This is a genomic window from Nocardia otitidiscaviarum (genome assembly GCF_007362295.1).
Taxonomy (GTDB): Bacteria; Actinomycetota; Actinomycetes; order Mycobacteriales; family Mycobacteriaceae; genus Nocardia; species Nocardia otitidiscaviarum.
The window spans coordinates 1723224-1838566 of the sequence record NZ_CP041695.1 but is presented as its reverse complement, the minus strand read 5'-3'; the positions used below and the strand labels follow the sequence as shown (position 1 = coordinate 1838566).

Here is a 115343-nt window from a genome sequence, read left to right as displayed (position 1 = left end):
GGTGGACGCGGCCAGTGGCGAGGAGGCCGGCGGCAAGGTCGTCGAGGACGCTGCCGCCTACGCGGTGTCGATCGCCGAACAGCGCGGCCGCGATACCGAATTCGCCGAGGACACCGTCCGGGAGGGCCGCGCGGTCACCGACCGCGAGGCGGTGGAGATCGGCGCGGTGGACCTGGTGGCCGCCGACCGCACCACCCTGCTGACCGAGATCGACGGCCGCACCGTGCGACTCGCCGACGGCACCGAAACCACCCTGCGCACCGCCGACGCCGCCGTGGACGACTACCGCATGGGCACCTTCGCCCAGTTGCGGCAGACCCTGGCCAACCCGACGCTGGCATTCCTGCTGCTCTCCCTCGGCAGCCTCGCCATCCTGTACGAATTGGCAAGTCCCGGAGCGGGTCTGGGCGGCGTGCTGGGTGCGGTGATGTTGGCGCTCGCCTTCGTCTCGCTCGCCGTGCTGCCGGTGAATATCGCGGGCCTGCTGCTGCTGGGCCTGGCCGTGGCGCTGTTCGTGGCCGAGCTGTTCACCCCCGGCATCGGGGTCTTCGCCGCCGGTGGTGCCATCGCCCTCGCGGTGTCCGGGTTGATGCTGTTCGACGAGCCGTTCGACGTCGACCCGCGCGTGCTGTGGCCGACGGCCGTGGTCGTCGGGCTGGGCGCGGTCCTGGCCGGACGGCTGGCCCTGCGCGCCCGGCGAGCCCCCACCGTCTCCGGCAGCCAGACGCTGATCGGACAGGAGACCACCATCGAGGAGGCCGAGGGCGAGCGGGGACGCGCCCGACTGGAGGGCTCGTGGTGGAACGTGCGCAGCGACGGGCCGCCGCTGCGTGCCGGGCAGCGGGTGCGGGTGGTCGACCTGCACGAGCTGACCCTCGTCGTCGAACCCCTCACACCGGAGAAGAAGTGAGTCAAGTGATACTCGGACTGATAGCCGCCGTGGTGGTCGTGCTGATGATGCTGGCCGCCGCCATCCGCATCGTGAACGAATACGAACGCGGCGTGATCTTCCGGCTCGGCCGGGTGATCGGCGCCAAGGGACCGGGCCTGTTCTTCATCATCCCGATCGTGGACCGCATGGTGAAGGTGTCGCTGCGCACGGTCACCATGGACATTCCGCCGCAGGACGTCATCACCAAGGACAATGTGACCGTCACCGTCAATGCGGTCACCTACTTCCGGGTGGTGGATCCGGTGCGATCGGTGGTGGCCGTGGAGGACCACGTCCTGGCCACCTCGCAATTCGCCCAGACCACCCTGCGCAGCATTCTCGGCCAGACCGATCTGGACGATCTGCTGATCAATCGCGAGCAGGTGAACTCGCAACTGCAGAAGATCATCGACGAGGTCACCAACCCGTGGGGCGTCAAGGTGGACCACGTGGAGGTCAAGGATGTGGAGCTGCCCGAGAGCATGCGCCGCGCCATGGCCCGGCAGGCCGAATCCGAACGTGAGCGCCGCGCGAAGGTGATCCACGCCAAGGGTGAACAGGAGGCCGCGGAAACCCTGGGCAAGGCCGCCGAGGTCATGGAGCGCCGCCCGGCCGCGCTGCAACTGCGGGTGCTGTCCACCATGGCCGATATCTCGGCGGACCGCAGTTCGACGCTGATCTTCCCGCTGCCCATGGAGTTCGTGAAGCTGGCCGATGCGGTGCGCCCGCTCGCCGAGGCCGCCGCCGCGCGGACGGAGGAGCCCCCGCAGCGGTGACCGCCCGCTGCGTTATCGTCGTCCCAGCATGTCGATACGTCGTTTTCTTCCCCGGGCAACATCGGAGTTGCCGACCGCCGATGGTTCGGCGCGCGCCCGCGCGCGGATCCCGGCGGCGTCCCGCCCGCTGCGCTGTGCGGCGGCACTGGCGGCACTACTGGGACTGACGGCGTGCTCGACCCGCGACGAGGCCCCGGTGCACCAGGGCGCCGCGCTCGCCCATCCCACGGCCGTGACGCCCGCGGATTACGAATTCCCGCTGGCCTGGGCCGGCGACTACACCTTCCGCTGGAGCGCCGCGGGCGATATCGACCTCGGCGCGCCGGAGGCGGCCGTGGTGCGCGCCTTCGCGGAGAGCACACAGGTGGCGCTGTCGGTGGGGGCGCGACTCGCGTATCCCGGCTACGCGGAGGTCATTCCGAACGGCAAATGGCTGCGCATTCCGGATGGCGGCGCGTACCCGCCGGGTGCGGCCGAGGGGGACTGGAAGCTGCGCTGGGCGGGCACGTTTCTCGGACGGATCCTGCGCATCCAGCCCGATGCCAGCGGTTTCACCGCCATGTACTGCCTGGACGACGTGGACGTGGCCGAGTCCTACGATGCCGGAGCCACCTACACCTGGCGGCAGGATCAGCCCGGGAAGCCGCCCCGCGGACTCCCGGTGTGGCTGACCGTACGCTCGACCGCCGCCCCCGCCGATCCCGAGGCCCCCGCGGCCGACACCGCCGGGGCAACCGGGGTGGACGCCCGCACCACCGAATTCGGGCATCGGCGGGCGCCGAACTACGACGTCTTCGAGGGCTGGACGATCACCGACGTCACGGCCACCGCGCCCCGCGACGCCGAGGCCGCCGCCCTCGCCGCGGCGTGCACGGCCTGGGCGCTCGACAATCCGCACATCAATCCGGCCTATCTGGCCGAGACGCCCAGCCGGGTACCGGCCGACCAGCTGCCCGAGGCGGCTCCGCCGCTGCCGGGCTGGGGTATCCGGATCGCCGAGTAGCCGAATGGTTGCGCTCGACTTCTAACATCGACGTGATGGCCAATTAACAGCCGGTTGATGCCCGTTGTGCGAGGATTGCGCTTCATATCGACACCTCGCCTGGGAGAACGCGCTTTGGCTGACTTTCTGAATACCATCAACGGATATATCTGGAGCAATGGGCTGGTCTACCTGTGTCTGGCGGCAGGTGTGTACTTCTCCATCCGATCCAGATTCGTTCAGGTGCGCCAGGTGCCGGAGATGGTCCGGCTGATGCTCAGGGGCGAGAAGTCGCCGTCGGGCGTCTCCTCGTTCCAGGCGCTGGCGATGTCGCTGTCCGGTCGCGTGGGCACCGGCAATATCGCGGGCGTCGCCACCGCCATCGCCTTCGGCGGCCCCGGTGCACTGTTCTGGATGTGGACGGTGGCCTTCCTCGGCGCGTCCACGTCCTTCGTGGAGTGCACCCTGGGCCAGATCTACAAGACCCGCGACCAACTCACCGGTGAGTACCGCGGCGGCCCGGCCTACTACATCAGCAAGGCGATGGCGCACACCCGCGCCGCCCCGGCCTTCAAGATCTACGGCTTCGCCTTCGCCGCGGTGACCGTGCTCGCGTGCGGTCTGCTGCTCCCGAGCGTGCAGTCCAACTCCATGGCCTCGGCCATGAACCAGGCGTGGGACGTGCCGACCTGGGTGGTGGCCGTGGGCGCGGTCATCCTGCTGGCCTTCGTGATCATCGGCGGCGTCAAGCGCATCGCCGCCTTCGCCGCGGTCGTGGTGCCGTTCATGGCCATCGCCTACATCCTGGTCGCACTGATCATCGTGGCGTTCAACGCCGCGGAGATCCCGAACGTCATCAGCACCATCTTCGCCAGCGCGTTCGGCGCGGACGCGGCCTTCGGAGCGATTCTCGGCGCGGCGGTCATGTGGGGCGTCAAGCGCGGCGTCTACTCCAATGAGGCCGGACAGGGCACCGGACCGCACGCCGCCGCGGCGGCGGAGGTCTCGCACCCGGCCAAGCAGGGCCTCGTCCAGGCGTTCGCGGTCTACATCGACACCCTGTTCATCTGCACCGCGACCGGCTTCCTGCTGATGTCGACCGGCGCGTACCGGGTGTTCGAGGGTGAGAGCTCCGACGGCACGGTACTGGCCGACGGCGGCGCGCTGCCGTCGGACACGGTGGTCGGCCCGGCCTTCGCCCAGACCGCGGTGGACACCCTGTGGAGCGGTGTCGGTGCCAGCTTCGTCGCCATCTCGCTGGCCTTCTTCTGCCTGACCACGATCATCGCCTACTACTACATGGCGGAGACCAATCTCCGCTTCCTGATGGGCAAGTACGCGCGGGTCCCGGTTCCGCTGATCCGCGGCACCGTCGGCTCCAACGTGACCCTGCTGCTGCAGGCGCTGATCCTGGTCTCGGTCACCATCGGCGCGGTCGCCACCGCCACCGACGCGTGGACCCTCGGTGATATCGGCGTCGGCCTGATGGCCTGGCTCAACATCATCGGCATCCTGATCCTGCAGCAACCGGCCTACAAGGCGCTGCGTGATTTCGAACGCCAGAAGAAGGCCGGACTGGACCCGACCTTCGATCCGCTGGCCCTGGGCATCCCCGGTGCCACGTTCTGGGAGACCTACGATCCGAAGTCCCGGGACAAGCTGACCAAGACCTCGGCGTAGCCGGTTCCGCACGCGGTCGACCACGGCCCGCTCGAGCTGCCACGAGAACGACTCGGGCACTCGGGCGGGCCGTGCTCGTACCGCGCCGACCCGGGGATCGGGGTCACTCCTGTGGGTTGCGCTGGTAGACATCGGGTATGCCGTCGGCGTTCTCGTCGATGTTCTCGGCCTCGTACAGACGGCGGTAGATGCCGTTGCGGCGCTTGACCAGAACGGCGGCCAGCACAGCGGCGATCAGGGAGCCGACCAGGACGGCGGCCTTGATGTGGTCGGAGTCGGTGGGGAAGGACAGCTCGCCGATGAGCAGGCTGACGGTGAACCCGATCCCGGCCAGAGTGGAGAGTGCGAAGACATCGGCCCATTGCAGTTCGGGGTTCAGTTGCGCGCGAGTGAATTTCACCGCCAGCCAGGTGCCGCCGAAAATGCCGACGATCTTGCCGATGACCAGGCCGAGGACCACCCCGAGCGACTCCGGCCGGGTGAACACCTCGCCCAGTGCGGAGGTCGACAGCGTCACGCCGGCGGCGAAGAGCGCGAACAGGGGGGCCGCGATACCGGCCGAGATGGGACGCAGCAGGTGGGCGGCGTGGGCGGCGGGCGTCTCCACCTCGCCGCGGTCGGCGTCCGGGGTGGCGCGCAGCAGCAGGCCCATGCACACCCCGGCCACCGTGGCGTGCACCCCGCCCACATAGGTCAGCGCCCAGATGGTGATGCCCAGCGGCACGTACCACCACCAGCCCCGCACCCGAAAGCGTTGCAGCGCAGCGAATACGATGAGACCGATAACGGCGCCGCCGAGTCCGAGCAGCTTCAGGTCGTCGGCGAAGGCCACCGCGATGACGGCGATGGCGCCGAGGTCGTCGACGACCGCCAAGGTGAGCAGAAAGGCGCGCAGCGCGGCGGGCAGGTGCGTGTTCAGTACGGCGAGGACGGCCAGCGCGAAGGCGATATCGGTGGCCATGGGCACCGCCCAGCCGGCGCTGTCACCACCGCTGGCCCCGGTGACGCTCAGGTACACGGCGGCGGGCAGCACCATGCCGCACAGGGCCGCGATCACCGGTAGCGCGGCGGTTGCCGGTGTCCGCAGCTCGCCGATGACGAGTTCGCGTTTCAATTCGATACCGGCGACCAGGAAGAAGATCGTCAGCAACCCGTCCGCGGTCCAGTGCGCGACCGACAGATCCAGCCCGAGCGCGCCGATCCCGAAGTGGTACTCGCTGATCCGCGTATACCACCCACCCCACGGGGAGTTCGCCCAGACCAGTGCGAGCACCGCGGCCGCCAGCAGCACCAGGCCGCCGACGGTTTCCGTGCGCAACGCCGTTGCCAGCGCTGATCGCTCGGACCAGGACAGCAGTCCGAGGAACACCCGGCGCTCGCGCGGGGCGGCAGCCATGAAAAACCTCCGGGGGCGTCGACGTGAGGGCACCTCGCCCCTTACCGCCGACCAGACTTCCCGGCACACCCCGCGTTCGTTGACGCGTTATTAACACCCTAACGGCCACTGTCTGGAATGTCTTCTTCGTGGTGGGAAATCCGGCCCGCCACCGGCCCGATACCGCCCTCGACATGCACTCGAAGCGCGTTTGCCATATGGTTGCCGAACACCGGTCGACCGCCCCGGGGCTATTCGACTTGCCCCGGGGGGATCTTTACGGCATTCTTACACCCACAAGGGGAGCCGGGAAGCCTGGTCGGCACGTGATGCACGTACGTGAATCACGGTGGAACGATCAAGGAGCTTCTCATGCAACATCTTTCGTCGATGCGCGCCCCATTCCGCCCGGCATCCGCCGGGCATGCGTGAATTCCTCACGGCGACACTGACTTTTCCCACCGTTGTCTTCAGCTTCGCGCTGATCGTCGTCGTCGCGTACTGGCTCGCCGTGCTGGCCGGTGGGGCCGATCCGGATCTGTTCGACACCGATTCCGACACCGGCGGTTCCGCCATCGGTGACCGGTGGGGTCTGAGCGGTGTGCCGGTATCGATCATCGTATCCATCATCGTCGCGCTGGCCTGGTTCCTGTGCCTGGCCGGGGCGACCCTGACCCGGGAGTTGAATCTCACCGGCTTCCTCGCCTTCTGCGCCGGTGTCGCCGTACTCGTGGTGGCCGTTCCGGTGTCCGTGCTGGGCACCAGGGCCATCGTCGTACCGCTGCGCCGCCTGTTCGCACCCGCGGCGGAGCCCAGCAGGAATGACCTCGTCGGCCGGGTGTGCGTCATCCGCACCGGCCGCGTCGGACCGGATTTCGGTCAGGCGGAACTGATTTCGCCCGACGGCTCGTCGGCGATCATCCAGGTTCGCCAAAGCGCCCAACATGCCGCCGAAACACCACTCGCACACGGTGTTTCCGCAATCGTCTACGACTACGACTCGGCCACCGAGACCTTCTGGGTGGCCCCACTGGAGGGGATCTGATGTCTACCATCGCCATTGGTCTGGGAGTTCTGCTGGCTCTCGCGCTCGTGATCGGCATAGCCGCGCTGTTCATCGTGAGCAGCCTGTTCAAGAAGGTGGAACAGGGCCGCGCCCTGATCATCTCGAAGATGCGCCGGGTGGATGTCACCTTCACCGGCGCGGTGGTGCTGCCGGTGCTGCACAAGGCCGAGTACATGGACATCTCGGTGAAGACCATCGAGATCGACCGGGTCGGCCGCGACGGGCTGATCTGCCGCGACAATATCCGCGCCGATATCCGCATCACCTTCTTCGTGCGGGTCAACAAGACCGTCGAGGATGTGGTCAAGGTCGCGCAGGCCATCGGCACCGCCCGCGCCAGCGACCAGTCCACGCTGCAGGAGCTGTTCGCCGCCAAGTTCTCCGAGGCGCTCAAGACGGTGGGCAAGCACCTCGACTTCGTCGACCTCTACACCAAGCGCGACGAGTTCCGCGACCGCATCATCGCGGTGATCGGCACCGACCTCAACGGCTACAGCCTCGAGGACGCCGCCATCGACTACCTGGAGCAGACCCCGCTCGCCCAGCTCGACGCCCAGAACATCCTGGACGCGCAGGGCATTCGCAAGATCACCGAACTCACCGCGGTGGAGCACGTGCGCACCAACGAATTCCGGCGCAACGAGGAGAAGGAGATCACCCGCCAGAACGTGCAGGCGCGCGAGGCGGTGCTGGAGCTGGAGCGTCAGCAGGCCGATGCCGAGATCCGCCAGCAGCGCGAGGTGGAGACCATGCGCGCCCGTGAGGAGGCCGAGATCGCCCGCGTCCAGGCCGAGGAGCGATTGCGCTCGCAGACCGCGCATCTGCGCACCGAGGAGGCCCTGGGCATCCAGCAGGAGAACATGGGCCGCGAGATCGCCGTCGCGGAGAAGAACCGCGAACGCGTGATCGCCGTGGAGGCCGAGCGCATCGAGAAGGACCGGCTGCTCGAGGTCACCGCCCGCGACCGCGAGGTGTCCCTTGCACGGATCGCCGCCGACCGCGAGGTGGAGACCGAGAAGCGCACCGTCGCCGAGGTGGTGCGCGAGCGCATCGCGGTGGACAAGACCGTGGCCGAACAGCAGGAGCAGATCAACCGACTGCGCGCGGTGGAGGCCGCCGAACGCGACCGCCAGGCCATCGTCATCCGCGCCGAGGCCGAGGCGCAGGAGCACCTGGTCAAGGACATCAAGGCGGCCGAGGCCGCGGAGGCCGCGGCCAAGTTCAAGGCCAAGGAGTCGCTGACGCTGGCCGAGGCCGAGCAGCAGGCGTCGGAACTGCAGGCGCGCGCCAAGATCCGCCTCGCCGAGGCGCAGCAGGCCGAGTCGGCCGCCTACGGGTTGGGCCAGGCGCAGGTCAAGGAGCGCGAGGCCGACGCCATCGAGAAGGTGGGCCGCGCCGAGGCGGTCGCACTGCGGGAGAAGGCCCTGGTGGAGGCCGAGGCGCTGCGCGAGAAGCTCAAGGGCGAGGCCGAGGGTCTGCAGGAGAAGGCCGCGGCCATGGCGGCGCTCGACGATGTCACCCGCGAGCACGAGGAGTACCGGCTGCGGCTGGAGATGGAGAAGGACATCGAGCTGGCCAAGGTCACCGCGCACCGCGAGGTCGCGCAGGCACAGGCCACGGTGCTCGCCACCGGTCTGGAGCAGGCCAATATCGACATCGTCGGCGGCGATTCGATCTTCCTGGACCGCCTGGTGGGCTCCATCGGCCTCGGGAAGGGCCTCGATCAGCTGATCGGCAACTCCGAGGTCGGCAAGTCCGCCGCGACCGCGCTCATCGGCCGACTGGCCGGGGTCAACGGGCACGGCTCCGACGACGTCCCGCAGGCCAAGTGAGCGGGGCGGCACCACTGGACACCGGTCGCCGGATCGGAGGGGAATCCGGCGACCGGGGTTCGGTCGACATCGAGACGGGCACCTACGAGATCCTGCACGCGCGGCTGCGCGAGCACGCCGCCGAGGTGGCGCGGCGGGCGGAGCTGCTCAATGAGCGCCGGATCGCGGCCTTCGGCGGCTCCGAGCTGACGCTGCTGGGCACCGAGCGCATCCGCACCGGCAACAACTGCGTGCCGCGCGATGTGGTGGCGCTGCCGGACGGGCGCATGGTGTTCGGCTACAACGTGTTCGTCGGCATGCGGCCGGAGACGACGGTCGCCGACGTCTTCGCGGTGCACCGCTTCCGGGCCGAGGGCGCGACGCCGAACGGCGCAGGGCCGAACGGCGCAGGGCCGAACAACGCGACGCCGAACGACACGGGGCCGAACAACGCAGCGCCGGGGGCCGCGCCGTTCGGATTCGAATCCGCCGACGCCACCGGGCTTTTCGACGATCCGCGGTTCCTCCGTGATTTCGCCGAGCTGTACCGCTACTACAGCCAGACCCGGCTGCTGCAACTGCGCCGGGTGGAGGGCCGCCTGCTGGCGGTGTTCCAGACCGGCCAGCGCACCGACGACATCCGGGTGCTGCGCTGGCAGCTGGATACCGACGGATCGCTGCGCTACCTGGACAATCGCGGGGAGCGCGACCATGTGTTCCCGCCGTCGCACGATTTCGAATGGATCGAGACCACCCGCGACGACCAGGTGCACGGGCGGCATCCGCACCTGTCGATTCTCGGCGAGGTGTTCGTGGAGACGCTCGGCGGCACCCTCACCATCAAGGTCGAGGACAATACCGAGACCGGGGCGGGCATCTACAGCGAGCCCGTCGACGAGCCGCTGCAGAGCCTGGCCGATGCCGACGTGCACTACGCGCGGCTGGGGCCGCTGATCCTGCTGCGCATTCGGCCGTACAACGAAACCGACTGGCGGCACCTGGTTTTCAATACCCGCACCAAGGACGTGGTGCGGCTGGACGGGATCGGGCAGTCGTGCCGTCGGCTGCCCGAGGATCAGGGCATCATCTTCCCCGGCGGCTACTATCTCGCCACCGGCGTGCACAAGCGGTTCGACACCGATACCGCCGAGCTGGAGTACGAGCGCACCGTCCGGGCGGGCAACGGCGAGGACGTGCTGTACGTCTTCCACGCCCGCGCGGCGGGCCGCACCCTGCTGCTGCCCTACAACCTGGTGCGCACCGAGGTCGCCAACCCCACCGTCTGCCACGGTTATTCGATGTTCGAGGACGGCACCATGGTGGTGCTGCGGGCCATGTCGGAGGAGCCGACGCGGGTGCATCCGCTCCAGGTGTGGCGCACCCCGTTCGTCTCCGACGTATACGCGGCCGCGCAGCCGGTGGGTACCGGCCCCTTGCACCGGGTCGGCAATGCCGAACTGGTGCGCGGTATCTCGGAATGTCTCGCGGTGCGCCGCATGGTGGACGAGATGCGGCCCGCCGCGGCGGTTTTCGAGGCCGTGATCGCGGCGTGCACCCGCACCGTCGACCTGTATCACTGGCTGGGCGATCCGGAGCTGGACGAGCCGGCCGCGGCGTTGGCCGAGGTGCGCGCCACCGCCGAACAGGTGCTGGACGAATTCGACAAGGTCACCGCGCTCACCGCGCAGGCGACCGCCGCCGTGGACGGCGCGGCCGACGAGGCCGCCGCGCTCATGCGCCGGGCCCGCGCCGCCGCGCACCGCACCGCCGACGACTGGGTGCGGATGCTGGCGGAGCTGCGGCGCGCGCAGGGGCATCTGGTGACGGTGCGCGAGCTGCGCTACGTCGACACCGAGCGCATCGACGCACTGGACGGTGAGCTCGCCGCCGCGCTCACCGACACCGGGCACCGGGCCGTCGAATTCCTTTCCGGCGCGGACGCTTTCGCGGGCTACCGCACCGAGCTCGACGATCTGCTGGCACAGGCCGAGGCCATCGCCTCCGCCGCCGCGGCCGAACCGCTGCGGGAGCGGTTGAGCGAGCAGACCGACGCCCTGCGCATCGTGACCGATGTGGTCGGCTCGCTCGACATCACCGACGCCACCGTGCGCACCACCATTCTCACGCGCATCGGCGAGGTGCTGGCCGGGGTCAACCGGGTGCGGGCCACCCTGGACACCCGGCGCGCGGAACTGGCCGCCGTGGAGGGCCGGGCCGCCTTCGCCGCCGAATACGCGCTGCTCGGGCAGTCGGTGAGCGGGGGGCTCGCGGTCTGCGACTCCCCCGAGGCATGCGACGACCAGCTGGCGAAACTACTGCTGGCCATCGAGAATCTGGAGTCCCGCTTCGGCGAATTCGACGATTTCGCCGAGCAACTCGGCGCCAAGCGCGAGGACGTGTACGAGGCGTTCGCGGCGCGCAAGCAGGCGCTGCTGGACGAGCGGGCCCGGCGCGGCGAACGTCTCGCGGACTCGGCGCAGCGCATTCTGTCCGGGGTGGGCCGCCGCGCCGCCGCCCTGGGCTCCCTGGACGAGGTGAACACCTACTTCGCCTCCGATCCCATGGTGGCGCGGCTGCGCACGGCCGTGGCCGACCTGCGCGCCCTCGGCGATCAGGTGCGGGCCGAGGAGTTCGAGGGCAGGCTGCGCGCGGCGCGGCAGGAGGCCGGGCGCGCGCTGCGCGACCGCACCGATCTCTACGCCGACGGCGGGGAGACGCTGCGCCTGGGCCGCCACCGCTTCGCCGTCGACACCCGGCCGGTGGAGCTGACCATGGTGCCGCACGAGGATGCGCTCTGGTACGCCATCACCGGCACCGACTATCGGGCTCCGGTGCGCGACAGCGGCTTCGAGGCGACGCGGCCGTACTGGTCGCAACTGCTGGTGTCGGAGACCGCCGAGGTGTACCGGGGCGAGTACCTGGCCGTGTCGATCCTCGCCGCCGCCGAACGCGACGGCGGCCTCGACGCCCTGCACGCGGCGGCCGCCGCCGGTGAACTCGCCGAACTGGTCGGCAAGATCGCCGCCGACCGCTACGACGAGGGCTACGAGCGCGGCGTGCACGACCACGACGCCGCAGCGATTCTCGATGCGGCCCTGCGCCTGTCGGCCGGAGCCGGGCTGCTGCGGTACCCGCCCGCCGAACGCGCGGCGGCCCAGCTGTGGTGGCGCTTCGCCCTGTCCCCGGAGCAGGCCGCGTACTGGCGTACCCGGGCCGGATCGCTGGCCCGTGCCCGCGCCGTCTTCGGCCGCACCACCGACGTGGACGAGGTGTGCGCCGAATTGGCCTCCGGGATAGTTGAATTCGGCAGCCACATCGGGCTCGACCCGGTGGACGCACAACTCGCCGGGGAGTACCTGTTCGAGGAATTGGCAACGCCCACTCCGGGTTTCGTCACCTCCGCCGGAGCCCTGCGATTGCTGGACCGCTTCCACCGGGCCCTCGACGCGGCCTCCGCCACCGGACGTGCCGACTTCGAGTCCGATCTGCGCGAACTCGCGGACACCACGCGCTATCGGCTGGTACGGGCCTGGCTCACCGCCTACCTGGACCAGGCCGACGATCCCGAGCCAGCGGCCGACCTCCCCGAGGCGGTGGCGATCGAGCTGTGCGGTAGCGCGCTGCCCCGCTACGATTCCGCCGCCGCGCTCACCGCCACCGTCGGCGGCCTGCTCGGCACCCACCCGCGGATCACGGGTCGGGAGTTGAGTTTCCGGCTCGACGAGCTGCTGGCCCGCTGCGGCCGGTTCCATCGCGAGCGGGTGCCGGGCTTCCGGGCCTATCTGCGGCGCCGCACCGAACTGGTCGCCGCCGAGCGCGAGCGGCTGCGGCTGGCGGAGTACCGTCCGCGCGCACTGAGCGGGTTCGTGCGCAACCGCCTGATCGACGAGGTGTATCTGCCGCTGATCGGCGACAACCTGGCCAAGCAGCTCGGCGTGGCCGGGGATACCGATCGCGTCGACCGCTCGGGTCTGCTGCTGCTGATCTCACCGCCGGGCTACGGCAAGACCACCCTCATGGAGTACGTGGCCGCCCGGCTGGGCCTGGTGCTGGTGAAGGTGAACGGCCCCGCGCTCGGCCACGAGGTGACCTCGATCGACCCCGAGCAGGCGCCGCACGCCACCGCCCGCCAGGAGCTCGAGAAGATCAACTTCGCCCTGGAACTCGGCAACAATGTGCTGCTGTACCTCGACGACATCCAGCACACCTCGCCGGAACTGCTGCAGAAGTTCATCTCGCTGTGCGACGGCCAGCGCCGCATGGAGGGCGTGTGGGAGGGCCGCACCCGCACCTACGATCTGCGCGGCAAGCGGTTCGCGGTGTGCATGGCCGGTAACCCGTACACCGAGCAGGGCAAGCGTTTCCGGATTCCGGACATGCTCGCCAACCGCGCCGACGTGTGGAATCTCGGCGATGTGCTCTCGGGCCGCGACGAGCAGTTCGCGCTCAGCTACCTGGAGAACGCGCTCACCTCGAATTCCGTTCTCGCCCCGCTGTCCTCGCGTGATCGCGGCGATCTGGAGATCCTGGTCCGGCTGGCGCGCGGCGACCGCACCGCCACCGCCGACGGCCTCGCTCACCCGTACCCGGCGGCGGAACTGGCCGAGATCACCGCGGTGCTGGGCAAACTGCTGCGCGTGCAGGAGGTGGTGCTGGCCGTCAATCGCGCCTACATCGCCTCGGCCGCCACCGCGGACGCCGCCCGCACTGAACCGCCATTCCAGCTCCAGGGCTCCTACCGCAATATGAACGCCCTCGCCGAACGCGTGGTCCCGGTCATGAACGACAGCGAACTCGAGGCCCTCATCGACGACCACTACCTCGGTGAGGCCCAAACCCTCGCCGCCGCCACCGAAGCCAACCTGCTCAAACTGGCCGAACTCCGCGGCACCCTGGCCCCGGATCAGGCCCGCCGCTGGACCGAGGTCAAGTCCGCTTATCTGCGCGAACAGGCCCTCGGTGGCGCCGAGGACGATCCGCTGGTCCGCGCCATCGGCGCGCTGGGACTGCTCGGCGACCGCATCGGCGGTATCGAATCCGCCCTGCGCGCACTCGAATCGACCGACTCCGGTCGGCATCACCGGGCGGCGGCACGGACCACGCACCAGGGGGCGGAGGAAGGATACCGATGATGTACGAGGCACGACTCGGGTTCGATCCGCGGTCGACGGGCATCCTCGGCATCTGTGCGCTGTTCGTGGTCGTCGCGCTGTTCGTCCCGGATATGCCTCTAGCGCTGCAGGTGGTCACGATCGTGTTCTTCGGTGGCGGCGGCGTACTGCTGGCGATGGGGATGGCATCGCGCGAACTCGCGCTGCGCGTCGACGAGGACGGCGTCACCCTCGGCGGCAATCCGCTGCGCCGACGCGGCACCACGGTGTTCGTATCGTGGTCGGAGATCGCTGCCATCGTCCTGTTCCGCCAGCGGCTGTCACACGGGGCGAGCATGCGCTACATCGGCGTCCAGCGCCACGCGGGACTGCCGCCGCTGCCGAGTGCCGCGGGTCGGACCGCACAGGCCGCATCCCGCCTGATTCCGCACGTCCCACCGGATGTGGTCGCCGCCAGCCGGGCGATCTCGGGCTGGCGGCTCGATGAGGACCGGCTCATCGCGGCGCTCCGGCACCACGCACCGCACGTCCGGCTCATCGACGCGGGTTGACCTGTGCCCCTTGCTCCTCCAGCGGCCGGCCGGAGTGGACGGCCGCGAGCGGCATCATCTCCGGCGCCGCGCGGCCGTACGACACGCCAAGCGGTAAACATGCACCACGAAAACCGGTTGCGCAAGTCGAGAACCGATGAACCGGGTGGCGGCACCGCGCGTTTGCCAGCGGTGCGATGAGTCGGGCATCTTAAGGGGCGGTGCGCCGGGATCAGGTCGGCAACCCCCGGCTTGTCGCTCTGGTCGGGGCCGCTTCGTAGTGGGGAGTTCTCGTGTACACGCGCACCCGGGGACCGGTCGCGCCCGTCGCACCGGCGGCCCGGAATCCGCTGCCCGGCATCGCCTCCCGTCCGAGCTACCGCGACGATCTCGACGGGCTGCGCGGTATCGCGATCGCGCTGGTGGTGGCCTTCCATGTCTGGATGGGGCGGGTATCCGGCGGTGTGGACATCTTCCTGGTGCTGTCCGGCTTCTTCTTCACCGGAATGCTGTTGCGCCGCACCGACACCACGGGCGGCCCCGGCATCGGCGCGACCCTGCGGCGCACCGCCCGCCGCCTGCTGCCCGCCCTGCTGGTGGTGCTGACCGCCGTCGCCGTCGCCACGGTCGTCGCGATGCCGTACACCCGCTGGAACGACATCTCGGCACAACTGCTGGCCTCGGGCTTCTACTTCCAGAACTGGTATCTGGCCGTCGCGGAGCTGGACTACGCCGCCGCGGATCCCTCGATCAGCCCGCTACAGCACCTGTGGTCCATGGCCGTACAGGGGCAGTTCTACCTGGCGATCCTGGCCGTCGTCGCGCTGTGGGCGGCGGTGCGGCCCCGCCCGGACCGGCGCCGCCCCACCCTGCTGCTGATGCTGCTGCTCGGCGCGGCGGCCTCGTTCTGCTACGCCGCCGACGCACCGCAGCAGCAGGCGTGGATCTACTACGACAGCGCCGCCCGCGCCTGGGAACTGCTGGCGGGCGCGATGCTGGCCGTGGTCGCGCCGTGGCTGACGATTCCGCACCGGATCCGCTGGCTGGCGGGCGCGGTGGGCCTGGGCATGGTGCTGTCGTGCGGCCTGCTGTTCGACGGTGCCACCGAATTCCCCGGTCCGGCAGCGTTGTTCCCGGTCGCCGCCGCCGTCCTGCTGATCCTGTCCGGACTGCACGTCCCGGCGGCCGAACGCCCGTGGGCCAACCGGATGCTGGCGAGCCGGTTGTGCACCGAACTCGGCGCCATCGCGTATCCGCTCTACCTGTGGCACTGGCCCATTCTGATCTTCTACCTGACCGAATCCGGCCGCGAACACGCGGGATTCGCCGACGGGCTGGCGGTGATCGCGGCATCGCTGGTACTGGCGTGGGTGACGACGCGGGTGATCGAGACACCGCTGCGCCGCCCCGCCCCGACGGCTCCGGATTCTTCCGGGGCCCGGTGGATTCGCCGCGGCACCGGCACCGTGGTCGCGGCCTTGGGCATCAGCGTGCTGGCCGGCGCGCTGGGCTGGCAGGTGGTGTCGGCCGCGAATCCTCCGCAGCCGCCGAAGCCGTTCGAATTCCCCACCAGGTACCCGGGCGCGGACGCCCTGGTTCGGGGCATCGACCCGCCGCCGCATCCCATGCGGCCCTCGGTCCTGCGGGGCAATGCCGATTCGCCGCCGCCCACCCGCGACGGCTGCATCACTCCCGACCGGGAGGTGCGCTCGTGCGTCTACGGTGACACCACCGCCGGTCGGGTCATCGCGGTGGTCGGCGGTTCGCATTCCGAGCATTGGATTCCCGCACTCCAAATCCTTTCCCGCGATTACGGATTCCGGATCGTCACCTATCTGAAGGAGCGCTGCCCGCTCACGCTCTCCGATCATCCCTCCTACGCGGAGGCCCCGTTCCCGGAGTGCCGGGAGTGGTCGGAGGAGGTGCTCGACCGGCTCGCCGAGGAGCGTCCGGACTGGGTGTTCACCATTTCCACGCGCAGCCGCGTGGAAGGTGCCGGGGACGAGGTGCCGCCGGAGTTCCTGGACGTGTGGTCGGCGCTGTCCGAGCGCGGCCTGCGGGTGCTCGCGCTGCGCGACACCCCGCGCCTGCGCCACGGCGACGTCTACTACCGGGCCGTCGACTGCCTGGCCCGGCGCGGCACCACACCCGACAGCTGCGGCATGGATCGTGCCGCGGCGCTGTCCGCGCGGGACCCCGCCGAGGAACCGGCGGCGAGCTATCCGAACATCTTCCCGATGGACCTCAGCGACGCCGTATGCCGTACGGACCGTTGCCGGGTCGCCGAGGGCAATGTGCTCATCTACCGCGACGAGCACCACCTCACCGCCAGCTACGTCCGCACCCTCGCCCCGGAGCTGGGGCGGCAGATCGCGGCGATCACGGAGTGGTGGTAGGCGGCCCACGCCGGAAGAGCGGTCCGGGCCGGAGTATTGCGGTGGCTTGACGGCGGATTTGCGATCCGGGCACAGCTAGCCGACTTTCGCCGTCGGCCACCGGGTTCGGCGCCACCGGTGCGGTAGCGTCGCAGCGGCGGCGGCGCTCCGCTGTCGGGACAGCTCCCTCGCGAAACCTACAGGGCCACCGGGTCGCCGCCGCCCCCATGACACCGTCAGCGTATCGACGTCGGTTCCCGCTCGGATTCCAGCACCTCGGCCTCCACCCGCGGCAGCCGCACCACGAACCGCGCCCCGCCGCCCGGCCGGTCCTCGCAGTACACCCGGCCCCCGTGCGCCGCAACGGTTTCCGACACCAGGGCGAGGCCGATACCGGTCCCCACCGCCGCACCGCGTTCGACCCGGATGGTGGCGAAGCGCTCGAAGATCCGGTTGCGGTCGGCGACCGGCACGCCGGGACCGGCGTCGTCGACCGTGATCACCGCGTCGGCGCCGTCCCGGCGCACGGTGACCGCGACCGGTCCCCCGCCGTGGCGGGTGGCGTTCTCCAGCAGGTTGGCGACGGTGCGCTCGAGTTCGAGCCGTCGGCCCTCGATGGTGGAATCGGTGACGACCGTGAGCAATTCGGGCGGATAGTGCCGTTCGGCGAGAGCGTGGGTGAGCAGTTCGCCGAGGGAGAGCAGTTCGACGTCGCCGCGGTGCACCCCGGCGTCCACGCGCGCCAATTCCAGCATGTCGTCCAGCATCCGGCGCATATGGCTGAGTTCGTCGCTGGTCAACCGCAGCGCTCGCCGCATCCGCTCGGGCAGCTGCTCCTCGTACTTGTTCATGACGCCGACGCTGGTGACCAAGGTGGTGAGCGGGGTGCGCAATTCGTGGCTGACGTCGCCGACCAGGCGGCGCTCCCGTTCGATGCGCTGCTGCAGCGAGTCGACCATGGTGTTGAAGGCGTCGACGGTATCGGACAGATCACGGTCGGCGGTGCGCGGCAGCCGGGTGTCGAGTTCGCCCGAGGCGATCCGCGAGGCCGTGACGGCCAGCTGGTGCAGCGGTTTGAGCACCCGCCGGCTCGCCCACACGCCGAGCACCGCACCGACCGAGGATGCGACGATGGCGCAGGCGATCAGTAGATTCCGCAGCATGCGCAGGGTGGAGTCCAACTCCGCGATGGGCGTGAACTCGTAGAACATATCCCCGCGCGCGTTCAGCGGAAGCCCAACGCGCAGATAGGGTTTGCCCGCCACCGTCACCCGCTGCGTGCTCTCCTCCGCACCGCCGGCGATATCCGGGGACAGCAGCGCCGAGGTCGCCAGGGCGGAGTCGCTGTCGATCCAGGTGTCACCCCAGCGCACCAGCAGCACCGTGCCGTCGGGCGGTTCGATGGCCACCAGATCGGCTTCGGTGGGCTGCTCGGCGGCGACATTCTGGCGCAGGATCCCGATATGGGCGTCGGTGAGACGGACGGCTGAGCGCTCGCGCTGCCCCTCCATATAGCCGCGGCCGACGGTGAACACCGAGACCGCCAGCACCAGCGACACCAGACTGGCGCTCAGGGCGAAGGCGAGCACCGCACGGCTGTACACACTGCGCGCGGGCCGCCATCGGGTGGTGCCGGCGTCCGCGGTCACCGCTGCACGTCTAGTCGGTATCCGAGCCCGCGCACCGTCACCACGATCCGCGGTGCGGACGGGTCCCTCTCGATCTTGGTACGCAACCTGCGCATATGCACGTCCACAATCCTTTGGTCACCGAAAAACCCGCGGTCCCACACTCTTTCGAGCAGGACATCGCGGCTGAGCACCCGCCCCGGAGCTTCCGCCAGTTCGCAGAGCAACCGGTACTCGGTGAGGGTCAGATGCACCTCCTCGTCGCCCCGCAGCAGGCGGCCGCTGTCCTGCGACAGCACCAGCGGCGGGTTCGATTCGGCGTCCAGCACCACCTCGGGGCGGCCGTCGGGGTCCGGGGCCGCGTCGCGGCCCTGCGCCAGTCGCGCCCGACGGCGCAGCGCCCGCATGCGCGCGGTGATCTCCTTGATCTCGAACGGCTTGGTCACGAAATCGTCCGCCCCGGCCTCCAACGCGGCCACCACGTCGTGGGTGTCGTCGCGAGCACTCACCACGATGATGGGCACGTCGTGGTCGCGGCGCACCTCACGGATGCAGGTGAATCCGTCCATCGCCCCCAGCATCAGATCCACGATCATGACATCGGGCACGCCGCGGCTGCGCACCTGCGCGAGCGCCACCTCGGCCCCACCGGCCTCGGAGACCTCGTACCCCTCGTCCTCCATGGCCAGCCGCAGCGCCTCCCGGACCCGGTCGTCGTCCTCTACGATCAGCAGGTTCGCGCCCATCAGTCCATCCCTCGCACCGCCGTCGGAACCAGTCACGCCCTGTCGCCTCCGAATCGCGGAGCGGACGACCCAGCAGCTTTGAGTACCCGACCACTCTGTCGGGAAAACCTTCCGTCGTTGCCGCACATGCCGCCGACGGTTCCCTACCGGGGCGACGCGTCGCAAGGCGGAGCGGTTTCGGCCCGCGAATCTTCAAACAACCGCAAACTAGTTTCCGGTGTCGCCGCAAAGTGGGCAACCCACCATCGACTAGGTGACGCAGAGTCGACTGTCCCGGCGTTCCTACCGCCGCATCGGCGATCCGGCGCTGTGGGAGCGCGGCATCCGCGCACACCATCGGTCACCGGGACCGCCGGAAGGTCGGCGGCAACCGTGCACCCGTGCCACACGGCGCTGCACTGACGACAACGGCGTCGCTCACCATGCCGTCACCACGCGTACGGATTCCATCGACCACCGGCTGTTCCGGTGACCGAGCCCAACTCGCACGACGTCCACGTGCGCCTGCGCTTTCCCGAGGGTGGCGCCGTGGTCGAATACCGGGCCACCGAGCCCGTGGCCCGCAGGCTCGCCCACGACCTGGGTCGGCACGGCGTCATCGTCACCATCGACAACGATGTGCATCCCCAGCTCAGCGACCTGCCCACCACCGATCTCTGGGGTTAGCCCGGCTCACTCCGGCCGCACCAGACGGGTCTCGTAGGCGTAGATCGCGGCCTGGGTGCGGTCGCGCAGATGCAGTTTGTCCAGGATGCGGGCCACATGCGTCTTCACCGTCTGTTCCGAGATCACCAGTGCGCGCGCGATCTCGGCATTGGACGACCCGCGCGCGATGCACACCAGCACCTCGGTCTCGCGGGCGGTGAGTTCGGCGGGTGCGGGGCCCGGTCGGTGGTCGGCGGTGCGGGCGAACCGTTCCACCAGGCGGCGGGTCACGGTGGGGGCGAGCATGGCCTCACCGCGGGCGACGGCGCGCACCGCCTCGCCCAGAATGTGGGCCGAGGCGTCCTTGAGCAGGAATCCGCTCGCCCCGGCCCGCAGCGCGGTGTAGACGTACTCGTCGAGGTCGAAGGTCGTCAGCACGATGACGCGGGTGTCGTGCTCGGCCGCGACGATGCGGCGGGTGGCTTCCAGCCCGTCGACGCCGGGCATGCGGACGTCCATCAGGACGATGTCGGGGTGCAGCAGCCGCGTCTGCGCCACCGCCGCGATGCCGTCGGCGGCGTGGCCGACGACGGCGATATCCGGCTGGGCGTCGAGCAGCACCGTCAGCCCCTCGCGCACCAGTTCCTGATCGTCGGCGACGAGCACGCGGATGGCCGTCACGGCTCCTCCCGGATCGGCAGTTCCGCGCGCACCCGGAAGCGGCCGTCGGCGGGTGCGGCCGTGAGCGTGCCGCCGTAGGCCGCGACCCGCTCCCGCATACCGGTCAGCCCGTGTCCGGCCCGGCCGCCGCCGGCTCCGGCCGGTAGCGGATTGTCGACGTCGATCCGCATCCGATCGGTGTCGCAGTGCACGCGCACCCGCACCGACGCGCCGGGGGCGTGCCGGACGGCATTGCTCAGCGCCTCCTGGACGATGCGGTACGCCGAGAGCCCGATGCCCGCCGGTACCGCGGTGAGGTCGCCGTCGGTATCGAGTTCGACGCGGGTGCCGGTGCCGCGCACCGAGTCGACCAGGCGCGGCAGGTCGGTCACGGTGGGCTGCGGCGCCGCACCGGTGTCTCCGGAGCGCAGCAGCTCCAGAATGCGCCGCATCTCACCCAGCGCGGTGACGGCGCTGTCCCGAATGGCGGCGAAAGTCTGTGGTGCGGCGGCGGATTCACGGAACTGCGCGGCCTCGGCCTGAATGGCGATGACCGACATGTGGTGCGCCACCACATCGTGCAGTTCGCGCGCGATCCGGGTCCGCTCCTCCAGCAGTGCGGTGCGTTCGGCCTGCCGCCGAGTCGCCTCCTGTTCGTCGCGCAGTCCGCGCCGGGCCGCCGCCAGCGCGCGCAGCGCCGCACCGGCCACCAGGATCAGGGCCGCCAGCACCGCCACCTCGAGCAGCTCCGCCGGCCCGCGCGGCGGCCGCAGCAGCACCGCGAGCAGCGCACCGGCCGCCACGGTGCCCGCCCAGTAGGCCGCGGCCTGCCGGGCGGGCACGCTCAGCGCGAGGACACCCAGCACCAGCAGGTGACTGTTGATCATGGCGTCCACCCACAGCCCGGCGTCCACCCACAGCGACGCCACCACGACCGCGATGACCGACGCCGCCCAGGCGGGCAGCGGCAGGCGGGGTGCGAGCGCCACCGCGAGGCCCTGGATCAGGGCGAGTCCGACGGCGCGGCGGTCCGACAGCCCGGTATCGGATTGCAGGGTGTGCAGCACGACCGCGAACACCAGCGCCGCGAGCACCAGCAGGGCGGCCGACAGCGCCTGGACCCACCGGAAGCGGCCGAGATCTGCCGAGATCAGCTCGAGCATGAGTCCACGATCTCAGATATCGGCGCGGTTCAGGGTGCGCCTGGCCAATCCGAGCGCCCCCACCGCCCCCGCCGCCACCAGCGCCAGGCGCGGCCAACCACCCAGCGAGCCCATGAGTTCCGGTGCCCCGTCGGCACTCTGCGACAGCTTCGCCACCACCGCACTGGGCGCGACGACGGTCACCCACCGGTGCAGCTCCCCCAGCGCCTGGGCGGCGGTGACCTGGGGCAGCACCACATGTGCGGTGATCACGGCCACCGCACCGGCCGAACTCCGCAGCGCCACCCCGACCGCCAGACCGAGCGCGGCCACGGCCGGGAAGCAGCAGTAGATGCCGAGCATCCCCGGAAATGCCTGTCCGTCAGCGTATCTCGTGCCGTCGATGATCGCGCCGCCGATCAGCCAGGCGGCCGTCACGGCGGGTATGCCGACCGCGGTGGACACCGTGACCACCAGCAGGGTTTTCGCCGCCAGCAGCAGATCCCGCCACGGGGTGGCGGTCAGTACCGGCCGGATGGTGCCCGATCCGAATTCGGTGGTCACGACCAGCGCGGCCCAGGCTCCGATCACGGCCAGCGCCAACGAGGTTCCGGTCAGCGCACCGCCGAGGACGGTGTCGTCCGGTTCCAGGCTGCCGGTCAGCCCGACCACGGCGGCCATGACCGGCGGCACGGCCAGCGCCAGCAGCGGCAGCAGCCACAGGCTGCGCGCCGAGCGCATCTTGATCACCTCGGAGCGCAGCTGATCGCGCAGCAGGGGCGCGAAGGGTGCCGTGACGGTCATCGGTGCGGTCGGGGCGACAGCGCGTGTCATACCCTCTCCCGGATGTCGCGCTGCCGGTATTGCCGGTGTGCGGCAACCAGATCCGTGTACACGTCCTCCACCGAGGCGCGCACCGGGGTCAGCTCGTCGAGCACGATGCCGCGATCGGCCGCCACCCGTCCGATCTCGCGCGGCGACAGCCCGCGCACGGTCGCGACCTCGCCCCGCAGTTCGGCCGCCCCGCCCAGGGCGGCGGTGAGCGCCACCAGGTCGGCGCTGCGCACCCGGACCACGGATTCGCTTCCCCGGGCGACGAATTCGCCGATCGGCTGGTCGGCGAGCAGCCGCCCCGCCCCGATCACCAGCAGGTGGTCGGCCACCAGTTCCAATTCGCTCATCAGGTGGCTGGACAGCAGCACGGTCCGCCCCTCGCCGGCCATATCGCGCAGCAGCCCTCGAATCCACCGGATCCCCGCGGTATCGAGTCCGTTCATCGGCTCGTCCAGGATCAGCACCCCGGGATCGCCCAGCAGCGCCGCCGCGATGCCCAACCGCTGCCGCATCCCCAGTGAGAAACCGCCGACCCGGCGACCGGCCACATCGGCCAGCCCCACCAGTCCGAGCACCTCGTCCACCCGCTCCGCCCGAATCCCGGTGCAGGCGGCCAGCATCGCCAGATGCGCGGCGGCGGTGCGCCCCGCCAGCACATCGCCCGCGTCCAACAGCGCGCCCACGGTGCACAGCGGCCGCCGCAAGTCGCGGTACCGCCGCCCGCACACCGTCACCTCCCCCCGGGTGGGCGCGTCGAGGCCGAGCACCAGCCGTAACGTGGTCGACTTCCCCGAGCCGTTGGGTCCCAGAAAGCCGGTCACCCGCCCCGGCCGCACCACGAACGTCGCGTCCGCGACGGCCCGCGTCCGCCCGTAGTACTTCGTCAGTCCCCGCGCCTCGATCATGGGTCGACGCTATGCGCGCACCGGGTGCGTCCACATCCCTCCCGCGGGCGGTTTCGCCCGTCCCCCGTGCGAGGGATGCGGATTCGCGCTATCGGTGCACGAGTGCGGGCGTCTCGGCGACCGGTTCGCGTCGACGCAGCCGGGTGCGGCGCTCCCAGAGTCCGGCCAGCAGGGCGGTGACGGCGACGTAGGCGAAGCCGAGCAGGACGTCGACGACATAGTGTTCGCCGCCGTAGACGAGGGTGAACGACATGGCCGCCGGGAAGAGGGCGAGGGGGACGCGCAGCCACCACGAGGTGAGCAGCGGCCACAGCGTCACGGTCACCAGCACGGCGAAGGCGGTGTGCAGCGAGGGCAGCGCGGCGACATAGTTGCCGTGCTGTTCGAGCCAGCCCGCACTGGTGTCGGACGGCACCAGTCCCAGCCCGAATCCGGAGATGCGGCGGACCTCCTCGGTGATCGCGCCCTCGCGGCTGGCGTACCAGGGCGGGGCGGCGGGCACCAGGATGTAGGTCAGCAGCGCCAGGTAGGACAGGATGAGGATGCGCCGCATGTACCGCGCCCACAGCGGCCGCGAGTACACGTAGAAGATCGCGGCCACCGCCCACGGCACGATGAAATGCGTGGTGTAGACGACGCCGATGATCGGCGTCCACCACGGCTCCCCGTCGGAGGCCAGGTGCTCCTGCAACCAGACCGTCGGCAGCGCGCCCCCGAACAACGCCCGCTCCGCCGCGACCAGTTCCCCCATCCGCAGCGGCATGCCGAGCGTATCGGCGAGATCGCGGGTGACGTCGTACACCACCAGCGCGCCGATCAGGGGGAGCCAGTCCACCAGCACCCGCAGGTGATCACGCCACGGCCGGTCGATGGTGAACGCCACCACCCCGGTCAGAATCCAGGCCGCCTCCACCAGCCGCCCGGACGGCAGTCCCCCGGCGAGTACCGTGACGACCAGAGCCGTCAGATACGTGTATCGCACCACGGCCCGCACGGTGGGCCGCCCCGGTGGAGCGCCGGGAGCGTCGTCGGCTGTCGTCTGAGAGGATTCGGTCCACAACCCCGCCATTCACACAGTGTTCCACGCCCGTTCATCGGGCGGACGGTCGAACCACCCGATCCGGCGCGACTCCAGGTCAGCCGCCTTCGACCACCCACCCGGCCCAGTGATACGGCTCCGGCCGGGTGCGCCGGACGGTGAGCTGCGCCGATCGCAGCGCCTCCGCCGGGGTGGAGCCCGTCGCCAGTTCGGCATAGAAGGCCGACACCAGCGCGGCGGCGGAGGCGTCGTCCACCTGCCACAGCGTGGACAGGCAGCACCGGGCGCCCGCCGCCAACGCCGCCGTGCGCAGGCCCAGCAGACTGCCATCGGCGAAATCCACCGCCCCCACCCCGGTTTCGCAGGCCGACAGGACGACCAGCTCCGTGCCGGCCAGATCGAGCAGGGCGAGTTCACCGGCCGACACGATGCCGGCGCTCACCTCGGGGGTGGTCCGCGCCCCGGCCAGCCAGGCGTTGAATCCGGCGAGCAGCAGCGCCGATCGGGACAGCTGCGCGGCCGGACCGATCCGCAGCAGCCACCGCACCCGGCTGCGGTGCCGGGCGCGCACGGTCTGCGCCCGCTCGATGCGGTCGTCCAGCAGTTCGGTGTTCTCGGTGCGGACCGCCACTCCGGCGACGGCGCGCAGGCGATAGCCCGTCGGCTCGTCGCGTTCGGCGGCGTTTCCGATGGCGTCGAGGAACACGCCGTGTGTCGCGATGTGCAGGATGCGCGGGCGAACGGCCGCGAGCAGCCGAGACCGGGTCGCCGCCGCGCCGACGACCGGTGGGACACCGAAACGCAGTGCCACCTCCTCGATTTCGATGCGGGCGTGGGGCAGTGACGGCACGCGCAGGGCGAAGATGAGCGGTTCGGCCGCATCGACCTGGTGGTCGAAATCCGGTGCGCCCAGCACGATCGGCGGCCCCGGCGGGGGCGGGTCCGGCGCGGACCGTCGGGCGACCAGCCACCGGGCGCTCGGAATCAGCGTGAGCACATGGCGTTCGGCCAGCGGAACGCCCGTGGCGTCCCGCAGGAACGCCGGGGGCACCATGCCCCACAGTCCGGTCGGGGCGATCGCCAGTGCGCGCGGCAGCGGGTCCGCGGCGGCCACGAGGGCGGGCATCAGTGCGCGCACCCGCGCCGTCCAGTCGAGATCCCGGTCCGGCGTGGGCCTTTCGGCGGCGAATCGGCCCAGCTGATACAGCCGCTCGTCGATCTCGTGCACGACTCCCAGCCGCCGATACCGGATCGCGTCGCGCCCGGTGACACGGAAGACCAGATACTCCCGCTCCCCGGTCGGTCGGCGCACGGTCGCGATATCCAGCAGCGCGGTGTGCTCCGGCAGGTGGTCGCGCACCTCCCCCACGGTCAGCGTCGCGACCCAGTGCCCACCCAGGTGCCGGTACAGCTCGACCTCCGCGTCACCGAGCCGCCGGGCGGCCTGCCGCTGCCGGCGGCGCGCGGCGGCGATCATCTCCTCCCCGGTCCACTCCAGATCGGTCCGCGCCATCTCGGCCCGCAGCGCCCGGACCCGCTCCAGTGGCGCCCCGGCATCCGCGCGGGCGCGCAGCCACCCGCTGCCCTGGCGCTCGGCGAGCACGCCCTTGCGATTCAGCAGCAGTTCGTACAGCCAGTCGGACGCCTCACCCTCGGCAGCGGCGGGCAGACAGTAACCGAGCACCAGCTCCGTACGCCGCATGACCTCGGCCATCATGGTGCGGGCGGCCGCCTCCGCCGCGCCTGCCATCCGGCGCGGTGACAGCTCCTCGTCGGTGGCGGCGATACACCTGCCCGCCGCCTCGGCCAGTTCCGGATCACCGGCGTGGTGGGCGGCGGACAGCAGCGCGGCGATTCCCTCCAGCGGACGCTCTTGCGCGCCCGCGTCCATCCAATCCGGCAGGGCGGGAGCGAGCAGATCCACCACGTCCCGGTACCGCCCCTGCCGCTCGAGCGCCTGCCCGCGCATGGAGAGCACCGCGAACGCGGTGGCGCGGGCGACCGGATAGGTCTCGAGCAGTTCGACGGCACGTCGGCTGAGTTCGTCCTGGCGCTCCAGCTCACCCGCCTTCGCGGCGGCGTCGGCTCGGTTGACCAGCGAGATGACCAGATCCTCGGCCGCGTCGGGCAGTGCCGATTCGAAGATCTCACCGGCCCGGTGCAGGTATTCCTCGGCGTCGTGAAGGTGTTGGGCGGCCTCGAGATTCACATATCCGTCGGCGGTCGTGACCGGACCGGACGCGGTGGCCAGCGCCGCCCGCACCACACCGAGGTTGTCCAGGGTGACGGCCAGGCTCAGTGGTTCCTCACCGACCTGTTCACCGATCTCCAGCGCCTCGATCAGCGCGTCCGCGGCGCCGGTCAGATCGTGGCGCCCCTGCCGGGTCAGCCCCAGATCGTTGAGCACCGCGCCGCGCAACCGGAGCGCGTCGGCATCCCCGCCGTCCAGCGCGGCCAACGCCGTCACGAGCGCGGATTCCGCCGCGTCGAGGTAACCCAGGCGGCGCAGCAGCTCACCGCGCAGGCCGTGCAATTGCGCTGTCGCGGAAGGCGACTCGCCGGGAGGCGCGCGGTCGGCGAGGGCCAGCGCACGGCCGAGGACTTCGATACCGTGCTCGACCATGCCGTGGCGGCTCAGCTGACGCGCGAACCCCATGGGCAAGGCCGGACTTCCGGTGCTCGCGAAGGCGGCCAGGGTGACGTCCGTGGCCGCCCGCACGGGTGCGGCGACCGCCCCGGGGTCCTCGCCGTGGCTCAGGTGCCCGGCCAGGCGCACCATACGGTCGCAACAGTGCACGACGGTGTCGAAATCGGCCGGATCGGCCGACCGGGCCCGGTCCAGGCACGCCGCGATGAGCTCAGCAGGGGGCTCCGGCTGGTCGAGCGCACGACGAACAAGGTCGTCGAGCGCGGCGGCCCAGCCGGTGTCCATCAGTCCTCCGCCGCGTCGAGACCTATCCGGATGCGTCGGGCGCCCGCCTCCAGCGCGTCGGCGATCAGGCGGCCGCGAACGTCCTCGGGCAGCGCGGCCAGCAGCACCACCGTGTCGTCGGGTCGTTCGACGGCCACCGTCGCATCGGGCTCGGCGGCGAACACGCGTTTCGCGAATTCGGTGACGATGGGAGTCAGCAGGGTCACGGCGCCGGAGACGAGCGCGACCGCCATGGCCGGATCCAACCCGCGATGTTCGGGCGTATCCGCCGTCACCGAGACCCCCGGCCGCTCCGACTCCGCGGAATTCAGCAGGCGCAGCAGCTCCCCCGCCGGAATCCAATCGGATTCCATGCTGATGGTCACGTGCGAAATGTCCACAACACCTCCGTCACTGTTGAATAAATGCTATCGGAGTGCGGGTAATTGATGTGGCTGTAACCCTGAAGCTATTGTCCCACAAGGAAACTCCGGCGTGACAAAGTGTTACCATCCGGAAATAACTGCTTGATTAGGCTGCTATCCGGCGACAGGGGATATCCCTTTCGCACAGCGGAGATCGAAGGAGAGAACAATGGGATTGCTCGCCGGTCTGATCGACATCGTTGGCAGCCTGCTGCATTTGCTGCTCGGCGGCCTGTGAGGCAGCGCGGGTCCGCACCCCGCGCTGACCGACTCCGATAGGACACGACTACCCGCCCCGCGTCGGATGCGGGGCGCGGGGCGGGTAGATCACATCTCCCCCTTGGTATTTCGGCCCCACCCGGATAGCCCGCCATTGACTCCACGGCCGGTACCCAGCAGGCTGAGCGTCATGCTGCCCCGCCTGACGATCGGTTGTCTGTCCGCCGTGCTCATGCTCGCCCTGACCGGTTGCGGCAAGGAGGAACTCGGCGACCGGAGCGGACCGCCGGACGCCATCTACGACGTGGACTACGTCGAGATCTTCCGCAATACCGACAGTTTCCCGAATATCGCACGAGTGTGCGTGCGCGGCATAGCCTTCGCGGCGACCTCCACCGGTCGCGGCGAGAACGCCGGCGGCGCGGGTCCGATCGTCCGGGTCACCGAATGGGACAGCTTCTGCGCCGGAAAATGACCGCCGACAGACCTCCGGGCCGCCCGTTCAGCGAGCCACCGCGCCGTCCGGCCCCGGGGCACCGCCACCACGGCGCGCGGTTGCGTGCGCGAGCATGGCCAGACTCGCCTCGTGAATCAGGATGTCCAGTTCGTCGAGCACCGCGGCGACCGCCAGGCTGGCGGTACACAGCTGCGCCGGATCGGCGTCGAGCCGGTCGAATACCGCACGCAATCCGTGCAATTGCAGTCCGGCCTCGAACAGGTGCTGCACCATGCGATCGCTGGCCTCGACGACGACCGCATCGGCGGTGCGGCCGGGCACGAACAGCCGCGGCGGCTCCCCATCCGCTCCGAGGCGGGGTCCGGGGGCGAAGCGGAAGGGCGGTGCTAGCTCGGCCATGGGGGCCTCCGATGTCACGGGCGCGAGAATACGACGGATGCGATTCGCCAGCCGCGCTTCCGGACTCGGTGAAAACTTGTGCCCGATCCTACGCGCTCATCCACGCGGTGCACCCCTTCGCTAGCCACCTCGACGCGGTCGCGGGGCGCGATCGACACCGAAACGCGGTGGGATCGGTTCGTTTCCGGTCATGACGCGCACCATCTCCGCCGCCAGCCGGGCGAGCTTGACATTGCGCTGATGGGAGGCCGTGCGCAGGACTCCGAACGCCTCCTCGGAGCCACAGCGACGCTGCAACATGATCATGCCGAGCGCTTGGTCGATCACGGCCCGCGATCCCAGCGCCTCCCGCAGCTGCGCGGTCAACTCGGCTTGGCGGGCGGTGGCCAGGACCGCGTCCAGCAGGACCGCGATCTGCGTGGCGGTCAATTCGATCGCCCCACGCATCGCCTCGTCGAATCCGTGCACGCGGGGGGAGTACAGATGTAGCGCACCGATGGCCGAGCCGTCGGTACGCAGGGGCTCGAAGTGAATGGATCGCACGCCGTGCGCGAGCATTCGCGCCGGATACGGGCCCCACCGCCGCTCGGCGGCAGTATCCGGCACCGAGACCGGTCTCCCGGTTTCGATCGTCTCCCGGCACGGGCCCTGCCCGTCACCGTGCGCGGATTCGGCGATCGGCACCGCGTGGGCGATACTCGGACCCACCGTCACGGGACCGGGGTCGCGGTGCAGGGTGACTCCGGCCAGCGGATGGCCCGGCAGCATTCTCGAAGCGGTATCGGCGAATTCGCCCAGGGTCGCCACCACATCGCGTGCCGACACCATCACGGCCGTCAATGCGGCCAAACCCCGCGCCAACTCATCCGGCGCGGACCGCTCCTGCGCCATGGGAAGCCCACTCCTCATCCACGAGTCGCGTCGCGTAGCTTTCCGACCTGTGCCTCTCATACCCGGCACATTGAGGAGCAAACCCATACGGCAACGGGGACAATGTAATCCAATAGTCAACAACCGGTATCGACCGCCGCATCGATCAGCCCGTCCAGCGCGGCCAGGGACGATGCCGGGTCACTGTAGGTCAGTTCCGGGCATTGTTCGGACCAGGCCACGAACGCACCGTCTTCCGGCGACCAGCGCACCTGAATGGTGGGCAGCAGTATTCGCGATTTCTCCGCGTCTTGCACCGAGTCCCCCTTTCCGGATCGACTTCCCCTGCGGGTCGTCCCGGCGCCCTGAGACCATTTCTACGGTACGCGTCAAAACTGTTGTTTCGCAGACCTTTTCACATTCCGGCAACACGACTGTCGGCGCGGCGATCATTGTCGAAGGCGCGGAGCAGATCCGCCGCCACGCTCACCGCGATGACGGCCGGCTCCTTCCCGGTGATCTCGGGCAGGCCGATGGGGGTGGTGATCCGGTCGATGGCGGCGGCGTCGTGCCCGCCCTCGGTGGCCAGGCGCTGGCGGAAACGCGCCCATTTGGCCGATGATCCGATCAATCCGATCGAACCGAGTTCGGGCAGGCGCAGGGCGGCGTCGCACAGGGCGGCGTCCTCGGCGTGATCGTGGGTCATGATCAGGACGTGCGTCCCGGGCGGCAGCTCGGCGAGCACCTCCTCGGGCAGCAGCGGCGTGTGGTGCACGTGCACCTGCGCCACCGCGTCCGCGAGCACACCGAGCCGATCCTCGGCGAGCTGGTCCGGGCGAGTGTCGACGAGATGCAGATCGAGTTCGTGGCGGGCCAGGATGCGGGCCAGCTCCCACCCGACGTGCCCGACGCCGAAGATCGCCACCGCGGGCACCACCGGCAGCGGTTCGAGCAGCACGGTGACGGTGCCGCCGCAGCACTGCACCCCGTGCCGGTTGGTGACCTTGTCGTTGAGCGCGAATTCCATCAGCTCCGGCTCCGCACCGGGCACGAGCAGTTCGCGGGCCCGATCGATGGCGACGGCCTCGATATTGCCGCCGCCGATCGACCCCCAGGTGTGCTCGCGCCCCACCACGAGTTTGGCACCGGCCTTGCGGGGCGCGTGGCCGCGCACGGTCGCGACGGTCACCAGCACACCGGGTTCCCGGCGGGCTCGCAACCGCGCGACCGCGGCGACCCAGGTCATCTCAGGCACCGCTGAGCGCGTCCGCATCGGCATCGGCCGGATTCCCGTTGACATCGGCCGGATTCCCGTCGGCATTGGCCGGATTCCCGTCGGCATCGGCCGGATTCCCGTTCGCGCCGGAGCGGCCGTTGCCCGCCGCGGCGCGATCGGTGCCGGGCCGACCGTCGACGGGCGACCCGTCGCCATGTCGGCTCCGGCCGCCATTGCCGTTGCCAGCTTGTCCGTCGCCGACCGACTTCGGCTCGCCCCGGCTGCCGCCGCGACCGTTCGGCCCGGCCACCGCCAGTCCGTCAGCGGACGGACCGCCCTCGACCCGACCGACCGCACGAGCAGCTGCCTGCCCGGTGCCCGCCCGCGCCGCCTGCACGGCCCAGTACACCGCCTCCGGCGTCGCGGGCGATGCCAGATCCACACTCACCCCGCCCGGCCCGAACGCCGCCGCGGCCTGCCGCAGTGCCTCTCGCACCGAGAACGCCAGCATCAGCGGCGGCTCGCCGACCGCCTTGGAGCCGTACACCGCCCCCTCTTCGGTGGCGTCGCGCAGCAGCCTGACATTGAATTCCTCGGGCATCTCCGAGAAGCTGGGCAGCTTGTAGGTGCTCGCCGCCTGGGTCAGCAGCCGTCCCCGACCGGGCCCGTCGCCGGTGTCCCAGCGCAGGTCCTCCAGGGTCAGCCAGCCCGCGCCCTGGACGAATCCGCCCTCGACCTGGCCGATGTCGATGAGCGGGGAGAGGCTGTCGCCCACGTCGTGCACGATGTCCACGCGCCGGATGCGGTACGCGCCGGTGAACCCGTCCACCTCCACCTCGGTCGCGGCCGCGCCGTAGGCGAAGTATTTGAACGGCGAGCCGTGGAAGGTCTTGGCATCCCAGTGCAATCCCTCGGTCCGGTAGAAGCCGGAGGCCGACAGCTGCACCCGCTGCATATAGGCGGTGCGCACCAGGGTGTCCCAGTCCAGCTCCGCATCGCTGCCCAGGGCGCGCGCCACGCCGTCGACGATGCGCACGTCCGAGGCGTTCACGCCCAGCTGCGACCCGGCCACCTGCTCCAGCCGCGATCGCAGCTGTTCGCAGGCGTTCTTGATGGCGCCGCCGTTGAGGTCGGCGCCGGCGCTGGCGGCGGTGGCGGAGGTGTTGGGCACCTTGTCGGTGCGGGTGGGGGCCAACCGCACCTTGTGCAGCGGAATGCCGAGGGTGGTCGCGGCGACCTGCATCATCTTGGTGTGCAGGCCCTGCCCCATCTCGGTGCCGCCGTGGTTGACCAGGACCGAGCCGTCCTTGTAGATCAGCACCAGCGAACCGCCCTGGTTGAAGGCGGTCAGGTTGAACGAGATGCCGAACTTGATATTGGTGAGCGCCAAGGCGCGCTTGGTGTTCGGATGCGCGGCATTGAATTCCGCGATCTCGTGCTGTCGCCGCGTCCAGTCGGCGGTGTCGCGCACCTCGTGCCAGATCCTGCCGATGCGGTCGGTCTGCCCGACCGGCTGCCCGTACGGCGTGGTCTGTCCCGGCCGGTAGAAGTTGCGTTCGCGCAGATCCGCCGGATCCAGTCCGAGCAGCGGCGCGCACCGGCCCAGGATGTCCTCCATCACCAGCATGCCCTGCGGACCGCCGAAGCCGCGGAAGGCGGTGTTGGACACCGTATTCGACTTGGCGATGCGCCCGGCCACCTGCGCGTGCGGAATCCAGTAGGTGTTGTCGATATGGCAGAGCGCGCGGGCCAGCACGGGTTCGGACAGGTCCAGGCTCCAGCCGCCGTCCGCGGTGAGGGTGGCGTCCAGGGCCTGGATGTGGCCGTCGGCGTCGAAACCGATCCGCCAGGAGGCGTGGAAGCCGTGCCGTTTACCCGACATGGTCAGGTCCTGAGTCCGGTTGAGCCGCAATCGAACCGGGCGTCCGGTCAGCTTCGCGCCGAGCGCCGCCACCGCGGCGAACCCGTGCGGCTGCATCTCCTTGCCGCCGAAGCCGCCGCCCATGCGCAGGCACTGCACGGTCACCTCGTGGCTGTGCAGGCCGAGCACATGCGCCACGATCTCCTGGGTTTCGGAGGGGTGCTGGGTGCTGCTCTGGATGAACACCTGCCCGGCCTCGTCGACCTGGGCCAGGGCGCAGTGCGTCTCCAGGTAGAAGTGCTCCTGGCCCTTGAACTCGAATTCGCCGGTGAAGACGTGCGCCGACGCGGCGAACCCCGCCTCGATATCGCCGCGGATCATGGTGGGCCGCGCCCCGTGGAAGCTCTCGGCCTCGATCGCCTCCCGCAGCGTCACGATGGCGGGCAGCTCGTCGAGTTCCACCTCGACCGCCGCCGCGCCCGCGCGGGCCGCCTCCAGGGTCTCCCCCAGCACCCAGGCCACCGCGTGGCCGTGGAACATGACCTCGTCCGGGAACAGCGGCTCGTCGTGCTTCATCCCGGCGTCGTTGACGCCGGGCACATCGGCGATGGTGAGCACGCGCACCACGCCCGGCACGGCCAGCGCGGGTTCGGTACGCAGGGCGGTGATGCGGCCGTGCGCCTTCATCACCTGCACCGGATAGGCGTGCAGCACGTCCTTGGTGCGGTACACCAGATCGTCGGTGTACAGCGCGGTCCCGGTGACGTGCAGCGACGCGCTCTCGTGCGGCAGCGGCACGCCGACGACGGGCTTCTCCGGGCGTTCGGACAGATGACTCATGACAGCACCGCCTCGGTGGTTTGCGCGTACAGCTTCCGCAGACTCTGGCCGAGCATCGCGGCGCGGTACTCGGCACTGGCGCGGTGATCGCTCATGGGTGTGCCCTCGGCCTGGAGCACTCCGGCGGCCCGCTCCACGGTGTCGGTCGACCACGGCTGCCCGACCAGGGCCGCCTCGGTGTCGCGGGCGCGGATCGGGGTGGCGGCCACGCCGCCCAGGCCGATCCGCGCCGCGCGGACCGTCCCGTCCTCGAGCTCGAGCGCGAAAGCGACCGCCACACTGGAGATATCGTCGAACCGCCGCTTGGCGATCTTGTGGAATGCGGTGACCGGCGCCAGCGGCAGCGGGATGCGCACGGACCGGATGAGCTCGTCCGGCCGCCGCACACTCTGCCGGTATCCGGTGAAGTAGTCGGCCAGGTCGACCTCCCGCTCCCCGTCCACGGAGGCGAGCACCACCGACGCGCCGAGCGCCAGCAGCGCGGGCGGGCTGTCGCCGATGGGGGAACCGGTACCCAGATTGCCGCCGAGGGTGGCGTTGTTGCGAATGAGCCGGGAGGCGAACTGCGGGAACAACTCCGCCAACAGCGGCACCCGGCCGTCCAGGCGGCGTTCGATCTCGGTGAGCGGCACCGCCGCGCCGATCTCGATGTGCTCGGACTCGACGCGCAGCTCCCGCAATTCGGGCAGCCGGTCGATGGCGATGGCGTACTCCGCGCGCCGCGCCCGGATATTCACCTCCACACCCCAGTCGGTGCTGCCCGCGACCAGGACCGCGTCGGGCCGCTCCCGCAGCAGCCCCACCGCGTCGGCCAGGCTCGCCGGTCGCCGGAAGGTGCGTCCGTCCCGGGTGTACTCGGTGGCGACCGGGGCGGGCGCGGCCTGCTCCCGGCGGCGCGCGAACGGGTCGTCGGCATCCGGTGCGCCGAGCGCGAAGGCCGCGTCCCGGATCGGACGGTATCCGGTGCAGCGGCAGAGGTTTCCGCTCAGCGCGTGCAGGTCGAAGCCGTTGGGGCCGTGCTCGCCGTCGTGCGAGTGCGGTTCGGCCGCAGCGGAATCCGCGACAGCGGCGGTGGAATCGGCGGCGGTTTCAGCGACGGCGGGCGCGGCGGACGGGCAGCGGCCGGGACGGTAGTACTCCGAGGCCATGCTGCAGACGAATCCGGGCGTGCAGTACCCGCACTGCGAACCACCCCGCACCGCCATCTCCCGCTGCACCGGGTGCAGTTCGGTCGGCGCTCCGGTCGCGTCGAGTGTGCCGAGCCCCTCGGCGGTGACGATCTCCTGACCGTCCAGGGCCGCGACCGGCACCAGGCAGGCATTGACGGCCACCCAGTCGGTGGGCTGTTCCACGCCCGGTCGGGCCACCATAATCGAACACGCGCCGCATTCGCCCTCGGCGCAGCCTTCCTTGCTCCCGGTGAAGCCGCGCTCCCGCAGGAAATCCAGAACCGTCGTATGGGGTGCGGCCGGGGAAATCGGCGTGGACTTCCCGTTGACCGTGATCCGCGCCTCTACCATGGCACTACCTCATTTCGGTGCATGGTCGATATGAATATCCTAGTCGCCATTTCAGGAGCTTTCTGTTTCGGTGACGCCGCTCGCGAACCCGGAGCGCGTATCCACACGCGGCGACCTGCCGCGGGCGATGACAGAAGATCGAAAAGAAACCGGGGCCACCTACGTGCGCGCCGGAAGATGGGCTGTTCAGCAGCCGTGTGCGACGCGACCCGGGACCCAGACGGTCCGGTGAGCGAGGCGGCGCAGATCGGAGAGGGCAGACATCCGACATCGCCTCCTTTCAGCCGCTCACGAGTCGGTGCGCTTGAAACTACGTTGCGGCGGGCCGCCGGGTCAAGCCGATCGAGTAAGGCCCGTCACAGTCTGTAGGAATCTCCGACAGACGTGCCGCCGATCCCCCTCCGCGTCGATGGATCGCACAAATGGATATGGCGGCAATGTTTCTCACGGTAAACGCGTCGTTGCGTTCACCGGAGGTGGGATGTGTCGTTCAGCAATTGCACCGACGCATTCCCGTTCCCGTAATAGGCCACCGCCGACAGCGACGCGGCCGCGAGTTCCATACGGAACAGCGACGCGGGCGGCGCGCCGAGCGCCAACCGGATCAGGGTGCGCAGCGGCGCGACGTGTGAGACGACCAGGACGGTCTGCCCCGGATACCGGGCCAGCAGCGCGTCCCGCGCCGTGCGGACCCGCTCGGCCACCGCCGCCAGGGTTTCACCCGTACGGCCCGGCACCGCCGTCGGCGAGCGCAGCCATGCCGCCAGCTCATCCGGATGGTTCGCGCGCACCTCGGTGAAGGTCAGCCCCTCCCAGTCCCCGAAATCCGCCTCCCGCAGCCGCGGCTCGACCAGCACCCGCAGGTCCAGCCGGCGCGCCAGCACCTCGGCGGTCTCCAGGCAGCGCCGCAGCGGTGAGGACACCACCGCGTGCACGGGCTCGCGCGCCGCGAGCGACCGGGCGGCGGCCTCGGCCTGCCGCCGCCCGGCATCCGACAGGGCCGGATCGCCACCGCTGCCCGAGAAACGCCGCTGCGGGGTCAGCGCGGTCTCACCGTGCCGGAGCAGCAGCAGGGTGGTGGCCACCCCGGATTCGACGCTCATAGCTTCGTGACGAGGTGGTTGCCCAGCACCAGATAGTCGATCTCCGTACCCAGGAAGCAGTTCAACGCGTCGGCCGGGGAGCAGACGATCGGCTCGCCGGCCACATTGAACGAGGTGTTGATCAGGCACGGCACATCGGTCAGGGCGGTGAACCGGCGCAGCAGCGCCGCCAGCCGCGGGGTGTCGCGATCGGTGATCGTCTGCACCCGCGAGGTGCCGTCCACATGGGTCGCCCCCGGGATCAGGTCCCGGAACTCGGGCCGCACGTCGAAGACGAAAGTCATGTAGGGAGAACGGGTTTTGCGCCCCATGTCGAAGATCGCGGGCGCATCCGACTCGAGCACGATCGGCGCGAACGGGCGGAACGGTTCGCGGTGTTTGACCCGGGTGTTGATGACGTCCTTGATATCCGGGAACCGCGGGTTGGCGAGGATGCTGCGATGCCCGAGGGCGCGCGGACCGTGTTCGAGCCTGCCCTCGTACCAGCCGATGACGACCTTCTCGGTGAGCAACTTCGCCACCTGATCGACGATCTCGTCGTCGTCGAGGCGGGTCCAGGCCACCCGGTCACCGCGCTGCCGCAGTGCCGATTCGATCGCCGCATCGCCGAATTCCGGTCCCAGATAAGGGGTTACGGATGGCGCGGTGCCCCCGGCGCCCGGCGCACGGTGCCGAAGCCAGGTGTGCACGGCGGCCCCGATGACGACGCCGGTATCGCTGGCGCCGAAGCTCACGGCCATATCGTCGAATCGGGAGCCCTCGAACAGCGGCGTGTTGTTGAGGCAGTTCAGCGCCACGCCACCCTCGAACAGCAGGTGATTCAGGTCGGTTTTGGCCTCCAGCGCGCGCACCTGATGGGCGGTGACGACGCCCAGCATCTCCTGTGCGGCGGCGGCCACCCGGGCCTGGTACTCGAGCGTGTCCTCGAATGGACCGAAGTACCGTTCGAACAGCGGATCGAGACCGCGCGGATCGTCCGTCTCCAGCGGCCGGGCGAAGCTGTAGCGCCCGTCGGGGTGCAGTGCGACGAATTCGTCGAGAAACGGATTCGGCACGGGTGGCCGGGCATAGCCGGACAGACCCATGACCTTGTATTCGTCATTGTTGGGCACGAATCCGAGAAAACGCGTGATCGCGCTGAACAGCAGACCCATCGAATACTCCGCGCCGATCGCCGTCTCGTCGAAGAGATGGATGCGGCCGCCGCGGATTTCCCCCATCAGCGTCGAGAGCACTTCGGCGCGACCGTCGCTGATGAGGAAGGCGGTATCGCGCATACCCGCCACGTAGTACCCGGTCATCGCGTGGGCGAGGTGGTGCGGCACGAAAACCAACTGTTCCGGCGCGGGCGTGTGGCCGGTGCGGGCGGCGAAATCCGCCGCGATCGCCTCATGGCCGACGACCTCGGTGTACAGCGCGCCGATAGCGGCCAGCAGGTCCAGTTTCGCCGTCGGCGTCAGCGGCGCGGCCACGATGCCCGACAGCATCTCGTCGAGGACCCGCGGCGAGAAGTCGAACGGGATCGCGATCCGGTCGATATCGGCGAACCGCACGCCCGCCTGTTCCAGGCACCAGGTCACCGCGTTGATCGGGAAGTCGCTGGTCTTCTTCTCCCGGTTGAACCGTTCCTCCTCCACGGCCGCGACCACCTCGCCGTCCACCAGCAGGGCGGCCCCGGCATCGTGGCCGAGCAGATAGTGCTTATCGGTGCCGACCGCACCGAACCGCTCGGCGAAGACTTCCGAGACGCGGGTGAATCCATTGCACCCCAGGACAATCATGGCGGCTTCTTTCTGTGCTATCCGGTCGCGGCGGGCGATGGCTGTCCGGCCACGGGCATCGGACCTACCGTGGGTGTGGGTGGCTAACCGGCGGTGTGGGCGCGGCAGCGGTCGGTGGTGAACGGGGCGGGGTCGGTCCAGGGCCGTTCACCGAGGACGAGAGCGCGGACCAGCTCCGCGGCGGCGGGCGCCTGGCACAGGCCCTGACCGGAGAATCCGGCCGCGTAGACGACAGGGCGAGCGGGATCGCGGCCGAGGAAGGCCATGCCGTCCGGGCTCACATCGAGATCACCACTCCATCCCGGCTCCAGCGGATTCCCGGCGAGTGCGGGGAAGGTGGAGGCGAGTCGGCGGGTCACCCGGTCCAGCCACCCTGCCCGGGCCTCGCCCGGCTCGGGACGACCCATGCCGACCAGAATGCGATCACCCCACCCGCGTATCCGCAGGCCGGACGGGTGCAGGGTCATGGGCAGCGTGGGGATTTCGGCGGGTGCGGCGGTGAGCAGCAGTTCCACGGGATAGGTGGTCACCGGCAGCGACACCTCCGCCATGGCGGCGACGGCACCCGCCCAGGGGCCCGCCGCGCACACGATGGTGTCGGCCCGGATGCTGCCCGCGGGCGTATGCACCCGGCCGTCGGGATCGATGCCGGTGACCGGCGTATTCGTGTGCAGCAGTGCGCCCGCCCGCTGGGCGGCTCCGGCATACCCGCGCACGATGGCCGCCGGATCGCAGGCGTAGGCGTCGGGCGACCAGGCGGCCGCCAGCACGGTGCGCGGATCGACAAGCGGGTTGAGTCGCGCCGCCTCGGCCGCGGTCACGAGTTCGACGCGCACCCCGGCGGCCCGCTGCGCGGCGTGCGTGCGCCGGAAGTCCGCCACCTGGTGTTCCTCGGTGAACAACACCAGAAAGCCGGTCTGCCGCAGGCCGATATCGGTTCCGGTACGGGCGCCGAACTCGTGGTAGGCCATCAGGCTGCGCACGGCCATACCGCTGATCAGGTCGTTGCCGGGGAAATAGGTCCGCAGCACGCCCGCCGTGGTCCCGGACGCACCCGATCCGAGCGCACCGCGTTCGAGCAGTACGGTTCCGACACCGGCCGCGGCCAGTTGGCCGGCCACCGCCGTACCGATGACGCCGCCGCCGATGATGAGCGCATCGGTGCGCTCGGGCAGCCCGCTCACGACTGCTGACCGGCCTGAGCGGGACGCAACTGCCGCAGGTGATCTCCGGTGTCCCAGGGGTACAGGTGCAGATTCCAGCCGCCCAGGCAGTTGACGTAGAGGGCCAGCTGACTCGCCACCGCCAGGAAGTCGTCGCGGTCGAGCCGGTCCAGGCAGGCCAGGAAGCGCTGGGTGAAGTCCCACAGCCGCTCCAGCCCGCAGTAGCCGAGGAATTCGGCCGGAACGCCGACCAGCAGTCGCGCCATCTGCCGCAGCGACTCCATGGGCATACCCTGCACCGCACCCCGGACCAGCCCGCCGTAGCTGGCGTACCCCAGCGGCCGCGTCTCGCCATTGACGAAAAGTACTGTGGGCAGCACGGTTTCGAAGCTTCCGGCTCCGGACGGAATCAAGCCCCGGTGCAGATCCGCCAGTTCCGGCGGCACGGTCAGCCAGGCCCGCTCGGTGGCGGCGTGCACATCGTGGATGAGGCGATTCGCCTCGGGCTCGACGGCGGTCAGATGCGGAATGCGGTGGCCGCCCGCGGTTCCCGCCCGGCGGACCTCCACCAGGATGGTCCGCTTGGTCGCGTAGACCGCCTCCCAGACGGCCTGCCCGGCCGCGGCCAGCGCGGGCATATCCGCCTCCCGCACCCGGCCCACCGGGGTGGCGGGCATGGGTTCGGTGAGTGTTCCGTACTTGATACCCAGATGCTGTAGCGCGGAACAGAATACGGTGCCGTCGGGAGCCTCGCGCCGATCCGCGATCCGGGTGGACGCGGGCAGATGCAGCAGCGAGGGAATCGGCGCCACGTGGTACAGGTGCTCGCCCGCCACCAGCGCGTGTCCCTGCAGGCTCCGATAGGGCAGCGCCTCCCACAGCGCGTCGGCCAGTTCCGGATTGCGGCCGTCGAGTTCCGCGGTGACGATGATACCCAGCTCGGGCCAGGCGATATCGATGTGCCGACCGGACGACGTCTCAGTCACGGTTGTTCCCTTCGTTCTTCGCGTTGTCGCCGCTGCTGGTTCCGCTAGTTCCGCGCGAAATGGTCACGGATGGCATCGGTCTGCTTCGCCATCATGGCGATGATCGTCTCGACGACCTCGGTGTCGGCGTCCTCGGCGATGGTCAGCTCACGGGTCCAGTCGAAGAAGCAGCGGTTCGGGTCGTTGGTGATCGGGCGGACGCGGATGGTCGCGAGATAGCGCTGCACGCCCATGGTCGGTTCGATGGAGCGGTAGGTCTGCGACCGCCGGACCTCGTCGCGTCCGGCGACCTCCTGTTGCACCAGGCCACCGCTGAAGGTCAGCGTGAAGTTGTACTGCGACGGAACCCGCTCGGGCCCACCGTCCCCGACCCAGTGCACGTTCTCGGCGGCGGCGCCGGACACGATCGCCACCACCCGCAGCGCATCGCGCACCACGGCCCAGACGGTATCGGGATCGGCATCGACGACCGTCGAGTGGTACATCGTGTGCCTGCGCTGGACCGCCATGAAAACTCCTTGTCCCGCAAGAGGATTCCCTTGCTTCAAGCTTCAACCTGCGTGAGCCAGTACACCGGGGAACGGGTGGCGGCGGACAGAGACGGAAGGCACGAAGAAGATCACCGGCCGGGACAGGCATTTCGTAGAGTTCTACAACCCAGGACGACATTCGTATTCTCCTGCGCCATAACCACTTTCGATAGCGATGTAAACTTTCGCGTGATACAGCGAAGGCGGCGGACGACCCTGGGGTCGTCCGCCGCCTCGGCGTTCGCGATATTCCGGTGACCGATATCCCCGGAACCGGGATCAGTAATCGATCCGGTCGGCCTTGGCCAGCCACGCGTCGAAGGGAGCCGTCCGATTCGGCAGATCCAGCTGCTCGATCCGGGTCGGCCACATCGACTCCGGCTTCTTCTCGAACAGATCGTAGAACTTGCGGTCGTCGAATCCGGCCAGCGCCGCATCGTGCCGATCGGCGGAGTAGACGATCCGGTCGACCCTGGCCCACAGTGCCGACGACAGACACATCGGGCAGGGCTCACACGAGGTGACCAGCACACAGCCCTCCAGCGAGAAGGTTCCCAGCTCCCGGCACGCCGCCCGCATGGCGGTCACCTCGCCGTGCGCCGTCGGATCCAGCGTCGAGGTGACCTGGTTGTGCCCGATGGCGACCACCTCGCCATCCTTGGCGATCAGCGCACCGAACGGACCGCCACCGTTCGCCACGCTACTGGTGGCCAACCGGATCGCCTCGTCCATCCAGGCGCGTTCCAGCTCCTGGATGTTCTGCTCTCGGATCTGTGCGGTCACGGTTACTCCTCGCTGTTGCAAACTCTTCCGTGGAGTACACAGCACACCGCCTGCGATCAGCTAGAGATGGAAGACCGAAGACCACGGCGGTCACGGACCGGCAGTTCGTAGAGTTCTACAAGAGGCGATTCAAGGGTGTCACCCGTCGGAAACATCCGCACGAGGCCCGGATCGGACCCGCCGCACAGCCGACGGACTTCCCCATCAGCTAATACTCAGCTACTTAGATTGGGCCGATTTCGATTCATTCACCCAATTCGACAATTCGGGCGTTTAATTCGTTCGCAATGAGATTAAATGCGAACAACTCCGGATTCAAGCCATTCCACTTGGACAGAAACTCCTGTTCGGTAGTACCGTTTCCGCGTACTCGGCGAAATAAGCCGACCTCCGAACAAACAGCGGGTGAACGGTTTTCAACGACGCGAACAGTATCACCGCTATTACCTGGGAACAGGTTGGGCGGATTCCGCTATGAAATTCACCGGCACATTCGACGCGGTCCGCCGCGTACACGGTCACGCCGTCGTCTGGGCGGCACTGCTGGCGGTGCTGCTCGCCCTCGCCGAACTACTGGAGCGGGTGAGTTTCCCGGCCGCGCAGATGGTCCTCGGACTGACCGCGGGCGCGGGACTGGCGCTCACCGGGCGACTGCCCCGACCGCTGCCCCGGCAGGTGTTCGTCGGCGTGCAGGCGCTGATGGGCGTGCTCATGGGCAGCTATCTGGAACTGCCGCTGCTGTCGGCCATCGGCACCGCCATGCTGCCGGTGTTGGGCGTCACCGCGGCCACCCTGCTGGTGAGCGTGCTGGTCGCGCTGCTCTTCGCGCGCTGCACCAGGGTCGCGCTGCCCACCGCCGTCCTGGGCCTGCTGGCGGGCGGGTCGGCCGCGGTGGTGTCCTGCGCCGACGAACTCGACGCCGATCCCCGACAGGTGGCGTTCATGCAGTACCTGCGCGTCATGCTGGTCGCGGTCAGCGCACCACTGGTGACCGCGCTGCTCAGCGATGACGACACCGGCGGCCAGACCGTCCGGCTCGCCAGCCGGGTCACCAATGCCGAACTGCCGCACTGGATGATCGTCGGCCGCGGGGACCAGATCGCCGGACTCTGCACCGCCGTGCTGCTCAGCGTCGTCGGCATCCGCCTGGGCCGGCGACTGCACATCCCGAGCCCCAGCCTGATCGGCCCCATGCTGGTCACGGCCGCGCTCACCGCACTGGGCCACAGTCACGGCTACGCCCCCACCAACCTGCTGCGCGAACTGCTGTTCATCCTCATCGGCCTCGAGGTCGGATCCCGCTTCACCCGCGCGGTCATCACCGAGATGGCCCGCATGATCCCCGGCATCCTGCTGGCCGTCACCGCCCTCTCCGCCGCCGTCACCGCCCTGGCCTCCCTGCTGTCGCGCTGCGTCGACCTGAAACTCTCCGACCTCTACCTCGCCACCACCCCGGGCGGCATCAACGCCGTCCTCGCCACCGGCGAGGGCATGGGCGCCAACATGCCCCTGATCACCAGCGTGCAAACCATCCGCCTGCTGATCATGGTCGCCACCGTCCCCCTCATCGCCCGCCTACTCCGCCGCGCGGACCCGGACGCACGCGGCGAAGCCCATCGCGAATCACAAGCGTGAGCACCGTCGACGGCGGCACCGAGACATGGAGCCGCCCTCGATGCGGTCACCCTCGATCCGGTCGCCGAGGCTACGCGCCACAACCGATGGCACGGCCGACGTCCGCGGGAACACCGTGCCGGTTCACACAGTCCAAACCTTCACCGAGATCGATGACACGCCAGTGCGTGTTGCCGCCCTGCTCGGCGTACTCGAACAGATACATCACGGGGTGCAGTGAACCCTCGAAAGTGGTTTGCGCCGAGGCGAAGTTGCCGCTGCACCGGACCTGCTCCAGATCCGCAAGGGGATACTTCGGCGACCCCGTCATACGCAAGGTGGTGATCAGGTACTCCCGGTCGACCTCGGCACAGGGCTCCGCTCGCGGTGGTGGTGCGGCCGAGGTTTCGGGCGCGGTCGGCTCGGCAACCGGGGTGGATGGCTCGGCGACGGGCTCGGTCGGGTCAGCCACGGGTTCGGTCGGCTTGACGACCGGCGCGGTGGTCGCACCGACCGAGGCGGTGGTCGACGGGGGTGCCGAAGCCGTACTCGATGCTGCGGAACCCGTATCGGTGGCGCCGTCGCTGCCACAGGCGGTGAGGGCCAATGCGGTGCTGGCCGCGGCGGCAACGAGTACCAGAGTTCGGGTCATGGGGTCCTCCCCGGTAGTGGCCACCCATTCCGGCGGCCGCTTCCAGATCATCTGAGCGACCGAGGATTTCGTTTCATCCGCGAACGATGAGGGTGGACGGCGACCGTCCGCCACGGGCCAGCCTCGGTCCGCCAGACCCCAGGATTCGGGGGTGGGATCCGGCGCGGACCGCGCGATACAGTTCGCCCGTATCGATGAGGGGAGATCCATGCGCGACCTGCCACGGCGGATGTCGCCACGCGGCGGGGGTGCGATCGGCTCCCGTACGGCACGCGGTGGCCGGTGACGATCACCCTCGTACCCGCGGTGGACCGCGGCGACTCCGGCCCTGCCCGCATCCCGGCTCGACCGTCTCGCACGCTGACCATCATCGGAATTGCGATCGCCACCGCGCTTTTCGTGATCGGCGGCTGGCAGCGGCGCTGGATCGCCGACGACGGACTGACGGTGCTGCGCACGGTCCGCAATCTGCTGGCCGGCAACGGGCCGGTCTTCAACGCCGGTGAGCGCGTCGAGGTCAACACCAGTACCGCCTGGACCTACCTCGTCTGGTTCTTCGGCTGGCTGACGCAGGTGCGGCTGGAGTATGTGGTACTCGGCCTCGCGCTGAGCCTGTCGGCGTCGGCCATGATGGTCGCGATGCTGGGCGCGGCGCGGTTGTGGGGCAGCGGATCCCGGCTGCTGCTGCCCGCCGGTGCCGTCGTCTACATCGCGGTGCCACCGGCCCGCGACTACGCCACCTCCGGTCTGGAGTCCAGCCTCGTCATCTGCTGGCTGGCCCTGCTGTGGTGGTGCATGATTCGCTGGTCACAGGCTGACAAGCCGTCTCCGGCAACAGTGTTCGCGCTGTCCTTCCTCGCGGGGCTGGCGCCCCTGGTGCGCCCGGAGTTGGCGGTGGTGGGCGCGCTGGCGCTGCTCATGATCTGCTGCGCTCCGCTGCCGGAAATGCGGTTGCGGCCGTGGGCATCCCGGGCGCTGATCGGTGTGGCGGCGGGCCTGGTGCCAGTGTCCTACCAGATCTGGCGCATGGGCTATTACGGTCTGCCCTACCCCAACACGGCCGTCGCCAAGGACGCGGGCGGGGCGAAGTGGCGGCAGGGGGTGGACTATCTCTGGAATCTGATCGGTCCGTACTGGCTGTGGGTGCCCCTGGTGGTGCTGGGGGCGGCCGCGTTCCTGGCGGTGCGCACCGGGCCTGGTGCCGCAGCGAAACCCGAGCCGCGCCAACGCGTGCGCCGATACCGGTCACGGCTGCGCACTCCGGCCGCCGTGGTCGCTCTCCTGGTCGGCAGCGGAATTCTGTTGCTCGCCTATCAGATTCGCGTCGGCGGCGACTTCATGCACGGCCGCACGCTGCTGCCGCCGCTGTTCTGCCTGCTGCTGCCCGTCATGATGCTGCCGCTCGAATCCGCCACCGCGCGAACCGAACCACGTCGCGTCTCCCCCGCGCTGTCGGCGGCTCTCGCCGTCACCGTCGGCTGGGGACTGTGGTCGGCCGGCGTCACCGCGATCGAATCCGAGTCCGGGATCACCGCGTCCGGTATCGCGGACGAGCGGCTGTACTACGTCCGAACCACCGGCCACGACCACCCGATCCGAGCCGAGGACTATCTGGACTATCCGCGCATCCGCGCCATGGTCGGCGATATCGCCGCCAGCCCGGAGGGCGGCCTGCTCATCAATACGCCGTCCTTCCGACACTGGTACGTCGTACCGCCCAGCCCGATCCGCGATGCCGGGCACACCGTGTACTACATGAACCTCGGCATGATCAGCATGAACATGCCCCTCCACATCCGCGTCATCGACCCCATGGGTCTGGCCTATCCACTCGCCGCCCACACCGCCCGCTTCCCCGACGCCCGGATCGGCCACGACAAGAACCTCGACGCGGACTGGGCGGTCGTGGACGCGGGCATGGCGAGCAGACATCCCGAGCTGCCCGGTTTCATCGACGAAGGCTGGGTGTCCCGCATCGCCACCGCCCTGACCTGCCCCGAGACCCGCGACCCGCTGGCCGCCACCCGCGCCCCGCTCACCGTGGACCGATTCCTGCGCAATATCCACCGGTCGCCGCACTACGCCGCCTACCGCATCGACCGGGTTCCGGAGCACGAGATAGCGCGATGCGGTCTCGTCGACCGAGCCGCCCAGCGATGATTTTCGGACTCCCCACCCGTCCGAACTCATAACAGCACCTACCCGAGCACCGAGTAAGGAACGGTCACGATGAGTGGAATCGGTATCTGCCTCTGGTTCGACGACGAGGGCGAGGAGGCCGCACGCTACTACACCGCCATCTTCAAGAATTCGAAGATCACCTCGGTCGTCCCGTACGGTGACGCCTTCCCCGGCAAGGCGGGCGACACCATGCTGGTCGAATTCGAACTCAACGGCCAGCGGATCACCGCCCTCAACGGCGGCAAGATGGACTGGTCGTTCAACGAGGCGATCTCCCTGATGATCGACTGCGAAGACCAGGCCGAAGTAGACCACTACTGGAACGCCCTCACCGCGGACGGCGGCCAGGAGGGCCCCTGCGGCTGGCTCAAAGACAAGTACGGCGTCAGCTGGCAAATCACCCCCAAGCGCTACTACGAACTCGCCGACCCCACCGACCCCGCCCGCGCCGACCGCGTCAACAAGGCCCTCGAATCCATGAAGAAGATCGACCTCGCCACCCTGGAGCAGGCCGCCGCCGCGGAGTCGTGACGCTCTCGAACCCGAGACCGTCATGGCACGCGTCGACAACGGATATCTACGCCCGAATCCGTGACCGGGCGAGTGGTCGATCAGCCGAGGCGGAGTCCCTTGCCGTTGGATACGGGCGGGGGTGCGGGTTCCGTGTCGGGTGGGGCGCTGTCGGCGCCCAGGCCCTTCTCGGCCGCGGCCGTTCGGATCGCGTCCACGACGAGCAGGAGGGCGGCGCGGCGGGCGGTGTTGGTGCGGTAGGCCAGTGAGACCGTGCGGGTGAGGGCGTCGCCGAGGGCGACGATGTCCACGCCCGGTGGGCGCAGGGCCAAGCCCAGGTCGGAGACGAGGGTGACGCCGAGACCGGCCGCGACCATGGCCAGGGCCGTCGCCTGCTCCTCCACCTCGTGGTCGATGCGCGGCGCCACCCCGGCGGCCTGGAACGCCAGCCGGGCCGCATGCCCGAAATTGGATCGCGCGGGCGCGAGAATCCACGGGTGTTCGGCCAGTTCGGCCAATGTGACGCTGGCCGACGGCACCGCCCCCGCGGGCACGGCCGCATAGAGCCGCTCGACCGCGATGACCGTGCGCTGCAACCCGCTGTCCCACGTCGTCGGATAGTTCGAGTAGTCGATGACGAACGACAGGTCGAGCGCGCCGTCGCGCACCGCCGCGGCGGTCGCCTCCGGCGCGAGCTCCCGCGTCCGCACCAGAATCCCCGGGTGGGTGCGGGCCAACGCGGTCAGCGCGTCGGGCAGCAGTCCGGCCGCCACCGACGCCCACACCCCGGCGGTGAGCTTGGCCGTCACCGATTCACCGGCCTCCTCGAGCGCCTGGGTCGCGCGTTCGACCGAGGTCAGGATCTCCTCGGCGTGCTCGGCGAGCACCACCCCGAGGTCGGTGAGCTGCACGCGCCGCCCCCGCCGTTCGAACAGCCGGGTGCCCACATCGCGTTCCAACTGCGCGAGCTGCTGCGAGACCGCCGACGCGGTGTAGTGCAGGGCGGCCGCTGCCGCGGTGATCGTGCCGCGGCGGTGCAATTCGCGCAGCATCCGCAGCCGGGGCAGAGACAGGTCCATGGGACCGAGCCTAAATGCTGTGCAGGAACGCTGAATACTCCCGTGAACGAACCGTAAATGGACGCGCGGGCAGCCGGGACCGCACTCTGGTGGCACGCGAGTTGTCGGGTGAGTGATCACACCGCCCGGACTCCCGATTACGCGACGCGGCGTTCCCTGTAGGCGGTGGTTACCGACACGAGCACGACGAGGAGGTGGTTCGTCATGACGACAATGCAGAACCCGGGCGGAGGTGTCCCGCAGACGACACAGCCGGTTCCGACCATCTCTCCGGCGCCGGTCGCCCCCGCACCACATCGCCCCGAACCGTATCTGCGCATGCAGTGGACGGATTCGTGCACCGGCGCGGTCGGCTACCTCGTCGTCCACACCCTGCGCTCGGGCCTGGCCACCGGCGGCACCCGGATGCGTGCGGGCTGCACGCTGAGCGAGGTCGAGGATCTGGCGCGCGGCATGGCCAACAAGACCGCCACCTTCGACCTGCCGATCGGCGGCGCCAAGGGCGGCATCGACTTCGACCCCAAGGATCCGCGCGCACCCCACGTGCTGGAGCGCTTCTGCGCGGCCATGCGGCCGTGGATCGACGCGCACTGGGTGACCGCGGAGGATCTGGGCGTACCGCAGCACCTGATCGACGAGGTGTTCGCCCGGCTCGGCCTGGGCCAGAGCTATCACGCCGCCATTCGGCGCGCCGCCGATCCGGCCGCCACTCTGGAGCGCGTCCGCCGCGGGCTCGACGCTCGCGTGGAGGGCGGATTCGCACTCGGTGACGTGATCGGCGGCTACGGCGTCGCGCACGCCTGCCTCGCCGCCGCCGTCTCCTGGGGTCGGGCTCCCGCCGAGACCACCGTCGCCATTCAGGGTGTCGGCACCATGGGCGGTGCGGCGGCCTACTACCTGCACGAGGCCGGCATGCGGGTCACCACCGTGGCCGACGCCGCCGGAACCCTGCACCGCCCCGACGGCCTGGACATCCCGGCGCTGCTGGAGTTGCGCGACGGTTTCGGCGAGATCGACCGCTCCCGGCTGCCCGCGGATGTGGAGCGGCTGCCGCGCACCGCGATCGTCTCCGCCGATGTCGATATCCTTGTCCCGGCGGCGATCTCGTACGCGATCACCCCCGACAACTCCTTCGACGTCAAGGCCCGCGTCATCGTCGAGGCCGCCAACGCCGCCACCACGCCGGAGGCCGAGGCCATGCTCGCCGCGCGCGGCATCCCGGTGCTCCCCGACTTCGTCGCCAATGCCGGGGCCGTGGCCTGGGCGTGGTGGCTGCTGCTCGGCCAGGTCGACGACGTCCCGGAGACGTCCTTCGACCGCCTGCGCACCACCATGCACAGCAAGGTCGCGCAACTGCTCACCGCGTGGACCGATGCGGGCATCACCCCGCGCGAGGCCGGTCACCGCTGGGCCGACGACCCGGCAGCCGACCCCGAACCGGTCGTCATCCCCTGATCACGGACCGGGTGGCCCGGGGTCCCATCGCGCTGCTCGCGCTACATCGCGCCGTCCGGCTGCTCCGGCAGTTCGAGGGTGTCGCGCAGCCACCGCAGGACCGACGGCGCGACCCGCGGCACCGCGGATTCGGCGATGATCCAGTGCGGCAGACCGGGATGCCGCTGATGCTCGGCTCGATAGCGGGCCGCGATACGCGCCGATATCCACGGTGCGACATTGCGGTCCGCGCCCGCGCTGACGCACAGCACCGGGCAGGTGACGGCCGCGGCGTCGACCCGGACCGACGGCAGCCCGAGGGTCATGGCACGGAAGATTCGCCCGGAGTCCGGAACCAGTTGCGGCACAATCTGTTCCTGCTCCGCACGGGTGAGCGTGCTGAGCGGCACCGCACGCATGGTGCGCTCGCTCGGCAGGAACGATCGCCCGGCCAGCACGGCGGGCAGGACCGGGAACAAATGCGGTAGCGGCCGGAGCTGCGGCCACAGCACACCGGCCGGAATGGACGCCAGCAGCACCAGGGCACGGCAGTCCCGCGCGGCCGCCACCCGCTGCCCGATCAGGCCGCCCATACTGTGCCCGATCACGATGGCGTCCTCGCCGAGATCGTCGTAGGCGGCCAGCGCCACATCCACGCAGTCGCGAATGCCGGTGCGGCGCAGTACCGCGTGACCGACCGGATCGCGTCCGGGCAGCGCCGGTGCCACACAGTCGAAACCGGCCCGCTGGAAGTAGTCGAGCCACGGGCGCAACAGCGCCGGACGCCCGAAAACGCCGTGCAGGAACAGGATCGGCGGCCGCTCGCCGCCGGGCCGAGCAATCATGGGAGACCGCATTTCTGTCGTTCGGGCGCTGCCCGCCGACGGTACTGCAACCACACGCTCGCTACTCCCCCTTCGACACCTGTTCCGGCTGGAGGCGAAACACCTGGCAGGCCCCGAAGACCGACGGTGTCGCGACCACCGGCCGGGTCAGTCGCCCATACCGAGGTGCCGCACGATCGTGCCGATGTGATGATCGGTGTCTCCGAAGGCGAGTGCGCACGCCATCGCATGCCGCGTGTAGTGGTGCAGCCCGTGTTCGGCCGTGAACCCGATGGCACCGTGCACCTGGTGGGCGGTGGCGCACACCCGCTGGTACACCTCGGACACCCACGACTTCGCCAGCGCCACCTCGGTCGACGCGTCCAGTCCGGCCGCCAGCCGCCAGATCGCCTCGTAGGCCAGCAGCCGCGCACCGAGCACCTCGACGGCCATATCGGCGCAATGATGTTGCACGGCTTGGAATGCGCCGATCGGCCTGCCGAACTGTTCGCGCTGGGTGGCGTAGTCGACCGTCATATCCAACACCGCCTGCGCACCGCCCACCATCTCCGCGCAGGTCGCCGCCGCACCGTAGGCGGCGATCGCGGCGGCGATTTCGGATCCGGCCGCGAGCACTGAGCCCTCCGGGATCGGCACGTGGTCGAAACTCACCCGATACGATTCGTCGCCCACGACCGCCAGCGGCTCGCGGCTGATTCCCGGTGTCGCGCCATCGATCAGCACCGCCAGCGGCCGGTCGCTGTGCGCGACGACCAGCAGGGTGTCGGCGATGTCGGCGTGCGGCACGAACATCGCCGTGCCGTGCAGCGTTCCCGCCTGCGCCGCAATGACTTCGACGTGGGTGAGCAGCCGTCCGCCGGTGATCGCGGGGAGCCAGGCGGCGCGTTCGGCTGCGGTGCCGTACCGCATCACCGGCATCCCGCAGCAGGCCACCGTCGCCGCGAGTGGGCTGGGCACCCGGGCGCGGCCGATCTCCTCGAGCACCAGGCACAGTTCCAGGAAGCCGGCCCCGAGCCCGCCGTACTCCTCCGGAAACGGCAACCCGGCCCAACCGAGTTCGACCATCCGGGTCCAGAGTTTGCCCGACGACTCGGCCGTCCAGAGCGTGCCCGTCGACTCGGCCGCGCTCAGGAATTCCCGGGCGGTGGACCGGATCAGCTCCTGCTCCTCGGTCAGGGTGAGGTCCATCAGCTGTTCGCCGGGATCTTGTCCGACCGCACCCAGACGCCCGGCCGCTCCTCCCAGAACAGCTGCACGAGTACGCCACCGGCGTGCTTGGGGTGGATGAAAGTGTGCCGCCACGCCGCACCGTCGGTGACGCCCGCATCGTGGTCGAAGGTGGGCGTGTGATGGTGTTCGCAGGCGGCCAGCGCCGCGTCCCACTCGGCCACCTGGAAGGTCACATGGTGTACGCCCGGACCGTTCTTCGCCAGGAACCGGTCGATGAACGAATCCTCGCCGCGCGGCTGGATGATCTCCCAGCAGATCGCCGACCCGGGGATATTGAGCACCAGGTCGGCCATATCCGGCCATTCGTCGATGGGTGTCTTCCACACCGGGACGAACCCGGCCAGCTCGGCGTACCAGGTCGCCAGTACCTCGCGGTCCCGGAACGCCTGGCAGATATGGTCGAGCGCCACGATGCCGAGCGTCGGTCCGGTCGCGGCGGCGGGGGTGGCGGCGGTGGCGTGCTCGTCACCGACCAGGGCGAGGGTGCCCGGCCCGCGCAGCCGGAATCGTACGCCCGGCCCGTCCTCGGGCGGGGTCAGCGACGCCTCGATCCAGCCCGGCCCGTCGACCGGTTCGAGCCCCAGCTTGTGCAGTTCGGCGCGCGCCGCCTCGAGGTCGGGCACCTCGACGCCGATGTGGTGGACGGCCGGTCGGCCGCCCTGCCGCTCGAGTGCGGCGTGCAGCGGTGAGCCGTCGCCGGAGGGAGCGATGACCACCCAGTCCTGCCCCCAGCTGCCGGGCACCGTCAGCCGCACCCCGGTAACGCCCTGCTCGGGGTTGTCCCAGCTGCTGGTGCGGCGAAAGCCGAACAGCCCCTCCAGTTTCCGCGTCGCAGCGGCGAGATCGGGCACCAGCTGGGCGATGTGGTCGATTCGGTAGATGCGCACGGCGCCTCCTCAGCTCGGGTGCGGTTCGATCCAGTCGTAGCCGCCGGACACCAACTCCTTGACCAGCCGCAGGTTGTAGCGGTTCATGGCGGCGATCCGCTCGGCCAGTTCGCCCACGTGCTTGTCGAATTCCGCGGCCGGGAAGACGTTGTTCACCAGTCCCAGTTGCAGTGCCCGCTGCGCGTCCAATTGGATGCCGGTGAACAGCAGTTCCTTGGCGCGGGCCTTGCCGATGCGTTCCGGCAGCCGTTTCACCCCACCCCAGCCGGGTGCGGAGCCGCCGAAGGCGGGCTGGTCGGGGTCCGCGCCGCCGTTCATGTATTTCGGCTGGTAGGGCGGGCGAGCCGAGAGCGTGATCTCCACCAGCCCCAGCTTCGCGTCGTCCGAGCAGACGATGAAGTCGGCGGCCAGCGCCAGTTCGAGCCCGCCGCCGACCGCGTAACCGTGCACGGCGGCGACGACCGGAATCGACAGCCGCTCCATCATGGCGAAGGTCTTCTCACCGAGACGGCCCTGTTCGACCCGCTCCTTGGGTGTCAGGCCCTCCGACCAGCCCAGGTCCATACCGGCGCAGAACGCGCGCTCGCCCGCGCCGCGCAGCACCACGACGCACACGTCCTCGTCGTCGTCCACCTTGGTGAACACCTCGCGCAGTTCGGCCATGGAGGTGGGAGTCAGGGCGTTGAGTTTCTGCGGGCGGTTGAGCGTCAGCCAGGCCACGCGTTCTTCGATTGTCACGTCGAGGGTTTCGTACATCGGCACCTTCTCCCGGGGGACTATTTTCTCGGTAGGTTCAAACCTCTGGTCGCGATGACATTGCGTTGGATCTCGGTGGTGCCGCCGAGGAAGGTCGCGGCCACCGCGTCGAATCGCAGGCGCGTGAATTCGGCGGCCAGCGGATGCCACTCGCCCGGCGCGGTCAAATGGGCGAGTTCGCCGAATGCCTTCGTGCCGGTGTGGGCCAGCCGCTGCGCCAGTTCCGCGCCGAACAGCTGATTCACCGATGCTTCGTAGCCCGGCACGCCGCCGTGCGCCTGGCGCGAAACCGTATATCTGGCAAGGTTGTACAGGACCCGCAGCTCGATATAGCGGCGCGCGATCTCGTGCCGCAGCACCGCGGAGCCGCCGTCGGCGCGCACCTGCTCGACCAGGCGCGTCAGCGCCCGCTCGAGTTTCACCGTCGCGCCGATGCCGGCCCGTTCGAAGCTCAACGCGTCCATCGCCACATACCAGCCGCGGTTCTCGGCCCCGACCCGGTTGCGCACCGGCACTCGCGCGCCGTCGAAGAACACCTCGGCGAACGGTGTGTCGCCGCGGATGTCGGTGATCGGCCGGATGGTCACACCGGGTGTGGCCGTATCCACCAGCAGGAAGGTGATGCCCGCGTGCTTCGGCGCGTCCGAGTCGGTGCGCACCAGCACGAACAGCCAGTCGGCGTAGTGGGCCAGCGAGGTCCACACCTTCTGCCCGTCGAGGATGTAGTCGTCGCCGTCGCGCACCGCCCGGGTACGCAGCGACGCCAGGTCCGATCCCGCGCCGGGCTCGGAAAAGCCTTGTGCCCAGGTTCTTTCACCGCTGGCGATGGGCGGCAGGTGTCGCGCCCGCTGTTCCGGCGTGCCGTGCGCGATGAGCGTCGGACCGAGCAGGAACGCGCCGATGCCGTTCACCGTCGGCACCCCGGCCCGCATCATCTCCTCGTGCAGGATGAACTCCGCCACCGCGGTCAGCCCCGCGCCGCCGTACTCCTCGGGCCAGTGCGGAACGATCCACCCCCGGGCGGCGAGTGCGGCCGCCCATCGCCGGGCCCCGGCCGCCCGGTCGGGATCGGCGCTCACCCGGTCGACCGGCCAGTTGTAGCCCCAGACGTCCTCGGGTTCCAGACTGTGCTGCGCATCCGGGTCGGGCCGGTACTCGGCGGGGAATTCGGCCGCGATGAACGCCCGCACCTCGGCGCGGAATGCGGCCTGCTCCGGCGTATCACCCCAGTGCACAGCGGTCACCGGGAGTGGTCGGCGGGGCGGCGGGCGACTGGGCCTGCCGGTCCCAGGTGGTGGCGGTGACACCGTGGTCACCCTGTTCGCGCAACCGGTATTTGGCGACCTTGTCGGTCGGCGTGCGCGGCAGCGCGTCCACGAATTCGATATAGCGGGGCACCATATAGCCGGGCAGCTGCCGCTGACAGAACTCGACGAGCTCCTCCACGTCGAGCCGCGCGCCGGGACGCACCACCACGGCCAGTTTGACGTCCTCTTCCTCGAGTTCGGACGGCACGCCGATGGCCGCGGATTCCAGGACCGCGGGGTGCATATTCACCTCGCATTCGAGATCGAAGGCCGAAATCGATTCGCCGCGACGTCGAATGGAGTCGGTCATGCGGTCGAGGAAGAAGAAATACCCGTCCTCGTCACGCCAGACCCGATCACCGGTGTGGAACCACAGATTGCGGAAACACCTCGCGGTCGCGTCCGGCGCCTTGTGATAGCCGGTGGTGATCACATAGGGCTGCTTCGGCCGCAGCACCAGCTCCCCCGGCTCGCCGGGCCCCACCTCACGGTCGTACTCGTCCACCACCGCGGCGTGGAACCGCCGATCGTGCACCGTGCCGCAGGAACCCACCCGCCACTGGCCGTACGGGCTGCCGGTGGCGATCCCGGCCTCGGTGCTGGTGTAGGTCTCCACCGAGCGCACCCCGAATCGCTTGTGCAGCGGCTCATCCAGACTCGACTTGCCCATATAGAACATCTCGAGCGGATGGTCCTTGTCGTGCGGGGACGGCGGCTGTTTGAGCAGGATCGGAATCATCGAGAACACGCTCATCACCACGGCGGCGTCGAAGCGGCGCACATCGTCCCAGAACGTCGACGCGTGAAAGCGGTCCACGATCGCGATCGACCCACCGCACAGCAGCGCGGCGAGCACCCCGTCCCACAGCCCCGCCGCGTGGAAGAGCGGCAGCGGGCAATAGATCGACTTCCCCCACCGGTCCAGATAATTCAGCGAATCGTACGCGCAGGTCAAGGCCAGCGCGTGCGAACACATCGCACCCTTGGACGGTCCGGTCGTGCCGGAGGTGAACATGATGGCCTGGAGATCGTGAAAAGCGACCTCCACGCGCGGCGCCTCCGCACCGTGATCGAGCAGGGTCGACCACGGCAGCACCGGCACCCCGACATCGTCGGCCCGCTCCGCCTCCCCATCGGCTCCCGGCCCGAGGATGACCGTGCGCAGTCCGGGCACCCGGCGCGCCAACGGAACCAACCGCTCGACGTAATCGCTGTCGGCGATCAACAGCACCGCATCCGAGCCGACCAGCACATGCCGCAGCATCTCCCCCCGATGCGCGGTATTGACCGGCACCGCCACCGCCCGCAACCGCGCCAATGCGAAGATCACATACACGAACTCGGCACAGTTCGGCAGCATGACCGCGACATGGTCCCCCGGCCCCACGCCCACCGAAATCAGCCCCCGCGCCACCCGATTGGCCATCTCGTCGACCTCGCCGTAGCCGATCTGTCCGCCGTGGAGCCGGAGAAACGGCTCGGTCCGGTGCGTGATGGCGCGGCTCGCCAGCACATCACCGAGAACGAAACTGTCCACGTTCTCCGATGACGCTTGGCGCATGACAACAACCTCCGACAGCGCTGATGTTCGCCTTCCATCATGACTCCCACACCGCCACAACATGGCCGATCTCGCGATTCCGCTTTGGGCGCAACATCATTCGACATCACCGTCAGCCCTGGTCACCGCTGTTCCACACGCGGCATAGCGATCGGCGGCAAGACGTTAACAGCCACCGTGCCCCCAGAACTGGGGTTGGCGATATCCGCTAATGATCTCCGTGCCACCGACGACGCACTGATCATGAGCACAACGTGGAGCCCCACCCGCACGACGACGATGATCCTTCGCGCTGGCGTCGCCGCCACCTCGGTCACGGCGGCACTGGTCGGCTTCACCGGCCCCGCCACCGCTCTCCCCAGTGACCAGGCCACCATCTTCTCGACCACCCTCACCCGCATCCCCGGCCCCAGCTGTGCCGCCATCATCAACGCCACGGTCGTACCGCAACCCCGGTCCGGCGAATTCGGTGTCCGCGTGCGCATCACGCAGGACGGCGACTTCTGCAGCACGTATCGCGTCGCCGTACGCTGGCGCAACCTGGACACCGACCGCGAAAACGGCCAGTCACACCAGGTCAACGAGCGCGGCGAGATACAGCAAGCACCGGACGGCGTGATCACCGGCTTCGGCATGGGACCGGGGGCCGGTCGGGTGGAGGCGCGGATCGTCACCCTGTACGACGACGGCTCCCAGCGCGAGCTGGAACATATCAGCGGCACCGCCAGCTTCACCCTGGGCTGACCAGCACGAGGCCGACCGTCAGCAGCGAGCTCGCTACCCGACCGACAGCTCGATCCGGCGGCCTCATCGCGGATCCGACGCGGCATCGCGGAGGACATGGCTCGCCGAGCCGCGTCCTGCGCGGTCCGGCTCGGCGAGGCACGCCCGCACCAGGCGGCATCGCGACGCTGTCCAGGCCGCCGGGTACGTTCAGGGCGGAATCGGTGCCGCCGACCGTACCGGTCGACGTTGCCCGCGTCGCGCGAGATCAGCCAGTTCTGCCCGAGGTCCGTATAGCGTGCGCCCGAGGCGGATGCCGAAGCCACCGCCGGGGCGCCGGTCGTGGGTGACCGAGACGGCATCGCCGGACGGAAGCTCCCGCGCATCGATCGACAGTGGCCGCGGGCCTGGGCAAGGGATGTCCATGGGCACGACCGGCCTGCTTGCGCCCACCACCGTCATCACCGCGCTCGACGACGGTCGCACCATGCCGGTCGGGCCGATCGACGTCGTATTCCGGCTGACCCCGGACACGGAAGCACCGGCGGAGCTGAATTTCCATCTGCCGCAGTCCGAGTCGCTGTGCATGGCGGAGGACGCCTGTCCGACGCTGCACAACCTGCACAGCCTGTGCGGTGCCCAGGTCCCATGCCGATCGCCATGGTCTTCGACTACTTCGGGATTCGGCTCGACGGCCCGACCGCGGCATCGCATTCGATAACGCTGGGCTTCACCATCCGTGGCGGCCTGCGCGGCGATCCCCGCCGGATCACCGTCCGGTTGCGCAGCGGCGTCCTGGTCTACCAGTCCACCGCCGCGCCGTAGACCGCCGACGCCACTTACCGTCTCACCCGGGGACGGGCTGAACCGGCTCGCTCTCGACCGAACGGCGTCAAGGATCTGCTCGACTCCGGTGATCTGACCGTCGTCACCTGCTCACTGGAACCGTTCGACACCCTCATGCGTCTCATGGACACTTTCCGATTCGCCTTCGCACTCACCCTGCCCTGACCGTCACCGTTTCGACGGCGGTCGGTCCGACGGTTCCCACCACTTCTCGCTGCCGCGTGAGATCGGGCGATCCGAGGCCCGCAGCACGGTCAACGCGGCGCAGGTCACCCACGGATTGAACCGACGCCGCCCCGTCGGCCCCCAGTCGACGAGCGAACGGTATCTGCCGCCGGGCGCGGTACGAACCTGGTAGTAGCGTGCTTCGGCGGGGAACCCACCATCGGGCAGCCGCTTGGACTCCAGCAGGTCGAGGGCGGCGGAGCAGCGTGGGTCGGCGATCAGCCCCGCCTCCGCGAGCACGGTGAGCGCGAAGAGGACGTCATAGTGCCAGTAGCATGGAAAATGCAACTGTACAAACGATTTCGCAATCACGGTGCCGTCACTGATGCGCCGGAACAGCTGGCGGCTCAGGAACGGCTCACCGGCCCGAACCACCGCGTCTCGGCTGTCCTCCCGACCGGTCCGCCGGGCGTGCAGCGCGAGTGCGCGCAGCGGAATGAGACTTTCGACGAACGAGGAGACGCGCCCGCTCGCGTGCCGGTCACAGTTCCAGCCGCCGTCGGGCCATTGGGTGGCGAGCAGGCGGGTCACGAGTTCCTCGGCGCGTTCGTCGGCGAGCCCGAGACTCAGCAGCGCCCACAGCAGATTCCCGTCGATGGAGGCATGCAGCGTGGGCAGCCCCCGCACCTGGCCGATAAGGCGTGTGCGGTACTCCTCGGACAGTACCCACCCCAATGCCTGCTCCCGCAACGGGATCAGCGACTCGTCACCGGTGGGATAACCGAGTTCGGCCAGTGCGACCAACACCCAATGCGCGCCGTACCACGTGGCGCCGTACGGATGGAACGGTAGCGTCCCGTCGTCCCTACGTTCCGACAGCAGAGTTCGCACCCGCGCGCTGGCAGCGATATCCGCCCGCACCGACCGCACCGCGGGATCGTCCACGGGCGTCCCGAGCAGCCGGGTGAGCGCGCGCCACCGGATCGACGGCTCCGGCGAATCCAGCAGCCGAGCCACGATCCCATCGGCCGCCAGGCCGCCGTCCCCGTTCATGCCGACCATCGTGGTCGCCGCGACCTCGTGCCGCTACGGCCTTCGGTCGAGCACATCGAGGGACCATGGTCCTCCGCCCGGTGCCGTGTCGTCGGCCCCAACTGCGGCACCTACCGCGTCGCCGTCCACTGGCGCAGCCTGGACACCGGCCGCCCCAGCGGACAATCGCACCAGGCCAACGAGCACGGCGAGATCCGGCAGGCGACTGACGGTGTGATCACTGGTCGGCATGGAACCGGGAGCCGGTCGGGTGGAGGCATGGATCGTCACCCAGTACGACGACGGCGCGGAGCGGGAGTTGGAACGGCCGCGCGTCCTTCACCCCTCGGCTGATCGACCGCCACGGCAGGCGGGCCTCACAACTTCGCCACGACCGCCTCGACGAGTTCGCGAACGATCACCGACCGTTCCCACTCCCGCTGCCGCCGCAGTTCATCCTTGTCGGGCTCGCGCCCGAACGCGACCGTCTCGGTGCCGTGCAGGTAACGGATCGCCGTGTACTCGTCGACCTGCCGCGTGTACTCGACCGTCATCGACACCTGGAACAGGACATACAGCGTCGCGCACACGAGACTATTGCCCTGGGCGGCCACGCACGGTATCCCGGCGACCGTGATCGGTGGATCGGCGGGGAAGGGCTGTGGCCGGTTCCGGTAGACGACCCCCGCACTGCCCGCGGCGATCACCTCGATCGTCACCTCGGCGCCGGACCGGGGCGGCAACTCGTCCGCCTCGAACGCGATACCAGGAAGCGCCATGGCGACCGTACAGAGCGCTCCCCCGACCCGCACCCGCTCCCGCGCCCATTCCGGCTCCGGCGGCTCCAAGGCGCTCAACGGCGCCGTCAGCATCAGGTCTTGGTGCACCGCGAACCTCTCGGTGTCGGTCACCTGCGGGAATATCGCCCGAATATCGGTGTCGGTGATCAGGTTGCATGCCTTGGGCCATTGATCGAACTCATAGAACCCGGAGGAGTGCAGGGGCGCACCCTCGTACCGCGGCCCGGTCGCGGTCACGGGAGCGGCCCCGAGACGAACCGGTGGCGGCGGCTCGGTAGGAAGCACAGCACAGGCCGCACCGAACACCACCACGACCCCTACCAGGAGAACTCGTCGAAAAATCGCACCTACCACCTTCACACCCACCGCGACCGAGAACAGCCGTGCGCTGAAACGCCAAGTATGGCAGCAGGTCTCACCACACACCGCTCGCACCACGGTTCTCGCTGGCGAGTTCGACCGGCACCCGGCACGACATCGGCAACGTTTCCTACGTGCACGGCCGACACTGGGCATCCCGGTCTGATCTCCGCGCCGTGAACAGCATCCGCCACGACTGATGGAGGTGCGCGGTTCCGGCCATCCTTCGAAAATCCAGAACACCGTGCAGCATGTCGCACCAGATGCTGTCGGCGGTGGCGGCGCGGGCACGTCCATCGGCGGTAGGGCAGGACGGCGGTCCACCTCGGGACCCTTGTCCCTGCCGGAGGCGACCGGATCGGTCGTACCGTGACCAAAGGAATCGACTTGGAGGGGTTCCGATGACGGCTACCGAAACGACTCGCCGCCCGTCCACGGCGGCACGCAGAGCCGGCTACGTCGTCGCCGCACTCTGCAACGCGGTGCTGCTCTACGCCATTCACGCCTGGCCGGGGTGGGACGCCCTGCCCTTTCTCACCGAGGACACCCCGCGGGTGCTGTGGCTCGTCACCGCATCGCTGATCGCCGGTTTGATCACCAGCGTCGTGTATCTGCCCGCCGATCCGCCGTGGTTGAAGTCCCTCGGCGACCTCGTCACCACCGGGATCGGCCTGGCGGCGACCATCCGCGTCTGGCAGGTGTTCCCGTTCGACTTCGGCAGCGCGACCTTCGACTGGGCTCTGGTGTTCCGCATTCTGCTGGCCATCGCGATCGCCGGAGCCGTCGTGGGCATGATCGTCCAATTGTTCACGTTCCTGCGCGCGGTGATCCCATAGCCGCCGCGCGCCGTGCGGAATCGACGGTTGGACGGCAAGCTACCCCGAGACATTCTGCGACGCAACACTTTCTGTGCAATGCAGACCCTCCGGCCAGTGGCAGCCGCACTGCAGCACCGGTGCGCGATGGCCACTACCAGGGGCAGGTTCTGGCCAACGGCGGCTTAGACCCGTCTCGCTTCGACGTCGGCGAGCGCGCGTTCGATAGGCGGAGGCTACTCGATCCATGTCCGCACGGGGGCGGCACGGACGCATACCAGATCACCCTGTGGTTCTCGGTCTGCTCGGTTCGGGTGCGTCCCGCGTTCCGACGATCTGGCCGCGAGGAGTCGAAACTGGACAAGAAAAGAGCTCTTCCTACATGTAGGGAGAGCTCTGTCGTCGGTGTGTCCGGAGGGGGACTTGAACCCCCACGCCCTAATACGGGCACTAGCACCTCAAGCTAGCGCGTCTGCCATTCCGCCACCCGGACCGGTGTTGCTCGAAAACTTTAGCGGATGAGCCGTCGGATTGTGAAAACGGCTGGATGCGATCCATTTTCCGGGAGAGTTGCGGGTGGATGGCAAGGGTTCGCGGCGGGGGCTGGGGTGCCGTGGGAGTTGCCAGTATCACGGCGGCTCAGCGGGGTATACGGCTGGATGACCCCGATCGGTCCGGTGTCGCCGCGAATGCGGCGACACCGGACCGGGTCAGGCGGCGAGCTGCTGGTGCAGCGTCACCCATTGGTCGGGGTGCACGTAGGCCACCACTGTGTCGCGGTCGATGCCCGCGACGGCCAGCGCTTCGTCCACGCCCTGATAGCGGGTGCGCAGGGACGCGCGGACGGAGCCGCCGAGGCCGGTGAAGCCGGTCCGGACCAGCTCCAGGTAGGAGTTCCGTTCCCGCACCAGCGGTTCCGGGCGGCGGACGATGCGCAGGATCGCCGAGTCGACCGATGGGACGGGCCGGAAGCTGGTCCGGTCCACCTGGCCGTGCAGTTCCCAGGTGAACCACGGCCAGGTTTCGGCCGTCACCAGGCTCCAGCGGCCGTAGTCGCCGGTGCGCTTGCGCGCGTATTCCCGCTGGGTGAGCAGGGTCGCCGAGGTGAGAGCGGGTGCGGTCAGGCACCAGTCGACGATCTTGGCGGTCACCGAGTACGGGATGTTGCCGACCACGGCGAACGGCTCACGCGGAGCCCTCGCCTTGGTGAAATCACCTCGGACGACCCGGATTCCGCTCTCGCGTCGGGTTCGCGCGGACAGCTTCATCGCTAGCAGCGGATCTATCTCGTATGCGGTCACACGGGCGCCGCGACGAGCCAGTTCCGTGGTGAGCACGCCCTCGCCCGCGCCGGGTTCGAGCACCAGCCCGGTCGGTTGGGCCACCGTCACCATGAGCTGGACGGCGTCGCGGTTCACCAGGAAGTTCTGGGAGAGGGTGCGCCTGGCATGGTCGCGCGGCGTGCGAGCGCCGCTGCCGCTGGTGACCTTGCGCTGGGTATGAGAGTAGTTTCGGTGTGCAAAATCTTGCGCCACAGCGTGTGCCCTTTCGGGTCCTCGAGTCGAATGAGTCTCGAAGGGCCCTGGGCGCGCGTGCGGACGCCGAGAGAAGAATCCGCGTCCGCTAGCGGGCCAGAGCCCGGCCGTGGCGGATACGGATGAAGTAGGGGGCGCAGTGACATGTCATGTGGGAAACGTAGGGACCGCGCGACTGCCGCCGCAACCGAATTTCCGGACCCGCGGCGATCCGCCCAGCACGGCCCACGGGGTCTCGTCCGACTCGCGGGTTCACACCCGCGGCCGCTTCACACCGCGAAACTCGATACGGCGACCGCGACCGTCGTCGCCACCTCGACCGCTGCCCCGAGTACGTCGCCATTGAGCCCGCCGAACCGGCGAACAGCGTGGCGAACCAGCACGGTGGCCGTCGCCAGCGCGGCTCCCACGGCGATCGGCCCCAGCCACCACGCATCGGTGACGAAGCCCGCTGCCACCAGAGCGACTGCGGCCCAGGCGAATCCGATCGCGCGCCGCTGCGTTCCCGCGACCAATGCCCCGAACCCGGCCCCCGGGGCGGCGTCGATCCCGCTGCGGCACGCGAGCACGACCGCGACCCGCCCCACCGCCACCGCGACCACCACGGCCAGCCACCGCTGCGCATCCACCAGCGCCGCGAACGCGACCGCCTGAATTCCGATGACGAACACCAGCGCCGCCACCCCGAACGGCCCCGCCCCACCGCTCTTCATGATCTCCCGCGCCCGCTCGGGCGGGCCGTAACTTCCGAGCCCGTCCATGGTGTCCGCGAGCCCGTCGATATGCATCCCCCGCGTCCCCAACGCCAGCGCGGCCACGCCCACCAACCCCGCCAGCAGCGGCGAAGCGCCCGCGATCGTGAGCGCCCACATCACCGCGACGGCCCCCGCGCCCAGCAGCACCCCCACCACGGGTGCCCAAGAGATGGCTCCCGCGGCCGCTCCCCTGTCCACCCGCTCCGGCCCTCGCACCGGCAGCACGGTCAGCCATGACACGGCCAGCGCGAGCCCCGTCACCACCTCCTCCGGCATGAAGGTTCCCGCACTACGCCGCACGCCGAGCCGACGGCACCCCGGACCCGTGCCCCGACACGCCCTCTCCTCACCGTCCGCGCATCGCCGCCGGTGGACGAACGATCAGGGGGAACTGGTGGCGGCGTCGTGCGAGTAGCCACCGCCACCAGTTCCCCCTCGCGCTGAGGGTGACCGTGGGGGCGACGGCGGGTGGGCTCCGTTGCGCGCGCGGGGCGGTACCGCCGCGCAGTGGGGGCGCGACCACGGCGCGTCGGGATATCAGCCGCCGTAGCCTGGTCCGCATCGCGCGGGTCGGCGGGTCCGGGATACCGGCACAGGGGGCGGCACCCGCGTGAGAGCGGCCCCCTACGCACTGGCTTCCGGCGAGTCGGCTGCACCCACCCCGGCTTCCGACGACGTAGTTCCGCCCCCACCGGATTCTGTCGAGTTGCCAGCGCGCACGCCTGCTTCCGACGAACCACCCACGGTCGCATCACCGTCCGATGAATCGGCCGTACTCACACCGGCCTCGGCGAACGTCGCCATCTCGCCGAGCGCCGCCACGGCCGCGCGCAGGACCGGGAGCGCGGTGAGCGCACCGGAGCCCTCACCCAGTCGCATGCTCAGGTCGACGAGGGGTTCCAGGCGCAGTCGGTCGAGGGCGATTCGGTGGGCGGGTTCGCTGGAGCGGTGCCCCGCCACCCACCAGGCGCTCGCCCCGGGTGCGAGCTGTTCGGCGATCAGGGCGGCGGCGGTCACCACGACACCGTCGAGGATCACCGGGGTGCGGCGGGCGGCGGCGCGCGCCAGGAATCCGGCCATGGCGGCGAAATCCGCGCCGCCCGCGACCCGCAGCAGGGCTTGCGGGTCCTTGACCACGGGGCGCGCCCGCCACATGGCGTCGCGCACGGCGGCGGTCTTGCGCATCCAGCCCGCATCGTCGATGCCGGTGCCGCGGCCGACCGCCACGACCGGTTCGGTGTCGGTGACGGCGGCGATGAGCACGGTCGCCGGGGTGGTGTTGCCGATGCCCATATCTCCGGCGATGAGAAGATCCGCGCCGGAATCGATTTCCTCGTCGGCGAGGGCCGCTCCGGCGTGCAGCGCGGTGCGGGTCTCGTCTTCGGTGAGGGCGTCTTCGCGGTCGATGGACCCGCTGGAGCGGCGCACCTTGAAGGTGGAGATCTCCGCCGCGGTATCGCCCTCCACGGCCAGATCCACCACCCGCACGGTGGCATCGGCCAACCGCGCCAACACATTCACGGCCGCGCCGCCGTGCAGGAAGTTGGCGACCATCTGCGCGGTCACCTCACTCGGATACGCCGACACCCCGTGCCGCGCCACCCCGTGATCCCCCGCGAACACCACCACCCGCGCCCGCTCGAACTGCCGCGGCGGACACACCCCCTGACATGCCGCCACCCAGTTCCCCAGCGCCTCCAACCGCCCCAACGCCCCCGCCGGTTTGGTCAACTGCCCCTGCCGCTCCCCCGCGGCCGCCCGCATCGCCGCATCCGGACCCGCCACCGGCCCGAACTCCACCGCCACCGCACTCCCCTTCGACAACCCGACCCGCCGCTGCGCACCCTCGCCACCAGTGGAAGCGATTGCGCCCCCGGCGGCACCAGCCCCGGACCCACCGCCCGCAGTCGACGCCGCACCGCTCTCGACCGCACCGGCGCTACTTCCCATCCGCCCGGCACCACTTCCAGCAGACCCGGCACCACTCATGGCTGCCCCGGCAGCACTGGTGAGCAGCCCGGCAACCCTCTCCGCTCGGCCCGCAGCGCTGTCAACGCGCCCCGCAGCACCATCGGCTGGCGCTTCATCGATTCCCGCCTCCCCTGAATGGGCTCCCCCCATCGCGGCAGGCACCGAAAGCCCGCTCGAGTCGTACTGCGCGGCTTCAGCTTTCGTCACCTCATGCGCAGATGCTCCCGCACCGGCGGCACCACTGTCCTCGCCACCCACGCCCGGCTTGACCCGCACCGCCTGCCCGGCGACGAGCAGATACACCTCATCGCACACCGCGGCGAGCCGCTGGTTGAGCGTGCCGATCTCATCCCGGAACAGCCGTCCGGAACGGGTGGCGGGAATGACGCCCAACCCGACTTCGGGGCTCACGATCACGAGCCGCTCCGCATAGCCGGCGACGGCGGCGACGAGGGCGTCCAGATCCGGCCCCACGGTGCCGCGCGGCAGCTCCCACGCTTTGCGGGCGTCGAGGCGGGCGGTGAGCCAGGTGCCCAGGTCGTCGATCAGGGTCGCGGAAGTGGACTGGCCCAGGCCCGCGATCGGGTCGCCCTCCACTACCGTCCAGTCCGCGGGGCGGCGCGCCTGATGCGCCGCGATCCGCTCGGCGAAGTCGGTATCCGCCGGGTCGACCACGGCGGTGGCGATGTACCGCACCGGCCCCGCGGCCACCAGTTGTTCCGCGAACGCCGATTTTCCGGACCGCGCCCCGCCGAGCACCAGTGTGCGGAGCGGCCGATCGGTTGAGTGAGCAGTGTGCGACACGGTCAGCACGGTATCAATCACCGCGCCGCGCGGCCCTCCCCAACCCACGCCGACACCAGCCCGAGCCGGTGAACATGAGTGACCGGATCCCTCCCCGCGCACCCAGGGTCCGTAGCCCTGCCCCGCACATGGTGGCGGCATGCGCTCTCGCACCGGCGCGACCTCGTCGCCAAGGCCTCACCCGAATGCTGCCACCGGCCCCGGCACCCCACGCACCGACCGGGCGCACGATCAGCCATCCCGCCTGGCCGCGATCACCTGTCTGAGAACGGGTGACGGACCTCCGACTCTCCGAACGCCGCACCCGGCCCCATCCCGAATGCCGCCCGGCACAACGCAGCCACCGGTGAATCCGCCCGGACCCAAGCCCCGGAGGGCGCACCTACCCGGCCCGTCCGCTCACTGGTTCTGCACGGCCAGCCGCCCCGCGAGCGCCACGAACGACGCCCCGAACACCCGCCGCATCCAGGTCACCACGGCGGGCCGGGTGATGATGTGGTCCCGCACCGCCGCCGCGGCCACCCCGTACACCGCGAACACCACGAAGGTCGCGAGCATGAACACGCCGCTCAGCTCGAGCATGCGCGGCACGGCATTCGCGGACCCGGCGGGCACGAACTGCGGCAGGAACGCGAAGAAGAAGATGGTCAGCTTGGGGTTCAGCACATTGGCCAGCACGGCCGCGCCGATCACCCGCCCAGCGCCCGGGGCGGCGCCCGATTGCTCGGGCACGGTCAGCGCCCCCTTGTCGCGGAAGGTCATCCACGCCATGTACAGCAGATAGGCGACCCCGAGATACTTCAGCGTCTGGAATGCCATGGCACTGGTGTTCAGCACCGCGGCCACGCCGGTCACGGCGGCGATCATGTGCGGAACGATGCCCAGGGTGCAGCCGAATGCGGCGATCACGCTGGCCCGCGTGCCCCTGGCGAGCCCGGCCGCGAGGGTGAACAGCACACCGGTTCCGGGTGTTGCGACGATGACGAGCGTCGTCAGCAGAAATTCGATGCTCATCTCCCGCACAGTAACCGGCGACCGCGTCCGGCGACACCCCCGCCGCGGGCGGTGCGCGAGCCGAGCCCCCCCTAGACTCCCACTTCGTCCGGATGCGCCCCGAAGCGTCGGCGGTATTCGGTGGGCGCGATGCCGACGAGTCGCTGGAAGTGGTGGCGCAGCAACGCTCCCGATCCGAATCCGCACCGATGCGCGACCGACTCCAGATCCAGTTCGGTGTCCTCCAGCAACTGTTTGGCCAGCAGAATCCGCTGCCCCGTCAGCCATTTCACCGGCGTGGTCCCGGTCTCGGCGGCGAACCTGCGCGCGAAGGTGCGCGTGGACATGGCGGAGCGCGCGGCCAGGGCCTCCACGGTATGCGGCAACTCCAAGTGTTCGTTCATCCAGTTCAGGGTGTCGCTGAGGCTGTCCGAAGTGCATTCGGGCACTGGGCGTTCGATGAACTGACGCTGTCCGCCGTCGCGCTGCGGCGGCACCACCATGCGCCGTGCGATGGCATTGGCCGCCGCGCTGCCCAGCTCGCGCCGCACCAGATGCAGGCAGGCGTCGATCCCGGCGGCGGTGCCCGCACTGGTGATCAGATCCCCCTCGTCCACGAACAGCACATCCGGGTCGACGGTGGCCTTCGGATACCGCTGCGCGAGGTCGTCCACGTATTTCCAGTGGGTGGTGCATTTGCGGTCGTCGAGCAGTCCGGCTTCCCCGGCGAGAAACGCCCCGGAGCAGACGGTGAGGACGGTGGCCCCGTTCTCGGCGGCTTCCCGCACCGCGGTGATCACCCGTGGATCGGTCTGTTCCAGCACACCGAACGGAAACGCCGGTATGGCAACGAGATCCGCGTTCCGCAGCTCGTCGAGCCCGTATTCGGGCGTGACCGTGATGCCGGGTGTGCTGCTGCCCAGCGGCTTGCCGGGTTTGAGCCCGCAGACGCGGAAGTCGAAGTAGGGCAGCCCGTCCATCCGACGGTCCAGCCCGAATACCTCGCAGACGACGCCGAATTCGAACATGGCGAGGCGCTCGTTGAGCACCACGGCGACCTTGGACAACATAGCCCCAGCCTATCTGGCCGAATCTTTGCGAACAATGTCAGTACTGCCACTGTTGGCAGAAAGCTCGCGAGAGAAAACTTACTGCCATGCACGCAGTCACCGCAATACTCGCAGCCGCAACCGTTATGACCGCCATGGCAATGGTCACCGGCGCGGCGATGGCCGGCGGCACCGAGACTTCCGACGAGCAGGAGGCATAAGCCATGACCGCCATCACCACCCCCGCCAGCACCGCCTCCCGCGGCGAGCGTCGCACCATCGCCACGGCGATCAGCCTGTTCCGCCGCGCGTTCACCCTGCTCGCCGCAGCCGGGCGGGCCGTACCCTTCCACCGCGAAGACGGCTCGCGGCGAGCCGGCCCCTACGACGTCGTCGACCGCGACGCCCAGCGGGCACTGGCCGAGCTCAATGCGATCAGCACCATTCGCGAACACGGATAGGCCCCGACAGCACGCGGCCCCGCTCCGAGTCGATACTCGGAGCGGGGCCGCCCGCGTCGATCCCCCTAGACGCTCGCGCCCGGCTGCACCCGCGGCTTGGGAGCCCGCATCTTGCGCAGCTGCGAGGCGCGCACGAACGCGTACCAGCCCAACGAGAAGCTGGAATCCTCGGCGTCCGGGAAGCGTTCCCGCACCCGCTTGTTCACGATCCGCCCCAGCACGAAGCCCTCGGCGATCATGAACACCATCATGACCAGCATGGCCAGCGTGACGTACGCCTGCAGCACCGGCGACAGGAACATGGTCAGAATCAGCACCAGCGCCAGCGGCATGAACAGTCCGAGCAGATTGCGCCGCGCGTCGACCACATCGCGCACGTATCCCTTCACCGGGCCGCGGTCGCGCGGCAGCAGGAACTGCTCTTCACCCGCGAGCATGCGCGCCCGCCGGTCGGCATTCTCGGCGCGCCGCTGGGCGGCGGCGACCTTGCGCTGCTCCTTGTTGCCGCGATTGGCCTTGCGCCGGGCGCGCGCCTCCTTGGCGGTCATGGGCGCGGGCGCCACGGGACCGCGCCGACGCCCTTCGGCGTCCCGCCGCTTGGGGGTGGGACGGCCCTTGCCGAGCGTGACGTTCGGCTCGGCGACCGTCGTCGAATCGCCGTTCGACGAAGCGGAGGTGGTGTCGTCGGTGGTGCTGGACTCGCCGCGGCGCAGGAACTTCACGCCGACCAGGCTATTCGATCCCGCGTTCGTCCGGAAAACGTGGTCCGTTTCCGGTGTCGTCGACCACACGAAACCTGGCCCCGACCGGGCTGAAACGGCGGCGCCGGTAGCCGGATATACGGACATCCCGCCCGGTCGCGACCATGGTCGCGGCTTACCGCCCAGCTCGAGGGCTCGCGCCGCCCGCACCGCCGGATGTCCGGGTGGGTAGGGCGGATGAGTCGCCGGGTCCCGCGTAGGATGAGGAATAGCCGCCGGGGAAGCGGCGTTGACAGCCTTTGAGCCGTGCACAGTTCACGGTTGAACACGGTGCCCTAGGAGAGTTCATGACTGTGCAGAACGAGACCACCACCCACGGGGTGACGCTGACCGATGCCGCCGCCTCGAAGGCGAAGGCACTGCTGGATCAGGAGGGTCGCGACGACCTCGCGCTGCGGATCGCCGTGCAGCCCGGTGGCTGTGCCGGCCTGCGCTACCAGCTCTTCTTCGACGACCGCAGCCTCGACGGCGACCTGACCGTCGAGTTCGGCGGCGTGAACCTGGTGGTCGACCGCATGAGCGCCCCCTACGTGCAGGGCGCGGCGATCGATTTCGTCGACACCATCGAGAAGCAGGGTTTCACCATCGACAACCCGAACGCCACCGGCTCCTGCGCCTGCGGCGACAGCTTCAACTGAGTCGCGCCGTCAGCGCGGAACCCCAGCCACGGGGTTCCGCGCTGACGCATGTCCAGCCGCGACCGAACCCGTAGCTCCCGGCCCGGATCGGCACGCCGATCCCCCGCTCGGGGGTGGAGTCGTCCGTCTCGGACAGTGTAGTTTTGGAGGGCGTCCGAGCATCGGCCGCCGATCCCACCGCCCCCGCGTCTGTCGTCCCGCATACAGGTGTGCCCTCGCCTGGCCTTGAACACAGCGCACGACACCGAAGGATTCCGCACGTGACCATCGCCGTGTCCGCCTCCATCGCGACCGATCACCTCATGCGATTTCCGGGCAAGTTCTCCGATGTGCTGCTGGCCGATCAGCTGCAACATGTTTCGCTGAGCTTCCTGGTCGACGATCTGGTCATTCGCCGCGGCGGTGTCGCGGGCAATATCGCCTACGCGATGGGTCTGCTGGGCCGCAACCCGCTGCTGGTCGGCGCGGTGGGCCCCGACTTCGCGGATTATCGGCAGTGGCTGGAATCCAACGGCGTGGACTGCTCGGCGGTGAAGGTGTCCACCGAGGCACACACGGCGCGCTTCGTCTGCACCACCGATGAGGCCATGGCGCAGATCGCCTCCTTCTACCCGGGCGCGATGAGCGAGGCCCGCGAGATCTCCATCGGCGAACTGGCCCGCACCCGCGCCATCGATCTGGTGCTGGTCGGCGCGAACGATCCCGACGCCATGCTGCTGCACACCGAACAGGCCCGCACCGCCGGGATCCCGTTCGCCGCCGACCCCTCCCAGCAGCTGGCCCGCCTGGACGGCGAGCAGGCGCTGCGCCTGATCGACGGTGCCGCATACCTTTTCACCAACGAGTACGAGTGGGGCCTGCTGCTGCAGAAGACCGGCCTGTCCGCCGCGGAGATCGGCGAGCGGGTCGGCATCCGGGTCACCACCCTGGGCGTGAAGGGCGCGCTGGTGGTCGACAAGGACGGCACCGAACTGCATGTCGATGTGGTGCCGGACAATTCGAAGGTCGACCCCACCGGCGTCGGTGACGGTTTCCGCGCGGGCTTCCTCACCGGCCACACGGCGGGTCTGAGCCTGGAACGCTCCGCACAGCTCGGATCCCTTATCGCCGTGCACATTCTGGAAACCGTGGGCACCCAGGAATGGACCCTGGACCATGATGTGGCCGTGAAGCGCCTGCGCGCGGCCTACGGCCCGGAGGCCGCGGCGGAAATCGAAACAATTCTTCGCTGACACCCGCCGGTTCCCTGCCGGACGCCTGAGCCCCGCACACTGATCGCGTGATCGGTGCGCGGGGCACCTGTCTGCGCGGACATTTCGCCTGTCCAATCACTGCTCTGTACTGATCTACGCGGTCGGCCCGATCGCGCCCGTTCCGAAGGATTGAACAAGTGTTTGCGTCATCGGACGCACCGCGGTCGGGCGGTGCAGCCGTGCGAATCGGAATCGTGGATCTGATGTCGCTGCGGCCGGAGAGTATGACTCGCAAAGTCTTTGCCGCCGCAGTGGCCGCGGGCGCGGCGCGGCTGGGCTGGCGGACAACGGGTTTCGGTGCCGCGACCGGTAGCCCGTCGGCGAGCGTCGCATCCGGACGAACGGCGACCGGATACGCGTCGGACGAATCCTCGGCGACCTGTCGCCCGGACGGCCGCCCCTCGGGAATCCGGTCCGAGGCGACTGGGGCATCCCCAGAGGAGGCGACCGAATCCGAAGTGGCGGTCACGTTTTTCGGCATCGACCCACTCCGCGCGAGCACCGACGTCGATTGGCCCGCACTGGCCGCCATGGACGCCCTCATCGTCAGCGGCAGTGAACCCAAGGCCGCGGATATCGCCGCCGAGCCCAGCCTCGCGGTGGTCGACCGCATCCTGCGCGACTGCTCGGGCGCTGCCTCACTGCTGTTCTCCTGCCAATCCGCCCACGCCGCACTGCATCTGCTGCACGGGCTGCAGCGCCACCGTCTGCCGTACCGCGCACACGGTGCGTTCGACCACTGGGTACACGGTGCCGCCCTGGACCGCATGGGCGGCGTGCAGCCGGGCGCGCATCCCGGCACCGCACTGGTCGAAGGTCTGGCGACACCCGTGCGGGTGCCCCATTCCCGCTGGAACGCGATGACTTCCGCAGATCTCCGGGAGGCGGGCGTCGACATTCTGCTCGACTCCGAGGAAGCCGAATGGCACCTCGCCACCGGCCCCGACGGCCTGCGCCACGTCTTCCTCCAGGGCCACCCCGAATACCTGCCCGACACCATGGCCCGCGAACACCGCCGCGACCTGCGCCGCTGGCTGTCCGACCCGATGCGCCCCTTCCCCGCCATCCCGTCGCGCTACTTCCCGCACGACACCGAACAAACCCTCCTCGACCTCGCCGTCCGCCTCCGCACCACCTTCGACCCGACCCTGCTCGACGGCTTCCCGCTGCCGACCCACCACTCCGAGGTGATGGCCGACTGGACCGCCGACGCGGAAGTGTTCTTCGCCAACTGGATTCGAGCCGTCGCACAGGCCCGCTCGACCGCCACCACCCCGGCAGACCCCGCACCTCAGCCGATCCCCTCGATCTGACCCGCCACCGGGCCGATGATTTCCGCGCCGCCGGTTCGTCTACACAGCACACCCCTGCGGAAGGAGCGAATCATGGCCGAGCCGAAAACACACACGCTCGAGGTTCCGGGCGCCGTCCTCACCTACGACATCCGCGACTCCGAGACCGGTGACGGTCCCGTCCTGCTGATGATCGGATCCCCCATGGGCGCGGCCGGTTTCGGCACCCTGGCCGGATACTTCACCGATCGCACGGTGGTCACCTACGATCCGCGCGGCGTGGAGCGCAGCACCCGCACCGACGACGCCCGCGAGTCCACCCCCGACCAGCACGCCGACGATCTGCACCGGCTCATCACCGCCCTGGATCGCGGCCCGGTGGACCTGTTCGCCAGCAGCGGCGGCGCCGTGAACGCGCTCGCCCTGGTGGCGAAGCATCCCGAACAGGTGCGCACCCTGGTGGCGCACGAACCGCCCGCCGCGCAGGTGCTCCCGGACCGTGAGCACGCGCTGGCGGCCACCACCGCTGTGTGCCGCACCTACACCGAGCACGGTTTCGGCTCGGCCATGGCCAAATTCATCATCCTGTCCAGCCATCGGGGCGAGGTGCCGGCCGACTTCACCGCATGGCCCACCCCGGACCCCGCCGAACTGGGCATGCCGACGGAAGACGACGGCAGCCGCGACGACGTGATGTTCGCGCAGAACCTCGCCAGCCTGGCCTACTACGAGTACGACTTCGACGCCCTGCGCGCGGCCCCGACCCGCATCGTGCTGGCGGGCGGCATCGAATCCGAGGGCCAGCTCGCCCGCCGCGGCAGCGAGGCCGTCGCCCAGCGCCTCGGCACCGAGATGGTCGTCTTCCCGAGCAACCACGGCGGCTTCCTGGGCGGCGAATACGGCCAGACCGGCGAACCCGAGGCTTTCGCGGCCGCCCTCCGCGAGGTGCTCGCGGGATAAGTGCCAGGGGGACCGTACCGCGGTGCAGCCGACTCGGCCGACCGCGCGTCACGCGGTGACCGTCCCCGCATTCGGTGCGGGCGCCGGGAGTCCCCGCCCGTCGATCCCGCCCGCCCCATAGGGTGTCCGGTATGGGATCCGACCGTGTGTACTTCCGCCAACTGCTCTCCGGCCGCGACTGGGCCGTGGGCGATCCGATCGCCACCCAGATGCGCAATTTCGCGTATCTCATCGGCGACCGCGACAGTGGCGAGTGCGTGGTGGTCGATCCGGCCTACGCGGCGAACGAACTGGTCGAGATCGCCGAGGGTGACGGCATGCGCCTGAGCGGCGTGCTGGCCACCCACCACCACCCCGACCATGTCGGCGGCACCATGCTCGGTTTCACCCTGCGCGGCGTGAAGGAACTCCTGGAGAACGTGGACGTGCCGGTGCACGTCAACAAGGAGGAGCTGCCCTGGGTCGCGCAGGTCACCGATATCGCGCCCAGTGAACTGACCGGCCACGAGCACGGCGACAAGGTCGCGATCGGCGGCCTGGAGATCGAACTGCTGCACACCCCCGGCCACACCCCGGGCAGCCAGTGCTTCCTGTTCGACGACCGTCTCATCGCGGGCGACACGCTGTTCGTCGAGGGCTGCGGCCGCACCGACTTCCCCGGCGGCGACTCCGACGCCATGTTCCACAGCCTCCGCTACCTGGCCGGCCTGAAGGGCGACCCGGTGGTGTACCCCGGCCACTGGTACTCCCAGGAGCCGAGCGCCGCCCTCTCCGCCGTGCGCGACAGCAATTACGTGATGCGCCCGCAGACGCTGGAGCAGTGGCACATGTTCATGCCCGGCTGATCGGCTTTCCGCGAAACCTGCACCGTGCGGTCCTTCATCGACTAACTTGCGAAACGTTTTTGTTTCACAACTTGGGCCGGGACCCGTCCCGGCTCGTCGGGGAAGGACTCCACCTCATGCGTAAAGCCCTGTGGCTCAACGGCGCGGCGCTGGCCGCCGCCGCCGTTCTGGCCGCCGCCGCACCCGCCCAGGCCACCGCCGGCACCATCGGCTCCGACGGCACCTTCCAGGTCGGCGTCGATATCAAACCCGGCGTCTACACCACCACGACCGCGGTGAAAGCGTGCGGCTGGGCGCGCCTGAGCGCCGAGATCCCCGAACTCGACGCCATGATCGAAACCGGCGGCGCGGTCAACGGCAAGGCCACCGTCGAGATCAAGGCCAGCGACGTAGCCTTCTACACCGTCGGCTGCGGCACCTGGAAGCTGAAGACCACCGCCCAGTTCCCCTTCCCCACCGGCTCCGCCGCCAACTCCAGCGGCTCCGCCAGCTCCTCCGACCAGGGCTGATGCGAGGGGGAACTGGTGGCGGCGGCTACTCGGCCGATACCGCCACCATTTCCCCCTGATCACACGTTCAGGCGAGTTTGCGCATCCAGCCGTGGCGGTCGGCGAAGGTGCCGCGCTGGATTCCGGTGAGGGTGTCGCGCAGGGCCATGGTGACCTCGCCGGGCTCACCGTCGCCGATGGTGAATTCGCCCTCGGCGGAGACGACCGATCCGACCGGGATGACCACGGCGGCGGTACCGCAGCCGAACACCTCGGTGATCTCCCCGGATTCGACGCCGCTGCGCCACTCCGCCACGGAGACCTTGCGCTCCTCCACCCGGTAGCCCGCATCGGCCGCCAGGGTGATGAGCGAATCGCGGGTGATGCCCGGCAGCAGCGAACCGGACAGTTCCGGGGTGACCAGGCGAGCGTCGGAGCCGGTGCCGAAGACGAAGAACAGGTTGTTGGTGCCCATCTCCTCGACGTAGTTGCGCTCACACGCGTCCAGCCACACCACCTGATCGCAGCCCTTGGCGGCGGCCTCCTGCTGGGCCAGCAGCGAGGCCGCGTAGTTGCCCGCCACCTTGGCCTCACCGGTGCCGCCGGGAGCGGCCCGCACGAACTCGGTCGACAGCCACACCCGCACCGGCTTCAGCCCTCCCGCGAAGTACGCACCCGCGGGCGACCCGAGTAGCAGGTACTTGTACCCCGCCGCGGGCTTGACCCCCAGCCCGACCTCGGTCGCGAACATGAACGGCCGCAGATACAGCGACTCCTCACCCCCGGCCGGCGGCACCCACTCCCCGTCCACCTCGAGCAGCTGCCGGATGGACTCGACGAACAGCTCCTCCGGCAGCTCGGCCATGGCCATCCGCCGCGCCGAACGCTGGAAGCGCTGCGCGTTGGCGTCCACCCGGAAGGTCGCGATGCTCCCATCGGACTGCCGGTACGCCTTCAACCCCTCGAAAATGGCCTGCCCGTAGTGGAACACCATGGTCGAGGGATCCATGGACAGCGGCGCATACGGCTGCACCCGCCCGTTCACCCACTCGCCGTCGACATAGTCCAGCGACACCATGTGATCGGTGAAGTACCGCCCGAACCCGGGCGCCGCGAGAATCTCCTGTCGCCGCTCCACCGGGGTGGGAGCCGGATGCGAGGTGCGAGAGAAGTGCGCGGCAACAGTCATGACCGGGAGTTTAATTCGCCGCTCCGGAGCCGCCGGTGCCGCCTCGGAAAAACTCCCACATGGCCAGCTCCCCATCGTGCGCCCGCAGCTTGGCGACGCCCGCGTCGAGCGGGCGTCCCTGGGTGAGTTCGTAGAACAGGTACAGCGCCGCGAACAGGCCGGCATGCCCGTACGGGGCGTCGACCGGGGCGATATAGGCCGCCGCCCCACTGTCCAGGAACGCTTGCGCGAGCTCCTTGTCCCCGGTATCGCAGCCGAGCGACAGCACCGTGCTGCCCGCCAACCGGAAATGCTCGCGCACCTCCTCCGGCCCGAGCCGGTCGAACGGCTGCGCGGCGGCGATCTCACCGCCGAGCCCCGGCAGCAGAATCGCCCCGTCGATCCCGTGGCAGCAGAGCACCACATAGGGCGCGACCGAGCGCTCACCCCCGAGCGCGGCCACCAGATGCCGGGCCTGCCCGATGGTCAGGAAGTTGACCTGAATCCCGAACTCCTCGAGCGCCATTCGCAATGGCTGCGCACACGAGTCCTCGATGACGACAAGATCCACCGTCGTCCACGCCAACCGCCCGTCACAGACTTCGTCCACTCGCGACATGAGCACGAGTCTGGCGGCGGCGTGTGCGGAACGACAACCGGATTACTGTCAGAGCGCACGCCCCGCAAAGGCGGCCGCGATACACCGACTTCGCCCGCCGCCATCCACTGGCCCGGTGACCATTCAGGCAGTCTTCGCCTGCACGAAGGGCGGCCGCACCACCTCGCACCGCAGCCGACGCCCGCGCACGTCGACCTCCACCTCGTCGCCCTCCGCGAGTCCCGCGGCGGTGTCGAGCAGTGCGAGCGCGATACCGATCTTGAGCGTCGGAGAGAACGTGCCGGAGGTGGTCTCCCCCACCCGCTCGTCACCCCGCATCACGGCCTGCCCCTGCCGCAGCACACCCCGATCGAGTGCCTTCAGCCCCAACAGCATTCGCTTCGGCCCGGCCGCCTTCTCCTGCTCCAGCGCGGCCTTACCCCAGAACTCCGGCTTCTTCCACCCGACCGCCCACCCGGCACGAGCCTGCACCGGCGAGATCTCCAGCGACAGTTCGTGTCCGTGCAGCGGATACCCCATCTCGGTGCGCAACGTATCCCGGGCACCGAGCCCCGCCGGCTGCCCGCCGGCGGCACGCACCTGCGCGACGAGCGCCCGGAACAGCGCCTCGGCATCCGCCCAGCGCGGCAGCAATTCGTACCCGTGCTCCCCGGTGTAGCCGGTGCGGCACACCCGAACCGGCCGCCCCTCCCACTCCGCGTCGGCGTACGCCATGTACTCCATATCGGTCGGCAACCCGAGCGCCGTCAGCACCTCCGCCGACTTCGGCCCCTGCACCGCGAACACCGCGTATTCCCGATGCTCGTCGGTAACCGTCACCCCGTCCGGCGCGGCCTTCGCCAACTCGGCCACCACCGCCGCCGTATTCGCCGCATTCGGCACCAGGAAGATCTCGTCATCCGACACGTAGTAGGCGATCAGATCATCGATTACCCCGCCCTCGGCCGTACAGCACAACGTGTACTGCGCCTTCCCCGGCCGAATCCGCCCGAGATCATTGCTCAGCGCCGAATTCACGAACGCCGCCGCCCCCGCCCCCTTGACGGTCGCCTTCCCCAGATGACTCACATCGAAAAGCCCCACCGCGGTCCGCACCGCCGTGTGCTCCCCCACCGTCCCCGCATAAGAAACCGGCATCTCCCACCCCCCGAACGGTGCGAAGGTAGCGCCGAGCTCGACATGAACGGCGTGGATGGGTCCCTGCAGCAGCTTCTCGTCGGTCACGGGTAGGAGCTTATCGGCCGCCCCCGCGAATCCCCGCCCAGCAGGAACCGAAACCGCCTCACCTGCGTCGATAGTGATAACACTCCGCTATCAACCGTAGTCGGTGCGCTAGAGTCTGCTCGGTATCGGCGGTCCAGGGAGAAGTATGACGTTCGAAGTGAATCCCGAGGGACTCCGCGCGGCTGCGGGGGCGCTGGCACTGCTGTCCACCCAGATCGACAGCGCTCCCCACCTGGGTGCCGAACCCGCAGCCAACAGGATGCTCGGCTCATCGGTCGGAAGCGCATTGGTCGATTCCGACCCGCGTAGCCGACAGGCGAAGGACCTGCTGAAGGCCCGGTTCAATCAGTTCTCCGCCATCCTGGCGCTGTCGGCGGAAACGTACAGCGGCACCGACATGGAGATTGCGAGCCGTCTCGCGGCTATCACCGATATCAACACCGGGGCACCACCGCAGGACGGTGGGTGATGCCGACTCCACTTCAGGTCCTGAACTGGGATGTGACCGGCTACCAGAAGGTCGCCGAGAACGCTTCCCACATCGCCGACACGTGCATCGCCGCATCGAACGACATGCACGGCACGATCTACGACCTGGCCTGGAAAGGCGAGGCCAGATACGCCGCCGAGTCGAGAGCCGACCGAGAACAGACGCAAATGCGTGCCATCGCGATCGCCTACGACAACCTGTCGAGCGCATGCGCGGGCGCGGTACGGGACATGACCGGCCCGATCGACGACATCAAAACAATCTTCCGCAACTACGTCCGCCCGCCGATCACGGTCGGCGACGACTGGAGCATCGACGGTGTCGAGGACTGGAATTCCGAAGCTGGAATCCAGCTGTCGAGGCTGGCCGGGCTCGTCGAAGCCCTTGTGACCTACGACGCCCACTGGGGAGCTCTGATCTCGCAGGCGAATCGCGAACTGGAGGCCACGGCGCCGGCACCCGTCCTCGCTGCCGCCTACGCCGAGATCGTGTCCGCCCAAGCCACGGATCCACGAGCCGATCCCGAACGCATCCGCACCTCGGCTGCTGCTTTTCAGCAGGTATTCGGCCGGGCACCCGGCAGTCCGACCGATTGGGCTACAGCAGAAGTGCTCAATCCGAACAGCTACAGCCCCAAGTACAACGGCGTATCGCCCGAAATCGTTGTCGGGCGGATCAACCCGGTTCCAGGCCAGGGTTCAGTCCGCTCGGCGTTCTACATTCCCGCCGCACAGGTCACGAACCTCCCCGAATACGATCTGGGCGACAATCGCCAGGAGGATCCCTACTTCGACCCTGAACATGCTCGTGTGGTCACCTATGTGGACTACGAGAACGGGATCATCGTGACCAGACAGAACCCTTCGGTGACCGTCGACGGCGATGTCAAGGTGGACCGTCCGGAGGTGGAAGCGCAACAGCTGAAGGATGGATCGGTGCTGGTCCGCTACGACGCCGTGAATCCGTTCGCACCGCCGGGCTCATCACTTTCCGGGCATTCCGTCAACGGCGAGATAGTATTCGCCCCGGAGAGCGGAAACCCTGGAACCGCCCGGATAGTCGCGGGTGGACTCATCACCGATTACCCCTCCGTCGAGATATACCAGGACAACTCAGCTGGAACCGCGCGGCCTGTGCTCATCGACGCGGCGGATTCCGGCAGCCAGTGGGGCCCTCTGTTCAACCTGCCATTTCATCACGAAGTCGGTGGAGGTACCGCAATGTTCGACCCATTCCGGGCCGACTTCAGTCAGCCCGACTGGCAGCGCAATGCGCCGACCCAACTCGGCAGCGTGCACAACCCGCCATCCGTCGTGGTCGTGACCAAATGATCCACAACGAATCCGACAGCCGGACAGTCGATCGCTCGTTCTGGCGCTGGGCAACACTCGCGCTGCCCCTCGCGATCGCTTTCGAAGCTGCGCTGTTCGCAGCCATCGGCTCAGCCATCGTCAACTCGGACCCCGTCGCCGACCCATCCCGGCATCTGCTGTTCTCCATAGTCGCAGCCGTGATGGTGACAGGCGCGATTCTACTGTTCCGCAAGGGAACTTCAGCCTCTAGAGGCACCGCCCTCGGGACCACAGCGGCCTGCGCCTTCCTACTGTTCTTCTGGCTGGTGACACTGTGACCGACCAGAACCCCGGCTTCCTCCGCAATGACTGGTTCGGCCCCGAATCCTTCGCCGCAGCCATAGCCGGCCTCATCTGCATCTCATTGCCCTATATCGGGTGGCTCCCGAACGACGCCGTGTGGGCGATCCTCACACCGGCGCTGACAGGTTCAGTGCTGCTCCCGTTCGCCGGTGCCGCCCGCCGGATCGGCGTCGGCTTCGTCACCGCATTCGCCGGCTTCGTAGTCGTGCTGATCGCGTTTCTCATCGGCTTAGCGATCGGACATCTGTTCTGAGGAAAGTACAGCTGTGCATCGCAGCGATCCTGCTGGTGGCCATCGGGTGCGCCGTCCCGACCGGCAAGGAGAAACCCGTGCCCAGCACCACCGAGTTCGCACAACTGACCCCGGCCGGGATCGAACAGATCAAGCAAACCGGCCACGCCCGATTCGACCTCCGCAACCGCGAACTGACCAAAGCCGCAGCAGGTATGGAGGGCCAAATCATGGGTCCGATCATCGGTGGGCCCGACCAACCGATGATCACCCTCGAACTATTGGGTCCGAACCGAACCGAAACGATCGAGGCGAACACCATCGGCTTCGTCTCGTCCGGACCAGCCGAAGAGCCGTACCAGGAAATCGTCTTCTTCCGACCGCTCGATACCCCGGAACAGGCCAATGGGGAACTGCGCGAAGGCATCACACGCTGGGGGTTCAATGCGGAGAACGTGCGGTTATGGGAGGAGAACACCAGCGGAAAGTCGGACTACCAACAGGTCGTGTCCATGGGCCTGGGACCGAGCGGCTTAGTGGTGGAGGTCGAGGCGTACCTCCAGCAGGGCAGGCCCTTGCTCCGCTACATCGTGCACCTCGAACCCTACCTGTACACGCCGCAGGCCCTCGAGGAGATTCGGACGACCGGCAACACGATGTATACGGGCTGAACTTCCTGGACAACTACTCCTCAGCGAATAGCCGTTCGGCAGCGGCGACCGCTCGAGCCAAGGATTGCGAATCCTGACCGAGCTCCGCGATGATGTGATCGACCTCCCGCAGACCGGCATTGGCGAGCATCCGCTTCTCGTTGAGCACCCATTCACCACGGGCGGCAAGTACGGCGTGAGCCGTGTACATTGCGGCCGTCGCCAGTGCACCGGCGACCTCGGCTACCTGACCACGTGCCACATAAGCCTTCTTGGCATACAGCATCGTGAGATTCGCTCGTTCCCGCCATTGCTTCGGTGCCGACTCCCGCAGCGCGTCGGGAAACTCCGGCCGGGGCAGGCTTCCGCGAAGGACCTCGTTCACAGCCAGTTCCGCCACGACGAGATAGCTCGGGATCCCCGCGAGGTGGAACATCAGCGGTTCCCAATGGAACCGCCCCGCCCCAGCCTCCTTCAACTCGTGTTCGACAACGTCGAGATCGCGGTAGAGCACATCGACGTGCCGACCGTCGATGGTCAGCCACGCACCACCGTTGAACACACCGGCACCCCACGAACCGACATCGAATACCTCTCCATCCCAACCGATCGCGCGCAGACCCTCAGGATCGAACGTGCCGCGATAATAGATCCCGAAATCCCAGTCGCTGTCCGGCGAGTGCGTATCCTGTGCGCGTGAACCCCCGAGCGACACCGCCCGCACATCTGGAAGTGCGGCAAGCCGGTCGGCCACGTACTCGCGAAACGCATCGTCGTCGTACTTCACGACCACCAATCCTGCTACGAGATCACCGCGATCGGTTTGGCATGCGCCCCCACAGCGTGTCGCTCCAGATCGAGACGGGCGAGGAACTGTCGTTCATCCATCACCTCGACCTGGAATCCCTTCGCCCGCAACTCCGCAACCTGCCGAGCCTTGACGGTGGTGAACGCGCCGGGCTCCGTCCCTTCGAACCCATCCCCGATCACCAAACACGTAGTCCGCCGGGTGACATTCCGCGCCGGGGTGGCTCCGCAAGCGGCGATGGCATCCCATGCCTCCTGCCGACTCATGGCGGCCAGCTCCCCGGTGAACACCACCACCTGCCCGGACAACGGGTGCCCCGGATCCCCGCCACTCACCTCCGGCATCACCAATTCCGCACGCGGGAACGCGGAGCGCCGCTGACGGCGACCCGAGCCACCCCGAACCGGCCGGTAGGGCCGCACCTCCCCCAACCGCTCGAGCTCCGCGAGACTGTCCACCCCCACTCGCGCCGCCAACGCCACCACGATGTCCGCCGCCGCAACGGCATCCGCCCCCGCGTCGTGATGGGCGATCAACTCGACCCCCAGCGCCCCGGCAACATCCGGCAGCCGATAGCTCTCCAAATCCAGATGCCGCCGCGCGATCGCCAAGCTACAGCGGAATTCCCACCCCGGCGCGTCGATCCCACTGTGCCCACACGCTTCTCGCACCGCCCCACTGTCGAACCCAGCATTGTGCGCCACCACCGGCAGCCCACCGACGACCCGCACTACCTCGGGCCACACCTCTCCGAACGCCGGTTCCCCGGCCACCGTAGCAGCCGAAATCCCGTGCACACGAACGTTGTGCCGCGCAAAGAAGTCCACGGCCCCCGGCGGCCGACACAACCACGAATGACTACCAACCCGCCTTCCCTCCCATACGACGGAAACCCCGATGGCACACACACTCCCCCGCGCCGAGTTCGCGGTCTCCACATCGAGCGCCGCGAACGACAGACCGTCCACGCTCACCGCAGTACGACCGGCAGCGCCCGAACCCCCGCCCCGCCGAACCCGAACGGAAACGGCCACCTCTGCCGCCGCGACTCGAACACATTCCAAGCCCCAGTCAATTCCGCAGTACCCCTCGCCAAAGTCAATGCCAGACGGACGGTTTCATCACACTAAGCAACAGTCGCCGCGCTTCGAGCCCGTCCTGGTTCCCAGAACCACCGCGGCCGTATCAGCTTGCCCGACGACCGCGCCTGATGTGCGGAGAATCGCTCATTCGCACCGGTTCTCGCGGCTCGCGCCGAGCGCACCCCTTTCCGGCGTGCTGAACCGCTACTCGGCTGCCGACGCGACCGCGCGATCGACCGCGAGAGCAGCTCAGCCCCGGCAACGTCCTGCCCCGTTGTTCCACGACGCATTGATGCCGTGGGTTTGCTCGCCAGTCACCGTCGCCGAATCCGGGGCAGGCACCCCTCGCATGCAAGCCTTCGAAGTCCTCCCCAGAGGTCGATGATCAGTCAGCCTTCAGGCCGGTCGCCCGACCGGTATCTCAGCTTGATCGCCGTTCTGCCAAGAATTGAACGGCGCAAACGTATCGTGAGTCGCTCACCGAGCCCGATAGGACTGAGAAGGCGGACGCCGATCCCGGCCTACGCCGATGCTTATGACATACTGCGCCAGATTGCTTGAACCACAGGGTAGTTCGCAACAACCGTTGCTACAGTCGACCCGCCGGAGGCCACGGGGGCATCGGGTGCATGACTAGGGGTATACATCGGTGAGTGTCGAGGCCTTCGAGATCAAGAAGCCGTTCCTTCGCAATCTGCTCGAGCAGGCCAGGGAGGGTCAGATTCAGCTGCCGGAATTCCAACGCGGCTGGGTATGGCCGGAGAACAATATCCGCAGCTTGCTGGGATCAGTATCACGAGGCTTCCCGGTCGGAACGCTGATGATGCTCCAGGCCGGTGGCCACACCCGCTTCAAACAGCGCCCCATCGAAGGCGTCGAGCTGCCCGGCAATGTGCCAGCGACGCAGTTGCTCCTGGACGGGCAGCAGCGGATCACCTCGCTGTATCAAGCACTGATGCTGGGTCGGCCGGTGGCCACCATCGACGAGCGGCGGCGGAAGGTCGAGGGGTGGTTCTACGTCGATATCGACCTGGTACTCGCCGACGACGCCGACCCGGACGAGGCGTTTCGCTTCATTCCGGCGGACCGTAAGACCCGCGCCAGCTTCGGGCGTACCGAGTTGGATCTGTCGACGATGGACGGGGAATGCCGGGCAGGACTTTTTCCCATGGCCCACGTTTTCGACGCGGACGAGTGGGGCTACCGCTACGCCGAATTGCACGACGATCCGGCAGCCGCGTTCAAGCGCTGGCAGAACTTCAATCGGCGGTTCATCAAGCGGTTCGAGCAGTACCTGGTCCCGGTGATCGAACTCTCCGCCTCCACCCCACGGGAAGCTGTCTGCCAGGTATTCGAGAAGGTCAATACCGGCGGCGTCACCCTGACCGTTTTCGAGTTGCTCACGGCCACATATGCTGCCGATGAGTTCAATCTTCGTGAACACTGGGATCAGTGCCGCATGCAGTGGAGCGACAGCAAATTCCGTGTGCTGTCGGATGTTTCGGAAACGGACTTCCTGCAAGCTGTCACACTGCTGGCCACCTTCCGACGGCGGGCGACCACCGGTACCTCCGACCCTAAGGGCGGTTCGCGCATCGGGTGTCGCCGAGTCGACATGCTGCGGCTGCCGCTGGACGATTACAAGAAGTGCAGCGAGGAGATCGCGAGCGGGCTGCTCATGGCCGCGAAGTTCCTCCATCACCGCAGCATCTTCGACGTGAAGTTCGTACCCTACGGCGCACAATTGATCCCCTTGGCAGCGGTCTGCGCGGCACTCGGCCAGTCGTGGCATCGGTATGACGTCCAGCAGAAGGTCGCACGCTGGTACTGGTGCGGAGTGTTCGGCGAGCTCTACAGCGGAACGACCGAAACCCGTTTCGCGCGAGACCTTCCCGAGGTGGTGGATTGGGCGCTCGGGCGCACGTCGTCCGAGCCTCGAACGATTGCCGAAGCCCAGTTCGCCCCGGGGCGCTTGCGCACGCTGAGAACGCGGAACAGCGCGGCGTACAAGGGTGTGTACGCCTTGCTGTTGGCCAATGGCGCGCGGGATTGGTGCAGCGGCAATCCCATCAATGCCGCAACGTATTTCGATGACGCCATCGACATTCACCACGTGTTTCCCCAGGCGTGGTGTGCCAAGCAGGGCCTCGACCGTGCCATCTACGACTCGGTGATCAACAAGACCCCGCTGTCCGCCTACACCAACCGCCACATTCTCGGTGGGTCCGCCCCGTCGAACTACCTGACGAAGCTGACCGGCATGGGTGCCGTCGACGCGCCCGCACTGCGCTCCCACGTGGCCACGCATCTGATCAATCCGGATGTCCTGCTGCACGACGACTTCGAGACCTTCATCGGACAACGTGAGGCCGTCCTGCTCAATCTGATCGCCACCGCGATGGAGAGCGGATTCGCGCAGCCGGACGAACCCGAACAGACACCACCGGAGGAACTCGTCGCCGGTGGCGAGTGCCACACGGTCGAGTTCAAGGCGTCGGCATTCTTGGATCTCAAGACGAATCAAGCCGAGCCGGATCGGCAGTACATCATCGCCAAGACCGTCTGTGGGCTGCTCAACGCCGACGGCGGGTCACTGTTCATCGGTGTGGAGGACAACGGCAACCCCGTCGGCCTGCACGGCGATATGCGATCCATCAATGTCTCGGACGTGGACAAGTACGAACTGCGTGTCCGGGAAATGATCGAGAACAACCTCTCCACGACCACCGCCGCCACCGTACGTGTCGAATTCCCCTCGATCTCGGGTAAGCAAGTTTGCCAGGTCATTGTCATGCCCGCGGTCAGGCCGGTATTCGTCACACGGACGAAACGCCTGGGCGGTAAGGGCGAATCCGAGTTCTGGGTTCGACGCGGGAACGCGACGGCGCAACTGCAAGGTGATGCCATGGAGCGGTACAAGGAGGAGCACTGGGGCTCTCCCGACCGCAATGCGCCGGGGGCCCGGTCGGTACGAAGTGCCGAACAGCCGGAGAATCCGCGCCGACGACACGGTCGACGTCCATGGGAAGCCGACGATCTCGACCTGGCCACGGAGTTGTGGAGCGAGCTGACCGATCGCGCGCGGTCCTTGTTCTCACTCCTCATCGACCACCCCAATCGGCAGTTCTCCGGCGAGGAACTGGCTGAGCTGCTCGGCCTGCCCAACAGCCAGTCGGTGGCCGCCCTGCTGAGCCGACCGGGGAAGCTGTGTGCCGATGCTGGCCGAAACTACCTGTGGTGGTGGGAGTATCTCGACGACGGCCGCTGCTACTACTGGATGGACGATCAACTCGCGGCGCTGTTCCGCGAGGTTCGTGACTGATCGACGGTCCGGCTGCCGTGGAACCTGGATCGGCGGCGCTTCCGAACGTGCGGATCGACGGGCCCTTGGCGCTCTGGTCCCCTGATGCGGAGTCAGAGCGCGGCCAACAGCTCCCCGACCTCCACGGTGAACGGATCGCGAGGACCTCTGATCATCATCAGATCGTCCAGCAGCGCTTGCAGCATCGTGCGCGCGGCCGGTAGGTCGCCGATCTCGCGTTTCAGGTCGCCGATCTCGAAGCGCAGGTCGAGGGCCAGTTCGGAGCCACTGCCGTCGGCAGTGGTCACCTCGGCGAGGATCTGTTCGAGTTCGGCCAAACCGCTCTCGATGTCGCCGAGCGCCATCCGGGCGCGGGCGGCGCCGGCGCGGCATTCCAGGGCCGAGCGGCTGAACCGGCCCTCGGCACGCTGGTATGCCTTGGCGAGCAGGTCGAATTCGCGGCAGGCGCGGCGGTCTTCACCGGCCAGTGCCCAGGCGGCGGCCACATCTTTGCGGAGGGTCAGCACTTGGACATTCTCCTTGCCCAATGCCGCCGCGGCACTGTCGATCACAGCCCTCAACGCATCTGCGGCTTGGGTGTAGCGTCCAGCTCGGACCAGCTGCACGTATCGGTCCTCGGCGTCGGTGATCGCGGTCTGCAAATGCTGCGCCGACATCGGCGCGGTGGGCGCGGCCGCCTGCGGGCGGAGGCGAGTCGCTTCGATCTGGCCGGTCTCCAGGGGTGCGTTCGGCCGCCGAAATACCCGTGTCGGGTCCGGGAATCCGGGCAAGTACAGCTCGGTGGGCGGGATTGGTGTGCCGGGACCGGGCAGAAACGGCAGCAGGCGCTCGTACACGGAGTAGGCGTCGGCGGGCCGCCGGTGCGGGTCTTTCTGCACCAAGTCGAGTACGAGCTGCTCGAACTCGGCGGGTACGTCGAGACCGAGCCGCCGGAGCGGAGTCGGTGCCTGTTCGGCATGCGCGATCATGATCGAGAACTCCGAATCCGCCTCGAACAGCGGTCGGCCACTGATCATTTCGTGCATCAGGCAGCCGAGCGCGTACAGGTCGCTGAGCGGCGTGACCCGGCGGCCGTGGACCCGTTCGGGTGACATGTACCGGAGCGTGCCGATCTGTTGTCCGGTCACCGTCAGCTTCGGCGCCGAACCATCGAGGATGGCGGCTATGCCGAAATCGATGACCTTGACCGAGCCGTCCCGGGTGATCAACACGTTGCCGGGTTTGAGATCGCGGTGCACCACCGGCAGCGCGTGCGCGTACGACAGCACCGTGGCGATCTGGGCGGCCACGGACGCCACCCATGACAGCGGCAGCGGGTGGTCCGGGTCGATGTAGTTCTGCAACGGAACCCCATCGATGAGCTCCATCACCAGGTACACCGTCTCGAACGACGCGTCGAGCACGGCGTCGAATACCTGTGGTACGCCGTGGTGTCGAATACGCGCGGTGACCCGAGCTTCGCGGCGGAATCGTTCGGTGAACTCCTCGGCCTGCTCCGCGGTGACCACCTGGTCGACGCGAATGGTCTTCACTGCGACCGCCCGGTCGAGCACGATGTCGTAGCCGCGCCAGACCGAGCCCATTCCGCCGGATGAGATCTGCTCGGTGAGTTCGTAGCGGTTGTCGATCCGCCGCACCCGCATAGGTCGTTCCCCCTGCTCCCCTACGTCGCTACCGGTAGACGTCCGTACACGCCGATCTGCCTACCTCCAGTTTGAGCCGGGCGGAGTACGCCACCGTCACGACTGGGAACGCGGGTCGGGAAGTCGGTCATGCTACTCCGTCCAGACCGTGCTGTCGCCGGATCATTCGCCACGCCGCCCGGCTGGCGTGCCGGTTCAGTGTTTCCTTGAACGCGGGCTCGGAGCGGCTGAAGTACTTGTTGCCGAGGTCGGCGACAGTGTCGAGGTGTTCCATCATCTTGTCCTGGAACACCTCGACGAACTTGCCCTGGAACTCGTCCTCGCTGCGATTGGCGACGGCGGCCAACTGGACCTCGGGATCGGCCATCGCCTCCTGGTAGGGCTTCGCCAGGTCCCCCTCGTCGAATTCGGTGCCGAAGCGTTCGTTGAGCTGGTCGATCAGCTCCGACAGCAACGATTTCTCCGGTTCTTTCGGCGCGGCGGCCGATTCACCGAATCCGCGGAGCGTGGCCGGGCCTTCCGGGGCAAGTCCGAGATCGAGGTCCCCGATGTGCTGGACGCGAACATGGCTGAGATCGACTTCTCCGACATCCACCCCGCCGTCGGCTCGTCGCGGCAGGACATTCAGCAGATGCTTGCCGTACAGGTGCAGCAGCTCGAGCTCGGCATCCCGATAGGGCACGATCTGGGCGAGGAATCCATACTTGCGTACATAGTCGCGCAGCTCGATCCGGAATTGTTCGGCGAGCTCCACGTCTGATTCCTCGTCGCCGTGCAGCAGTGCGGTGAACCTGTCCACGGCTGGCTGGAGGTGCCGGTACAGCTCGGCATGTAGCTTCTGCCATTTCGCCTGTGATCCGGCGGCCTGCTGTTCGGCGGTCAGGTAGGCCTCGGCGAACGCGCGCATCTCCGATTCGATGAGTATCGGGGCGGCCATGACTTTGGTCTGCGCCAGATACAGCAGGTTCGGGTCGGTGGGCATCGTCTCGGCCAGTTCGTAGTAGGGCCGGAACGACTTCTGAATGTCCTCGCCGTCGTTGGCGAAATCGAGCACGGCGAGGTCGGCCTGGGTCTTCAGCTCATGGGTGCGGTTGAGCCGCGACAAAGTCTGCACGGCGGCGATACCGTGCAGCTTCTTGTTCACGTACATGGTGGTGAGCAACGGCTGGTCGAATCCGGTCTGATACTTCTCGGCGACCACCAGTATCCGGTACTCGCGCTGTCCCGCACCGCCCGAGCGGGTAGCGACATCGTCGGCACGGGTGTAGGCGAAGGCCTTCGGCAGCTGGGATTCGGGCAGGCCACCGTTCTCCTTGGTTTCGGTGGTCTCCTCACCCTCGTAGTCGAGCGCGCCCGAGAAGGCCACCAGCACACCGATATCCGGGTACTTCTTGTCGTAGCCGATATCGGCCAGATGCCGCTTGATCGCCCGTGCCATCGCCACGGCGCTCTTGCGGGAATCGGTGACCACCATGGCCTTGGCTCGCCCGCCGAGCAACTCGCGGGTGTGCTCCACGAAATGCTCGACTATCACCTGCGCCTGCTGCACGACCGTAGACGGGTGGGTGAGAGCGAACCGGGCCAACATCGTCTTGGCCTTGGATTCGGGAACCTCACGGTCGGAGGGGTTTTCGTTGACCAGGCGGTAGAACGTCTTGTAGGTGACGTAGTTGCGCAGCGGATCGAGGATGAAGCCCTCCTCGATGGCCTGCCGCATGGAGTAGGTGTGGAACGGTCGATACCGGTCGCCGTCGAGGGTGCCGAACGATTCGAGTGTTTTAGCCTTGGGGGTCGCGGTGAACGCGAAGTACGACAGGTTCGCCGCGTGTGCGCGTTCGGCGGCTTTGCGGTCGAGGCGCTGTTCCAGCTTCAGTTCCGTCGCGCCGCCCTCCTCGTCGTCAGCGTCCAGGCCGAGATCGCGCAGCGCGGCGCGGACCGCGGTGGCGGCGTCACCGGACTGCGAGGAGTGCGCCTCGTCCACGATGATCGCGAACTTGCCGCCGCGCAGCTCGGTCGGGTTGCGGCGCAGGAAATCCAGCAGCGCCGGGAAGGTGTGCAGGGTGACGGTGATGATCTTCCCGGATTCCTGCGTGAGCGCCTGCGCCAGCTGTTCGGACTTCGCGCCCTGCCTGTCGTCGATCTTGACGACCAGACCGTGCACCCGCTCGAAACTGCCCACCGTCTCGCGCAGCTGGCTGTCCAGGTTGCGGCGGTCGGTAATGATGACGATCTTGTCGAAAACCGGTGCACCGGGCGTCAATCCGGCCGCCGGATCGAGCAGCCGGGGATCAGCCGCGGTATGCAAATCGGTAAGCCGATGCGCGAGCCACCCGATCGTGTTCGACTTACCCGAACCGGCCGAGGCCATCACCAGATAGTTGTGCCCCGCACCATGTGTGGCCGCGTGCGCGGTGAGCTTCTTGACCACATCCCACTGGTGATAGCGCGGGAAGATGATCGTCCGGCTCCCCCGCCCGCCGGGCCCCTTCGATTCGTGCGTGTGCACGAACCGTTCCAGCAGGTCCAGCCAGTTGTCCGGATGCCAGATCTGCTCCCACAGATAGGCGGTCGCGTACTTGCCCGCCACCGTCGGGGCCGGGTTACCCGCGCCACCGGCCTCCCCCGGCCCCTCCGAACCGGTATTGAACGGCAGAAAGCGTGTCTTCTTCCCCTTCAACTGGGTCGCCACGAACACCAGGTGCGGATCGACAGCGAAATTCGCGATCACCCGCCGCGTGAAGATCAGCTCGCTCGGATCGCGTTCGCTGCGATACTGCTCCTTCGCATCCTCCACCGTCTGCCCGGTCAGCGGATTCTTCAACTCGGCCGTCGCCACCGGAATCCCGTTGAGCAGCAACACCAGATCGAGCCGATGCTTGGCATCGGCCTGCTTCACCGCATACGGCAACTCCCGCACCACAGTCAACCGATTGGCACGATAGTCCCGCAGATCATCCGGCGACGTCACCAGATTCGGCTTGAAATACGCCAGCCGAATCCGCACTCCCCGATCCTTCACCCCCGACCGCAGGGTCTCGACCAACCCCTTGATCCCGATCTGCTGATCCACCGCTTTGGCGAAACCGAGCTCGGCGGCGTTCCGGTCTCCCCCGTAGAAGGAGACCAGCTCATCCCACGCGTCGTTCTGGGTAGCCCCGATGAAGGCCAGCAATTCGCCCATGTCCACCCCGAGATCAGGCTTGTACTCATACGGATTGCCCTTGTGCCAACCGTTGTCGAGCATGGCGGCGACGATGGAGTCGCCAAAGGTGAGTTCGTCATGGACTGGGCTCATTGCGGTTATACCCCCTGGATGGTGTTTCGGCCGCTGGCGGTTGCTACGTCGAATTGGCCGGTTACGGCGGCAGTGATGATGGCCTGGCGGCGTTCGGAGAGAAGCGCGTGTTGCCGTTCGAGGACGCGTACAGCATTTCCAATCATCAACTGCGCGTTCGCCACTTGTGCGGCCAAAACCCGCTGCTTCTCGATGCAGGGCAGCGGGATTGGGAAGCCTAGAATCTTGCTGCTGTTAGTCGATGCCAGGTTTGTCGTCTTCACGCCCGTGCTCTCGAAGTAGCAACGACCGTGTAGAGTCTGAGTCATCAGTGCCAGGAATTCGCCATCCAGCCGGCCACGTTCTGGACGTAGGGCGAATACATGGTTCTGGTGCAGGCAGCCGTCAATCTCCCCATGCCAGACCGTACCTCGGCCTAGCTTGTCCAGATCGCCCCCTTCAGTCATGAGCACATCACCTTGCCGGAGCGCCGTGCGAGCGGCAACATCTCTCGATACTGCAATCTCCGTGATTGAGCCGAGGTCAACGTAGCCAGCCTGAACATTCGCGACCCGGAGGTACGGCCTGGTCACCCAATCGGCCGAAGCCTGACGCTTCCCATCCACAGTAAGCCCGTTCTGGATTCTGCAGACATAGCCAAGCCTAACCAGTGGACGGTCATCGGGCAGATCTGGCAACCACGGCCAGGGCCACCTTCCCCTCGACTCCGAGAGGATGCCCGGAACGAGCACTTCTGAAGTGATCGCGCGCGACCGCTCGGCCAGAGATTCGATTTGTCGACGCCGCAATTCAACCAACCGGTCGATGCGGGAGGTTTCGGCGTCGAGGAAGTCGGCGATGCGGCGCTGTTCCTCCGACGAGGGTCTAGGAAGAGTCAAATTCCGGACTTGCTCAGCATTAAGGTTCGACTGAGTGTTGCTTCGAGCGAACTCGGAAATTCGTGGCCTGATAGACTCCAGTGCATACTTGAGAAACTGCGGAGAGGATCCTGACCTGGGAACGATTCCGAGAATTGCCTGATTCCAGGTTGACCATTCCGTCGTGAGCGCAGTATGCCCAAGACTTGCGTACATGCTTAGCAAGAGCGTTCCTGCGCCGAGAACCGGCAGTCGAGCTGCCTCAATACCCTGCATAGTAACACGCCGACCAGTAGCTTCTACTTGACCACGGTCTGACATATCGCCAATCGATATCCAGGCAATTCCTTCCGGAGAATCAGTCCAGTACAATGGATTCTCTACTGCCGGGGTCCCTCCAGCTAGCGTATCCGCGAGATACTTCAGCTTCACGCACGGATAACTCACTGCGTCACCTCCCCCAACAGCTCCTGAATCTCCGCCTCCAACGCCTTCAACTCCGCATCGATCTCCTCCAACGGGCGCGGCGGTGTGTACACGTAGAAGTGCCGGGTGAAGGGGATCTCGTACCCGATTTTCGTTTTGCTGTGGTCGATCCAGGCGTCGGGGACGTGTGGGAGGACCTCGCGGGCGAGATAGTCGTTCACGTCCTCTTCGAGCGGAACGTTCTCGTAGTCGCGCAGTTCGGTGTCGGGTTCGGGGGTGCCCTTGACGAGCTGCACTTCGCCTTCGGGGTCGCGAACGCCGAGGGCGTCGCGGAAGGCTTTGGCGAAGGGAGCACCGGTGGGCCAGGGTTCACCGGCACCCGCTAGCGCGTCCTTGAGCGCGGTAATGGCATCGGCCTTGGTATTCCAGGTCTTGCCGAGGAGATTGCGCAGTAGGTCCGCGAAGGCGGTCGGGTCGGTGTACAGCTTGCGGACCGGGGCCGATGCGGTGAGTTGGTCGAGGGCGTCCTCGGTGAGTTCGAAGCGCAGGCGCAGCGGACGTTCGACCGTGATGCGCTGGTAGCCGAAATCGCTGTTGGCGAAGACCTTCACCTTGCCGTGCAGGGGGTGGCCGGGGTCGGCGGCGACCTCGAGGGCGTCGCGGTAGAGGCGGGTGATCTCTTCGATCTGGTTGTCACCGATGCGTTTGCGCTTGTCGCCCAGGGATTTCCGCATCTTCTCCCAATAGTCGCGAGCGTCTATCAGCATCACCTTACCCTCATGGTCCGGTGCTTTGCGGTTGGTGAGGATCCAGAAGTAGGTGGAGATGCCGGTGTTGTAGAACAGCTGATCCGGCAGGGCGACAATGGCTTCCAGCCAGTCGTTCTCAATGATCCAGCGGCGGATGTTGGATTCGCCGGATTCGGCGGCGCCGGTGAACAGGGGGGAACCGTTGAAGACGATGGCGATGCGACTGCCGCCGCCGTTCGGGCCGACGGGCTTCATCTTGGAGATCATGTGCTGGAGGAACAGCAGCGAGCCGTCATTGATCCGGGGCAGGCCCGCGCCGAAACGTCCGGCGTCGCCGAGGGTTCTGTGTTCCCACTCGACGGCGTCCTTGACCTTCTTCCACTCCACGCCGAACGGCGGATTAGCCAGCAGGTAGTCGGCGCGCAGGTGCTTGTGGCCGTCGTCGCTGAAGGAGTTGCCGAAGACGATGTTGTCGGGGTCCTGGTCCTTGATCATCAGGTCCGAGCGGCAGATGGCCCACGATTCGGGGTTCAGCTCCTGGCCGTAAACCTCCACGCGCGCCTGCGGATTCAATGCCTTGATGTGGTCTTCGGCCGCGCTGAGCATGCCGCCGGTGCCGCATGCCGGGTCGAGTACCTTGCGGGTGACACCGGGGGTGCCGACCAGATCGATATCGGGTGCGATCAGCAGGTTCACCATGAGTTCGATGACCTCGCGCGGGGTGAAGTGCTCACCGGCGGTCTCATTGGACTGTTCCGCGAAACGCCGGATCAGCTCCTCGAACACGTAGCCCATATTGTGGTTGGACACCACGGCGGGCCGCAGATCCAGATCGGCGAACTTCCCGATCACCTGATACAGCAGCCCGGCCCCGTCGAGCCGTTTGATCTGCTGGGCGAACTCGTACTTCTCCAGCACCTCACGAGCGTTGTCGGAGAACCCGCCGACATAGTTGGTCATATTCTTCGCCACCTGCCCCGGGTCGGACAGGATGGACTTCAAGGTCAGCGGCGTGACGTTGTAGAAGCGGACACCGGACGCCTTCTTCAGGAACGGATCCAGATCCAGATCGCTGTCCTTACGTGCCTCCACCACCGCGAGCACCTTCTCCCGCGTCGGCTCCAGCACACACTCGAGCCTTCGTAGCACCGTGAACGGCAGAATCACCTTGCCGTAGTCGGACTGCTTGTAATCCCCGCGAAGCAGATCGGCGACCGACCATGCGTGGTTGGCCAGCTCGGTGTGCTTATTGGTGTTCACTTCCTACCTTTCCGAGAGGTGGTTTCCGCGGTATCGGCGGAGTGTTGTCGTGGTTCGAGCGCTCCGACGGTGAGCCCGGCGGTGATGAGTTCGGTCAGTCTGCCCGCTGTGTCGTCGGCGCGGCGGGCGGCGTTGCGTAAGCGGTGCAGCCGCCGGAAGGCCGCACCGTAGCGCTGCTGCTGGTCGAGGGGCAGCAGCGGTATGCGCAGGCGGCTGGGGACGACGCGGATGGTTGTCGCACCCATCATCGCGGCCGCGTTGTCGGGACCTGCGGCGAACCCGGCGAGGAACCACGGATCGACGCGGGTGGGGTCGGGGCGCAGCAGGAAGACGTTGGGGCCGAGGACGACACCCGCGTCGGCACGGTCCGCGACCCGGGCGCCGAGCTGACCGTCGCGGATACCGCGTATCTGTGGGATCACCACGTCACCGGCCTCGATCGCCACCACCGAGCCGGGCCAGTCCGTATCGACCACTCTTGACGGCGCGGTGCCCGTAGTGAGATCACGAGCGGTCAGCACCGGCCTACCCAGATCGGCATCGGCTACGGGTTCAGCTTCATCACGCAAACGGTAGTTGAGCAAGCGCAACGCGCCGCCCTTGTCGAGATCGGCGACCGTCGCTGTGCGCCACGGCTTCTCCTCGGCTCCGGACAGTTCCGGCAACCTGTCGAACGCACCGCTCAGGGCCGCGATATCACCCGCCAGCTCGAGGACTGTGGTCTCGACTGCGTTTACCGTCCGGTCGGCATCGACTGCCGCGCGGACATACCGCCCGGGTGTCAGATCCACGTCCTCATCGAGCACGTCCATCACACGCACCACAGCCGCGACATCGGAACTGGCGGCGGTTTTGATATCACCCCGATCGAACGCCCGCCACGATTCGATAGCGGTTTCGGACAACTCCCGCCATTCACCTGCGTTCGCCACTGCGGCATCGCGCCTGGTCGCGTCGATGAACAACACCTCATCGGCGACACCGCCAGCGGCGGGACCGCGCAGCACCCACAGCTGCAAGCCCAGCTGCCGCGGCGGCGCCGCACCCGCGGGTAATCCGATGACCGCGCGAAGCGCACCCTGACGCAGCAGCTCACCGCGGATCCGGCGACCAGTCGCACGCGACGCGACGGCCGGCGGCAGCAACAGCACAGCTGTTCCGCCCGGCCGCAAGTGCGCCAGCGCGTGCTGCACCCACGCCAACTCGGATTCCCCACGCGATGGCGTTCCGTACTTCCACCGCGGATCAAGAGACAGTTCGTCCACCCCCCAATCACGCTGTTGGTACGGCGGATTGCACAGCACCGCATCCACTTCCAGCCCCGGGAACGCGTCGTCGAGGAGGCTGTCGCCAGCGCGGAAAGTGGCCCCGGCGCCCGAGGCGTGTACCGATAGTAGGAGGGCGGCTCGCTGCGCTTGCACCGGCAAAATGTCTTGACCGAAGCACACATGGGCACCGACGCGGGCCGCCGCGGCCAACAAGCCACCACTCCCACATGCCGGGTCCAACACTCGGTCGAAGGGTATGTCCGCTGCGGGACGGGCGAGCTCCGCCATGAGATCAGCGACCGCGTCCGGAGTGAGATAGACGCCGGTCGTGGGGCCTTCTTCCAAACCGCGTTCGGCGAGCGCCTCCACCGTTGGCGCCATACCAACGTCCGCGACCGCGGCACGCATCGTCCGCATAATCTCGGAATCGTTCTTCCTGCGCGTTGAGGCACCATTTTCCGCCGAGATCACGGCGAGTTCATCCAGAAGACCGGGAATGTCCTGGGGCACGACCTGCGCGCGGAGCAGGGTGCGCAGTTCCCGCAGCGGTGATTCCGCCGATTCCACGCCGTGTTCGCGCAGCCAGTTCCGGACATCGTTCAACGCGAAGACCGGACGCGATTCACTGCCGCCCGCTGGCGGCGGGAAATCGGGGTGCCGTCGGCGCCAGTTGCTGACGGTCGCTCGGGTGACACCGGCCAGCCGGGAAATCTCTGCGGCTGTGACCAGCGGAGCGGTGTCCGACATACGCCTCCTCTCTCGTCCAGATAGCTTCACCCACCCAAGCGTTAAAGTCAATCTCCAAAATTTCGATTGACAATGTTTTCAGTGCCCATCTAGTGTTGCGTTGCATCAGCGGAAGCCGACTCAGGTCTCCGCACCGCCTATCTCGATCAGGTTGTGTCACAGGAGGTTTGCCATGGGGCATCGCAGCGATCAGCGCACCGACCGTGGGCACGGCCGGGGTGCCCGGCGCAGGCTCGCGGCCCGTGGTTACCGGCCCGTTCGCCTCCGGCACGGCGATGATCTACGGGATCTGCCGCCGCTTCCGCGTCGATCCCACTGTGAGTCGACCGGGAAGATCCGTTACTTCGACCCCGAGACCGCCGAACTGGCTCTGGCTGGAATCGATCACCGCGATCCCCGCCGACGTGAACAGCGCACCTACCACTGCCCTAGCTGCGGTGGCTGGCATCTGACCAGTCAGCCGCGCCGAAGCGAGCACTCCCCTGCCACCGGCAGCTTCAAGAGGCTGCCGTAGCCACGACCCTGACGGCAGGCCGCCGTACCTCACCGACCGTGTTCGCCGGATGGGTTCGCGGTCCGATCACCCCTGCTCACCAAGGATTCGATCCACATGATTCACAGAACCCTCACCCTGGTCACCGCCGCATCGGTGGCCGTACTGATCACTGCTGGCACCGCGTACGCCGCCCCACGTACCTGGCTCAACGAAGGCACCCAGGTCGTCGGTGAGGACGTACCGGCCGGCCTCTACAGCACCGCCGGACCGAACTCCGACGACCACGGCTACTGCTTCATCGAATGGCTTCCGTACAAGGGCGCAACTTCTTCCGAACTCATCGACATCGAGGCCTACGAAGGTCCGTCCTACGTGCAGCTCGATGACGGCGAAGTCATCACCGTCGACGGCTGCACCTGGATCCACGAGTCCTACACCCCCTGACCGGAGAGCCCCGCCACCGTGCCCGGCAGTCCTCGCCGGGCACTACCCAGGAGTCACCATGACCTACCAGCCATATCCCACCGCCACACCACCGCCAGCGCCGAATGCCGGCAAGGGCAAGCTCTTCGCCCTCATCGCGGGCGGAGTACTCGGTGGACTGGTCCTGCTCGGGGCGATTGGAGCCGCCGTCGGCGACGATGAGAACACCGCGGCTGCCACGACCACCGCCACCGGAGCGGCCGCCACACGACCGGCCCGCACGACTACCCCGGCGCCCGCTGTCGTCTATGACGTCCCCAGCGTCGCCAACATCGCTCCGGAGCTGACCGTCACCGAGAAGCAGTGCTTTGGTTCCGCCGGATGCATCTTCAGGTACGAACTCCGGATCACCTCGCTCGGACCGGTCAACTTCGACCCGGCGAAGTCCTATCGCGTGACGATCGCGATCGATGAGGGAACGACCTGGGAGCGTATCCATTCGCTCGAGGTCAAGGGCGCCAAGGCCGACGTAGTCACCGGTCACGTCAGCAGCGATACCCACAACACTCCCGTCGCGACGATCCAGACCGTCACGGCACGCTGACCACATTCGCGGCGTGCAGGCAGCGCGCCATAGCAGTCGGTCTCCGATGACCGGGTCGGAGCAAGCCGGCCCGGTCACGCCAACGAATCTTCTCGAAAGCGAAAGACAAGGAATCGCACCATGATCGACAATCACATGGGACTCACCGAACACGACGGACTCGACCGGGCCCTCGCCGCCGCATCCGCCGATGCCGCCGCGGCCGGGGCACGCGTCTTCCCCTGCACCGTCTTCCAGCAGGGCAAGCGCATCATGATCTCCACCTCGTTCCCTTACGCGTTCCTGGCCCGGCAGGTGGTCTCCGAATCCGCTGAGAAGGGCGGTGACCCCGCGAACACCACGAACCGGCCGCTCATGGCCGACCACGTGAAGAACATCAATACCTATGTCCGGGAGAACCGCGACAACTACATCCTCCCGCCCGTAACGCTCAATGCGCGCCAGCTGCCGGCACTGCACGTGCCCCGGGGCAACTTCAAGAACCGCCTCGGGTTCATGGTGATCGGCGACAACGTGCGGTTCTATGTCACCGACGGGCAGCATCGCATTACCGCGATCAAGGGACACGGCACCGGACGCTCAGCGACCCCGGGGCTGATGGACCTGGAGACCGGTTTCGAGGACGACAGCCTCGCGGTGCTGATCGTCGTCGAGGACGACCTCAAGCGTATCCACCAGGACTTCGCGGATGCCGCGCAGACCAAGCAGATTCCGGCGAGCCTGCTCGCCGTGTACAACACGCGGGAGCCGATCAATGGTGTGCTCGCCGACCTGGTGGAACGGACACGCCTGTTCCGGGGGCGGGTCGACGCCACCTCGACCAAGCTGCCCAAGGCCTCGCAGGCGGTGTTCCTTCTCAATCAGGTGCGCCAGTTCGTCAAGGAACTGCTGTTCAACGACCACGCGCTCAATGAAGAGTCCGTTTCCAAGCAGAGCACGCTGCTGATCGGCGATCCGGCGGCCCGCAGCGAGTTCGTCACCGACGCGGTCACGCTCATCGAAACGATGTCGGAGCATATGGACCCGTGGCGGGAGATTTGCGACCTGCCCACCACCGGTGGACCCGCCAATCAGGTCGCCGACTTCCGGCAGAAGTACATCAACCTGACCGCGACGGGGCTCATCGTAATCGGCCGCGTGGCCTACGAAGTCCGCAAGAGCCCGGACCTCGACTGGCGTCTCGAGCAGTACAAGCGGCTCGCCACCGAAATCGATTGGCGGCGCACGGCGTCGATCTGGCGGAACAACATCGTGTCCATCGACGGGAAGGTGTCCACCCAGCGTGGCCCGGTCCGGGAGGCCGCGAACCGGGTCATGGATGAACTCGGGTTGCAGCTGGACACCAGCCTGTAGGTCCCGTCCTCGGCGAAGGCCCTCCCGCGCGGGAGGGCCGAACCGTTGGCTGGAGTCGTTCATCTCCCACGGCGACGCCAGCGGTTCGGACCTCGAAACCGTATGACTGGTATGGCCATAGCGAGGTCGGCAGCCGAATCTTACTGGGACGCCGCCCCTTCGCGATCCACCCTCACGCGGGCAGGTCGAACCGTCCCGACCGGACGGCCGCGGTGAAGTCGTCCCATTCGGGACCGCCGAACATCAGCACCGCACCGGCCGCGTTCTTGCTGTCCCGCACACCGACCTCGCCACCCGGAAGATGCGCGGTTTCGACACAATCACCTTGAGGCTGGCTATAGCTGCTCTTGTACCACCGCACCACAGATGGGGCATCACTCACGCCGCGTACTCCTTCGCCAAATCCAGCATCATTCTTCGGCTGTCTTCCTCATCCAACGCCGCCCCGGCGATGTCCGCAACCGCCGTCCGGTACTTCTCGATCATCTCGTTGTCCTCGAAGAACAGTGCACCGGTGAACACTTCGACGAAGACGACCGGCGGCTCCCGCAACCCACTGTGCCGAAGCGCGGGGAACTCGAACAGCGTGAACTGTCCGACCACGAGGCCCATGTAGCCGTCGGCGTCATGCGGTACGACCCGGATTGCCACAGTCGGCGACTGCCCCACCTCGGCCAGATGCCTGAGCTGTTCGGCCATGACTTCCGGACCACCGACCCGGTGCCGCAATACCGCCTCGGACAGAAACACATTCACCTCGAACCCGTCGTCTTCCAGCAGCCGCACCCGCCGACGAATACCGAGTTCGATCTCCCGCTCAACATCCAGCGCGGACCGCCCCGGCTCCTTCACCAGGATCATCGCCCGGCGGTAGGCGGGTGTCTGGAGCAGGCCGGGCAGCAGCGTCATCTGGAAAGTGGTCAGCCGGGTACAGGCTTCTTCCAGATTCATGTAGTGGTCGAAATGGCTGCTCGTCACATCCTTGTACGCGCGCCACCAGCCGCCGCGCGGGTCGCCCCGGGCCGCCTTCACCTCCTCGAACAGCGACAGCGCCTGGTCGGCCACGTCCGGCTCCGCCCCATAGCATCTCAGCAGCTCCTTGACCTGCACGCCGCTGACCTTGACCGGTATCCCGTCCTCCATTCTGCCGATGACCTGTGGTGACACGTCGATGATCAATCCCGCGGCCAACTGCGTCTTCCCGGCCTGTGCCCGCAGGTCGTGCAATATCCGGCCCAACGCTCGCCGGGGGATGGTGGAACCCGCCATATCGTTAGCCTCGCTATCCGGGTCACTCCGTACTGGGGGCACCGTGCTGGCTGCCCAACGAGTTGCGGATCAACTTCGATGCGGAGCCTTCAGAATAGCTCCGGCAGTTGTCTAATCGAGGGTGTTCAGCAACCGAAATCCGCAGGCCAGGAGGCCGATTCGGCTCGCCTCAGCGGCCGACCGCGCCTGCCCGCCTACCGGAAGCCCACAACCCCCACCGACACCGAAAGCGGGAATTCGATCATGACGGCCGACCCACTTCCCACCTGGGTGACGCTCGGCGCACACGTTGTCGAGCTGTCCGAGACCCGTGGAATCGTCCTGTCCCGCACCAGAATCAAGTCCATCACCGACACGGCGATCGAACTGCGTTGCGGCACAAGGTATCTGCTGCGCACGATGCAACCCGCCGACCGCCCCGAAGAGGTGATCTTCAGCCGCCCCAACACCCTCATCCCGGGCATCAGAACCCGCCTGGCCTCGCCCGACCACCCCGAAGCACGGCACTGACCCACGGCGGCGGTCGCCCCCATCCGAATCAGCGAAAGGCCGAACGTCATGGAATACGTCTCCCCCAGGGCGCTGACCCTGGCCGGATGTGACTACGACGGCCCAATGAACCACCTCGAAGCCGCCGAGGCAGGCGCGCTGCACCGCGACTGCCATCCCGCCGAATGCCGCACCCTGCACGCGGCGCAGCGCACGACTGCCGAATCCGGTGAGTCGCCGCCACCGAGGCGACCCACCCGCACCAACCTCGAATCCGAAAGGGGTACACCGTGATCGCGTACTGGCTGTCCTTCCTGATCGGCGCGACCACCGGCGGCATCATCGCCTGGCTCGCGCCCGCGCTGACGACGCACATCTCACCCCGCCCGGCAGCGGGACACACCGTCGCCGCGATCACCGCACGCCTCGAGCGCGAGCGCCGCGCCGAGCGCGGGGCACGCCCGACAACACCATCGACCGCCGCCTCCGCGCACACACACCCGAGACACGCCCGCCTGGCCCCCGCCCGCTGACCGCGCCCGACCCGCTCGCATCCACAACCGCGCGCCCCTTGCCGACCGGCCCGTACCACCGCTGCGGTACAGCGCCTACCGGGGAATCTCGAGAGCGAGATCCCGACCATCCGCCCGCATGACCAGGCAGCTGACCTCCGCGCCACTGCATCGCATTCGCCGGAAAGTAGATGAAGCTGCGCAACTCGGCCAGCAGAGGACTGTTGATCAATGCCGGTGTCAACTCCTCGGTACACCGCGCATCGGCCCGCCGCGCCGACTCGTCCCGACTGGGCCACGGCCCCCCACCGGGAACTGAATGATCACCTCCGCCGCATGCGGCTGATCACACGACACGACCGGTATCGCACCGATGACCAGGCTCCTGGCACATTGCCTCATCACGCCGCCGCAAAGCCGCGACAGGCGCAAACCGGATCACCACCGGCCTGGGCGATGGAGTGATCTCTGCTCAGTGCCTCGGCCCGTGCCGACTACCGATCGCGGCGGCTTTCAACGACATTCCGACGGCACTGGATACGCGATGGAAGCGCACAGAATCCACAGATTTCACGCCCATGTCCGTCCGGTTCGCTACCGTCGTCCCAGGGGGCCTCCCCACCGCCTTGACGAGTACGGAGGGATTCTACGGATGGCGCGGGCATGGACGGTACGTGGCGGGTGGGACGGTCACCGTGAGGAGACAGCGCTCGCCGAAGGGTTGGCCATAGCGGGGTGGAGCGAAGTCCATCCCGATCTGTCGCCAGCCGAGTCCATCGACCAGCTGCGCACGATTCTCGAACGGTGCTACCCCACCGAGCGGCGGCGCACCGTGGACAACTGGACGCATCAGCTATGGCGTTTCGTGCGTGAGATGGAGGTCGGCGATTTCGTCGTCATGCCACGCAAGTATCAGCCCGTCGTGGCGATCGGACGGATCGTCGGCGAGTACGAGCACCGGCCGGAGGCCCGGCCCGGATTCATGCATGTGCGCAAAGTCGAGTGGCTTACCGCGGTGGAGCGTGCGGCCATCGGTGCCGACCTGCGGGACAGCATGGGTGCCTTCCTCACGATCAGTGAGCTGAGTCGGCGCGATGCTGCGGCCCGCATTCAGGAACTTGCCGATACAGGGATCGATCCCGGCTACTCCGGCGCGGTCACTCCTCCCGCTGATATCGACGAGTTGCTCGACGACATCCGGGAATCGGGCACGCGCCAGCTGTCGGCGCGGGATCTCATTGGGCTGTGGGGCCACTCCCGGCGGACCACCGATGCGGTCGAAGCAGTCAATCAGGAACTTCGAGAGCTCGGCATCACCACCGATCCGGACTTCACGGCGGTTCAGCTGGACGATACGGTCACGGTGTCCGCCGTCGAGAACGCCGAGCCCTCATCGGCAGCCGATTCCGAACAGGAAGCGAACACGAACCGTGGTTCGCGAGACCACGACCTGACGTGGCGGGTCGGCAACCTCCGCAGGACCGAACCCGTGATCGCGATCCGGCGTAATGAATCCCTCGCCCGCGCCGCCGAAATCATGGCTGCTCGCGAGTTCTCCCAGCTACCCATCGTCGACGAGAACCGGTGTTTGCTCGGCGTCATCACATGGGAGAGCATTGCGCACAGTCAGTTGCGTCCCGGGGGCGTGACGCTGTGGGAGGCGCGCGCGGACAAATGGCCGCCGGCTGCACACGTCGAGGAAGAACTGTTCACCCGAGTCCCCGATATCCAGAAGTTCGGGTACGTCATAGTCGTCGACAACGCGAACGTGGTCACCCGCATCATCACCGCGTCCGACCTCGCGGGTGAACTCAGGACCCGAGTCACGCCTTTCACCGTTCTCGAGGAAATCGAGCGCCGTCTGCGCATCGCCTTTGGAAAGGTGGCGAGCGCCGACCTGGGCATGTGCTTCGAGAACAACAAGAAGAAGGCTCAGTCCATCACTTCCCCGAGCCACTTGACCATGGGGAACTACCCTCATTTGGTCGCCAAGGAGAAGATCTGGAATCAGCTCGGATGGCCGTTCGAACAAGGGAGCTGGGTGGAGCGACTGACGGCTGTCGCGGAGTACCGCAATCAGATCGCGCATTGGAACGTCGACGCGCCGGAGAGTGAACGTAATCAGCTTGCCGAGGCTGAGGAGTTGCTGAACCTGCTGAAAATAGTCACACGCCATACCACTCCGTAAGTACATGGAGGCCATTTCGGCATCGGTCGGTATCACCGACGAACGCGGCCGGCACCATGACCTGAGCCGTCGACGCGACGACCACCGAGACCGCTCCAGCGGGTAGGTTTCCGCTCGCTAATCCGGACAACGCCGCGTCCCACGCACGGCCGTACCGTCGCGGCGATTGCCGCGCGCCTGGAGCGTGAGCGCCGCACCGAGCGACACGCAGCCTCCGCGAGACAGGCAACTATCGTGGGATCTTCAGCGTGAGGTCCCGCCCATCCACACGCATGACCAGGCAACTGACCTTCGGGTAGTCGCGCCACTGCATGGCGTTCGCCGGAAAATAGATGAAGCTGCGTAGTTCGGTGAGCATCGGACTGTCGATCAACGCCGGTGTCAATTCCTCGCTACAGCGGGCATCGGCTCGACGTGCCGATTCATCCCGGCCGGGCCACGACCCTTCCACCGGGAACTGAATGATCACCTCCGCGGCATGTGGCTGGTCGCATGGCACGACCGGAATCGCGTCGATCACGTCGGACTCCTCCACGCTCTTGACGCAGTCACCGACCGACAGATTCCGGGACAACATCGGCGGCAGCGCCTCGTCTTCCTCATCGGAACCTCCAATCGGGAAGAATGCCACCACCATGACACCGGCCAGGATGTAGCACATGGAGGCCGCCATCCCCGCCCGCGCGAGAACACCGCCCTGCTGCCCCCGATTGCGGATCTGCGCCAACGCGATCATCCCTAAAGGCACTGCCAGGAAGAATATTCCGAGCAGCCCGAGGATCAGCGTCGCGACCGCGAGGCTATTGGTTCCCGGCTGCTCCGGGGGTGGTTCCGGGCTCGACTCCGCCTGTTCGGCGCCGGGCATCAACGGAGCCTCCGATCCCCAATCGGCGGTATCCGGTTCGTTCTCGCGCTGCACTACCTACTACCCCTCACTCCGGTCCCGGCGGAACGAAACACGCTCGACCCCACCGTCAACCAACCTGCTCACGTTCTTCCTTGATGGCCCGGATCACCTGCGCGACCCGTGAATTCAGCACCGATACGAACCGACCGCTGTCGGCCGCCAATGCGACAGCGGGACTGTCGGTGATGACAAACCGACCATCACCCTCGATATCCCGCCAGCCAACCACATACCGGCGAATGCCGCGCGGCCCGAACATCGAACTGCCCTGCGCGATCTGAATCTGTCCGGAGGACACTACCGGCCTCCGCAGGAATCGAGCCGCCGACGCGTTCGCCGAATCATCAACGGCAGACACCAAACTCCGGAAATCAGTGTGCTCGTACCCGTCTCCGGCCGAGGCGAGCGCGATATCGCCGCCGCTACCCCGCCCCACGGCGGGCAATGCCGCTACCACCGCGTTGGTGAGCCGCACCGGGTCACATTCGGCGACCGTGTAACCGCCACGGTGATAGATCGACTCCCCCGGCAACTGCGTAATGACATACCCGCGGTCAGCCTTGCGCGCGGCCCGCATCCGAATCAACCCCGCCGGATCGGACTCGTCGCCGCCGCGAACCGTCAGATACAGATCCGGCGCGGACACGACATCCACGATCCCGTTCACTTCGTGGTCCGCACTGTCGCGCACCCGCTCTCGCGCCTCTTCCTGCTCGGCACGGTACTCCTGCTGCGTCGCCGCCTTCGAGGTGAACAGAAACGGAGCCGGAAGCCGATCCCCGGTCCGGTCCTTCCACAGCACCGAGAATCCGGCCTCACTGAATCGCCAGGTACGCATTACGAGTCGGTCGCCGGGGAGGAATCCAACTTCGGCCTACGGAAATCCGCGCGGCGCATCCGGTCGATCACCGCGTCGCAGGTGAGCTCGGTCCGCAGCCCGGGATTGCGCCAATAAAAGCGGACCAGGTGCAGCAGGAGTGGAGGGTCGATCTTCAGAGTCCACGCCGGGATATCGATTGCGTATCGAAGAGAGCGTTCTTCCATCCGCCCAAGCCAGCTGTTCGCGGCTTCAACATGCACCTTCGTGCCGGGAACGGGAGTTATTCGAACTGTGGCAACACTATTCTGCAACACAGGTTCAATTTGGCCGATCTCAGACCAGTCCAGGCGGCTAACGGCACGACCTTTACCTTGGAACACACCAGATTCGGAAATTACGAGGAAGCTTCCACTGCTTCGAGTTCGGGATTGATAGACAAACAGGCCGATGAAGATTACCAGAAGAACTGCTGCGACTATAGCGCCGACAAAATAGATGCTTGCGCGTATGGAGTTATCTGTTTCGACTGCCTGTGATGCGAAAATGTACGCACGTAGCAGTACAAATAATGCGCCTACAAGGAAGAAGGCGAGCAATAGCGGCTTCAATGATCGACGAACATCGAAGCGAAGGCCGAAACTCCCATCACCAAGTTCAGCAACGCCGACCTGACGTGGTAGTCCGGTACGCCGCACCCGTACGGCCGGAAGCGCGACTGCTACGAACGCAAACCCAGCCAAGCCCACAAGAGCACCGTACAGACCACTGATCGGCCCCTTCTGAGCGAGTAGATCGCTTACGTAGGAACCGAGCCCGATCACTCCGCAAATACCGAAGAATAGGATACCGATAACGATAGATGTCGGCGCCCGCTCAGCCCCCCATGCACGGGGCCACGATAATTTCCTTGCCGGCGCTGACATTCCTAAGCATTCCTTTTCTTTACTTGACTGCCTTAACAGCTTCCTCTGCGCCGTAGGCGCCTGCCGATCCGCCGATAAGTCCTCCGAGTCCGGCAGCTCCCGCCACACACGCAAGGTACAGAGGACCGGACCCAACACAGGCTACCGCACCTATTTTCGCTCCTAATGCGGCTCCTGCTGCTCCGCCGCCGATCCCGCCAAGAGCATTAGCTACAGCCTGGTCGCCCGGTTTTCCGTTTCCGTGATCCCAATCAACATAGTTGGCGTACGCATTGGTGCCGACAAGCACTGGCCAGTTGAGTAATTTCCCGCCGGTCTTCAGATACTTGGCCATATTGGAGTTGCGCGCGGCGTCATCGGCGGCGTCGCCGGCTTGGGCAAGCAGTCTGCCGCTGGGGGAGTTCGGGTCGGTAGGGACACCCTCGAGCGTGGCGTTGATGTATTTGATCCGGGCGTCCGCTGCGGCGTCAACAGCGAGTTGAGCCATGGTCGGTCCGGTTGGCGCCCCGTTGAGCGCCTGGTTGGCGAATTCGGCGCCGAAGGTACCAGCCACTCCGACTGCACTGTTGATGGGGTGTGTGGCCAGAGTGCCTTGTACGGACTCGAGGAACCCCGCGACACCGAATGGCGTGGCAGCGGGTTCACCGGATTCCGGTTTATCGGTAGTGAATATCGAGCCGTCCGGCATCTTGGTCGCAGTGGTGCCGTCAGGGAGTTCGACGGTCATGGCCTGGTTGCCGTTGGAGAATGTGGTGAACACTCGTCCGCTGCCGTCGGAGACCGAGCGAGTGCCGTCGCTGTCAGCGGTGGCGATCACCTGCTGAGTGCCGTCCGGGGCCGTGCCCGTGACGGTCGTTTGGGTGGAGCCATCGAGCTGCGTGCGAATCGTAGCGGTGGTCCCGGTGGCGGGATCGGGAATCTCGGTACGCATGGTGCCGTCGGGTTCGCGACTGGTAGTAGCTTCAGGCCCCAACTTGCCGTTCTGATCAATTGCCTGCGTACCGATACTTCCATCGTTCTTGACGGTGCTGACGGTGCGCTGTCGAGTGCCGTCGGGCATGGTCGTAACGGTATCGACGGTGCCGGTGCCATCATTGCGAGGGGTCGCCACGGACACTGTTTCGGGTCCACCATCGGTGCTCGAAACGACAGTGACGGTGCCATCCGGAGCAACAGTGGTTCTGGCGGTGGTCAACGTGCCGTCTGGATTGGGAATGGCGGTGACGCGTGTGCCGTCGGGTTCCTGATATGACGTCGGAATGCCCTCGGCGAGAGCATTGTCCATGGTGAAAGGGATATCCACCAGGTCGGTGGTCGGCGCGCCCGCCGCACCGGTCAGCTGGTCGTACAGAGGGTTGCCTGGGCTAGCAAGCGCGGTGATGGGGGTCGCCGCAGCGGGCGGCTGCGGAAGGCAGTTGCTCGAGATCTTCGCACCGACCCCGTACCAGTTGTCCCACACCGTCCGCATCTGATTGAGCTGTTCCTCATACGCCGACCCGGTCGGATCATGGGCAGTGACGAGAGGTTGTTGCGGTAGCAGCGATTGCAGCTTGACCATCCACCCTTTGGTGAACGCGAGAGTGTCGCTCATCGAGGTCATGTTCCCGACCAGGGTGTCGATGCCCGTCAGGTAGCTGTCGAGCGCGCCGCGTGCTTTGGCGGCGGCGGGTGACGCCCAGATACCGTCCGGATTGGTCCCGCTCGCCCCATCCTGCAAACTTCCCTGGTAGGCGGCCCGGAAGGCGGACGCTTGTGCTTTCAGCCCGTCGGCTGCCTTCTTCCACGAGTCGGCGAAGCGCTGCAGTTGCTCGGTGATCTGGTTACCGGCGACATGGTTGTACTGCGCGACGAAGTCGGGCCAGGTGTACATCTCGCCGGCTTCGGGATCGACCAGCGACTGCTGCATCGTGATCCCGTCGCCCTCTTTCTTCCCTCGCTCCCACAGCGATTGCGCCTCGCCGGTATCGGTCAGGCGGTCGTCGTAATCCTGTTGCGGCGAATCCGAGTACTTCAGTGATCCTCGCCCCGACGACGCCCAGGAAGGGCCGGTCGCAGCGCTCTCCGCGAAGGAGACAGGTGTGGCACCGCTTCGGAGGCTCTCGAATGCGGACCGCGACGCCTCCTCGCTGTTCTCGTACAGGCCGGTGGCAGCAAGGAACGTTTCGCCGATATCGGTGAGGATGTCGATATGCCGGGACAGCACGCTGTCAGCCATGATCGTCGCGGACCGGTTGATCATGCCGGCCAGGTCGGCACCGGAACCCTTCAGGTTCAGCGCCTTCAGGTCGGTCGCCGACGCGATCTCGGTCTTCGCGTTCTCCACCGCGGCCGCGAACGTGGCCGCCTCGCCTGCCAGCGTGGTGGCTACCGCCGGATCGAAGGCGATTGTCGTGGAGTTGAAGCCCCCGCCCCGGGCGTCCTGCCGCCAGTCGTCCCAGGACGTGTGCGTGTCATTCGTCTGTCCCCCGGTCACCGTCCACCCCGAGTCCGGTACGGTCCCACGTCGCAGCTCATCATTCGGTATCCCACCCTCCAGCCTGCCGTACAGGCGGCACGGACTCCCTGACCGCGCCGCTGACAAGACTCCTGGCAAATCAGCTCTTCACGATGCCGCAAAGCCGAGACCGGCGCAAACTGGATTGTCGGCCGCGCGGACCCCTTCGCAGCGACCGCGGTTACTCAGGCTGGAGCTTCGAGCCTGACATGCCCAGTACCGTCTTCTTCGTTACTACCGCCCCAGGCAGCAGCTGAATCGGGTATACGTCCGGTCGGTACCTAACGAACTGCACCGGTTCGTTGTCCCTGATGAACAGGTAGAACCCGTCCGAAGGACGGTCGGACATACCCGAATTGGACGGGAGGCCTTTCCAGCAGTAGCCCGGCGTTTGGGCCCGGGAGTTCAATTCGTCCCGCTCGGCGTCCTCCCAGACCCCGACCATACGGTCCCATTCATCGGACCAGCCCGCCGAATTGGTGAGGTCCAGCATCGAGACTGATTGTTTGTTCCCTGTAGCCTCGATCATCTTCTGGTAGAGCGCGTCACTGCGCCCAAGGGGCTGGGTATCGCTCATAGCCGTGAAGTCGAACGTTCCAGCGCTGCAATCCTGGATCGCTTGCTCCCGCGCCCGCTCTTGGTTCGGGGTCGGCCCCAGCCCACACGACGCGGTCAGCGATATCGAAACAGCGAGCAGTCCGGCACGGGGCAGGGTTCTCATCGTGATGTCCTCATTTCGCACGCCCGCTCCCTCACGAACAGCTGTCGAGCGCCGCGTCGCGGGCCGCGCGATAGCGGTCGTCCGCGGCCATGAACTCCTCCGGCGAGGTGGAGCCGGCGGTCAGCTTGTTCAGCTCGGATGCGAAACCGTTCGCGGCACTGGCGTATTCGGACATGGCCGTGTTGATGGTCGCGGGAATCGAGGGGTTGTCGCGTAGTGCGTCGGTGACCGTGGTGGCGGCGGAGGACAGTGCGGTGGCGGCGGCGCGGGCCTTGGTTCGGGCGGCCTCGCGGTCCTGCTGGGCCTCCAGCTCGCGATTGAAGGCACTGAGCTTGAATTTGACGTCGACCGCGGACCTGAAGAAGGCCCCGCACACGGTGACCTTGGCGGAGTGGGCTCGGGCGGACGTCGCCGCGGCGGCGGAGCTTGATACCGAGGAGACGTAGGCGGCGCGGTCGGTCTCATTGGCCACCGCCTCGCCGTCGATGGTGCGGGCGCAACCGGCCGCGGTCAGGCCGACTGCTACCGCAGTCAGGGCCAAGCCCTGCCCGAGAGCACGCACGTTCATCAGACACTCCCCCTGGTCGTCGACAAGCCGATCAAATCTACGACAGCAGAAGGCACGCCGAACGAACCTGTGAGCAGTCTCGCGTCATGCGAGGGGGTTGACCAAGATCTAAGAGTACAGACCCAAACATACAACAACGGGAAACTTACCTACGTTTTCCATGTGGAAAGTATAGTTAATACCTACTTGCTGGAGAAAACCAACCGAAAGTGCGACCACATGGACTGGCCATCGCATCGGGTTGAGGAGCGCCCCTGGAGCCCGCGTCAGCGGCAGGGCTCCAGGGGCGACCGCACCCTGGAGCGTATCGAGGTGTCGATCCCACCTCCTATCGCCAACCTGGACTATGACCCCGTGGGAGCGGTCGCCCGCGCTCATGAGGCGGCTGTGATCGCGATCGCGAGGCTCGAAGCCGGATTCGGTCGGCACCTGGCGCCGCTGGCGGACTTCCTACTGCGCAGCGAATCGGTGGCGTCGTCGAAGATCGAGCACATCGATGCGGGGTGGCGGGCATTCGGTAGGGCGGTCGGCGGCGGCAAGGCGAGCGATGAGGCGAAGGCGCAGTTGGCGGCGGTCAAGGCGCTCGTCGCCATGGTGGATGCCGCCAGCGCGAGGGCCGTCGGAATCGAGGATCTGCTGACCGCACACCGGCTGCTGATGGCACCGGATTACTACACGGCCCGGGATTCCGGTCGGTTGCGCGATGCGCAGAATTGGATCGGCGGCAGCGATTACACGCCGATCGACGCGGTGCACGTCCCACCGCCGCCGGAACTCGTGCCCGAGTTGATGGCAGACCTGATCACCTTCGTCAATCGGACCGACCTGCCGATACTCGCGCAGGCCGCGCTCGCGCATGCCCAGTTCGAATCGATTCATCCGTTCACCGACGGCAATGGCCGCATCGGCCGGGCTCTCATCAGCGCGGTCCTGCGCCGTCGCGGGTTGACCGAGCGCGTGACTGTTCCGCTGGCGTCGGTGATGCTCGCCGATACCGGCAGGTACTTCGGACACCTCAACACCTACCGACGGGGGCAGGTCGACCCGTTCGTCGAGTACCTGTCGCTCGCCGCGATCCATGCCAGTGAAGCGGCGCAGGAATCGGCGTGTGCCCTGGCCAGCCTGCCCGCACGGTGGCGGACGGCGGCACGACCGCGGGCGAACTCGGCCGATGAGGCGCTGATCGAGGCGCTGTTGGACACGCCGATTCTCAATGCGGAGACCGCCCAGCGCATCGCGGGTACCACCGACGCCAGCACCTACCGCGCGCTCGGCAGGCTGACGGACGCGGGCATTCTGGTAGTTCTCTCGGAAAGCAAGCGCAATCGTGTCTGGGCGGCGACCGACGTGCTGGCCGAGTTGGATGCGCTCAGCGCGGCCATCGGCAAACGCACAAGCGAACACCTGCGGTAAGCCCGATCCCAGGGGACGACACGGCGCAGTCCGGCTGCCACCTTGCGGTATCGGGGTTGGAACGCTGCGATGACACCGACAACTCCACCACGCTGAAAGCAGCACACGGTGAGAAGGGCTGTAGTGCACCGAAGCTCGTCGACTACCGTGAACCCAGACGGTAGCGGTGGGCGAGAGCGTGCCCGTAGCGTGGGAGAACATATGGCGCTGGAGATTCCGGATGTACTCGAGGAGTCCTGTGCCACGCGGCAGGCGTTGGAGCGGTTGGCGTCCAAGTGGCGGATTCTGGTGATCTACGCCCTGTTGGATGGGCCGCGGCGGCATGCGGAGTTGCGGCGGCGGTTGCCGGGGGTGACGCAGAAGGTGTTGACGGAGACGTTGCGGGGGATGGAGGCGGATGGGCTGGTGGTGCGGCGGGTGTATCGGGAGCGGGCGCCGCAGCATGTGGAGTATGCGTTGAGTGAGCTGGGGAAGTCGTTGGAGACGCCGTTGGCGGCTATTTGCGCGTGGGCGGTGGAGCAGGCGGAGTCGGCGGGGTAGCCGACTCCGCGGCGGATCAGTTGCTGGTGAAGCAGAGGGTCATGCCGTTGGTGACGCCTGGTTTGCGGGTCATGCGGGCCACGTAGTCGCCGGGGCATTCGGCGGTGTCGGTGTCGTGGCGGGAGGTCACGCGGACGCTAGCGGCCGGGTCGGAGCATTCGGCCTTCGTCGCTCGGAAGTCGTTGCCCTCGTCCGGCGGGATGACGCAGTCCCCGGCCATGGCGTAGCCGACATCGGCGTCGTCGACGGGGCCGACGCACAGGGCCACCACCAGATCCGTGGTGCCGTGGGAGTTCATGGTGAAGCCGGTCGCTCCCGTGACGCCGAGGCATTCGGGGGCAACGGGTTCGGTGTGCTGCACGCGGACGGTCAGCACTCGCTCCGCGGCCTCGGGCAGGGTGCAGGCGACAATGCTGGTCATGTTCTCGTTGACGCAGTCGCCGGGTTCGGCATTGCCGGTCGAGCTGGGGTTGGCGGCACGGACGCAGAGAACGAGGGCTCGGCCGCCCAGGGAGGAGTAGGCGAACGCCTGGCGGACGCGGGGGACATCGTGGCAGGCCCGGTCGGTGACGGGGACCTTGGTGTGCAGTCGGATGGCCAGCACCTCGCCCACGCCGGACTCGGGCGCGCAGGCGACGCGGGTGACCGTCGCGCCGCCGTCGGTCACCTTCACGCAATCGCCGGTCTCGATGGCGCCCGGATCGGTCGAGTTCACGCGGGTGGGGGCCAGGCACAGGACGGTATCCGGATTGGAGCCCTGGTCGGCGGCGTCGAGGACGGCGCGGGTCGCGTCGTCGTACTTCATGCACGCGGATTCCACTGGATAGACCACATTTTCGCGTGCGACGATGCGATAGGCGGCATTGATTTGTCCGCAGGTGTACTCGACCGGGTTGTCTTTGTCGAGTATCGAGACGCAGTCATCGACGGCGAGGGCGATGGGCTCCGGGCGGGTGAGGATGTACGTGGTCGAGATGGCGGCCGCGACAAGGACGATGGTGACGGCGAGGGTCACCCAGATCCACCGGCGCGACCGTGGTGGCGGTGCGGCCGGGTACTGCGGCGCGAAGGCCGGGTGTGCGGGCGGTGGCGGATAACCGGCCGACCCGGCGGGCGTTGGCGCGACAGGGTGCGGCGGTGCGACCGGGTGCGGTGCGGGCACCGGAGCGACCGAGTGCGGGGGCTGCGGAATATCCGACGACGGGGTGCCGGGTGATGCAGCCGAGTGCGGCCAGACGTTCTGGACCTCGGTGGGATTCTCGTCGAATGGCGATACGGCGAGCGGAATGCCGGTGCCGGATGGTCGGTCGTCGTTGTTCATGGTCGGATGGCCCTCCCCGGAAATGAATGAACGCGGTGCGTCATGGATCGAGATGCGGCTGGCGCGGGTGAACGAGGCGACACAGGGCGTCGCCCGGGCGCGCCGGTGATACGGCTGTGCGGATTCCCTCCCCTGATCCGGATGCCGTTCGGAGTCAAACCGCCTTGCGCACCGGTGTATTCATTCCTGTAATGCCGCGACGAGCCTAGCCCCCGCGCCGAGAACGACGCCACCCATATCGAAAGCGGTACCGCCGCGCCGGTTTGACCTGAAGTCGACTCGAGGTTTTAGCGTCGTCGGCAGTTGTCGGTCGACAGAAGGAGATCGGTCGTGATTCTCGTTACGGGAGCCACCGGAGGTATCGGCGGCGCATTGTTGTCGGAATTGCGCGCGGCGGGAGACGAGCCGGTGCGCGGGCTGGCGCGCGACCTCGCCTGGGCATCGTTTCCGACGGGGGTCGAGGTGGTGGAAGGCGATCTCGCCGAACCTGTTTCGCTGAAGCCGGCGTTCGAAGGCGTGCGGGCCATGTTCTACCTGTCGCGGTTCGGACCGGATCGGGAGATTCTCGCGGCGGCGCGCGCGGCGGGGGTGCGGCAGGTGGTGCTGGTGTCGTCGATAACCGTGCTCACCCATCCGTGGCTGGGACCGGCGGCGGAGAATGCGGCCGTGGAGTGGATGGTCGAGGACAGCGGAATGGACTGGACCGTACTGCGGCCGACCCAGTTCGCGTCCAACACCCTCATGTGGGCGGACGCGATTCGTGCCGGACAACCGGTCGAGGTGCCGTTCGCCGATATCGGGCTGCCCACCATTCACCCCGCCGATATCGCGGCGGTGGCGCGGGTCGCGCTCACCGATCCCGCGCATCGGGGGCGGGCCTACGCGTTGACCGGTCCGGCCCGGATATCGCCGCGCGAGCAGGTGGCGGCGATCGCGGCGGAGCTCGGCCGGGAGATCGAGATCGTCGAGATCAGCCGCGAGCGGGCGCGGGCGCGCATGGTGGAGGTGTTCGGCGCGGATGCGGCGGATGCGGTGCTGGATGTGACCGGCGGGGACGTCAATGACGAGTTGCTGCGGGTGCGCGATACCGTCCAGCGGCTCACCGGGACTGCCGGGCGGACCTACCGCCGGTGGGTCGCGGAGAACGCCGAGGCTTTCCGCTGACTTCGCGCGTGCCGGGCTCGATGAGCCCGGCACGGCGACAGCGAATCGCCGAATCAGTGGTCGTGGCCGCCGACGACACCGCTGAGTTCGTTCGGGGTGCCGTCCAGGGTCACCGAGGCCGCGGTGGTGCCCGCGGTCAGGTCGATGCGGTGGATCTGCTTGGTGGCCGGCTCGCTCACGTAGACGTCGTCACCGCGGACGAAGATGGCCGGGCGGGGCTGCTGCCATTCCAGGGGCTCCTCCCACGGGGCGATCACGTCGAAGCTGCGGGTCACGGTCGCGGCGACCGGGTCGATGACGTGGATCTTGCCGTCGGTGCCGAGGACCAGGGCCTCACCCTGCGGGCCGCGGGCCAGCGAGCGGAAGGTGTAGCTGGTGCCGAGTGGGACGAGCTTCAGGCTGGCGTCGCGGGTGTCGATCAGTGAGATCTGCTGCGGGCGTTCGAGTTCGGCGTCCTTGTCCTGCTTGTAGTCGCCGAGGGCGATCGGGGAGGCGCCGGAGCCCGCCTGGTTGCCGATGCGGCCGTACGGGGTGGGGCTGGTGACCTTGGTGATGACGCCGTCGCGGTAGATCAGGACGCCGGTCTGGCAGCCGATCACCACTGCCTCACCCGCGGTGGTGGATTCGCCGTGCACACCCGGGCAGTCCTCGTTGCGGGCGATCTCCTTGCGGTCGGAGTCGAGAACCACTATGCCGGTGCGCTTTTCCTCGGTGCCGAGGGTGGTGACCAGGTCGCCGTTGGACAGTTCGATGGCGACGCCGTGGTGGGGCGCGGCGGAGGTGTAGTTCGAGGTGTCGGGCTTGCCCTGTTCCAGGTCGTGCGGGTCGAAGATGGTGACCTCGCCGGTGCCGTCGGTGAACAGCACGGTGCGGTCGGCGTGACGGACCACGTGGCCGGGCTTCGCGCCGGGGAAGGTGATGTCGGTGAGCTCGCCGTGCACGGCGTCGAGGACCTGGAAGCCCTCCTTGGTCGACACCATGACGTGGGTGTCGTCGCCGGCCGGGTTGACGCGGTTGAAGCCGTCCAGCTTCACGTCACCGCCGACCGTCAGGGTCTGTCCGTCGAGCAGGTAGATGCCGCCGTCGTAGGTGACGGCCAGGGGGCTGGCGATCTCCGGGCGGGCGGCGGGCTCCGACTCGTCGGTGCCGCAGCCGCTCAGGGCCACTACCGAGGCCAGCAGGCCGGACAGGGCGGCCGCCGAGGCGGCTCTACTGCGGGTACGCATGGTTCGTGCTCCTCATCATGGTTGGTGCGCAACGCTTGTCGACGATCAGCGCGGTGCGAGGCCGGTGACGATGGCCTCGGTGTTGGCGCGCATCATGTCGAGGTAGGTGTCGGCTCCCCCGCCGGGCGGGGTGAGCGATTCGGTGTGCAGGGCGACGACTTCCACCCGCACGCCCGCCTGTTCGGCGAGGACGCGGGCCAGCCGGTCCGGCTGGGACGAGTCGGCGAAGATAGTCGGCACTCCGGCGGTGCGGACGGCGGTGGCGAGCTCGGCCAGGTCGGAGGCGCTCGGGGAGGCGAGTGCGGTACCGCTGGGGATGATCGCGCCGATTACCTCGAAACCGAATCGCAGTGCCAGATAACCGAATACGTGATGGTTGGTGACCAGGCGGCGCTGTTCGGGCGGGAGCGAATCGAAGCGGGCCGTCATCCAGGCGTCCAGGGCCTCGATCTCGGCGCGGTAGCGGTCGACATTCGCGCGGATCCGCGCGGTGTCGACGCCGGGCAGCGTGAGCA

The 115343-nt window shown here is 68.0% G+C and carries 100 protein-coding genes and 1 tRNA gene (2 of these 101 cut by a window edge); 41 read left to right on the top strand and 60 right to left on the bottom strand.

What is annotated here, in order from left to right:
* From FOH10_RS07790 to FOH10_RS07775, 4 genes are all read left to right on the top strand, one after another.
* Positions 1–910, top strand: the 3' portion of a protein-coding gene (locus FOH10_RS07790) for an NfeD family protein (protein ID WP_221937942.1). Its footprint begins 422 nt before the window's first position; the window shows 910 of its 1332 coding nt (coding positions 423–1332); the start codon falls outside the window, past its left edge; the stop codon is at positions 908–910.
* Positions 907–1707 carry a slipin family protein gene (locus FOH10_RS07785; protein WP_039812092.1) on the top strand — a complete coding sequence of 267 codons (801 nt, stop codon included), beginning with the start codon at positions 907–909 and terminating at the stop codon, positions 1705–1707. Before FOH10_RS07790 ends, FOH10_RS07785 begins: the two co-directional genes overlap by 4 nt.
* Positions 1708–1735: 28 nt before the next feature.
* Positions 1736–2710 carry a hypothetical protein gene (locus FOH10_RS07780; protein ID WP_143980216.1) on the top strand — a complete coding sequence of 325 codons (975 nt, stop codon included), beginning with the start codon at positions 1736–1738 and terminating at the stop codon, positions 2708–2710.
* A 114-nt stretch (positions 2711–2824) separates the two neighbouring features.
* Positions 2825–4369 (top strand): alanine/glycine:cation symporter family protein, encoded by a 1545-nt coding sequence (locus FOH10_RS07775; protein WP_143980215.1) that lies wholly within the window; start codon positions 2825–2827, stop codon positions 4367–4369.
* 103 nt (positions 4370–4472) lie between these two features.
* Here FOH10_RS07775 and nhaA read toward each other — a convergent pair whose 3' ends face one another.
* A complete protein-coding gene (nhaA, locus tag FOH10_RS07770) occupies positions 4473–5765 on the bottom strand; it encodes a Na+/H+ antiporter NhaA (protein WP_143980214.1) in 1293 nt (430 codons plus the stop codon).
* Between the two features lie 403 nt (positions 5766–6168).
* On the opposite strand from nhaA, the gene FOH10_RS07765 reads away from it, so the two are divergent.
* The 5 genes from FOH10_RS07765 to FOH10_RS07745 all read left to right on the top strand — a co-directional run bounded on the left by FOH10_RS07765 (position 6169) and on the right by FOH10_RS07745 (position 16658).
* Entirely contained in the window at positions 6169–6789 is a 621-nt protein-coding gene (locus FOH10_RS07765) for a hypothetical protein (RefSeq protein WP_143980213.1), read from the top strand.
* Positions 6789–8642 (top strand): flotillin family protein, encoded by a 1854-nt coding sequence (locus FOH10_RS07760; protein ID WP_143980212.1) that lies wholly within the window; start codon positions 6789–6791, stop codon positions 8640–8642. The genes FOH10_RS07765 and FOH10_RS07760 overlap by 1 nt, the downstream gene beginning before the upstream one ends.
* Positions 8639–13753: a DNA repair ATPase gene (locus FOH10_RS07755; protein WP_244961763.1), complete on the top strand. Its 5115-nt coding sequence runs from the start codon at positions 8639–8641 to the stop codon at positions 13751–13753. Before FOH10_RS07760 ends, FOH10_RS07755 begins: the two co-directional genes overlap by 4 nt.
* Positions 13750–14283: a hypothetical protein gene (locus FOH10_RS07750; RefSeq protein WP_143980211.1), complete on the top strand. Its 534-nt coding sequence runs from the start codon at positions 13750–13752 to the stop codon at positions 14281–14283. Before FOH10_RS07755 ends, FOH10_RS07750 begins: the two co-directional genes overlap by 4 nt.
* A gap of 272 nt (positions 14284–14555) precedes the next feature.
* On the top strand, positions 14556–16658 hold the full coding sequence (locus FOH10_RS07745) for an acyltransferase family protein (RefSeq protein ID WP_244961761.1): 2103 nt from the start codon (positions 14556–14558) through the stop codon (positions 16656–16658).
* Between the two features lie 215 nt (positions 16659–16873).
* Here the strand turns inward: FOH10_RS07745 and FOH10_RS07740 are convergent, their stop codons facing one another.
* Positions 16874–18286: a HAMP domain-containing sensor histidine kinase gene (locus FOH10_RS07740; protein WP_244961757.1), complete on the bottom strand. Its 1413-nt coding sequence runs from the start codon at positions 18284–18286 to the stop codon at positions 16874–16876.
* On the bottom strand, positions 18283–19011 hold the full coding sequence (locus tag FOH10_RS07735; protein WP_029929566.1) for a response regulator transcription factor: 729 nt from the start codon (positions 19009–19011) through the stop codon (positions 18283–18285). The genes FOH10_RS07740 and FOH10_RS07735 overlap by 4 nt, the downstream gene beginning before the upstream one ends.
* Before the next feature lie 468 nt (positions 19012–19479).
* Here FOH10_RS07735 and FOH10_RS07730 point away from each other — a divergent pair, with 468 nt between their 5' ends.
* Positions 19480–19677 carry a hypothetical protein gene (locus tag FOH10_RS07730; RefSeq protein WP_143980210.1) on the top strand — a complete coding sequence of 66 codons (198 nt, stop codon included), beginning with the start codon at positions 19480–19482 and terminating at the stop codon, positions 19675–19677.
* A gap of 6 nt (positions 19678–19683) precedes the next feature.
* Here the strand turns inward: FOH10_RS07730 and FOH10_RS07725 are convergent, their stop codons facing one another.
* From FOH10_RS07725 to FOH10_RS07695, 7 genes are all read right to left on the bottom strand, one after another.
* Positions 19684–20337, bottom strand: coding sequence for a response regulator (locus FOH10_RS07725; RefSeq protein WP_039812071.1), 654 nt, complete (start codon positions 20335–20337; stop codon positions 19684–19686).
* Positions 20334–21479: a sensor histidine kinase gene (locus FOH10_RS07720; RefSeq protein WP_143980209.1), complete on the bottom strand. Its 1146-nt coding sequence runs from the start codon at positions 21477–21479 to the stop codon at positions 20334–20336. The genes FOH10_RS07725 and FOH10_RS07720 overlap by 4 nt, the downstream gene beginning before the upstream one ends.
* Positions 21480–21491: 12 nt before the next feature.
* Positions 21492–22292: an ABC transporter permease gene (locus FOH10_RS07715; RefSeq protein WP_143980208.1), complete on the bottom strand. Its 801-nt coding sequence runs from the start codon at positions 22290–22292 to the stop codon at positions 21492–21494.
* Positions 22289–23197: an ATP-binding cassette domain-containing protein gene (locus FOH10_RS07710; RefSeq protein WP_143980207.1), complete on the bottom strand. Its 909-nt coding sequence runs from the start codon at positions 23195–23197 to the stop codon at positions 22289–22291. The genes FOH10_RS07715 and FOH10_RS07710 overlap by 4 nt, the downstream gene beginning before the upstream one ends.
* A gap of 88 nt (positions 23198–23285) precedes the next feature.
* On the bottom strand, positions 23286–24266 hold the full coding sequence (locus FOH10_RS07705) for a phosphatase PAP2 family protein (protein WP_143980206.1): 981 nt from the start codon (positions 24264–24266) through the stop codon (positions 23286–23288).
* Positions 24267–24333: 67 nt separating this feature from the next.
* Positions 24334–27168: a CHAT domain-containing protein gene (locus FOH10_RS07700; protein WP_143980205.1), complete on the bottom strand. Its 2835-nt coding sequence runs from the start codon at positions 27166–27168 to the stop codon at positions 24334–24336.
* Positions 27168–27533 carry a hypothetical protein gene (locus FOH10_RS07695; RefSeq protein ID WP_143980204.1) on the bottom strand — a complete coding sequence of 122 codons (366 nt, stop codon included), beginning with the start codon at positions 27531–27533 and terminating at the stop codon, positions 27168–27170. The genes FOH10_RS07700 and FOH10_RS07695 overlap by 1 nt, the downstream gene beginning before the upstream one ends.
* A 448-nt stretch (positions 27534–27981) precedes the next feature.
* Between FOH10_RS07695 and FOH10_RS07690 the strand changes: the two genes are divergently transcribed.
* Positions 27982–28266, top strand: a complete 285-nt coding sequence (locus FOH10_RS07690; RefSeq protein ID WP_221937941.1) for a hypothetical protein — start codon at positions 27982–27984, stop codon at positions 28264–28266.
* Between the two features lie 27 nt (positions 28267–28293).
* Here the strand turns inward: FOH10_RS07690 and FOH10_RS07685 are convergent, their stop codons facing one another.
* The 12 genes from FOH10_RS07685 to FOH10_RS07630 form a co-directional block, all read right to left on the bottom strand.
* Entirely contained in the window at positions 28294–28665 is a 372-nt protein-coding gene (locus FOH10_RS07685; protein WP_143980203.1) for a hypothetical protein, read from the bottom strand.
* Between the two features lie 102 nt (positions 28666–28767).
* Positions 28768–29538 carry a GAF and ANTAR domain-containing protein gene (locus FOH10_RS07680; RefSeq protein ID WP_186000757.1) on the bottom strand — a complete coding sequence of 257 codons (771 nt, stop codon included), beginning with the start codon at positions 29536–29538 and terminating at the stop codon, positions 28768–28770.
* Positions 29539–29654: 116 nt separating this feature from the next.
* The gene (locus FOH10_RS07675; protein WP_143980201.1) at positions 29655–29834 is read right to left on the bottom strand and encodes a hypothetical protein; all 180 of its coding nucleotides are present in this window, start codon (positions 29832–29834) and stop codon (positions 29655–29657) included.
* A 98-nt stretch (positions 29835–29932) separates the two neighbouring features.
* Positions 29933–30763 (bottom strand): xanthine dehydrogenase accessory protein XdhC, encoded by an 831-nt coding sequence (gene xdhC / locus FOH10_RS07670; protein WP_143980200.1) that lies wholly within the window; start codon positions 30761–30763, stop codon positions 29933–29935.
* Position 30764: 1 nt separating this feature from the next.
* Positions 30765–33434 (bottom strand): xanthine dehydrogenase molybdopterin binding subunit, encoded by a 2670-nt coding sequence (xdhB, locus tag FOH10_RS07665; protein ID WP_221937940.1) that lies wholly within the window; start codon positions 33432–33434, stop codon positions 30765–30767.
* Entirely contained in the window at positions 33431–34954 is a 1524-nt protein-coding gene (locus FOH10_RS07660) for a xanthine dehydrogenase small subunit (RefSeq protein WP_143980199.1), read from the bottom strand. The genes xdhB and FOH10_RS07660 overlap by 4 nt, the downstream gene beginning before the upstream one ends.
* A 467-nt stretch (positions 34955–35421) precedes the next feature.
* A complete protein-coding gene (locus FOH10_RS07655; RefSeq protein WP_143980198.1) occupies positions 35422–36057 on the bottom strand; it encodes a histidine phosphatase family protein in 636 nt (211 codons plus the stop codon).
* Positions 36054–37838, bottom strand: a complete 1785-nt coding sequence (locus FOH10_RS07650; protein ID WP_143980197.1) for a carbamoyltransferase family protein — start codon at positions 37836–37838, stop codon at positions 36054–36056. Before FOH10_RS07650 ends, FOH10_RS07655 begins: the two co-directional genes overlap by 4 nt.
* 83 nt (positions 37839–37921) lie before the next feature.
* Entirely contained in the window at positions 37922–39022 is a 1101-nt protein-coding gene (locus FOH10_RS07645; protein WP_143980196.1) for an NAD(P)/FAD-dependent oxidoreductase, read from the bottom strand.
* Positions 39019–39987, bottom strand: coding sequence for a cucumopine synthase-related protein (locus FOH10_RS07640; RefSeq protein ID WP_143980195.1), 969 nt, complete (start codon positions 39985–39987; stop codon positions 39019–39021). Before FOH10_RS07640 ends, FOH10_RS07645 begins: the two co-directional genes overlap by 4 nt.
* Positions 39988–40031: 44 nt before the next feature.
* Entirely contained in the window at positions 40032–40496 is a 465-nt protein-coding gene (locus tag FOH10_RS07635; RefSeq protein ID WP_143980194.1) for an SRPBCC family protein, read from the bottom strand.
* Between the two features lie 300 nt (positions 40497–40796).
* Positions 40797–41300, bottom strand: coding sequence for a nucleoside deaminase (locus FOH10_RS07630; RefSeq protein ID WP_244961755.1), 504 nt, complete (start codon positions 41298–41300; stop codon positions 40797–40799).
* A gap of 474 nt (positions 41301–41774) precedes the next feature.
* Between FOH10_RS07630 and FOH10_RS07625 the strand changes: the two genes are divergently transcribed.
* Positions 41775–42935, top strand: a complete 1161-nt coding sequence (locus FOH10_RS07625; RefSeq protein WP_143980193.1) for an AbrB family transcriptional regulator — start codon at positions 41775–41777, stop codon at positions 42933–42935.
* Positions 42936–43005: 70 nt separating this feature from the next.
* Here FOH10_RS07625 and FOH10_RS07620 read toward each other — a convergent pair whose 3' ends face one another.
* Entirely contained in the window at positions 43006–43566 is a 561-nt protein-coding gene (locus FOH10_RS07620) for a hypothetical protein (protein WP_143980192.1), read from the bottom strand.
* Between the two features lie 282 nt (positions 43567–43848).
* Here FOH10_RS07620 and FOH10_RS07615 point away from each other — a divergent pair, with 282 nt between their 5' ends.
* Positions 43849–45726, top strand: a complete 1878-nt coding sequence (locus FOH10_RS07615) for an arabinofuranosyltransferase AftB family protein (protein ID WP_143980191.1) — start codon at positions 43849–43851, stop codon at positions 45724–45726.
* A 69-nt stretch (positions 45727–45795) separates the two neighbouring features.
* Positions 45796–46278, top strand: a complete 483-nt coding sequence (locus FOH10_RS07610) for a VOC family protein (protein ID WP_143980190.1) — start codon at positions 45796–45798, stop codon at positions 46276–46278.
* Between the two features lie 80 nt (positions 46279–46358).
* Here FOH10_RS07610 and FOH10_RS07605 read toward each other — a convergent pair whose 3' ends face one another.
* Positions 46359–47336, bottom strand: coding sequence for a LysR family transcriptional regulator (locus FOH10_RS07605; protein ID WP_029929622.1), 978 nt, complete (start codon positions 47334–47336; stop codon positions 46359–46361).
* Positions 47337–47540: 204 nt separating this feature from the next.
* On the opposite strand from FOH10_RS07605, the gene FOH10_RS07600 reads away from it, so the two are divergent.
* Positions 47541–48791, top strand: coding sequence for a Glu/Leu/Phe/Val dehydrogenase dimerization domain-containing protein (locus FOH10_RS07600; protein WP_143980189.1), 1251 nt, complete (start codon positions 47541–47543; stop codon positions 48789–48791).
* Between the two features lie 41 nt (positions 48792–48832).
* On the opposite strand, the gene FOH10_RS07595 is transcribed toward FOH10_RS07600, so the two are convergent.
* The 6 genes from FOH10_RS07595 to FOH10_RS07570 all read right to left on the bottom strand — a co-directional run bounded on the left by FOH10_RS07595 (position 48833) and on the right by FOH10_RS07570 (position 55356).
* Positions 48833–49615: an alpha/beta hydrolase gene (locus tag FOH10_RS07595; protein ID WP_186000756.1), complete on the bottom strand. Its 783-nt coding sequence runs from the start codon at positions 49613–49615 to the stop codon at positions 48833–48835.
* A gap of 147 nt (positions 49616–49762) precedes the next feature.
* Positions 49763–50803 (bottom strand): acyl-CoA dehydrogenase family protein, encoded by a 1041-nt coding sequence (locus FOH10_RS07590; protein WP_143980187.1) that lies wholly within the window; start codon positions 50801–50803, stop codon positions 49763–49765.
* A complete protein-coding gene (locus tag FOH10_RS07585; RefSeq protein ID WP_143980186.1) occupies positions 50803–51732 on the bottom strand; it encodes a VOC family protein in 930 nt (309 codons plus the stop codon). Before FOH10_RS07585 ends, FOH10_RS07590 begins: the two co-directional genes overlap by 1 nt.
* A 9-nt stretch (positions 51733–51741) precedes the next feature.
* Positions 51742–52488, bottom strand: a complete 747-nt coding sequence (locus tag FOH10_RS07580; protein ID WP_143980185.1) for an enoyl-CoA hydratase/isomerase family protein — start codon at positions 52486–52488, stop codon at positions 51742–51744.
* A gap of 20 nt (positions 52489–52508) precedes the next feature.
* The gene (locus tag FOH10_RS07575) at positions 52509–53732 is read right to left on the bottom strand and encodes an acyl-CoA dehydrogenase family protein (RefSeq protein ID WP_221937939.1); all 1224 of its coding nucleotides are present in this window, start codon (positions 53730–53732) and stop codon (positions 52509–52511) included.
* Positions 53710–55356 (bottom strand): AMP-binding protein, encoded by a 1647-nt coding sequence (locus FOH10_RS07570; protein ID WP_143980184.1) that lies wholly within the window; start codon positions 55354–55356, stop codon positions 53710–53712. Before FOH10_RS07570 ends, FOH10_RS07575 begins: the two co-directional genes overlap by 23 nt.
* Positions 55357–55395: 39 nt before the next feature.
* On the opposite strand from FOH10_RS07570, the gene FOH10_RS07565 reads away from it, so the two are divergent.
* Both FOH10_RS07565 and FOH10_RS07560 read left to right on the top strand, forming a co-directional pair.
* Positions 55396–56100: a hypothetical protein gene (locus FOH10_RS07565; protein ID WP_244961754.1), complete on the top strand. Its 705-nt coding sequence runs from the start codon at positions 55396–55398 to the stop codon at positions 56098–56100.
* A 627-nt stretch (positions 56101–56727) separates the two neighbouring features.
* Positions 56728–56904 carry an alkyl sulfatase C-terminal domain-containing protein gene (locus FOH10_RS07560; protein ID WP_143980183.1) on the top strand — a complete coding sequence of 59 codons (177 nt, stop codon included), beginning with the start codon at positions 56728–56730 and terminating at the stop codon, positions 56902–56904.
* A gap of 189 nt (positions 56905–57093) precedes the next feature.
* Here the strand turns inward: FOH10_RS07560 and FOH10_RS07555 are convergent, their stop codons facing one another.
* Positions 57094–58143 (bottom strand): hypothetical protein, encoded by a 1050-nt coding sequence (locus FOH10_RS07555; protein WP_143980182.1) that lies wholly within the window; start codon positions 58141–58143, stop codon positions 57094–57096.
* A 356-nt stretch (positions 58144–58499) separates the two neighbouring features.
* Complete coding sequence (locus FOH10_RS07550; RefSeq protein WP_143980181.1) at positions 58500–59348, bottom strand: hypothetical protein; 849 nt, start codon at positions 59346–59348, stop codon at positions 58500–58502.
* A 335-nt stretch (positions 59349–59683) separates the two neighbouring features.
* On the opposite strand from FOH10_RS07550, the gene FOH10_RS07545 reads away from it, so the two are divergent.
* Entirely contained in the window at positions 59684–60118 is a 435-nt protein-coding gene (locus FOH10_RS07545; RefSeq protein WP_039812004.1) for a hypothetical protein, read from the top strand.
* Positions 60119–60505: 387 nt separating this feature from the next.
* Here the strand turns inward: FOH10_RS07545 and FOH10_RS07540 are convergent.
* The 6 genes from FOH10_RS07540 to FOH10_RS07515 all read right to left on the bottom strand — a co-directional run bounded on the left by FOH10_RS07540 (position 60506) and on the right by FOH10_RS07515 (position 67225).
* Positions 60506–60590, bottom strand: a tRNA-Leu gene (locus FOH10_RS07540).
* A gap of 217 nt (positions 60591–60807) precedes the next feature.
* Positions 60808–61518: a 23S ribosomal RNA methyltransferase Erm gene (gene erm / locus FOH10_RS07535; RefSeq protein WP_425326153.1), complete on the bottom strand. Its 711-nt coding sequence runs from the start codon at positions 61516–61518 to the stop codon at positions 60808–60810.
* Between the two features lie 383 nt (positions 61519–61901).
* Positions 61902–62648, bottom strand: a complete 747-nt coding sequence (locus tag FOH10_RS07530; RefSeq protein WP_143983917.1) for an adenosylcobinamide-GDP ribazoletransferase — start codon at positions 62646–62648, stop codon at positions 61902–61904.
* 363 nt (positions 62649–63011) lie between these two features.
* Positions 63012–65162, bottom strand: a complete 2151-nt coding sequence (gene cobT, locus FOH10_RS07525) for a nicotinate-nucleotide--dimethylbenzimidazole phosphoribosyltransferase (protein ID WP_244961745.1) — start codon at positions 65160–65162, stop codon at positions 63012–63014.
* A gap of 399 nt (positions 65163–65561) precedes the next feature.
* A complete protein-coding gene (locus FOH10_RS07520; RefSeq protein WP_029929653.1) occupies positions 65562–66176 on the bottom strand; it encodes a LysE family translocator in 615 nt (204 codons plus the stop codon).
* A 71-nt stretch (positions 66177–66247) separates the two neighbouring features.
* Entirely contained in the window at positions 66248–67225 is a 978-nt protein-coding gene (locus tag FOH10_RS07515) for a helix-turn-helix domain-containing protein (protein ID WP_143980179.1), read from the bottom strand.
* 203 nt (positions 67226–67428) lie between these two features.
* Between FOH10_RS07515 and FOH10_RS07510 the strand changes: the two genes are divergently transcribed.
* On the top strand, positions 67429–67665 hold the full coding sequence (locus FOH10_RS07510) for a hypothetical protein (RefSeq protein ID WP_143980178.1): 237 nt from the start codon (positions 67429–67431) through the stop codon (positions 67663–67665).
* Positions 67666–67730: 65 nt separating this feature from the next.
* Here FOH10_RS07510 and FOH10_RS07505 read toward each other — a convergent pair whose 3' ends face one another.
* The gene (locus FOH10_RS07505; protein WP_244961743.1) at positions 67731–68387 is read right to left on the bottom strand and encodes a DUF3043 domain-containing protein; all 657 of its coding nucleotides are present in this window, start codon (positions 68385–68387) and stop codon (positions 67731–67733) included.
* 326 nt (positions 68388–68713) lie between these two features.
* Between FOH10_RS07505 and erpA the strand changes: the two genes are divergently transcribed.
* The 6 genes from erpA (at position 68714) to FOH10_RS07475 (ending at position 73923) form a co-directional block, all read left to right on the top strand.
* Positions 68714–69064 carry an iron-sulfur cluster insertion protein ErpA gene (gene erpA, locus FOH10_RS07500; protein ID WP_029929660.1) on the top strand — a complete coding sequence of 117 codons (351 nt, stop codon included), beginning with the start codon at positions 68714–68716 and terminating at the stop codon, positions 69062–69064.
* Positions 69065–69324: 260 nt separating this feature from the next.
* A complete protein-coding gene (locus FOH10_RS07495; RefSeq protein WP_143980176.1) occupies positions 69325–70296 on the top strand; it encodes a carbohydrate kinase family protein in 972 nt (323 codons plus the stop codon).
* Between the two features lie 479 nt (positions 70297–70775).
* A complete protein-coding gene (locus FOH10_RS07490; protein ID WP_186000755.1) occupies positions 70776–71630 on the top strand; it encodes a homoserine O-acetyltransferase/O-succinyltransferase family protein in 855 nt (284 codons plus the stop codon).
* Between the two features lie 72 nt (positions 71631–71702).
* Positions 71703–72569 carry an alpha/beta fold hydrolase gene (locus FOH10_RS07485; RefSeq protein ID WP_143980174.1) on the top strand — a complete coding sequence of 289 codons (867 nt, stop codon included), beginning with the start codon at positions 71703–71705 and terminating at the stop codon, positions 72567–72569.
* 131 nt (positions 72570–72700) lie between these two features.
* A complete protein-coding gene (locus FOH10_RS07480; RefSeq protein WP_143980173.1) occupies positions 72701–73414 on the top strand; it encodes an MBL fold metallo-hydrolase in 714 nt (237 codons plus the stop codon).
* Between the two features lie 116 nt (positions 73415–73530).
* Positions 73531–73923, top strand: coding sequence for an Rv1352/Rv1906c domain-containing protein (locus FOH10_RS07475; RefSeq protein ID WP_143980172.1), 393 nt, complete (start codon positions 73531–73533; stop codon positions 73921–73923).
* 67 nt (positions 73924–73990) lie between these two features.
* Here FOH10_RS07475 and FOH10_RS07470 read toward each other — a convergent pair whose 3' ends face one another.
* The 3 genes from FOH10_RS07470 to gcvT form a co-directional block, all read right to left on the bottom strand.
* Entirely contained in the window at positions 73991–75091 is a 1101-nt protein-coding gene (locus FOH10_RS07470; protein WP_029929671.1) for a branched-chain amino acid aminotransferase, read from the bottom strand.
* 10 nt (positions 75092–75101) lie between these two features.
* Positions 75102–75689, bottom strand: a complete 588-nt coding sequence (locus FOH10_RS07465; RefSeq protein WP_143980171.1) for a hypothetical protein — start codon at positions 75687–75689, stop codon at positions 75102–75104.
* 123 nt (positions 75690–75812) lie between these two features.
* On the bottom strand, positions 75813–76913 hold the full coding sequence (gene gcvT / locus FOH10_RS07460) for a glycine cleavage system aminomethyltransferase GcvT (RefSeq protein WP_143980170.1): 1101 nt from the start codon (positions 76911–76913) through the stop codon (positions 75813–75815).
* 145 nt (positions 76914–77058) lie between these two features.
* Between gcvT and FOH10_RS07455 the strand changes: the two genes are divergently transcribed.
* From FOH10_RS07455 to FOH10_RS07435, 5 genes are all read left to right on the top strand, one after another.
* On the top strand, positions 77059–77382 hold the full coding sequence (locus FOH10_RS07455; RefSeq protein ID WP_143980169.1) for a hypothetical protein: 324 nt from the start codon (positions 77059–77061) through the stop codon (positions 77380–77382).
* On the top strand, positions 77382–78734 hold the full coding sequence (locus FOH10_RS07450; protein WP_143980168.1) for a hypothetical protein: 1353 nt from the start codon (positions 77382–77384) through the stop codon (positions 78732–78734). The genes FOH10_RS07455 and FOH10_RS07450 overlap by 1 nt, the downstream gene beginning before the upstream one ends.
* Positions 78731–79033 carry a hypothetical protein gene (locus FOH10_RS07445; protein ID WP_051037255.1) on the top strand — a complete coding sequence of 101 codons (303 nt, stop codon included), beginning with the start codon at positions 78731–78733 and terminating at the stop codon, positions 79031–79033. Before FOH10_RS07450 ends, FOH10_RS07445 begins: the two co-directional genes overlap by 4 nt.
* Positions 79030–79311 (top strand): hypothetical protein, encoded by a 282-nt coding sequence (locus FOH10_RS07440; protein WP_143980167.1) that lies wholly within the window; start codon positions 79030–79032, stop codon positions 79309–79311. The genes FOH10_RS07445 and FOH10_RS07440 overlap by 4 nt, the downstream gene beginning before the upstream one ends.
* A gap of 77 nt (positions 79312–79388) precedes the next feature.
* Positions 79389–79961, top strand: coding sequence for a hypothetical protein (locus FOH10_RS07435; RefSeq protein WP_143980166.1), 573 nt, complete (start codon positions 79389–79391; stop codon positions 79959–79961).
* Between the two features lie 13 nt (positions 79962–79974).
* Here FOH10_RS07435 and FOH10_RS07430 read toward each other — a convergent pair whose 3' ends face one another.
* On the bottom strand, positions 79975–80727 hold the full coding sequence (locus tag FOH10_RS07430; RefSeq protein WP_186000754.1) for a nucleotidyltransferase domain-containing protein: 753 nt from the start codon (positions 80725–80727) through the stop codon (positions 79975–79977).
* Positions 80728–80741: 14 nt separating this feature from the next.
* Positions 80742–81521, bottom strand: coding sequence for a BRCT domain-containing protein (locus tag FOH10_RS07425; RefSeq protein ID WP_221937938.1), 780 nt, complete (start codon positions 81519–81521; stop codon positions 80742–80744).
* Positions 81522–82479: 958 nt separating this feature from the next.
* Here FOH10_RS07425 and FOH10_RS07420 point away from each other — a divergent pair.
* Entirely contained in the window at positions 82480–85152 is a 2673-nt protein-coding gene (locus tag FOH10_RS07420) for a GmrSD restriction endonuclease domain-containing protein (RefSeq protein ID WP_143980163.1), read from the top strand.
* Positions 85153–85244: 92 nt separating this feature from the next.
* Here the strand turns inward: FOH10_RS07420 and FOH10_RS07415 are convergent, their stop codons facing one another.
* The 5 genes from FOH10_RS07415 to FOH10_RS07395 all read right to left on the bottom strand — a co-directional run bounded on the left by FOH10_RS07415 (position 85245) and on the right by FOH10_RS07395 (position 95397).
* Positions 85245–86795 (bottom strand): serine/threonine-protein kinase, encoded by a 1551-nt coding sequence (locus tag FOH10_RS07415; protein ID WP_143980162.1) that lies wholly within the window; start codon positions 86793–86795, stop codon positions 85245–85247.
* Positions 86796–86922: 127 nt separating this feature from the next.
* On the bottom strand, positions 86923–90090 hold the full coding sequence (locus FOH10_RS07410; RefSeq protein WP_143980161.1) for a type I restriction endonuclease subunit R: 3168 nt from the start codon (positions 90088–90090) through the stop codon (positions 86923–86925).
* A 5-nt stretch (positions 90091–90095) separates the two neighbouring features.
* A complete protein-coding gene (locus tag FOH10_RS07405; protein ID WP_143980160.1) occupies positions 90096–91379 on the bottom strand; it encodes a restriction endonuclease subunit S in 1284 nt (427 codons plus the stop codon).
* 11 nt (positions 91380–91390) lie between these two features.
* On the bottom strand, positions 91391–93382 hold the full coding sequence (locus FOH10_RS07400; RefSeq protein WP_143980159.1) for a type I restriction-modification system subunit M: 1992 nt from the start codon (positions 93380–93382) through the stop codon (positions 91391–91393).
* Positions 93379–95397, bottom strand: coding sequence for an N-6 DNA methylase (locus tag FOH10_RS07395; RefSeq protein WP_143980158.1), 2019 nt, complete (start codon positions 95395–95397; stop codon positions 93379–93381). Before FOH10_RS07395 ends, FOH10_RS07400 begins: the two co-directional genes overlap by 4 nt.
* 610 nt (positions 95398–96007) lie before the next feature.
* Between FOH10_RS07395 and FOH10_RS07385 the strand changes: the two genes are divergently transcribed.
* From FOH10_RS07385 to FOH10_RS07375, 3 genes are all read left to right on the top strand, one after another.
* A complete protein-coding gene (locus FOH10_RS07385) occupies positions 96008–96337 on the top strand; it encodes an Rv1352/Rv1906c domain-containing protein (protein WP_143980157.1) in 330 nt (109 codons plus the stop codon).
* 58 nt (positions 96338–96395) lie between these two features.
* The gene (locus tag FOH10_RS07380) at positions 96396–96920 is read left to right on the top strand and encodes a hypothetical protein (protein WP_143980156.1); all 525 of its coding nucleotides are present in this window, start codon (positions 96396–96398) and stop codon (positions 96918–96920) included.
* 120 nt (positions 96921–97040) lie between these two features.
* A complete protein-coding gene (locus FOH10_RS07375) occupies positions 97041–98273 on the top strand; it encodes a DNA sulfur modification protein DndB (RefSeq protein ID WP_143980155.1) in 1233 nt (410 codons plus the stop codon).
* Positions 98274–98445: 172 nt separating this feature from the next.
* Here the strand turns inward: FOH10_RS07375 and FOH10_RS07370 are convergent, their stop codons facing one another.
* Complete coding sequence (locus FOH10_RS07370) at positions 98446–98634, bottom strand: DUF397 domain-containing protein (RefSeq protein ID WP_342355930.1); 189 nt, start codon at positions 98632–98634, stop codon at positions 98446–98448.
* A 17-nt stretch (positions 98635–98651) separates the two neighbouring features.
* On the bottom strand, positions 98652–99542 hold the full coding sequence (locus FOH10_RS07365) for a helix-turn-helix domain-containing protein (protein WP_143980154.1): 891 nt from the start codon (positions 99540–99542) through the stop codon (positions 98652–98654).
* A 243-nt stretch (positions 99543–99785) separates the two neighbouring features.
* On the opposite strand from FOH10_RS07365, the gene FOH10_RS07360 reads away from it, so the two are divergent.
* The 4 genes from FOH10_RS07360 (at position 99786) to FOH10_RS07350 (ending at position 102731) form a co-directional block, all read left to right on the top strand.
* The gene (locus tag FOH10_RS07360; RefSeq protein ID WP_143980153.1) at positions 99786–100052 is read left to right on the top strand and encodes a hypothetical protein; all 267 of its coding nucleotides are present in this window, start codon (positions 99786–99788) and stop codon (positions 100050–100052) included.
* A 105-nt stretch (positions 100053–100157) separates the two neighbouring features.
* On the top strand, positions 100158–100325 hold the full coding sequence (locus FOH10_RS34730) for a hypothetical protein (protein ID WP_186000752.1): 168 nt from the start codon (positions 100158–100160) through the stop codon (positions 100323–100325).
* The gene (locus FOH10_RS07355; RefSeq protein ID WP_143980152.1) at positions 100322–100564 is read left to right on the top strand and encodes a hypothetical protein; all 243 of its coding nucleotides are present in this window, start codon (positions 100322–100324) and stop codon (positions 100562–100564) included. Before FOH10_RS34730 ends, FOH10_RS07355 begins: the two co-directional genes overlap by 4 nt.
* Positions 100565–101195: 631 nt before the next feature.
* Positions 101196–102731 (top strand): CBS domain-containing protein, encoded by a 1536-nt coding sequence (locus FOH10_RS07350; protein ID WP_186000751.1) that lies wholly within the window; start codon positions 101196–101198, stop codon positions 102729–102731.
* Positions 102732–102960: 229 nt separating this feature from the next.
* Here FOH10_RS07350 and FOH10_RS07345 read toward each other — a convergent pair whose 3' ends face one another.
* The 6 genes from FOH10_RS07345 to FOH10_RS07320 form a co-directional block, all read right to left on the bottom strand.
* Positions 102961–103650: a DUF4190 domain-containing protein gene (locus tag FOH10_RS07345; protein ID WP_143980150.1), complete on the bottom strand. Its 690-nt coding sequence runs from the start codon at positions 103648–103650 to the stop codon at positions 102961–102963.
* Between the two features lie 55 nt (positions 103651–103705).
* Positions 103706–104440 carry an ESX secretion-associated protein EspG gene (locus tag FOH10_RS07340; RefSeq protein WP_186000750.1) on the bottom strand — a complete coding sequence of 245 codons (735 nt, stop codon included), beginning with the start codon at positions 104438–104440 and terminating at the stop codon, positions 103706–103708.
* 35 nt (positions 104441–104475) lie between these two features.
* A complete protein-coding gene (locus FOH10_RS07335; protein ID WP_143980148.1) occupies positions 104476–105204 on the bottom strand; it encodes a hypothetical protein in 729 nt (242 codons plus the stop codon).
* Positions 105205–105400: 196 nt separating this feature from the next.
* Positions 105401–107854: a hypothetical protein gene (locus FOH10_RS07330; RefSeq protein WP_143980147.1), complete on the bottom strand. Its 2454-nt coding sequence runs from the start codon at positions 107852–107854 to the stop codon at positions 105401–105403.
* Between the two features lie 202 nt (positions 107855–108056).
* Positions 108057–108617, bottom strand: a complete 561-nt coding sequence (locus FOH10_RS07325; protein ID WP_143980146.1) for a hypothetical protein — start codon at positions 108615–108617, stop codon at positions 108057–108059.
* Positions 108618–108627: 10 nt separating this feature from the next.
* On the bottom strand, positions 108628–109164 hold the full coding sequence (locus tag FOH10_RS07320) for a hypothetical protein (protein ID WP_143980145.1): 537 nt from the start codon (positions 109162–109164) through the stop codon (positions 108628–108630).
* A 219-nt stretch (positions 109165–109383) separates the two neighbouring features.
* Here FOH10_RS07320 and FOH10_RS07315 point away from each other — a divergent pair, with 219 nt between their 5' ends.
* Together FOH10_RS07315 and FOH10_RS07310 are read left to right on the top strand one after the other, a co-directional pair.
* Positions 109384–110577, top strand: coding sequence for a Fic family protein (locus FOH10_RS07315; RefSeq protein ID WP_143983913.1), 1194 nt, complete (start codon positions 109384–109386; stop codon positions 110575–110577).
* 201 nt (positions 110578–110778) lie between these two features.
* Positions 110779–111117, top strand: a complete 339-nt coding sequence (locus FOH10_RS07310) for a winged helix-turn-helix transcriptional regulator (protein ID WP_029929710.1) — start codon at positions 110779–110781, stop codon at positions 111115–111117.
* Positions 111118–111133: 16 nt separating this feature from the next.
* Here the strand turns inward: FOH10_RS07310 and FOH10_RS07305 are convergent, their stop codons facing one another.
* Positions 111134–112438: an LppU/SCO3897 family protein gene (locus FOH10_RS07305; RefSeq protein WP_143980144.1), complete on the bottom strand. Its 1305-nt coding sequence runs from the start codon at positions 112436–112438 to the stop codon at positions 111134–111136.
* A 330-nt stretch (positions 112439–112768) separates the two neighbouring features.
* On the opposite strand from FOH10_RS07305, the gene FOH10_RS07300 reads away from it, so the two are divergent.
* Positions 112769–113602 carry an SDR family oxidoreductase gene (locus FOH10_RS07300; protein WP_143980143.1) on the top strand — a complete coding sequence of 278 codons (834 nt, stop codon included), beginning with the start codon at positions 112769–112771 and terminating at the stop codon, positions 113600–113602.
* Between the two features lie 53 nt (positions 113603–113655).
* On the opposite strand, the gene aztD is transcribed toward FOH10_RS07300, so the two are convergent.
* The gene (gene aztD, locus FOH10_RS07295; RefSeq protein WP_143980142.1) at positions 113656–114828 is read right to left on the bottom strand and encodes a zinc metallochaperone AztD; all 1173 of its coding nucleotides are present in this window, start codon (positions 114826–114828) and stop codon (positions 113656–113658) included.
* A 45-nt stretch (positions 114829–114873) separates the two neighbouring features.
* On the bottom strand, positions 114874–115343 hold the 3' portion of the coding sequence (aztC, locus tag FOH10_RS07290) for a zinc ABC transporter substrate-binding protein AztC (protein ID WP_143980141.1). It continues 433 nt past the right edge of the window; only the last 470 of its 903 coding nucleotides appear in the window; its start codon lies off the right edge, out of view; its stop codon occupies positions 114874–114876.

What these genes read in the sequence shown, in the direction of transcription:
- FOH10_RS07780 (WP_143980216.1), top strand. Translation starts at nt 1,736, where the DNA reads ATGTCGATACGTCGTTTTCTTCCCCGGGCAACATCGGAGTTGCCGACC.
- nhaA (WP_143980214.1), bottom strand. Translation starts at nt 5,765, where the DNA reads ATGGCTGCCGCCCCGCGCGAGCGCCGGGTGTTCCTCGGACTGCTGTCC.
- FOH10_RS07765 (WP_143980213.1), top strand. Translation starts at nt 6,169, where the DNA reads ATGCGTGAATTCCTCACGGCGACACTGACTTTTCCCACCGTTGTCTTC.
- FOH10_RS07760 (WP_143980212.1), top strand. Translation starts at nt 6,789, where the DNA reads ATGTCTACCATCGCCATTGGTCTGGGAGTTCTGCTGGCTCTCGCGCTC.
- FOH10_RS07750 (WP_143980211.1), top strand. Translation starts at nt 13,750, where the DNA reads ATGATGTACGAGGCACGACTCGGGTTCGATCCGCGGTCGACGGGCATC.
- FOH10_RS07735 (WP_029929566.1), bottom strand. Translation starts at nt 19,011, where the DNA reads ATGGGCGCGAACCTGCTGATCGTAGAGGACGACGACCGGGTCCGGGAG.
- FOH10_RS07720 (WP_143980209.1), bottom strand. Translation starts at nt 21,479, where the DNA reads ATGCTCGAGCTGATCTCGGCAGATCTCGGCCGCTTCCGGTGGGTCCAG.
- FOH10_RS07715 (WP_143980208.1), bottom strand. Translation starts at nt 22,292, where the DNA reads ATGACACGCGCTGTCGCCCCGACCGCACCGATGACCGTCACGGCACCC.
- FOH10_RS07710 (WP_143980207.1), bottom strand. Translation starts at nt 23,197, where the DNA reads ATGATCGAGGCGCGGGGACTGACGAAGTACTACGGGCGGACGCGGGCC.
- FOH10_RS07705 (WP_143980206.1), bottom strand. Translation starts at nt 24,266, where the DNA reads ATGGCGGGGTTGTGGACCGAATCCTCTCAGACGACAGCCGACGACGCT.
- FOH10_RS07700 (WP_143980205.1), bottom strand. Translation starts at nt 27,168, where the DNA reads ATGGACACCGGCTGGGCCGCCGCGCTCGACGACCTTGTTCGTCGTGCG.
- FOH10_RS07690 (WP_221937941.1), top strand. Translation starts at nt 27,982, where the DNA reads ATGCTGCCCCGCCTGACGATCGGTTGTCTGTCCGCCGTGCTCATGCTC.
- FOH10_RS07680 (WP_186000757.1), bottom strand. Translation starts at nt 29,538, where the DNA reads ATGGCGCAGGAGCGGTCCGCGCCGGATGAGTTGGCGCGGGGTTTGGCC.
- xdhC (WP_143980200.1), bottom strand. Translation starts at nt 30,763, where the DNA reads ATGACCTGGGTCGCCGCGGTCGCGCGGTTGCGAGCCCGCCGGGAACCC.
- xdhB (WP_221937940.1), bottom strand. Translation starts at nt 33,434, where the DNA reads ATGAGTCATCTGTCCGAACGCCCGGAGAAGCCCGTCGTCGGCGTGCCG.
- FOH10_RS07660 (WP_143980199.1), bottom strand. Translation starts at nt 34,954, where the DNA reads ATGGTAGAGGCGCGGATCACGGTCAACGGGAAGTCCACGCCGATTTCC.
- FOH10_RS07655 (WP_143980198.1), bottom strand. Translation starts at nt 36,057, where the DNA reads ATGAGCGTCGAATCCGGGGTGGCCACCACCCTGCTGCTGCTCCGGCAC.
- FOH10_RS07650 (WP_143980197.1), bottom strand. Translation starts at nt 37,838, where the DNA reads ATGATTGTCCTGGGGTGCAATGGATTCACCCGCGTCTCGGAAGTCTTC.
- FOH10_RS07635 (WP_143980194.1), bottom strand. Translation starts at nt 40,496, where the DNA reads ATGGCGGTCCAGCGCAGGCACACGATGTACCACTCGACGGTCGTCGAT.
- FOH10_RS07625 (WP_143980193.1), top strand. Translation starts at nt 41,775, where the DNA reads ATGAAATTCACCGGCACATTCGACGCGGTCCGCCGCGTACACGGTCAC.
- FOH10_RS07620 (WP_143980192.1), bottom strand. Translation starts at nt 43,566, where the DNA reads ATGACCCGAACTCTGGTACTCGTTGCCGCCGCGGCCAGCACCGCATTG.
- FOH10_RS07610 (WP_143980190.1), top strand. Translation starts at nt 45,796, where the DNA reads ATGAGTGGAATCGGTATCTGCCTCTGGTTCGACGACGAGGGCGAGGAG.
- FOH10_RS07605 (WP_029929622.1), bottom strand. Translation starts at nt 47,336, where the DNA reads ATGGACCTGTCTCTGCCCCGGCTGCGGATGCTGCGCGAATTGCACCGC.
- FOH10_RS07600 (WP_143980189.1), top strand. Translation starts at nt 47,541, where the DNA reads ATGACGACAATGCAGAACCCGGGCGGAGGTGTCCCGCAGACGACACAG.
- FOH10_RS07595 (WP_186000756.1), bottom strand. Translation starts at nt 49,615, where the DNA reads ATGATTGCTCGGCCCGGCGGCGAGCGGCCGCCGATCCTGTTCCTGCAC.
- FOH10_RS07590 (WP_143980187.1), bottom strand. Translation starts at nt 50,803, where the DNA reads ATGGACCTCACCCTGACCGAGGAGCAGGAGCTGATCCGGTCCACCGCC.
- FOH10_RS07580 (WP_143980185.1), bottom strand. Translation starts at nt 52,488, where the DNA reads ATGTACGAAACCCTCGACGTGACAATCGAAGAACGCGTGGCCTGGCTG.
- FOH10_RS07570 (WP_143980184.1), bottom strand. Translation starts at nt 55,356, where the DNA reads ATGCGCCAAGCGTCATCGGAGAACGTGGACAGTTTCGTTCTCGGTGAT.
- FOH10_RS07565 (WP_244961754.1), top strand. Translation starts at nt 55,396, where the DNA reads ATGACTCCCACACCGCCACAACATGGCCGATCTCGCGATTCCGCTTTG.
- FOH10_RS07560 (WP_143980183.1), top strand. Translation starts at nt 56,728, where the DNA reads ATGCCGATCGCCATGGTCTTCGACTACTTCGGGATTCGGCTCGACGGC.
- FOH10_RS07555 (WP_143980182.1), bottom strand. Translation starts at nt 58,143, where the DNA reads ATGAACGGGGACGGCGGCCTGGCGGCCGATGGGATCGTGGCTCGGCTG.
- FOH10_RS07545 (WP_039812004.1), top strand. Translation starts at nt 59,684, where the DNA reads ATGACGGCTACCGAAACGACTCGCCGCCCGTCCACGGCGGCACGCAGA.
- FOH10_RS07520 (WP_029929653.1), bottom strand. Translation starts at nt 66,176, where the DNA reads ATGAGCATCGAATTTCTGCTGACGACGCTCGTCATCGTCGCAACACCC.
- FOH10_RS07515 (WP_143980179.1), bottom strand. Translation starts at nt 67,225, where the DNA reads ATGTTGTCCAAGGTCGCCGTGGTGCTCAACGAGCGCCTCGCCATGTTC.
- FOH10_RS07510 (WP_143980178.1), top strand. Translation starts at nt 67,429, where the DNA reads ATGACCGCCATCACCACCCCCGCCAGCACCGCCTCCCGCGGCGAGCGT.
- erpA (WP_029929660.1), top strand. Translation starts at nt 68,714, where the DNA reads ATGACTGTGCAGAACGAGACCACCACCCACGGGGTGACGCTGACCGAT.
- FOH10_RS07485 (WP_143980174.1), top strand. Translation starts at nt 71,703, where the DNA reads ATGGCCGAGCCGAAAACACACACGCTCGAGGTTCCGGGCGCCGTCCTC.
- FOH10_RS07480 (WP_143980173.1), top strand. Translation starts at nt 72,701, where the DNA reads ATGGGATCCGACCGTGTGTACTTCCGCCAACTGCTCTCCGGCCGCGAC.
- FOH10_RS07475 (WP_143980172.1), top strand. Translation starts at nt 73,531, where the DNA reads ATGCGTAAAGCCCTGTGGCTCAACGGCGCGGCGCTGGCCGCCGCCGCC.
- FOH10_RS07470 (WP_029929671.1), bottom strand. Translation starts at nt 75,091, where the DNA reads ATGACTGTTGCCGCGCACTTCTCTCGCACCTCGCATCCGGCTCCCACC.
- FOH10_RS07465 (WP_143980171.1), bottom strand. Translation starts at nt 75,689, where the DNA reads ATGTCGCGAGTGGACGAAGTCTGTGACGGGCGGTTGGCGTGGACGACG.
- FOH10_RS07455 (WP_143980169.1), top strand. Translation starts at nt 77,059, where the DNA reads ATGACGTTCGAAGTGAATCCCGAGGGACTCCGCGCGGCTGCGGGGGCG.
- FOH10_RS07450 (WP_143980168.1), top strand. Translation starts at nt 77,382, where the DNA reads ATGCCGACTCCACTTCAGGTCCTGAACTGGGATGTGACCGGCTACCAG.
- FOH10_RS07445 (WP_051037255.1), top strand. Translation starts at nt 78,731, where the DNA reads ATGATCCACAACGAATCCGACAGCCGGACAGTCGATCGCTCGTTCTGG.
- FOH10_RS07415 (WP_143980162.1), bottom strand. Translation starts at nt 86,795, where the DNA reads ATGCGGGTGCGGCGGATCGACAACCGCTACGAACTCACCGAGCAGATC.
- FOH10_RS07410 (WP_143980161.1), bottom strand. Translation starts at nt 90,090, where the DNA reads ATGAGCCCAGTCCATGACGAACTCACCTTTGGCGACTCCATCGTCGCC.
- FOH10_RS07395 (WP_143980158.1), bottom strand. Translation starts at nt 95,397, where the DNA reads ATGTCGGACACCGCTCCGCTGGTCACAGCCGCAGAGATTTCCCGGCTG.
- FOH10_RS07385 (WP_143980157.1), top strand. Translation starts at nt 96,008, where the DNA reads ATGATTCACAGAACCCTCACCCTGGTCACCGCCGCATCGGTGGCCGTA.
- FOH10_RS07380 (WP_143980156.1), top strand. Translation starts at nt 96,396, where the DNA reads ATGACCTACCAGCCATATCCCACCGCCACACCACCGCCAGCGCCGAAT.
- FOH10_RS07375 (WP_143980155.1), top strand. Translation starts at nt 97,041, where the DNA reads ATGATCGACAATCACATGGGACTCACCGAACACGACGGACTCGACCGG.
- FOH10_RS07365 (WP_143980154.1), bottom strand. Translation starts at nt 99,542, where the DNA reads ATGGCGGGTTCCACCATCCCCCGGCGAGCGTTGGGCCGGATATTGCAC.
- FOH10_RS07360 (WP_143980153.1), top strand. Translation starts at nt 99,786, where the DNA reads ATGACGGCCGACCCACTTCCCACCTGGGTGACGCTCGGCGCACACGTT.
- FOH10_RS34730 (WP_186000752.1), top strand. Translation starts at nt 100,158, where the DNA reads ATGAACCACCTCGAAGCCGCCGAGGCAGGCGCGCTGCACCGCGACTGC.
- FOH10_RS07350 (WP_186000751.1), top strand. Translation starts at nt 101,196, where the DNA reads ATGGCGCGGGCATGGACGGTACGTGGCGGGTGGGACGGTCACCGTGAG.
- FOH10_RS07320 (WP_143980145.1), bottom strand. Translation starts at nt 109,164, where the DNA reads ATGAACGTGCGTGCTCTCGGGCAGGGCTTGGCCCTGACTGCGGTAGCA.
- FOH10_RS07315 (WP_143983913.1), top strand. Translation starts at nt 109,384, where the DNA reads ATGGACTGGCCATCGCATCGGGTTGAGGAGCGCCCCTGGAGCCCGCGT.
- FOH10_RS07310 (WP_029929710.1), top strand. Translation starts at nt 110,779, where the DNA reads ATGGCGCTGGAGATTCCGGATGTACTCGAGGAGTCCTGTGCCACGCGG.
- FOH10_RS07305 (WP_143980144.1), bottom strand. Translation starts at nt 112,438, where the DNA reads ATGAACAACGACGACCGACCATCCGGCACCGGCATTCCGCTCGCCGTA.
- aztD (WP_143980142.1), bottom strand. Translation starts at nt 114,828, where the DNA reads ATGCGTACCCGCAGTAGAGCCGCCTCGGCGGCCGCCCTGTCCGGCCTG.